This window comes from Oleomonas cavernae, assembly GCF_003590945.1.
Classification (GTDB): domain Bacteria; phylum Pseudomonadota; class Alphaproteobacteria; order Zavarziniales; family Zavarziniaceae; genus Zavarzinia; species Zavarzinia cavernae.
This window is the reverse complement of the sequence record NZ_QYUK01000011.1, coordinates 604,747-713,442: the sequence shown is the minus strand read 5'-3', so window position 1 is coordinate 713,442 and position 108,696 is coordinate 604,747. Positions and strand designations below refer to the sequence as shown.

The following is a 108,696-nucleotide window of genomic DNA, read 5'->3' as shown; positions in this document are numbered from 1 at the left end:
CCTGCTGATCGTGAAAAACTATGTCGGCGACCGTCTCAATTTCGGCCTCGCCGCCGAACGGGCGCGCGCGCTCGGCCGGCAGGTCGAGATGGTGATCGTCGCCGACGATGTCGCGATCCCGGACAACCCGCGACCGCGCGGGATCGCCGGAACCATCTTCGTGCACAAGGCTGCCGGATACGCCGCCCAGCGCGGCCTCTCCCTGGCGCAGGTGCGTGCCGCCGCCGAGGACGCGGCCCGCTCGGTTCGGTCGCTCGGCGTCGCAACCAGCATGTGCTCGATCCCGGGCCGTGTTCACGAAGACCGGATCGGCCCCGGCGAGGCCGAACTCGGGCTGGGTATTCACGGCGAGCCGGGTGCGGTGCGCATAGCACTGCCCGCGGCCGCGGACCTCGTCACCGAAATGCTCGGCCGGTTCGGGCCGGAGATCCAGACGGCCCCCCGATTGGCGTTGCTCGTCAACAATCTGGGAGGGGTACCCGCGCTCGAAATGGCGATCATCGTCCGTGAGATTTTAAGGAGCTCTATCGGCGCGCGCATCGAGTGGATCCTCGGCCCGGCGCCGGCCGTCACCGCCCTCGACATGCGTGGGTTCTCCCTGTCGCTGATGCCTATCGGCGATGAGACGGTCACCATGCTGACGGCACCGGTCGGGGTACCGGCATGGCCCATCCCCCGACAAGTTGCAAAGACTGTCCGGATCCTTCCGCTACCGGCGGAACTCTCATCAACTCCGGAGCAGCCTTCCGAGAATGCGGCCGCGCGAGGAATGCTGGAGAGCATCTGCACGACGCTGATGGCGGCACAGGCCGATCTCGACGGCCTGGATGCCCGCGTCGGCGACGGCGACACCGGCTCGACCTTCGCCACCGCGGCGCGGCGCATTTACGCGGATTTGGACGCCTTGCCGCTCGCGCACCCCGGCGCGCTCTGCCGTGCGCTTTCGGAGCGCCTGTCCCGCGTGATGGGGGGCTCGAGCGGCGTTCTTCTGTCGACCTTCGTCGCCGCCGTCGGCGTGGCCCTCACGCAGGGCGCGGATCTCGCGACAGCCCTTCTAGCCGGTGCCGCGCGCGTGCAGCACTACGGCGGGGCGCGCGCCGGCGACCGGACCATGCTCGACGCGCTTCTCCCGGCGATCGAGACACTGGCCGCGGGGCGCGACCTCGCCTCGGCCGCGGCGGCGGCACGCATCGGCGCTGATGGGACGGCGAACATGCCATCGGCCCGCGCGGGGCGCGCGAGCTACGTCGGCAGCACGGACTTGCTTGGGGTTGTCGACCCCGGTGCCGAAGCCGTGGCCCGCGTCTTTGGCGCTGTGGCCAGCGCTGGGGCGATGTAACGGGGGCGGTCCAGGATCAAAAACCCCAGCGTACTGTTGGCTGCTGGGGTTTTGGTGGTTCCGGTTGCGGGGCCAGATTTGAACTGACGACCTTCAGGTCATGAGTCCGATTTCTGGCCACAAGTATTGTCCCTGGCCCCATAGTCGGCGACAAAGGCGATCACGCCCGCGCCCGTTGCGTGCCAACGCGTGCCGCCGAGCTGACTGACAGGACGGCGATATCCCGGAGACCGGCGGAAACGTTGGCGACCCCGGCAGGACTCGAACCTGCGACATCCCGCTTAGAAGTCTGTTTTCATCGATATTTGGCGCGACTGCGTGCGACACAGCGATACAGCACAAGCTGCTGTAATAGCTGAATAATTTGTCCCGTGGCGTTTCCACACGTCGCAAGGCATATCGACAAAGCGCGCGTACTGGCGTAGATATTTCCGTAGATTTTCTTTAGGCGGGATGTCGGGAGGCGCGATGCCAAAGGCTGAATTGACGGATCGGTTTTGCCAGACGGTGAAGCCCGCGGTTGGGAAACAGGTTGACCATTTTGACACCCTGGTGGCCGGGTTGTGCCTTCGCATTTCGCCTGGTGGGACCAAGACTTTTTTCCAGGTCTACACGAAACCAGGGGATGGCAAACGCGCCTGGCTGAAGCTCGGTCGATATCCCGAAATGACGCTCGCCGCCGCTCGTAAGAGGGCACGGGAGGCCCGCGGCGAGATCGGCGAGGGTGCGGACCCCATTGCGGAAAAGAAGGCTCTGGCGGCCTCGCAAACGGTCGCGGATCTGGTCGAGAATTATCTTGCCCGCCATGCCGCGACCAAGCGGTCGAGCGACGAGATTGCCCGCCGCTTGCGCAAGAACGTCGTGGCCCTGATCGGCACGGTGAAGCTTGCCGACTTCCATCGGCGAGACATCACCCGCTGCGTCGACGATGTGAAGGATCGTGGCGCCGGGATCGAGGCCAACCACGTTTTGAAGGACGTGAAGGCCATGGTCAGGTGGGCGCGCGGCCGGGGCGACCTGGATGCGAACATAGCGGAGGGCATGCGGATGCCCACCGAAGCCGTCGAGCGCGAGCGCGTGCTGACCGCCGACGAGATTCGCACCATGTGGAAGGCCCTGCCCGATGCGAACATGCGGGAATCGACCCGGCGCGTAGTCCGCCTATGCCTGATCACGGCGCAGCGGGTGGGGGAAGTCGCCGGCATGACGGTCGAGGAAATCGACTTTGACCGGGCGCTTTGGGCCTTGCCGGCCCCCGGACGAAGAACGGGCGCGACCATACGGTGCCCCTGTCCGCGATGGCCGTCGAGATCATCCAGGCGCAGCTCGCCGACGTGAAGGCCCTGGCTGCACGGAAGGGACGCGAAGACGGGCCGTGGGTATTCCCGGCGCCGGGCGGTGAATCCGCGATGGCCCGGCATGGGGCCACCGTCGCAATCTGGCGGGCAGCCGTTACCAGCGGCAAGGTGACAACGGTGCTGGGCATTCCCCACTGGACGGCCCACGACCTGCGCCGGACCGCCGCGACGCTCATGGAAGAGGCTGGCATCAGCCCGTTTGTGATCGGCCATGTGCTGAATCACGTCAGCGCGACCAAGGCGACAATCACGTCGCGGGTATACGCACGTTACACCTACGACCGGGAAAAGCGCGAGGCGCTGGACCTTTGGGCGGAGAGGCTGGCCGGAATCATAGCCGGCGCCGGCGAGGTGGTGCCGATTGGGCGGGGAACCGCGGCATGATCGGGCCGGCGCGGTTTTTGACTGTGGCAGAGGCCCGGCGAGCGGTTGACGATTGGTGGGTGAACCAGTCGAACACTGAACCGGCGAGCGATGCGGTGCGGGATCAATGGCTGATGCTTGATGTATGGCTACACGAGCTTGAGGAACTGAAAAACAAAATCCGCGAGGGGGACAAAGCCGAATTGCTGCGGGCGATGCGCATCTGCGCAGGCGCGCGGCTTGTAACACCAGAGTGGCTAGCTGTCGCGTTCATTGAAGCCTATGACTCGGTGGCGCGCCGATTTGAGGCCGGTTCGTGGGATGACATCTTTGGGAAGCCCGTCGCGAAGGGGACTCACGTGGGGAGACTTCGTGAACGCCGCCGCAAGCGGATCGAGGTCTATCGCGCGGTGAAATTGGCACTCCGGGCCGATCCACCGCCACCGGTCGACCAAAGCCTGTTCGAGCTGGTTGGGAAAGTATGCTGCGTGTCACCTTCCGTCGCGAAAGAATTATATTATAGCGTTAAAAATCAACTACTTAGATAATTCCGCCAAATTCCCGAAACTGCCGGAAATAAATCGTCGACGGATTGCCTGAACCTTCTCGCGTCACCAATCGACGCGAGAGGCAATAATGATCCATCCTGAATTGACCGACGAAGCCGGCGCCTGCCAGATCCTGGGGGGCATCCACCGGTCGAGCCTGTGGCGCGGCATCAATGCCGGCCGCCTGCCCCGCCCGCTGAAGATCGGCCCCGCCACAAACCGCTGGCGGGTGGCCGACCTGATCGCCTTCATCGATGGTGCCGCCGCCGCCCGTAACGGCAAGGCCGCGTAACGCATGGCGCTCAATGAGAAACCCGCCACCTCGGGCAAGGTGAGCGGGTTTCGGGATGCTGATCGCGCTGGCTGGCAGATCGACCCGAAGAATAAGCGCCACCCGCGCGGCAATCAAGGTCGAACCTCGACCGTCGCAGAAGGCTTGGCAATGGAAGGGGCCAGCCGGCACGGGGGCCACGACTGATGGCCACCCTGGTCGACGTGCTGCGCTATGTGCGGGCCATCATGTGCGATCGGTCCTTGAGCGCCCTCGATCGCAGGGTGGCGTTCGCCATTGTCGACCACGTCAATGAGACCCGCGGCTATGCCTGGCCTAGTCTCGATCAACTCGCCACCTGGACTGGCGCAAACCGCCGAAACGTCATCCGATCGGTCAATTCCCTCGAAGCAGGGCAGTGGTTCGCCAAGGTCACTAAAAGAGGCCATGGGGGTGGAACGCAATACCACCCAAACTGGAAAAAGGGCGGCGACAAAACCGACTTTTACGGTGCGGACGAAGCCGTCTCAATAGTGGCGCCAGCGCCACCTTTGGACGATCCCAATAGTGGCGCCAGCGCCACCTTTGAGGGGTCCAAAGGTGACGTACAGACCACCTTTGAAGGTGCCAAAGGTGGCGTACACGCCACCTTCAAAGGTGGCGCTGGCGCCACCCAAAGTCACCTATCTAAATCCCCTAGTAGAGATATCTACGAACCGGCTGCTGAAATCATCGAGCCGTCACCCTCGAAGTCTGATGATGCCTTCCTGGCATTCTGGAGCTCCTACCCGAACCAATCGGGCGAGGAAGGGGCCAAGCGCGAATTCTGGAAATTGATCCGGTCCAAGGCGGCGACTGTCCCTATCCTGATCGATGCCGCCAAGGCCTATGGCCAGGCGGTGGCCGACCGCGAACCGCAATTTATCAAAGCCCCGGCAAATTGGCTCCGCGACGGCCATTGGCGCGATCAAAACATGCCCCCCTCTTCCCCAGCCCGCCTCGCCCATGCCACCGGCAGCCGCGTCATGGACGCCGCCCGCGAGCTCTTTGCCGATCTCGACGACCGCGAAAGGAATGGTTCATGACTCGACAGGCCCCGGCCGTTGTGGCCAATCTTGACGCCCGGCGGGAAGGCAGCGGCCGGCTACCGGCGCCGCCGATAGTGCCGACACCGACGACCGACAAGCTGCGCCGGATCTTCGGTCGCTACCTCGACAATGAGACCACGCTGCCACCCCAAGAGATGGTCGAGGCGGCGCTGGCCGAGGTCGACGAAGCAAGAAAGGTCTGCCACCCGAAATATGCCCTGGTGGCGGCCACACACCTGCTTGCGGCCTATCCGCAGCGCGGCCCTGAAAACGTCAAAGGTTACCTGGCGGCCCTGGCCGAGGAATTCGAGCGGTATCCATCGCGTGTCGTCTACGACACCGTTCACGAGATCCGCCGAACCGTGAAGTTTCCTCCCTCAATAGCCGAGGTGGTCGAGGTTGCCGATCGCTTGAGCGCCCGCCGGCTCACCGACTGGTACGAGCTGCGGAAAATCCGAGATGCGATCAATGCGCAAGCCGACCGCGAACGGCAGCGCCTATTGGCCGAGGCGCAAGAGCGCGATCGGATCCGAGACTTGCAGCGGCAGCTTGTCGAGGCTTTGGGGGAGAAGGCGCCGACCCTGGAAGAGGTCGAGACCTGCAAGGCCTTCGTCTACCATTCGCGGCACATCGGCTTTTCGCAGGCTTTAGATCTTGTCAGAAACCTCGAAGCGCTGGAGCCCTGGGCAGCACTGGCATGTCGGCGCGCCGCGGTGTTTGCCCGCCTGGTGGCGCTTGAAGGGGTCACCGATGCGCAAAGGCTGGCGGTGATCCATCTGTCTGAACGCGATCTGCCCGCGGCCGTCGTCGCGGTGCGGTCGGGAGCGCTTGATCATCTGCCCCCGGGCCTTGGAACCGAGGACGGCACGAAGCCGGCCAATTGGGGCCAGGCCATGGCTTATGCAGTGTCCTCAGAGGCATGTGGCGGCGCGGCCGGTGGTGTCGGACCGGATGCCGGCGCCGGAGAGTTTGCGCGGCCCGGGCGATGACCCTGCCTGTCACTCGTGCCGATCTTCTCGCCGCGCTGGACGAGCTGCGCCGGCTGGTCCTGGCCTTGCCGGTGGACGGGCTGCCCTGTGGCGAGCCGCGCGACACCGAGGAAGGCGCCGCCGCAATCTGGATCGACGCGCGCGCCGCCGCTGAAAGGTTCGACCTGCCGGCCGACACCGTTCGCTGGTTGGCAAGAAACAAATCGCTAGGCCGACGGAACCGAGGCCGATGGGAAATCGACACCGCCGCCCTGCGCCATTACCTCTCCCGTCGCGCACGCCGCGAGTGAAACGCGAGAGGTGGTAATTTCTCACTCGCGTTTCGCCGGGCAATGTCGACCCGCAACAGGAGACCAGCACTATGGAACAATCCCCAGCCGGTGATTTCGGCCAAATCGTCAAGATGATCGCGGCCGGCGCCGCATCGTTCACCACAGCGCACGCGCTTGCAGAAGGCACCCGCGTATCTCCCCGCGCCGGCCGCATCCTCGCCAAGTCGGCCGTTGGGGCGCAGCTCGCCGATGACGCCGAATGGCACTTGGCCAGCGCCGCCTGGATCGGATCGATTCAGGAACAAAGCGCCCTGGCCCGTATCGCCGGATCCGGGATGCACAAAGTCGCGCCCCGCCAGGCGGTCGGCATCGTGGCGTCGACCCTCACGGCCGGCATCGCAGGCAACGGCTTGCCGATCCCCGTCTCGAAACTGGGGATCGATCGAAATGCCCTGGTGCCGACGACTGCCGGCGTGATCCTGGTCGTTTCCGAGGAATTGGCCCTCGATATTTCCGCCGGCGCCTCGAACTTGCTTTCCAGCGAATTGAAGGCGGCTGTCGCTCTCGCTGCGGATGATGCCTTTTTCGGCCTGACGATCGACAGCGCGACCCCCTCGACCCCCTCGACCGCGATCGACGAACCCGGCTGGCGGCGTGAACTCCGCTGGCTGCTGGACCAGGTAGGCATCGCCGGCGGCTCAAGCCCGATCTGGGTCGGCGCGCCGGACGTGGTGCGCAGGATTTCGACGCTGTCCGAAATCGGCCTCAACGTCGCGCCGGACGGTGGCGAGTTGCTGAACTGCCCCCTGGTTTCGAGCGTCGCTGTTCCCCCGGGCATCCTGCGCCTGGTCGACGCCAAGGCTATCGCCGGCTCGATCCTGCCCGTCGAAATCGACTCCAGCCGAAACGCCGACGTCCAAATGGCCGACAACCCCGTGGTCGGTGCCGCGGCCATGGTCTCGATGTTCCAGACCAATTCGGTTGCCGTGCGCGCCCTGCTGCCCTTCTGCGCCGCCCGGACGCGATCGAACGCCATCGCCGAACTGACCGCCGTCGCCTGGGGCGACGAGCTGGTGAGCTGAGGGGGCAGGACGATGACGACCGAAACTACACGATCCAAGATCGGCGCGGAGGCAGCGAGGCTGCCGGTGGACCTGGGCATCCTGTCGGACACGGCCGACCAGATCGGGGCCGCGCTGACCGCGATCCGGGCGCGGTTGGCTGCCCTGGAAGACATATCGCCGACCCGCGTGGCAGAGAAGCTCGCCGGCAAGCATGAAGGGGCAACGCGATGACGATGGACCTGCAAGAGGCATTCGACCAGGGCTTTGACGCGATCAAGGGCTACGTCGATCGGTCATTCGACGGCTTCGCCAAGCAGATCGACGCGATCCGGGCCAGGCTCGATCTCGTCGAACAAGGCGGCGTAAAATATCTCGGGACCTACCAACGCGCCTCACCCTACAAGCGGGGCAGCGTAGTCACGCACCAGGGCAGCATGTGGACCGCGTTGGCTGACGTTCCCGAGGGCGTCGTGCCCGGCATGTCCGCCTCGCTGTGGCACCTCTCCGCGAAGGGCGGGAAGGCATGAGCCCGAAATCGAAATTCGCGGCTGACCGCATCGCCCGAACCGCGCGCGATGCCCTGGCTTCGCTCGTCGCCAGGCTCAAGCGTGACGGCGCCTCGGAAGCCGATCGCGTCACCGTGGTGGACCATTTCGATGCGGTGCTGGTCGAGGCGCTGGCCTCGATGCGCGTAGGCCTTGCAGCACCAAGCGACGCCGGGCTTCATGGGCCGGTGATCGAACAAATCGAACGAGTGCCGGATGACGATGGAAACGGGGCGCTGCTGTTCGGCTACGGCCCGGCCGGCGAGACCTACACCCAGCATGTCCCGATGCTTGACTCGGTGCCCGATCCCGCCGCCTGGTACCGCGTAGGATGACGGGGGGCAGGTAGGCCCAAGATCGGCTTTGCCTACGTACCCGCGTCCCAACCGACTTGCGCATAACCCGTACAAAAAGGTTCGCGCCCCGAACTATCGTGCCGGCAACGGGGCCAGCACCCCGGGGGGGCGGATCGGTCTCAATTTCGCGATCGGCATCTGAACCCGCGTCTCCAGCATCCACACATTTTTTTCTGCGGTAGGAAATTTCGACCAGAAAGCCCGAACGGTGGAAAAACCAAGGGCCGCAGCCGAACCGCCTGCGAACCTGGTGCGAACCGACGCGCAAGCCGCCCCCTGGCTGGGCATGACCACCGGCGATCGATTTCGCAATGGGGTGCGAACTGCCGGGGTGAAGGAAGCGGGGCTGCGACACTCGCGACGCTTCGGGGGCTCGTGCCTGAAAGTGTCACAATGGGATGCCGTTTGATTTCGTGAAAATCAAAGGGTCGGCAGTGACCAGCGCGGGAAGGTGATGCAGGCTTGGGGGGATTATCTGGATGGGTTGGCTGGCGCCAACACCTAAGTCCGGAACATTCTCGCCGCCTAGAGAGTGGGCAGAGCAACAGCAGCCGCGGATCACAGATTCTCGCGCAAACCTCGGCTGAGCCGGTCGGTCCTTCTGAGGACGCGATCCGCTGCGTTCATGATGTCGTCAACGCGTTGACGGTATGCGTCAGCGATGCGTTCGCACCTGACATACAACGTATATCACTGTGCTATACACTAAGCGCTGGACTTAGCGTGTGGTTGCCACAACATATGCTTAGACAGAAAGACTCAACATGACCACGAAGCCAACCACCACCGTTACCCACGGCACCGTGTCAACGCGCCACAAGGAAACCACGGTCGTGACTTCGGCTAAGTCGCAGCCGACGGTCGTTGAGCGGCGGATGCCTGACGGTTCGCGCTACGTAATTGTAAACAGGGAGCACTTCGACGCAGCGGTTAAGAGTGCGGGCGAAGTGCTGGCCTCGTCGAGAAAATAAATGGGGGATACCGATCCCCCATACAACCGAATGTACGAACGGTTGACCGATGGCGATGATACAGACTTAACCGGGCTCGTTGCTTACGCCCTTTACAAGCAAAACAAGCGCGCCTGGATTACGGACCGGCTCGAGCGAAATTCCTTATATCCCTCTCCGCAGCAAGTCGATGAGCATGTTCAGAGCTACACGGACATGCAGATTTCAATGTTTCGGGACCGAGCCCGTGAGACTCTATTCCAGTTTGCGGACCGATTGCTTGAGCAGAATACCGAGAGTATCAAGCAAGAAGCCCGCGGCGAGGCCATTGTTCAAGAGGTGAAGCGTCAAGGTGGCTTCTGGCGTACCGTAGGCGTCAATGCCATGGCCGGCGCGGTGATCGGCCTTGCGGTGGTCGTGATATACGTCCTGGCATACTCGAACCCGAACATCCGGGACTTCTTCGAGCGACATTCACCTACTACTCAAGTCGTTCAATAGGCCGCTTCCAGGCGTCCTTTTTGTTTGCAACCGATTGCAGTTCGCGGCAGTGACGGCCTTCCACGCGGCGCCGATCGGGTGTGCGGTTCTGCCTGCCAAGGGTGTGATCCAAGGCGACGGCCATGCGAGCCGGATCGGGATGGCCATCTCACCATGATCACCGCTCGCACCTGACACGAACGATCCACTGCCCCTTAGGTGATTCGGTCGCCCATTTTCCAAGAGAAAGGTAGGTTTCCTGCACGATCTTCGTCGAGCGGCATTCACCCGCCAGATATTTGTCGATCAGCACCTTGCGGTCCGCAGCATTGTCGCCGTCGAATCCTATGTCCGCGACGTTCTTGATGTAGAACTTGTAGTCGTGGTCAGGGCGGTCCGCCTCGAAAACATGGACGTCGCCGGATCGCTCCATGACGGTTGCGTGCATTTCTGAGCCGGCGCAGCCAGCCAATCCGGCCACCATCACGGCCACAAAACCAAACCTCATTACCGCCCCCATCATTGCCCGCCAGGATTGTTCCCCCTGCCGGCTAGTGGCGTCAATGCTGGGTCGATGCCCTCGACGGCTGACGGCTGGCGGTTCGGCCATGGCGCCAAGCGCGATCCGGCGGCTGAAGTGGGATGATCTCAAGGCCGGGCAGAAATCGAAGAGGCCGGCGACGCCCGAAATGGGAAGGCGCAGACCGCCACGGACGATCCGTTGGCACAACCCGGCCCGTCGCCGGCCCCCGCCGTGAGAATATCCGCGCCCGCCTCGCTGGCGTCAATTTCGACGATCCGGCCCGATCAAACGTTGATTTCGCCAAGTGAAATTCAAAGGGAAATCAAACGAGCGTGCCCAGGCGGCCGCGGTCTCGGGGGCAAACTCGCCGGTGGCCTGCATCGCGGCAAGCAACTCTAGTTTCCGTAGATATACCGTAGATTTCCGCTTTCCCGCCCCTCGCCCGCTTCCCTAACCCGTTGAAAACATGGCGACCCCGGCAGGACTCGAACCTGCGACATCCCGCTTAGAAGGCGGGTGCTCTATCCGGCTGAGCTACGGGGCCGTGGCGGTCAGCGAATGCGCGTGAAGCTGAAATTGTCGGCGTAGGTCTTGATCTTCGGGGTGACGGCCTTGGGCTCCTGCACCTCGAAGGGGATGCGGTTGCGGTCGCAATAGGCGATGGCCGCTTCCTTGTCCTCGAAGCGCATCACCACTTCGCCGTTCATGTCGGTGGTGCCGGTCCAGCCCATCAGCGGGTCGACCCGGCGGATCGCCGCCGGCTCGAACTCCAGAACCCAGCGGCGGCTGTTCGCCCGGCCCGACTGCATCGCGTTCCTGGTCGGCAGATAGATCCGGGCCAACATCTCTCGCTCACTCCTCGACGCGCCGCAACGCATTTCGCCTTGTGCGGAAACATGATCCGAACCCCCCGTCGGCGTCAACACCCGCCCTCGCCGCGCGGTGCAGCCGATCGCCTCATGCGGGCCACCGGGCAACACGCGGCCCGTCAGCGCAGGGCATAGACATTGTGGACGTCGAAGGGCCGCTGCAATTCTTCCTGGTCGACGGTGATGCGCGAGAAGCCCCGGTTGGCCAAGGCCTCGCGCACCCGCCCCAGCCTGCCGTCGACATCATGAACCTCGACCACGACGGAGCGGATCAGCGGCCAATGGCGATCCTCGATCCCTGCCAGGACCAGCCACTCCGCCCCCTCGACATCGATCTTCAGCAGATCGATGGTGGGCAGCCCCTCGCGTTCGATGACGGCGGACAGCGTCGTCAAGGGGCTGCGCAGCTTCCGTCCCCTGAGATATTCGCGGCCGACGGCGCCCCTGAGCATCGCGCGCATGAATTTCCGGGGAATCCAGCGAACCCACCGCGGCACCAGATATGTCAACTCCCCCTTGTCCTGAGGGTCGTACAGGATGTCCAGCGTGCCCCTGATCTGCGCCGGCTTGAACTGCATGACCTCAAGGGACGACATCGACGGGCTGTGGGGCCGGTAGAAGAAGTCGACCTCCCCCTCCCGGTCCCCCATCGCGGCCTTCAGGCATTTTGCCGACGCGTCGGGGAAATTCCGCCTGAGGTTGTCGGCGAGTCGCCTGAACAAGGGCGGGGCGGGTTCGCAGCAAACGAGCGAGGCCCGGCCCTGTGTGCGCAGCAGGACCTCCAGCGCGAACATGCCGATATTGGCCCCCACATCGACGACGACGTCGCCCGGATGGACGGCGATGCCGTGGCTGAAATAGTGCAGGACCTGCAGGTGCATCGCCATGGCCTGCCGTGGCGGCCGGGCCCGGATCTCGCTGCCGGTGATCAATTTGATGGGGCGCATGGTCGATTGCCGGGACCGCTCAACTCGTGTAGCCAATCGTCGCATGCCGATTACCCTGTCGCCAACCGACCTCCTCATCATTGCCATCGCCCTGATCGCGCTCGTTGTCGGGGTCTTCGCCCTGGTGCGCCCGCGTAACGCCGCCGACCCCGCCCTGGCCGCCCGGCTGGAGGGCATGGAACGGGCGCAGGAGCGCCTGGAACGCACCCTGCGCGAGGAACTGTCGCTGAACCGCCAGGAGGGCAGCGCCGGGTTCAAGGGCTTCGGCGATACCCTGTCGGCCCGGCTGGACGGCCTGGCGCAAGGGCTGGACAGCCGCTTTGCGCAGCTTGCCGCCGATTCCGCGGTGAAACTGGAAGAGATGCGCCGCACCGTGGACGAGCGCCTGCAAGGCACCCTGGAACAGCGCCTGGGCGAATCCTTCAAGCTGGTGTCCGACCGGCTGGAACAGGTCCATCGCGGCCTGGGCGAGATGCAGAACCTGGCGGCCGGGGTGGGCGACCTGAAGCGCGTGCTGACCAACGTCAAATCCCGCGGCACCTGGGGCGAAATGCAACTGGACGCCCTGCTGGCCCAGATCATGACCGCCGACCAGTACCTGGCCAATGTCGCCACCATCGAGGGCCGCGCCGAGCGGGTGGAATTCGTCATCCGCCTGCCCGGCCACGACGTGGGCGAGGAAGTCTGGCTGCCGATCGACGCCAAGTTCCCGCGCGAGGATTACGAGCGCCTGGTGGAGGCCGCCGACCGCGCCGATGTCGAAGGCGTGGAGGCCGCAGGCAAGGCGCTGGAGATCCGCCTCAAGGGCTTTGCCAGGGATATCCGCGACAAATACCTGAACCCGCCGCGCACGACCGATTTCGCGGTGATGTTCCTGCCGACCGAAGGCCTTTATGCCGAGGCGCTGCGCCGGCCGGGCCTGATCGACGTGCTGCAGCGGGAATACCGGGTGGTGCCGGCCGGGCCGACCACCCTGGCCGCCCTGCTCAACAGCCTGCAGATGGGTTTCCGGACGCTGGCGATCGAAAAACGCTCGAGCGAGGTCTGGCTGCTGCTGGGCGCGGTGAAGACGGAATTCGCCAAATACGGCGAGGTCCTGGACAAGGTTCAGCGCAAACTGAACGAGGCCAGCGAGCAGATCGACAAGGTCGCCGTGCGCAAGCGCGCCATCGACCGGCGGCTGCGGCAGGTCCAGGGTCTCGACGCGGTCGAAACCGCCCGGCTGATCGAGGTGGGGGAAGCCGTCGAGGCCGACGACGAGGAGGGCTGAGCCATGGGACGCATCGTCATCATCGCCGCGCTGGTTTCCTTAGGCGTCCTCGGCGCAGCCGCCGTCGGCGCCTGGATCGCCAAGCGCCAGGGCCGCCTCGAAGGCCCGTCGCGCCGCCTGCCCGTCGTCCTGGCCCGGAAGGCCGGCGACAGCGGCCTGTGGACCGGCATCGGCATCCTGGTGGCGCTGATCGTGATCGGCTTCCTGATCAAATCTCCTACCCAGGGGTAAAGCGAAACCTTTCCTTCAAAATGACAGTCTGTCAGACTGGGCCGCCGCCGATCATAAGAAGGAAAAGAAATGAGCGCGCCTGCCGAGCAGCCTTTGCCCCCGATGCGCAACGGCATCTTCCTGGCCCCGTTCCACGCGCTGGACCAGGATCCGACCGAGGCCCTGCACCGCGACCTTGAACTGATCGAGCACCTGGACCGCCTGGGCTATGAAGAGGCCTGGATCGGCGAGCATCATTCGGCCGGCTTCGAGATCATCGCCAGCCCCGAACTGTTCATCGCCGCCGCGGCCGAGCGCACCAGGCGCATCCGCCTTGGCACCGGGGTGGTCTCCCTGCCCTATCACAACCCGCTGATGACCGCGAACCGCATCATCCAGCTCGACCACATGACCCGGGGCCGGGTCATGTTCGGCGTCGGGCCGGGCCTGCTGCCGTCGGATGCCATGATGCTGGGCATCGATCCCATGACCCAGCGCGACCGGATGATGGAAGGGCTTGCCGTCATCCTGCGCCTGTTCAGGGGCGAGGTGGTGACCGAGCAGAGCGACTGGTTCAACCTGGTCAACGCCCGCACCCACCTGCTGCCCTATACCAGGCCGCACCCGGAAATGGCGGTGGCCAGCGCGGTCAGCCCGTCGGGCGGGCGGGCCGCCGGCAAATACGGCTTTGGGATGCTATGCGTGGCAGCGACCGCGGCCGACGGCTTCGACGCCCTGGCGACCAACTGGCAGATCGCCTGCCAGATCGCGCAGGAGGATGGCCGCACCATGGACCGCAACGGCCTGCGCCTGGTCGGCCCGGTCCATATTGCCCCGACGCGCGAACAGGCACGGGCGAATGTTCAATGGGGCCTGCACAAGTGGCTGGAATATTTCGCCCGGCTGAACCCGCTCAGCCCCCGCACGCCCGAGGGCATGGACCCGATCGATGCCATGATCGCCACCGGCCAGGCGGTGATCGGCACGCCCGACGATGCCATCGCCCAGATCCATCGCCTCCAGGCCAAGCAGGGCCATTTCGGCGCCTTCCTGCAACTGGCCCACAACTGGGCGAGCTTCGACCACACGATCAAATCCTACGCGCTGTGGGCCGAGCATGTGGCCCCCGTCTTCAAGCACGCCAATGCGAGCCGCCAGGCGTCCTACGACTGGACCATGAGCAACGCCAACGAATTCATCGGTAAGGCCATGATGGCGGCCGGCGCCATGATCCAGCGCCACGCCGACGAGCAGGCTGCCAAGGCGGCCGCCTCATGACCAGATGAAGGCAGCCGCCAGGGTTGTCGCAAGACGCGGCCATCGTCGCGCCCTTCCGGCGCCCGAGCGGCTGCGCCTAGCGCTTCCAGACCGGCCGGCCCGCGTCGATATCGCGGTCGGAGGTAACACCACCAATAACGGCGCCGCCGAGGCCGCCGATCAAGACACCCGTGCCGATGCTGCCGCCGGTCACCGCTGCCGTGCCCGCGCCGAGGCCGGCGCCAATGAGGCCGCCGCTGATCGCACGATCGGTTGGCGACGAGCCGCAGCCGGCCACGCTCACGGCCAGAAGGCCGGCCGCGCAAATGCCGATAAGGTTTCTCATCGTCCTTCTCCTCGAATAGAGGACATGCTGTATAAACGAAGAAGTCCGCGGGCAGGTTCCCGGCGGGGCGATCTCGCCCGGATGCCGAAGGACCGGCATTGCCCGGGGCGCAGAGGACGGCATGGAACGGGTAGCGGCCGGACAATGGTACGAGACACGGCGCATGGGCGACGACGTCACCCATATCGGCGAGCCGTTCATCAAGGAATTCTACCGTTGCAACATCTGGCATGTGCGCGGCCGCGACCGCGACCTGCTGGTCGATTCCGGCATGGGCGTGGTCAGCCTGCGCGCCCATGTCCCCCTGGTCAGCGAGAAGCCGTGCCTGGCGGTGGCCAGCCACACCCATTTCGACCATATCGGCGCCCATCACGAATTCGACTGCTGCCTGGTCCACGCCGCCGAAGCCGAGCTGCTGATGCGGCCCAGCCGCGCCGGCACGCTGGCCGACCTCTACGTGACCGACGACATCTTCACCAGGCTGCCGCCCGCCCCTTACGAGAGCCGGGAATACCGCGTCACCGGCGTCGTCGCCCCGCGCCTGATCGAGGACGGCGACGTGATCGACCTGGGCGACCGCCACTTCACGGTGATTCACACGCCCGGCCATTCGCCGGGCGGCATCGCCCTGTTCGAGGCCGCGAGCGGCATCCTGTTTTCAGGCGATATCGTCTATGACGGCCCGCTGGTCGAAGACACCTATCATGCGAACCCAGGTGATTACATCGCCAGCATGCGCCGCCTGCTGGAACTGCCCGTGCGCCTGGTTCACGGCGGCCATTTCGCCAGCTACGGCGGCGAACGCCACCGCGCGCTGATCACCGCCTGGCTGCGCGACAAAGGGGCTTTAAGCCGGCTCCGCATCCCCCCGATGGCATGAAGTAATACTTAATGCTATTGTGTGGCCCTGGAGGTTCCCCATGCGGCATGTCGAACGATTGAGCATCACCCTGCCGGCCGAGATGGCGCGCTTGATCCGCACGCAGGTCGAAGAGGGCCGGTATGCCTCGAACAGCGAGGTCATCCGCGAGGCCATGCGGGCCTGGCAGGAACAGGAGCAAACCCGGGTGCAGCGCCTGGCTGCCATTCGCGCGAAAATCGCCGAGGCGGACGCCGACCCCCGCCCGTCATTGACGGAGGAAGAGGTTGACCGCCATTTCGAGGAACGGCTCGCCCAATCGCTGAGCGCACAAGGGAAGCATGCGTAGGCTTGTCTACCGATCGGCCGCGCTTGGTGATCTCGATGGCATCTACGACCTTATCGAACCGGACAACCCGCGGCGGGCCCTGAGCTTCGTCCAGGATATCCGGCAGCGCTGCCGCACCCTGTGCACCCATCCGCATCTGGGTCCCGCCCGTAACGATCTCAGCGCCGGCATTCGCACCTATCCCATGTTCGGCCGGGTGGTGGTTGCCTACCGGGTGACGGAGGAGGCGATCGTCATCACCCGCGTTTTCTACGGCGGACAGGATTACGAAACCCTCCTGCGCCATGAGGACAGCACTGCTCCATGAGCGGTAGGCCTGGGCGCGCCGATGGCGCCAAACCGCTCCAAAAAACCAGACAAATCGTCTGCTACATAAGCCGAACATATCATTCGCTACGGGCTGTGGATTTTCAGTTATTGCAGTTGTGGGCCACTCACACTAAGCTTGCTGACCAAGGAGGCATCGCCATGGCCAGCCAGATCATCCACTTCGCCGGATTGTCGGATCGTGACCGCAAGGCCGCCTCCCCACTGCCGAAACTGGCGGCCGGGGACCGGCTGGAACTGCATGTCCGAGGCGAAGGCGGCAAGGAACAGACGCTCTTGATTCCGCCTTCCGCCACCGCAGCGGTCGAGGCGCTCCTGGCCCATATGCTGCGCGGCGAGCGCGTCGCCGTGCTGGCCGAGGATCAGGAACTCAGCCCGACCGAAGCATCCGCCATTCTGGGCATCTCGCGGCCGCTCGTTGTCTTGCGCATGGATCGAGGCGACCTGCCGTTCCGCTATGTCGGCAAGCACCGCCGCTCCCTCCTCCGGGACGTGCTGGCGCTGAAGGCCGAGCTCGACACCCGGCAGGTGGCGATCGACGCGCTGGCCGAGGACACAGAGGATCTCATTCAGCACCATGGCCTATGAACCGCCCGTCGCGGTCTATGATGCCTGCGTGCTCTACCCGTTCCATCTGCGAAACGTCCTCATTCAATGCGCCTTCGACGGTTTGGTCGCCGCCCGGTGGACTGACGACATTCATGCCGAATGGATTCGCAACCTCGCCGCCAATGCGCCTGCAACGCCCATCGCCCGCCTGGAAGCGACCCGCGACCGGATGAAAGCGGCCCTGCCCGAGGCCGATGTAGCGGACTATCGGCCCCTGATCGCGGACCTCCACCTGCCCGATCCAGACGATCGGCATGTGCTTGCGGCGGCCATCGCAGGAAAGGCCTCCGTCATCGTTACGCTGAACCTCAAGGATCTCCCGGCCAAAGACCTCCTCCCTTACGGCATAACCAGCGTGTCGCCGGACAGCTTCCTGAGCGGTCTCTATGCCACCTCTCCCGACGCACTGATTTCCAGCGTCGGCAATGCCCGACACAATTTACGCAAGACCACGCCATCGGTTGAAGCGTTCGTGGATGCTCTCGACCGCCAGGGTTTGAAGGCATTCTCGGCCCTACTTCGCCGGCACACCTCCCGACCAGACTGACCTTCCCGATACCAGGCCGGTGATTGGAAAGGTGCCCTCCCATGCCCCCTTAGCGCAAGAGTTCCTGCCGGGCTCCCCGTGACGGGGTGAGGATCGGGAGAGAGGCTTCCAGGTTAATTGGTCGGGGCGACAAGATTCGAACTTGCGACTTCTTGCTCCCAAAGCAAGCGCTCTACCAGGCTGAGCTACGCCCCGAAGCCCCCTCCCATACACGAGGGCGGGGTCCGGTTCAAGGAATGGCCGGGGTTTTCAGGCCCGTGCCTGCATCCAGGCGCGATAGCGGGCGGCGCGCTTGCGGGTGCGCCATTGATCCCCGATCAGGGTCAGCAGGGGCGAGAGGCGGGTGCTGGGCGCGCGGCCACGGCCCAGGCGATACAATTGCGCCTTGGCGATCGCCATGACTGCCAGGCCGCTCAACGACTTGTTGCGCCAGCCGACCTCCGGCAGGGTGACATCGAGCGCCGCGCCGTCGCGCCACTTGTTGGGCAGGTCGGGTTCGAAGGCCATGGCCCGGGCCAGGCCCAGCATGGCGACGCCGGCCAGGTTGCCTTTGGTGGACAGAGCTTCCTGTGCCACCGAACGGCGGCGCACGCCGCCGGTGACCATGATCGGCATGGCCGCGATCGCGGCGATGTCGCGGGCGAAATCGATGAAATAGGCCTCGCGGGCGCCGGTGCTGCCGTGCTGGGGCGCGCCCTGCATGGCCGGGCTTTCGTAGGAGCCGCCCGACAGTTCGACCAGATCGACGGCCATGCCGTTCAGCCATTCGACCACCTGCGCCGCATCCGCCGCCTCGAAGCCGCCACGCTGGAAATCGGCGGAGTTCAATTTCACCGAGACGCAGAAGCCGGGCGCGACCCGCGCCCGCACCGCCCGCACGATATCCAGCAGCAGCCGCGCCCGATTCTCCAGGCTGCCGCCCCACAGGTCGCTGCGCCGGTTGGTCAGCGGCGAGAGGAACTGGCTGACCAGATAGCCGTGGGCGGCATGGATCTGCACGCCGGTGAAGCCCGCACGCTCGGCCAGGGCGGCCGTGTTGGCGAAGCGTTCGACCACCTCGGCGATCTCGGCCGGGGTCAGGGCCCGCGGCTGGGCGAACATCTTGGAGAAACGGCCCAGATCGACGGGCACGGCCGAGGGCGCCACCGCCTCCTGGCCCATGGCGACGGCCAGTTGCCGGCCGGGATGATTGATCTGCATCCAGACCTGCGCGCCGCCCAGTCGCGCGGCCCGGGCCCAGGTCTGGAACTGGCCGATCGCATGGTCGTCCTCCAGCACCAGGCCGCCCGGGCCGGTCAAGGCGCGGGCATCGATCATGACATTGCCGGTCAGGATCAGGCCCGCCCCGCCCCGCGCCCACCGCTCGTAGAGACGGACCAGGGCGGGACCGGGCACCTGGCCTTCGTCGGCCATGTTTTCCTCCATCGCCGCCTTGCACAGGCGATTGGGAATGACGGCGCCATTGGGCAGGGCAAGGGGTGAAAACAGGTCGGGAGCAGCGGTGGCGGACATTGGCGATTGACCTCGGGAACCGATCGATGGATGCTTCTACACCTTCAACCTAAGTTTAAGGTCAAGCGGTAATGAAGATCGGCGACCTAGCCAAGGCGACGGGGCTTTCCACCTCGCGCATCCGCTTCTACGAGGCCCACGGCGTGATCGCGCCGGCCGCCCGCGCGGCCAACGGCTATCGCGACTACCCGGAGTCGATGGTCGAGTTGCTTCTGTTCCTGACCCAGGCTCAGGCGCTGGGCTTTTCGTTGGCCGAGATCAAGGCCAGCGGCCGGGGTGGCAGCGCCTTGCCCAGTTGCACCGACGCCAGGGCCCTGCTGCGCCAGAAGCTGGCCGAGGTCGACGCCCATCTGGCCCAGGTGACCGCCTTGCGCGCGAAACTGGCGGACATGCTGGACAATCTCCATCCCGAGAGGGTCGCGCGCGCAGGCGGCGGCGTAGCCCTGGCGGCGTTGCCGGCGGGGATCAGCTCGCCTTCAGGGCCGTAACCTCGATCTCGATCTTCATGCGGGGATCGGCGAGGCCGGTGGCCAGCATGGTCGCGGCGGGGCGGACGGTGCCGAACCAGCGTTGCAGGATCGGCCAGCAGGCGGGAAAATCCTGCGGGTCGGGCAAGTAGTAGTGGACGCGGACCACATCGGCCATAGTGGCCCCCGCCTCCTTCAGCGCGGCATCGATGTTGCGCATCACCTGTTCGCACTGGATGGCGACATCGTCACCGATGGTCATGGTCGCATAGTCGAAGCCGGTGGTGCCGGAGACGAAGACCCAGTCGCCCTGGACCACCGCGCGGGAATAGCCGATCTGGGCCTCGAAAGTCGAACCAGACGAGATCAGGCGCCGTGTCATGGCATTCACCCCTTGCTGCGCTTGAGCCGGTTTATCGCCTGATCGAGTGCCGAAAGGAAGGCCGAACGGTCCTTGGGGGAAAACGGCCGCGGGCCGCTGGTCTGCTCGCCCGCGGCGCGCAATTCGGTCATCAGGTTGCGGGTCGCCAGCGCCATGCCGATCGAGCTTTCCGTGAAGGTCTTGCCGGTGGGGCCGATGACCTGGGCGCCCGCCTTCACGGCCCGGTCGGCCAGCGGCACGTCGGCGGTGATGACGATGGACCGGGGTGTCGCGTGTTCGGCGATCCAGTCGTCGGCCGCATCGAAGCCGTCGCCCACGGTCACCCGTTCGAACAGGGGATTGCGCGGCAGGTTGATGAAGCTGTTGGCGACCACGATCACCTTGACCCCGTAACGCTCGGCGACCTTGTAGACCTCGGCCTTCACGGGACAAGCATCGGCGTCGACCAGGATCTCGATGGTCATGACGCCCGCGCGGCCAGCAGCTTGTCGAGCCAGTGGGTATCCATCTCAGGGACGGAGGCCAGCAGCCTGGCGGTATAGTCGTGGAACGGCGGCGACAGCACCGCCTGCTTGGAACCGGCGTCGACCACCCGGCCCCGGTGCATCACCACGATATCGTCGGCGATCGCCCGGACGGTCGAGAGTTCGTGGGTGATGAAGACGTAGGAGAGCTTCAACTCCCGCTGCAGGCGCATCAGCAGCTTGAGAATGCCCTCGGCGACCAACTGGTCGAGGGCGGAGGTCACCTCGTCGCAGATGACGATCTCGGGATTGGCGGCCAGGGCCCGGGCGATGCCGATGCGCTGCTTCTGCCCGCCCGACAATTCGCCGGGATAGCGATCGGCATAGGCCTTGGGCAGTTCGATCATCTCGAGCAGGTCGGCGACGCGCCGCGTCACCTCGTCCCTGCCCAGGCCCAGATAGAACTGCACCGGCCGGCCGATGATTTCCTTGATCCGCTGGCGCGGGTTCAGCGCCGTGTCGGCCATCTGGTAGATCATCTGGATGCGCTGGCGCTGGGCCCGGCTGCGCTGGCGCAAGGCAGGCGGCAGGGGGTTGCCGTCCAGCAGCACCTGCCCGCTCGACGGCGGCAGCAGGCCGGAGACGACGCGGGCCATGGTGGACTTGCCCGAGCCGGACTCGCCCACCACCGCGACGGTACGGCCCAGGTGAACGTCGAGCGAGACCTCCTCCAGGACCCTGAACCCCTTGCCATAGCTGGCGGTGACATTCTGGACCGACAGGACCGGGGCGGTGACAGGCTGGGGCGCCACATCCTTCTCGATTCCGCGCACCGCCCACAGCGACCGGGTATAGGTCTCCCTGGGCGCCGCCAGCATGGTGGCCGCCTCGGCCTCTTCCACCTCGCGGCCGTATTGCAGCACCTTGATCCGGTCGGCCATCTGGGCCACCACGGCGAGGTCGTGGGTGATGTAGATGGCGGCGGTGTGGAACTGGCGCACAATATCCTTGATCGAGGCCAGCACCTCGATCTGGGTGGTGACGTCCAGCGCGGTCGTGGGTTCGTCGAAAATGATCAGGTCGGGCCGGCAGGCCATGGCCATCGCCGTCATCGCCCGCTGCAACTGCCCGCCGGAGACCTGGTGGGGATAGCGGAAGCCGATGGTCTCCGGCTCCGGCAACTGCATGCGGCGATAGAGGTCGATGGCATCGGCGTAGGATTGCGCGCGCGACTTCACGCCGTGGCGCACCGGGCCCTCGGCGAACTGGTCGATCAGGCGGTGGGCCGGGTTGAAGGCGGCCGCGGCCGATTGCGCGACATAGGCGATGCGGGCGCCGCGAATGCCGCGCTTCTGCTTCTCGCCGGCGGTGGCAAGGTCGGTACCGTCGAAGACGATGCTGCCCCTTGTGATACGGCAGCCGTCACGGGCAAAGCCCATGGCGGCGAGGCCGATGGTCGACTTGCCGGCCCCGGATTCGCCGATCAGGCCCAGCACCTCGCCCCGGCGCAGATCCAGGTCGACGCCATGGACGATCTCGGTCCAGGCACCCTCGCTGGTGCGCGCCTCGATATGCAGGCCGCGGATGGTGAGAAGGGTATCGCCCCGCTTGGCCACCGGCTTGCTCATGCCCGTGCCCCGCTGGCCTTGTGCAGCATCCAGTCGACCACGAAATTCACCGCGATGGTCAGCAGGGCGATGGCCATGCCGGGCAGCACCGGGGTGATGTCGCCGAAGGTGATCAGGGTCGAGTTGTCACGCACCATGGAGCCCCAGTCGGCCGAGGGCGGCTGAATCCCCAGCCCCAGGAACGACAGGGCGGAGATGAACAGGAAGACGAAGCAGAAACGGATGCCGAATTCGGCGATCAGGGGCGGCAGGACATTGGGCAGTACCTCCCGCCTGATGATCCACCACAGGCCCTCGCCCCGCAGGCGCGCCGCCTCGACGAAATCGAGCACCACCACATTCATGGCGACAGAGCGTGTCAAGCGATAGACCCGCGTCGAGTCCAAGAGCGCGATGATCCCGATCAGCACCGGCACCGAGGTGCCCAGAATGGTGAGCAGGAGCAGCGCGAAGATGAGCTGCGGGATCGCCATCAGGATATCGACCACCCAGCTCAACACCGTGTCGACCCAGCGGCCATAGACCGCCGCCAGCATGCCCAGCAGGCCGCCGACGGTGAAGGACAGCAGGGTGATCGAGAAGGCCAGGCCAATGGTGTTGCGCGCGCCGTAGATGATGCGACTGAACATGTCACGGCCGACATTGTCGGTACCCAGCCAGAAGTCGCCGCCCCAGGGATCGTACTGGCTGCTGACGATCTGGGATTCGCCGTAAGGCGCGATCAGCGGCGCGAAGATCGCCACGACCAGATAGACGGTGATGACGAACAGCCCGAACAGCGCGGTGGGCGGGGCCTGGCGGAGGAGCTTGAGCATGCCTGTCCCCCTCAGCGCGGATGCAGCAGGCGGGGGTTGCTCAGGATCGCCAGCACGTCGGCCAGCAGGTTGAGCAGGATATAGGTCGCGGCGAAGATGAGGCTGGCCGCCTGGACCACCGGCAGGTCGCGCTTGGAGACGGAGTCGACCAGCAACTGCCCCAGGCCCGGATAGACGAACACCACCTCGACCAGGACCACGCCGACGATGAGGTAAGCGATATTGACCACGATCACATTGATGATCGGGGCCAGCGCATTGGGCAGGGCGTGCTGGACGATGATGCGCGCCGGGCTGATGCCTTTGAGGCGCGCCATCTCGATATAGGGGCTGCTCATCAGGTTGATGATGGCGGCGCGGGTCATGCGCATCATGTGCGCGGTGGTGACCAGGGTGAGCGTCACCGCCGGCATGAAGCAGACATAGAGCCGGTCGATCAGCGCCATGCCGGGCGAGACTTCCGCCAGGCTGGGAAACAGGCCGGCCTGGACCGCGAAGAACAGGATCAGGACATAGGCCACGAAGAATTCGGGAAACGAGATCGCGCTCAAGGTCGCGACATTCACCACCCGGTCGAAGATGCTGCCGCGATAGAGCGCCGCGAGGATACCCAGCACGACCGACAGCGGCACCGCGATCACCGCGGCATAGACCGCCAGGAACATGGTGTTGCCGAAGCGCGGGCCGATCATGGTGGCGATGTCGCGGTCGCCCGACAGGGAATGCCCCAGGTCACCCTGGAACATGCCGCCCAGCCACTGGAAATAGCGGATATAGCCCGGCACATCGAGGCCCAGTTGCTTGCGCAGCGCCGCCACGGAGTCGGGCGTCGCCGACTGGCCCAGGATGGCCTGGGCAAAATCGCCCGGCAGCAGGTTCACGCCGAAGAAGATGATCAGCGAGACCAGGACCAGGGTCAGCAGGCCTAGCCCCAAGCGCCGCGCCACCATGCGGATGATGGGGTGGACGGTATAGCCCTTGCGCCCTTCGAGCGGGCCGATCTGGACGAGCTCGGGTGCGCTCACGGCAGCATTTTCCCCGGGTTCATGATGTTCTGCGGGTCGAGCGCCGCCTTGATCGCGCGCATGGCGGCGATCGCCGGGTTGCCCAGCTCGCGGTTCATGAACTTGCGCTTGCCCAGGCCGATGCCGTGTTCGCCGGTACAGGTGCCTTCCATGGCGATGGCGCGTTCGGCCAGCTCCTCGCTGATCCGCTCGGCCTCGCGCATTTCGGCGGGATCATTGGGGTCGAAGAGGATGTAGAGGTGGAAATTGCCGTCGCCGACATGGCCCACCAGCGGCGCCGGCAGGGATGAGCGCAGCAGATCCTGCTTGGTCGCCTCGATACATTCGACCAGGCGTGAAATGGGCACGCAGACATCGGTCGACATGCCCATGGCGCCGGGCTTCAGCATCTTGTTCGAGGCCACCGCCGAATAGCGGGCGCGCCACAGGGCGCGGCGCTCTTCTTCCGTATTGGCCCACTGGAAGTCGCCGCCGCCGTTGCCCAGCGCCAGGTCATGGACGATCTCGATCTCGGCCGCGACACCCTTGGGGTTGCCGGCGAATTCCAGGAACAGCATCGGCTGCTCGGGGAAGCTGGTCTTGTTATAGAGGTTGAAGGCCTTGACCTGAACCTCGTCCGCCACCTCGATGCGCGACATGGCGACGCCGCATTGCAGGGTCTCGACCACCGTGCGCACGGCGCTTCTGAGGTCCGGGAAGCTGCAGGTGGCGGCCGAGACCTGCTGCGGGATGCCCGCCAGTTTCAGGTTCAGCTCGGTGATGATGCCCAGCGTGCCTTCCGCACCGATCATCAGCCGCGTCAGGTCATAGCCGGCGGAGGATTTCTTGGCCCGCTGGCCGGTGCGCAGGACCGAGCCGTCGGGCAGCACGGCGCGCAGCGACAGCACCATGTCCTTCATGGTGCCGTAGCGCACGGCATTGGTGCCCGAGGCCCGAGTGGAAGCCATGCCGCCGAAGGTCGCCTCGCCCGCCGGGTCGACCGGGAAGAACAGGCCCAAGTCGCGAATATAGTCGTTGAGTTCGACACGGGTGACGCCCGGCTCCACCGTGCAGTCCATGTCTTCGGCGCGCACGGCGATGATGCGCTTCATGCGGCTGACATCGATCGAGATGCCGCCGTTCACCGCCTGGACCTGGCCCTCGACCGAGGTGCCGGCGCCGAAGGGAACGATCGGCGTGGCATGGTCGGCGCAGATGCGCACGGCCCGCGCCACCTCGTCCTCGCTCAAGGCGAAGAAGACGGCATCGGGCAGGGCGGTGGGGTGCCAGGATTCGCCGTGGCCGTGCTGGTCGCGGATGGCGGCGGCGGTGGAGATCCGGTCGCCGAACAGGGCGGTCAGGGCCTCGATGGTAGGGGCGCGTTTCGTCATGACGGATCTTCGCACCTTCGCCTTCCTGCATTCAATGCCGCGACCGGCGGCCGGGCCATGCCCCAGCGCCGACAGATCAGAAAACCTTAGCGATACCCCTTGATTTGTAAATACATAAATCCCTGCCCTTTGCATATTCTCTGCCTAAGCTGGAGCCAAGCCTTTCTGCGGATATCAGCCCAGTCCCACCTGATCCCACGGAAAGGCCGAGCCAGATCAGCGCAACGAGAATATCGACAAGGCCATTAATGTCCGTACAATCAACGCCGACTGCCATTCGGACGCGGGGTGCAAATAAATGGAATCGACCAAGGCCCTGATCCGCGACGAGGTGACCTCGTTGCCGATCTATAACGCCGGGCTGCACCCCGAGACCCTGAAGCGCCGGCTGGGCCTGGCCCATATCGTGAAGCTGGACAGCAACGAAAATCCCTTCGGCCCCTCGCCCCGCGCCATCGAGGCGGTGCGCGACGTGGCCGCCGGCCTGTTCCGCTATCCCGACCGGGACGAGACCAACCTGCGTGCCGCGATTGCTGCGCACCTGGGCGTGCCAGGCGCGCGGCTGGCCTTCGGCAACGGCTCGGAAGACCTGATCGCCATCATCTACCGCATGGTGGTGCGCCCGGGCGAGACCGTGGTGACCACGGTGCCCAGTTTCGGCCTGCACCAGATCTGCGCCCAGGTGCTGGGCGCCAAGGCGGTGACCCTGCCCTTCACTGCCGACTGGCAGTTCCCGGTCGAGGCGATCGTGGCGGCCCTGGCCCGGCGGCCGCGCATCCTGATCCTGTCCAGCCCGTCCAATCCGGTGGGCGTGGCGATGAGCGAGCGCGATGTCGACCGCATCATCGCCGCCACGCCTCCCGAGACCCTGCTGATCTTCGACGAGGCCTATGTCGAATATGTCGACCCCGCCGTGCGGGTCGATGTTCTGGCCAGGCTGAAGACCTATTCAGGCCCCTGGGTGGTGCTGCGCACCTTCTCGAAGGCTTACGGCCTGGCCGCCTTGCGCATCGGCTACGGCGTCGCCCACTCGGTCGATTTCATCGAGAACCTCTACAAGGTGCGTTCGCCCTTCTCGGTCAATGCCGCCGCCCTGGCGGCGGCCCAGGCGGCCTTTGCCGACGAGGCGCATCTGGCCAAGGTGACAGGCACCATCCGCGAGAACCGCCAGGTGCTGGCGGCGGCCCTGGCGGCGCAGGACTATGCCCTGGCCCCGTCGCAGGCCAATTTCCTGTTCGTCGACAGCGGCCGGGACGGCGCTGCCGTGGCCGCTGCCCTGCGCGGCAAGGGCGTATTGGTGAAGCCGTGGCTCGAGCCCGGCTACACAAGCTTCATCCGCGTCACCATCGGCACCCGCGCGGAGGGCGAGGAATTCCTCGCCGCCCTGGGCGAGGTGGCGCCCACGCTCGCCGCCGCGTCTTGATCACTCACCCCAGGGCTAGCGCCTCGTCCCGGGAAATGGGGCGCGCCACGGCGACAAGGATCGAGCCCGCATGACAGATGACCGGCGCGCGACGCATGTAGATCCGGCCCGAGGCCTCGAAGGCCAGGGGCCGGGGCGGCCGCGCCGGCTCGTCGAGGTCGTGGATCCAGCCGGCCGTCTGGCCCGCCTCGACCGCGGCGCCGACCTCGAAGGCCGGCTCGAACAGCCCGGCCTCGGGCGCCAGGACCAGGCCGCCGGCCACGCCCGTAACATAGGTGGTGCCAGGGGGCGAGACGGCCCCGGCCTGCTTCCACACCCCGGTCCAGTGCAGGATGTTGCGGATGCCGCCGCGTGCCGCCGCCAGGGAATTGAGACTCAAGACCGCGCCGCCGCCATATTCCGTCGACAGGAACGCGACCTGCGCCTTGAGCGCGGCCTGGTCGTAGTCGCCGGCGGTGTCGCCCATGGCCGTGGCGTAGGTCAGGGGCGCGCCCAGCCAGTCCGCCGCCTCGACACAGCGCGCCCGCAAGGCGGGATCGGGTGCCAGGGTCAGGTAGCCGATATCCTCGTAGAGGCCGGTGGTGCCGCCCGAATGCAGGTCCAGCGCGAAATCGCACAAGGGTATCAGGTGCTGCAGCACGAAGCCGGCGATCGCCCTGGTCGGCCCCTGGTCGGCCGCGCCGGGAAAGGCGCGGTTGAGGTTGACGCCGTCCAGCGGCGAGACCCGGGTGGCGGCGCGCACGGCGGGCGTGTTGAAGGCCGGCAGCAGGATGATGCGCCCGGTCACCTCGCCCAGGGGGATGCGATGGGCCAGGGCACGCAGGGCGATCTGGCCCTCGTACTCGTCGCCATGGACCCCGGCGCTGAGCATGACGGTAGGCCCCTCGCCGTTTTTCAGGACATGGATCGGAATCGGGATCAAGGCCGCCGCATGCTCGTTGCTGGAATGGTCCAGGCGGATATTGCCCGAGCGGAAGCCGTCGCTTTCCAGATCCAGGCTGCAACTGACCGGTCCGTATGCCTTCATTATTCTTGCCCTCACCCTGAATTGCGGCGCACTTGATCCTGCGCGAAAAGCAACCAATCCTAGCCATGTCTTTAGTGAAGAAGTGCACGATGCAAAAACCGCCGAGTTTCGTCCTGGACGGTCAGGGGCCGCTGTTCAAGCAGATCGGCCGGGCCGTGACCGAACAGATCCTGAAGGGCCGCTACAAGCAGGGCGAACGGCTGCCCTCGGAAGCGGAGCTGACGACGATTTTCGACACCTCGCGCCAGACCGTGAACAAGGCGATCAGCGAGCTGGCCAAGCATGGCCTGGTGGAGCGCAACCGGCGCGCCGGCACGGTGGTATCCTGGCAGTTCCAGGAACGCTTCATCCTGCCGCTGCGCGACGTCTCGGACGAGCTGGAGCAGAACAACCAGATCTATGAGTACCGCATCATCGAGCGCAAGGTCATCACCAACGGCAAGGGCGGCATCACCTGGGGCGCCCTGCCCGCGGGCGCCAACCTCCTGTATCTCGAGACGATCCACCTGGCCGACGGGCTGCCGGTGCAGCTCGAGACCCGCTACATCAATTTCGATGCCTTTCCCGAGGTCGAGCACGAGACCTTCGCCGAACGGTCGCCCAGCAAATGGCTGCTGGAAAACATCCCCTGGTCGGAGGTCGATCACACCGTGCGCGCCACCAACGCCAGCGCGGAACTGGCCAACAAGCTGGGCGTCAAGGTCGGCGCCGCCTGCCTGGTGGTCGATCGCCAGACGTTCCATCGCGGCAAGCCCATCACCTTCGTGCACCTGATCTATCCCGGCGACCGCTTCTCGATCAAAGGCAAGTTCAGCCTGGCCAACGGCGAGGAGTGACACCCCCACCGCCGTCGGCACCCCGGGGCGGTGATCTCAGGCGCTCAACCGTGGAAACAGATCCGCCCCCACGGCTGCCGCAATCGCGCCCGAGCGGGCCAGGGCGGCGGCGGCTTCCAGGTCGGGCGCCATGTAGCGATCGCCCGCCAGCGCCGGCACTCGTGCGCGCACCGTATCGACGATCGCCTGCAAGCGGGCGCTGGTCTTCAGCGGCGCACGCAGTTCGATGCCCTGGGCACCGGTCAGCAGTTCGACGCCGATGATCACGGCGAGGTTGGCATTCATGTCGATCAGGCGGCGCGCGCCATGGGCGGCCATGGAGACGTGGTCTTCCTGGTTGGCGCTGGTCGGCGTCGAGTCGGTGCTGCACGGGTTGGCGCGCTGCTTGTTTTCCGACATCAAGGCGGCGGTCGTGACTTCCGCGATCATGAAGCCGGAATTGACGCCGGCGGCCGGGCTCAAGAAAGCCGGCAGGCCGTAGTTCAGCGAGGGGTCGACCAGGGTCGCGATGCGGCGCTGGGCGATCGAACCGATCTCGGCGATGGCCAGTGCCGTCTGGTCGGCGGCGAAGGCCACCGGCTCGGCATGGAAATTACCGCCCGAGACGATGCTGCCGTCGGCCACCAGCACCAGCGGGTTGTCGGTCACCGCATTGGCCTCGACCTCGAGCGTGCGGCCGACGCTGCGCAGCAGGTCGAGGCAGGCGCCGGTCACCTGGGGCTGGCAGCGCAGGCAATAGGGATCCTGCACGCGGGTATCGTCGAAGCGGTGGGATTCGCAGATCTGCGAACCCTGGACCAGGGCCAGCAGGGTGGCGCCGGCATCGATCTGGCCTTTATGGCCGCGCAAGGTATGGATTTCGGGCCGGAACGGCGCGATCGAAGCCATGGCGGCATCGACGCTGAGCGCACCGCTGGCCAGCGCCGTAACGCCCAGATCCCAGGCGTCGAACAGGCCAGCCAGGGCCATGGCGGTGGAGACCTGGGTGCCATTGATCATGGCCAGGCCCTCCTTGGGGCCTAGCGTCACGGGCGAGAGGCCGGCGGCGGCCAGGGCCTCGCGCCCGGGCAGGCGCTTGCCCTGGTAGATCGCCTCGCCTTCGCCGATCATGACCGCGGTCATATGGGCCAGCGGGGCCAAGTCGCCGCTGGCGCCGACCGAACCCTGGCCCGGCACCACCGGCAGCACGTCATGGGCCAGCATGTCTTCCAGCAGGGTGATGATCGCCCAGCGCACGCCCGAGGCACCCCGGCCCAGCGAGAGCAGCTTCAGCGCCATCATCAGGCGCACGATGGGCGCTGGCAGGGGCGTGCCGACGCCGCAGGAATGGGACAGGATCAGGTTGCGTTGCAAGGTCTCGGTCTGCGCCGGGGCGATGCGCGTATGCGCCAGCTTGCCGAAGCCGGTGTTGACGCCGTAGACCCCGGCGTCACCCTGGGCCGCGGCCCGGACCAGCGCCGCGGCAGCTTCCACGGCCGGCTTGGCGGCACGGTCGATCTGCACCGCCAGTTGCTCGTGATAGATCCGCCGCAGATCGGCAAGGGTTACAGACCCCGGTTGAAGCGTGAACCCTGCCATGATGTGCCTCCGTCGTGACGCGCCACCAGCATTACCGAGATCGCCGCGTTTTGTATAGACAAAAAGAAATGGCTTTGGAAATTTGTCGGCACACCCAGCGCCAAACCCCATTAAAGCGTCATCCCGGAAATCGCGCCAGCGATTATCCGGGATCTTGCGACCAGTGTTCTCGGTGCCTGGGCGTCCCGAGATCCCGGCTCTACGCTGCGCTTCGGCCGGGATGACGCGGAAGGGAGTATTGTCCGCTCAATATCACGCCGCGGTGCGGAAGGGCGCCGCTTCCGCGATCAGCCAGTCGAGGAAGTCTCGGGCGCCGGGCTTGCGCATGGTGGTTTCCGACCAGGCGACGAGGTAGGGCGCGGGCATGGTCAGGGCCAGGTCGGACAGGGCGACCAGGCGGCCGGCCCGCAGGTCCTGGGCGACGAAGCTGCGCTGGCCCAGCGCCACCCCCTGGCCGGCGATGGCGGCGTCCAGCGCCACGCTGGACAGGGAATAGCCGCGCGGCGGTGCCTCTTCGACGTAGGCCACGCCGGCGCGGGCGAACCAGTCGGCCCAGGCCGGGCCGTTGGCATGGTCGGGCCGCCAGTCGATGTGGATCAGCGGCAGGGCGGCGATCTGGGCCGGCGTTGCCGCCACGGCCAGGGCCGGGCTGGCGACCGGCACCACCGAGTCGGTGAACAGTTCGGCGGTATGGCGGTGCAGGTCGGCACCATGGCCATAGGTCAGGCGGAAGTCGACGCTGCCGTCCGACAGGACGCCTTCGCGGTGGGTACTCTCCAGGCGCAGGTCGATATAGGGCCGCGTCTGCTGCCAGGCATAGACCCGCGGCGCCAGCCATTTCAGCAGCAGCGAGGGCAGAGCGCTGATCGCCAGGCCTTCGAAATCGCGGTTGCGGTCCAGCACCTTGTGGGCATCGCGCAGACGCTCGAAACCCTCGAACACCAGTTCGAAATAGGCCCGCGCGGGCTCGGTCAGTTCCAGGCGCCGGCCATCGCGATTGAACAGCGCCTGGCCCAGGTGATCTTCCAGGATGCGCAATTGCTGGCTGACCGCCCCGGGCGAGACGCCCAGTTCCTCCCCCGCCCGGGCGACGCCGCCAAAACGGCAGACGGCCTCGAAAACCTCGAGGGCACGCAGGGGCGGCAGGCGGCGCATCGTTCCCATAATTTAGTTATTCTAAAACAATATCGCATGATTTCTGCATTTTTTGTGATTGCGATGTTAGCCATCATCAATCTTGAAAATCGATCACCCATTGCTTGAGAGGGCTTCCCATGTATCTGCGCAACGCCGCCTGGTATGTCGCGGCCTGGGGTCATGAGATCACCCGGGAGCTGCATGCGACGCAGATCCTGGGCGACAGGATCGTCCTCTATCGCACCGAGGGCGGCGATCCCGTCGCCCTGGAGGATGCCTGTCCCCATCGCAAGCTGCCGCTGTCCATGGGGCGCCTGCGCGGCGATACGCTGGAATGCGGCTATCACGGCTTGACCTTCGATTGCTCGGGTGCCTGCGTGAAGGTGCCGGGGCAGGACAATATCCCGGCCCGCGCCAAGGTGCGCAGCTATCCCGTCGCCGACAAATGGGGCCTGACCTGGATCTGGATGGGCGACCCGGCCTTGGCCGACCCGGACAAGATCTTCCATGTCGAGCACTACGACGATCCCGCCTGGGGCCGCAACACTGGGCCGATGATGCTGTTCGACTGCAACTACATGCTGATCACCGACAACCTGCTCGATCCCGGCCATGTCTCCTGGGTCCATCTGGGCTCGTTCGGCGAGGCGGCCTGCGAGGACACACCCCTGAAGGTCGACTTGAGCGAGGGTGGCGTCACTGTCTCGCGCTGGATGTACGACCGCACCGTGGCGCCGCTCTATCAGCCGCTGGTGACGTTCGAGGGCCGGGCCGACCGGCTGCAGCAGTACGAGGTGCGTTACCCCAGCCTTGCCCTGATCAAGGCCGTGTTCACGCCGGCCGGCCAGGGCGGACCCGACAAGGAACTGCCGCCCGACACCTTCATCATGGATTCCTATAATTTCATGACCCCGGTGAACGAGCGCCAGACCCGCTACTACTGGTTCCAGATGCGCAATGTCCGCCCCGACAGCGCCGAGACCTCGGCCTTCATGACCAAGGGCGTGCAGGCCGCATTCGAGGAGGACCGGGCGATCCTGAACGCCGTGCAGATCGGCCAGGAGACCAAGCGCACGGCCAATATCGACCTGGCCATCGACGGCGGGCCCCTACGCTTCCGCCGCACCCTGGAGCGCAAGATCGCGGCCGAGGCGGCGGCATCCGCTCAAGCGGCGGAGTGAGGCATCCCGGTCGAACGGGGCGTGCCAGACACCGGTTCGTCAACACAAGGGGGACAGTAATGCTAAGCGTTGCCGACATTCGCCAGCACCTCGCCAGCTTGCACGAGGTGCCCAGAGCGCAGGCGCGGGCGATGATCCCCGACTTCTACACCTCGACCGAATTCCTCGAATTCGAGAAGGACGCGATTTTCCGCCGGGAATGGGTCTGCCTGGGTCACGCGGGCGAGATTGCCGGGCCCGGCGACTATTTCACCACCGAACTGGTGGGCGAGCCCCTGCTGGTGGTGCGCGGCGAGGATGGCACCGTGCGCGTCCTCTCCAACGTCTGCCGCCACCGGGGCAATGTGGTGGCCAGGGGAGCCGGCACGGCCCGGCTGTTCTCCTGCGCCTATCATGCCTGGAGCTATCGCACCGACGGGCAATTGCAGGCCGCCCCCTACATGGACAGGGTGGAAGGCTTCGACAAGGCCAACTGCGCCCTGCCCGCCTTCACGACCGAGATCTGGCAGAACTTCATCTTCGTCAACCTGGACGGCAAGGCCACCCCCCTGGCGCCGCGCCTGACCGACCTGCTGCCCCATATCGACCCGTTCCAGCACCAGGACCGGATCAGCGTCTTCACCGCGGACGATGTCTGGAAGACCAACTGGAAGTGCCTGACCGAAAATTTCATGGAGGGATATCACCTCTCCGCCACCCATCTCAAAACCCTGCACCCGATCACGCCGACCAATTTGTGTGCCAAGATCGAGGGCAACGCGCATTTCACCGCCTATCGCTCGCACTACTCGCCCGAGACGCCGGAACGCACGCCGTATCACCCCAACCTGCCGGTGGAATATCGCCGCCACAGCACGCTGTTCTGCGTCTTCCCCAGCTTCGTCGTCTCCTATGCCTCGCACTTCACGCTCTATATGTGCCTGCGCCCGGGGGCCGCGGTCGACGAGGTGGCGATCCATTGGGGCGTGGCCGGCTATGTGCCTGATCGCCATGCGCCGGAAGTCGCTCCTTACGTCGAGCTGTGTAATGCCTTCAATGCCGAGGACCGCGAGAAGCTGGAGACCCTGATGCAGGGCCTGCGTTCGCGCCACTACACGCCGGGCCGCCTGGGGCCGGAGGATTTCGAAGGCACGATCTGGGACTTCTACCAGTTCATGGCCGACCGGGTGGGGCGAAGCTAGAGAGCCCTCTCCTCCTGGGAGGAGAGGGTTGGGTGAGGAGGGATGGCGGCATAGGGCGCGATCCTTCCCAGCGACCACCTCACCCTTCCCATTGCTGGCGCAATGGGCCCCTTCCCTCTCCCCCGCAAGCGGCGGAGAGGGAGTTAACCCGCCTGCGCCAGCGTCGTGGCATAGCGGCTGGCGGGGCGGTCTAGCCCTAAGTGATCGCGCAGGGTGCGGCCTTCGTATTCCTTGCGGAACAGGCCGCGGCGTTGAAGCTCGGGCACGACCTTCTCGACAAAGGGACGCATGTCGTCGGGCAGGACGGGGAAGATCAGCATGTAACCGTCACAGGCGCCGGCGGTGAACCATTCCTCCATCAGGTCGGCCACCTGCGCGGGCGTACCCCGGATCGCCTTGTTGCCGCGCTCGTAACGCTGATAGAGCTGGCGCAGGGTCAGGTTCTCCTCGCGGATCAGGCGGGTGATCTGGTCGAAATAAAGCTTGGTCAGGTTCGCCGATTTTGGAATCCGGTCGAGCGGGATGGGCTCGTCCAGCGGCAGATCCGAGAGATCGGCCTCGAGATCCTGGGCCAGCCGGGTCAGGCCCACCGCGGGGTGGAGCAGTTCCTGAAGCGCCTGGTACTTGTCTTCGGCTTCCTGCGCGCTTTCGCCGATGACGGGCGACAGGCCGGCCAGGATCTTCAACTGATCGGGGCGACGGCCGAACCTGGCCATACGGCCTTTCAGGTCGGTGTAGAAGGCCTTCGCCGCATCGAGATTGTCGTCGGAGGTGAACACCACCTCGGCGGTTTCGGCGGCGAGTTCGCGCCCGGCGCTGGACGAGCCCGCCTGGATGATCACCGGATGCCCCTGGGGCGTGCGGGCGATGTTCAGGGCGCCGTTCACCTTGAAGAACTCACCCTGGTGATCGATGACATGGAAGCGCGCGGGATCGAAATAGACGCCCGACTGCTTGTCGCAGATGATGGCATCGTCGTCATAGCTGTCCCACAGCGCCTTCACCACCTGCACGAATTCCCGTGCCCGGTCATAGCGCCTGGCATGGGGTGGCAGGGCCTGGAGGCCGAAATTGCGCGCTGCGTAATCATTGGAGGAGGTGACGACGTTCCAGGCCGCTCGACCACCGCTGGCGTGGTCGAGCGAAGCATAGAGACGCGCGATGTTATAGGGTTCGTAGAAGCTGGCCGAGGCCGTGCCGCCCAGGCCGATATGGTTCGTCACGGCCGCCATGGCGGTCAGCAGCACGATCGGCTCGAAGGTGTTCATGTACATGGGATGGCGGCTCCACGCATCGAGGTTATCGGTGCGCGCCGCCGGCGTATCGGCAACGAAGAACAGATCGAAACGGCCCTGTTCGGCCAGTCGGGCCATGTCGGCGAAATAGCCGACGTCGTTGGCGATGTCGGCCCGCCCGCCGGTCTTGATCCAGCCCGCCGGATGCAAGCCGTTGCCCTGGGCCAGCAGCGCCAGCGCCATCTTGCTGGAAGAAACCATTTTCTCGACCCTTCCACGGTTACGCACGCATGCCCACAAAGACAACAGGGGGAGGCTTTCGCCTCCCCCTGCCTGATCTATTGGATCAGACGAACCACCAGCGTTCCGCGAAGCGGCCGCCGTCCATCGAGAAGTCGGAGGCGAGTTCGCCGTGGCCGACCTTGGTGGTGCAGGCATCGACGAAGTTCGCCACCACCGGGCAGACGGCGCCGCCGGTCTCGCTGATCAGGGCCTGAATGTCGTAATAGATCTGGCGGCGCTTGGCCTCGTCGAACTCGATCCGGGCGGCCACCAGCATCTGGTCCAGCTTGGGGTCGCTCATGTGGGTCTCGTTCCAGCCCGCCGCGATGCCGTCGGTCGAATAGGCGAGCGCCAGCATGGCATCCTCGTTGGCGCGGCCCGACCAGCGGGCGGCGCAGAACGGCTTCTTGAACCAGATGTCGTTCCAGTAGCCGTCTTCCGGCGTCTTGGTCACCTTGATGTCGATGCCGGCCTTGGCGGCATGCTCGCGGTAGAGCACGGCCGCGTCGGTCGCGCCGGCGAACGGCGTCTCGGAGACGAAGAGCTCGACCGAGAGCTTGTCCAGGCCCGCCTGCTTCAGGTGGAACTTGGCCTTGTCCGGGTCATAGGCCTTGGGCTTGAGGTCCGGGTTGTGGAACTTGTAGCTCGAGGTGATCGGCTGGTCGTTGCCGACCGAGGCAAAGCCGCCGGCGATGACCTTGACCATTTCCTCGCGGTTGACCGCGTATTTCATCGCAGTGCGGACATCGTTGTTCTTGAACGGGTCGGCGTCCATCAGCATCGGGAAGGTATAGTGGGCCTTGCCCGCGACGCTGAGCAATTCGATCTCGGGCTTGCGCTTCAGGAGGCCGGCGGTCTTGAGATCGACGAAATTACAGGCGTCGATGCTGCCGGAGACCAGCGCGCTGGTGCGGGCGGCGGCGTCCTTGATGGCGATCATCTCGACCGAGTCGAAATGGGCGCGGTCGGCCTTCCAGTAGTTGGGATTGCGCTTCACCACCGACTTAACACCGGGCTCGAAGCTCACCAGCATGTAGCCGCCGGTGCCGATGCCCTTGGCGAAATCGGTTTCGCCGTTCGGCACCATCCCTAAGGTCTCGAGGGTCATGATGTCGGGGAAGCCGACGTTGCCCTCGCTCAGGCTCACGGTCAGTTCGTACTTGCCCGTCGCCTTGATGTCGGACACCGGCTTGAGGATCGGCGCCGCCGACGAGGTCGTGCCTTCGATGCGGTGGCGGTTCAGGGAATAGGCCGCATCCTCGGCCGTGAAGGGCCGGCCGTCGTGGAAGGTGACGCCCGAGCGCAGCTTGAAGACCCAGGTCTTGGCATCGGCCGAGCCTTCCCAGCTCTCGGCCAGTTCCGGCACCAGCACGCCGCCGGGGCCGAATTCGATCAGGTTGTTGCGCAACTGGCGGAACAGGAAGAGCTGGAAGTAGGTCTCGTACAGCGCCGGATCGAGCGTGTCGGTCACCGCGAAATCGCCTACGCCGATGCGGAAGTTGCCGCCCTTCTTAGGGGTCGCCGCGCGCAGGCTGCGGGGCATCAGCCCGATCATGCCGGCCGCCGCGGCCGAGCCGATCAGAAACTCCCGCCGCCCGATACCAAGATCCAATGCCATGTCAGCCTCCTTGTCGATCGCCCCGGTCTTCGACCATGGCGAAATCGTCACAGATTTCGACGATTTGTAAATACAAAAAGAGATGGCTTTGAACAAATCATCGGCAAGGCATTCGACGGCTCGGCGGCTTTGCCGTTTTTTTGGCCACTACTTGCCCAATCGGCAGCCATTGCGGCCGATATACGTCAGAATCCGCGACCTTTGCGAGGCTTGCCCAGCAGCGGTTATTGTTAAGACATAGCCGGCTTTTCGGCGCCCAAGTCCCGCAAGGTAATGATCGCGACGGTGCCTTGTGGGGCGCCCTCGAGGGTCAGGTCGCCACACACGCCGGGCGCGATCAACAGGGCATCGCGGCGGATCAGGTCGAAGTTCTCGCCGCCCTCGTGGCGGGCATCGGCGGAGACGCGGCCGTCCAGCACGACCACCACCATGGCGGCATCGCGCTGGCGCAGGTAGTGCCGGCCGGTAACCAGGATGATGTCGACGCTGGCGCTCGCGGCACCGCGCCTGGTCATGACGTTGAGGTCTTCGATCGGGCCGTCGTGCAGGCGGGCGTCGATCTTCCAGTCACCGGGAAAGACCGCCTGCTCGAAGGGTTGTGCGACCGTCATGGTGCCGTGTTCGCCGGCGTCGAGCGTCATGCCCTTGCCGGCGATCAGGGTGAGGTTACGGTCGAACCCGGGCAGGGCCGAGAACGGGCCATCGGTGGCGACATCGGCCATGCTGATGCGCCACAGGAAGTCGCGCGCGGCGACGCTGGCCTGCGGCGGGTAGACGACGATTTCCGCCGTCCTGCCCCCGCCATTGGCCCAGGACATCACGGTGTGGCTTTCGGCGCGCCGCAGGATGATCACCGCCTTCACCTCCATCGCCCAAAAACCGTCATCCCGGATCATGTCCGGGATGACGAATTGTGCTCTGTCAGTTGCCCAGGATGCCGGGCAGCCGCAGACCGTTCTCCTTCGCACAATCGAGGGCGATATCATAGCCCGCATCGGCGTGACGCATCACGCCCGTCGCCGGGTCGTTCCACAGCACGCGGGCGATGCGCTCGTCGGCCTCCTTGGTGCCGTCGCAGCAGATGACCATGCCCGAATGCTGGCTGAAGCCCATGCCGACGCCGCCGCCGTGATGCAGCGAGACCCAGGTGGCGCCCGAGGCACAGTTGAGCAGCGCGTTCAACAGCGGCCAGTCGGAAACGGCATCGGAGCCGTCCTTCATGGACTCGGTCTCGCGGTTGGGGCTGGCGACCGAGCCTGAATCCAGGTGGTCGCGGCCGATCACGATCGGCGCCTTCAGCTCGCCATTGCGCACCATCTCGTTGAAGGCCAGGCCCAGCTTGTCGCGCAGGCCCAGGCCCACCCAGCAGATGCGCGCCGGCAGGCCCTGGAAGGCGATGCGCTCGCGCGCCATGTCCAGCCAGTTGTGCAGGTGGGCATCGTCGGGGATCAGCTCCTTCACCTTCTGGTCGGTCTTGTAGATGTCTTCCGGGTCGCCGCTGAGCGCTGCCCAGCGGAACGGGCCGATGCCGCGGCAGAACAGCGGACGGATATAGGCCGGCACGAAGCCGGGGAAATCGAAGGCGTTCTCCAGGCCCTGGTCGAAGGCGACCTGGCGGATGTTGTTGCCGTAGTCCAGCGTGGGAATGCCCATGTTCCAGAAGTCCAGCATGGCCTGGACGTGGACCTTCATCGAGGCGCGCGCCGCGACTTCCACTGCCTTGGGATCGCTCTCGCGCTTCTCGCGCCACTGCGCCATGGTCCAGCCCAGGGGCAGGTAGCCGTTCACCGGGTCGTGGGCCGAGGTCTGATCGGTCACCATGTCGGGGCGGATGCCGCGCTTGACCATTTCGGGGAACACGTCGGCCGCATTGCCCAGCAGGCCGACCGAGATCGCCTTGCCCTCGGCGTGGGCCTTGTTGACGATGGCCAGCGCCTCGTCGATCGAACTGGCCTTGGCGTCGAGGTAGCGGGTGCGCAGGCGGAAATCGATCGAGTCCGGGTTGCATTCGACGGCGATGCACGAGGCACCGGCCATGGTCGCGGCCAGCGGCTGGGCGCCGCCCATGCCGCCCAGGCCGCCGGTCAGGATCCACTTGCCCGCCAGCTTGCCGTCGTAATGCTGGCGGCCGGCCTCGACGAAGGTCTCGTAGGTGCCCTGGACGATGCCCTGGGTCCCGATATAGATCCACGAGCCGGCCGTCATCTGGCCGTACATCATCAGGCCCTTGCGATCGAGTTCGTTGAAGTGATCCCAATTGGCCCAGTGCGGCACCAGGTTGGAATTGGCGATCAGCACGCGCGGCGCATCGGCATGGGTGCGGAACACCGCCACCGGCTTGCCCGACTGGACCAGCAAGGTCTCATTGGCCTCGAGGTCTTTCAGCGTGGCGACGATACGGTCGAAATCGCCCCAGGTGCGCGCCGCCCGGCCGATGCCGCCATAGACCACCAGCTCGTTGGGGTTCTCGGCCACTTCCGGGTCCAGGTTGTTCATCAGCATGCGCAAGGGGGCCTCGGTCAGCCACGACTTGGCGTTCAGTTCCGTACCGCGCGGCGATTGGATGACGCGCTGGTTCAGGCGGGGATTGCTCATGGGCGGCTCCTTAGGGATTGAGGGTCGGGGCGACCTCGACGAGGCGGCCCAGAATGCGGCGAAGGGTTTGGCGAAGCTGTTGCGCCTTGGTCTCGTCATAGGTCCAGGGCGGGCTCTCCGCCATGTAGGCACGCTGGGCCAGCTCGAGCTGGATGGCATGGACGCCCTGTTCCGGCCGGCCGTAGTGCCGCGTGCTCCAGCCGCCGCGGAAGCGGCCGTTGACCACGTGGCTATAACCGTCCGCCGCCGCCACCACCTCACACACCGCGTCCTGTACCGCCGGGGCACAGGTGGCACCGTTGTTGGTGCCGATGTTGAACACCGGCAGCGCCCCCTCGAACAGGAAGGGGATGTGCGAGCGGATCGAGTGGCAATCGAAGAAGATCACCGACTTGTGCCTGGCGCGCAGGCGGGCGATCTGCGTTTCCACCGCGGCATGATAGGGCGCGTGGAAGGCCAGGCGCCGGCGTTCGATCTCGGCTGCGTCGGGTGCCACGGTCCACAGCGGCCGGCCGTCGAAATCGGTTTCGGGCACCAGGCCGGTGGTATTCTGGCCGGGATAGAGCGAGGCGCCGCTGGGATCGCGGTTGGCGTCGATCACGTAGCGATGAAACGTCGCCCGCACCACGGTGGCGCCGGGCAGCAGGCCGTCATAGAGACGATCGATGTGCCAGTCGGTATCGGTCAGGCCGCGGCCCACATCGTTGAGCTGCCCCCGCACATCGTCGGGCACGAAGCTGCCGCCGTGGGGCATGCCGAGGATGACCGGGCTGTCGCCCTCGATCAGCGCGAAGGGGGTCATGGCACGTTGGCCTTTTCGTCATCCCCGCGAAGGCGGGGATCCACGGTGGGGGCAAGCCCGGCCCGACCCGTACTTCCACAACAGTGGATCCCGGCCTTCGCCGGGATGACGGCGGTAGGGAAGGTCAGCCTCATACCACCTCCCCCTCGAAATAGCGGGCGTGGAGCGGGTTCAGCCCCATACGGTAGCAAAGCTCGGCCGGGTCCTGGACATCCCAGACCGCGAGGTCGGCCAGCTTGCCGGCTTCCAGGCTGCCCAGGTCGTGGCCCAGGCCCAGCGCCTTGGCGCCGTTCAGGGTCACACCGGCCAGCGCCTCGACCGGCGTCATGCGGAAGAGGGTGCAGGCCATGTTCAGGGTCAGCAGCAGCGAGGTCAGCGGCGAGGTGCCGGGGTTGCAGTCGGTCGCCAGCGCGATGGCCACGCCGGCCGCCCGCAAGCCCTCCAGGGGCGGATACTTAGTCTCGCGCAGGAAATAGAAGGCGCCGGGCAGCAGCACGGCCACCGTGCCGGCCTTGGCCATGGCGGCAATGCCGGCCTCGTCGAGATATTCCAGGTGATCGGTCGACAGGGCGCCGAACGAGGCGGCCAGGGCGGAACCGCCCAGGTTCGACAATTGCTCGGCATGCAGCTTCACCGGCAGGCCCAGTTCCCGGGCGGCGGTGAAGACCTTGGCGACCTGCGCGGTCGAGAAGGCGATGCCCTCGCAGAAGGCGTCCACCGCGTCGACCAGGCCGGCGCGCTGGGCGGCGGGCAGCGCGTCGGTACACAGGTAATCGATGTAATCATCGGGGCGCCCGGCGAATTCGGGCGGCAGGGCATGGGCGCCCAGGAACGTGGTGCGGATGCGGACTTTGCGGGCCTGGGCCAGGCGGCGGGCGGCGCGCAGCATCTTGGCCTCGTTCTGGGTGTCGAGGCCATAGCCCGACTTCACCTCGACCGTGCCGGCGCCTTCGGCCAGCAGGGCGTCGAGGCGCAGCAGCGCACTCGCCACCAACTCGTCCTCGCTGGCCAGGCGCGTCGCCTTGACGGTGGAGACGATGCCGCCGCCGGCAGCGGCGATTTCCTGGTAAGTGGCGCCTTCCAGGCGCAGTTCGAATTCGCGCGCCCGGCTGCCGCCGTGAACCAGATGGGTGTGACAATCGACAAGTGCCGGGGTGACCAGACGGCCCCCGAGATCGACGCGCGGCCATGAGGCATACTGCGCCGGCAGGTCGGCAGCGGCGCCGACCCAGCGGATGCGGCCGTCGGCCACCGCCAGGGCGCCGTCGGCGACCAGGCCATAGCCGCTGCCCGCGGCCATGGTCGCGAGTTTCGCTTTCATGAATACAAAAGAGGCTTGCGTCACGGCGAACCCTCTAGAAATCGCTTGATTTGGACTTTAACTGGAACATTATTGTCTAGTCAATAAGGAGCGTGATGATGGAATCGGTTTTTGTCGAGCAGGCCCTGCTGGCCCACGGCTGGGCCGACCGGGTGCGCCTCACCGTGGCCGCAGACGGGCGGATTGCCTCGATCGAGACCGATGCGACACCCCGGGCCGGCGACCAGGTGCTGACCGGGAAAACCCTCCTCCCCGCGCTCGCCAATTTGCATAGTCATGCCTTCCAGCGCGCCATGGCCGGCCTCACCGAATATCGCGGCCAGCAGCGTGACAGCTTCTGGACCTGGCGCGAACTGATGTATCGCTTCGTCGGTGCCCTCACCCCCGACCAGGTCGAGGCGATCGCCGCCCTGGTCCAGGTCGAGATGATGGAGGCGGGCTATGCCGCCGTCGCCGAATTCCATTACCTGCACCACCGGCCGGGTGGCGGCGCCTATGACGATATCGCCGAAATGTCGGCCCGGGTTGCCGCCGCCGCCAGCGAGACCGGCATCGGCCTCACCCACCTGCCCGTGCTCTACGCCTTCGGCGGCGCGGGAGAAAAGCCCCTGAGCGGTGCCCAGGCGCGGTTTGGCTGTGATGGCGAACGCTACCAGGCGCTGATGGCCGCGGCCGACCGGGTCATCGCCGCCCTGCCTGCCGATTGCCGCCTGGGGATCGCACCCCATTCCCTGCGCGCCACCTCGCCCGGCCTGCTGAAGGCGACGGTCGCCCACTTCCCCGGCCGGCCGATCCACATCCATATCGCCGAGCAGCAGCAGGAAGTGCGCGACATCGAGGCTTGGCTGGGTGCCCGGCCAGTGGCCTGGGCCCTCGACAACCTGCCCGTGGACGAGCGCTGGTGCCTGGTCCATGCCACCCATATGACGGCAGACGAGACCACGCGCCTCGCCCGCTCGGGCGGCGTCGCCGGCCTGTGCCTGATCACCGAGGCGAACCTGGGCGACGGCCTGTTCCCGGTCGAGGCGTTTCTGGGCGACGGCGGCCATATCGGCGTGGGATCCGATTCCAATGTCCGCATCGCCCTGGCCGAGGAATTGCGCCTGCTCGAATACGGCCAGCGCCTGGGCCACCAGGCTCGCAATGTCGTCTTCACCGAGGGCCAGTCGACCGGCCGCGCCTTGTACGAGGCATCCCTGAAAGGCGGCGCCCGGGCGCTCGGCCGCGACAGCGGCGCGCTCAAGGTCGGCGCCTATGCCGACATGGTCACGCTGGATATGACGGCACTCGCCCTCGATGGCCGCCAGGGCGACCGGATCCTGGACGGCTGGATCTTCGCCGGCGACGACCGCCTGGTCAGCGACGTCTGGGCTGCCGGGCGTCACAAAGTGAAGGACGGCCGCCATGTCGCCCGCGAGGCGGTGGAGAAACGCTATCGCGGGGTGCTGAAAAGCCTGCTCGCTGCGTAACCACGCATCGCTACCCGGGCCCGATCATACCGTCGCGTAGCGCCTGCACCTTGCGATTGAGATCGATCATCTCAGGCACCGTGAAACCGGAACGACGCAGGAGCGTAGCCGTCAGGCAACCCGTCTTGGCATGAAGGTCGGCTCCCTTCGGGCTCAGGTAGACCTGGACCTGACGTTCATCAGCGGCGCTACGTTGGCGGGTTAGGAATCCGGCACTTTCCAGCCGCTTCACGGCCGGCGTTATCGTGCTGGGCTCGAGCGCCAGCCTGTCGGCGATCGCCGTGATCGTCAGGCCGTCCTTTTCCCACAGGGTACTCAAGACAAGGTACTGCGTGTAGGTAACGCCCAGCTCATCCAGCATCGGCTTGTAGACGCGGTGAATGGCGATCGACGCCGAGTAGATCGAAAAGCAGAGTTGGCTGTCGAGGGGAAGCGGGGGGGCGTCGACCATCGTCGTCTCCATCGTTCAAGCATGCCACATCAATTACCACAAAAAATAATATCGCGATAAATAAACCGCTTTACAAGGCCGCCGCCTCGCTGTACCAGTTTGTTTATCGCGATAATTATCGTCGCGATTAATAAACTGGAGAAACGCAAATGGCTACCCCCTCACCCCCGCTCACGCGGCGCCGGCCGGTGCCAAGAACATCGTCCTGGTCCACGGCGGCTTCGTCGATGGCTCCGGCTGGCAGGGCGTCTACGAGATCCTGAAGAAGGACGGCTACAACGTCAGCATCGTGCAGAACCCGACCACCTCGCTGGCCGACGATGTCGCCGTCACCAGGCGGGCGATCGCCCAGCAGGATGGCCCCGTCGTTCTTGTCGGCCATTCCTATGGCGGCGTCGTCGTCAGCGAGGCCGGCACGGATGAGAAGGTGAAGGCGGTCGTCTACATCGCGGCCTTCGCACCCGACAAGGGCGAATCCGTTTCCTCGCTGATCGCCAATCCGCCTGCCGGCGCCCCTGTGCCCCCGATCCTGCCGCCCGTGGATGGCTTCCTGTTCCTGGACAAGGCCAAATTCGCGGAGGCCTTCGCGGCGGATGTCGATGCCGACACCGCGTCATTCATGGCCGACTCGCAGGTGCCGTGGGGTGTCGCGGCGCTGACCGGCGCCGTGACCGCCCCGGCCTGGAAGAGCAAGCCGAGCTACTATCTGGTCGCGGCGGACGACCACATGATCCCGCCGCCTGCCCAGCGGATGATGGCTGCGCGCGCCGGCGCGACCACGGTGGAAACGGCCGGCAGCCACGCCGTCTACGTCTCCAGGCCGGAAGCCGTCGCCGCCCTCATCGAGCAGGCCGCGACCGCGAAGTAACCATCAGGTTCCAGCCCGCTACCGGAGCGTCCCAGGGCGCTCCGGTATTTTCTCGCCAGGGGCTTACCCGATTACAACCGCGGCAATACTGCCGCCCAATCGGGCGGGGTGCCGGAGGTGCCGCCGAAGCGGTAGCGGCTGCTGGGTGCGGTGATCAGAGCGACCGAGGCGACCAGGTTCAAGGACCAGGTGCGCCGGCGCAGCAGGATGCAGGGTTCCGATACTTTCACGCGCAAGAGGCGGGCCATCTCGGCATCGGGGCGCGCGGCCTCGAACACCTGTTCGGCCGCCTGCAGCGGACCCAGCGACATCAAGTGGTCGTAGGGTGTCACCTTGGTGAAATCCTGGGCCAGGTAGTCGGGCGCGAAGGCCAGATTGGCATAGCGATCCTCGAACTGCACCGGCACGCCGTCGGCATGGTGCAGCAGGCCCGAGCGGGCATAGGGCTGGTGGCGGGGCAGGCCCATCATGTCCTGGATTGCCGGATCGCTGCCCAGCCCCAGCGAGATCACCTGGCAGAAATAGGCCTGGCCGCCCCGGCGCACGGAGTCGGAAATATTGTTGATCTCGAACAGGGCCGATTCCGTCTTCTTGACCGAGACGAAGGACCCCACGCCCTGCATCCGGCTGATCACGCCGTCCTGCTCCAACTCCTTCAGCGCCCGGGTCGCGGTCATGCGCGAAACCTCGAAGCGCTTCACCAGGTCGAGTTCCGAGGGGATGCGCTGGCCGGGCTTGAGTTCACCCGCCAAGATCGCCTCGGTGATATAGGCCTTGAGGCGCTGGTACTGCGGTAGGGGTTCAGGCATCGCGCCGCTCACCGTGAGTTGACATGACATGTATAGACATGTTTTAACCCGTCAGCGCAAGAGCCAAGGAGATCGCCATGACGCTCGTCGGAACCGCTGAAGTTGAACAGTTCGCGACCCAGGGCGCCACCGTGCTGCGCGGCGCCTTCAAGGATTGGGTCGAGCCCCTGCGCGGCGGCACCGCCCGGCTGATGGCCGATCCCAGCCCGCTGGAGCGCTCCTATACGCCGAAGGACGGCACCGCCCCCTTCTTCCAGGACCTGTGCAACTGGCAGCGCATCGATGAATTCCGCGCCTTCGTCGAACAGTCGCCGGCAGCGGCGATCGCGGCGCAATTGATGAAGTCGCGCGCGGCGCGCTTCTTCCACGACCATGTCCTGGTCAAGGAACCGGGCACCTCCATCGTCACCCCCTGGCACCAGGACCTGCCCTATTACTGCGTCGGCGGGACCCAGACGGTCAGCCTGTGGATTCCGCTGGACCCGGTGGCGCAGGCAAACAGCCTGCAATGCGTCGGCGGTTCGCACCTGTGGGGCCGCAACTACAAGCCGATGCGCTTTGACGGGACCGAGCTCTACCAGGGCGATCCGTCCACCCCCATGCCCGACATCGACGCCGACCGCAGCGCCTTCGACATCCTGGCCTGGGACGTGGCACCGGGCGACGCTGTCGCCTTCAATTTTGGCACCGCTCACGGCGCGGCCGGCAACGCCGCGGGCACGCGGCGGCGCGTGTTTTCCGCTCGCTGGGTGGGCGACGACGCCGTCTTCGTCGATCGCGGCGGCAAGGGTTCGCCCCCGTTCCGCCATCTCACCTTGAAGACCGGCGAACCGCTGGACGGGCCGGATTTCCCCGTCGTCTACCGCGCCTGATCAGGCGGCGGGCTGGACCGCCGCCGCCTCGGTCCCCCTGGCGAAGGCCACGAAGGCCCCGGCGAAGGCGTCGGGGTCTTCCAGGAAGGCAGCGTGACCGCCGGTGAAGTGCTGGACCTGGGCGTGTTTCACGCTTTCCACGGCGGCGCGGCTGCGGCCCCAGGCGACGATGCGGTCCTGCCTGGCCCAGGCGAAGAACACCGGCATCGGCAGGCGGGGCAGCAGGCCGCGGATATCGGCCCCGGCCTCGCCGAAACTCTGCCAGGCCTGGGCCAGCACGGGTGCCGTCTGCGGGCCTGCCGCGACGATACGGGCGCGCTGCCCGGCCGCTGCCGGTGCCGGCAGGACCGTGCGGTAATAGGCGGCGAAGGCCCTGGGGAACCACCAGCGTCCCCTTGTCCCGGCCTTGAAGAAGCGAACCATCGCGCCGACGAACAGCCTGGCCACCCGGTCGAGCGGGGCAAGGCCGCCGGGATCGGCCAGGACCAGGGCCTGGACCAGATCGGGCCGGCGCGCCGCGAAGACGATCGCCGCCGCGCCGCCGATCGAACAGCCCAGCAGGATCGGCCGCCGGCCATCGGGGAACAGTTGCGGCACCAGCGCTTCCAGCAGATCGGCATAGCGGTCGGCGCTGGCCGCCCGGGCATCGGCCGGGCTGCTGCCCTGCCCCGGCCAATCGACCGCGATCACCTCAAAACCCTGGGGCACCACGCGCTCGGCAAAGCCCTCAAAATCGCGCCCACCGTGGCCCGTCGCATGCACGCACAGGACCGGCTGGCCCCGGCCCCGCCGGGACACCGCCAGCGCCGTGCCGGCACTGTCGATCATGGTGAAAGGCGCCTGAACCCCGATCGCTGCAAGCATCTTGATCTGGCCTCAATGTGATTTGTATATCACAAAGTGATCGCGATATCACGGTTTGTCAATGCAGAGCGGGTGATTCGATGCCAGATGCAGCTCAACTGACTGAAACCCCTGCCAAAAGGGGCGAAGGCCGCCGCGCCCTGCTGGAAGCTGCCCGGCTGGAATTCGAGGAGCAGGGCTTCGACGGCACCAACAGCAATGTGATCGCCAAACGCGCCGGTTTCGCGCCGCAGACCTTCTACCGCCACTTCAAGGACAAGCTGGCGATCTTCCTCGAGGTCTATGCCGTCTGGGTCGAGCAGGAGGCGGTCGAACTGGCCAATGCCACCAGCGCCCGCGCCTTTGCCGAGGCGATCATCGCCCACCACACGAAACACAAGGTGTTCCGCCGCTCCCTGCGCAGCCTGACAGTGGAGGATCCGGCGGTGGGTGCCGTCCGTGCCGCGGCGCGCCAGGCGCAGATTCAGGCCCTGGCCCAGGGCAGCCAGAAATTCGCCGCCCGGACGTTTGCCGAACAATGCGCCACCCTGCTGACCATCGAACGCCTGTGCGACGCCGTCGCCGACGGCGACTACGATGCGCTGGGGGTTCCACCGGCCGAGGCCCGCGCCACCGTTATCCGCGCCATCCGGCAGGTGGTGGATTTGCCGTAAGCGAAGCCGAAAAAGCCCTCTCCTCCTGGGAGGAGAGGGTTGGGTGAGGAGGGATGCCGGGAGAGAAAGCGCGCTGCCCGGCGACCACCTCACCTTCCCGTCGCTGACGCGACGGGCCCCTTCCTCTCCCCCGCAAGCGGCGGAGAGGAGATTTATCCCCTACTCCACTGTTACCGACTTGGCCAGGTTGCGTGGCTGATCCACATCCGTACCCTTGGCCACGGCGGTGTGATAGGCCAGCAACTGCACCGGTATCGCATAGAGCACCGGGGCGACGAAGGAATCGACCACCGGCATTTCGATGATCTCGGCGGCATTCTTGCCCTCGGTCGCCAGGCCCTTGGTGTCGGACAGCAGGACCACGCGGCCGCCGCGCGCGAGTACCTCCTGCATGTTCGAGACGGTCTTCTCGAACAGGGGGCCGTGAGGGGCGATGACGATCACGGGGACCTGGTCGTCGATCAGGGCGATGGGGCCGTGCTTGAGCTCGCCGGCGGCGTAGCCTTCGGCGTGGATATAGGAAATCTCCTTGAGCTTCAGGGCGCCTTCCAGGGCCAGCGGATAGATGGCGCCACGGCCCAGATAAAGCACGTCGCGGGCGGTCGACAGCCACAGGGCGATCTCGCGGATCTTGTCGTCGTGGTTGAGCACTTCCAGCGCCCGCGCCGGCACTTCCGACAGGGCCGCGCACAGGCGCGCCTCCTCGACCGCGTCGATCGCGCCGCGGGCCCGCGCCACGGCCAGGACCAGGCACATCAGCACGGTCAACTGGCAGGTGAAGGCCTTGGTCGAGGCTACGCCGATCTCAGGGCCGGCCAGGATCGGCAGCACCAGGTCCGCCTCGCGCGCGATCGAGGATTCAGGGACGTTGACCAGGGCGACGATCGACTGGCCCTGTGACTTGGCGTAGCGCAGGGCAGCCAGGGTGTCGGCCGTCTCGCCCGACTGGCTGATGAACAGGGCGGCCCCCCCTTTTCCATCGGCGCCTCGCGGTAGCGGAATTCCGAGGCGATGTCGACCTCCACGGCCAACCGTGCCACTTGCTCGAACCAGTATTTGGCGGTCAGCGCGGCATAATAGGAGGTGCCGCAGGCGACGATGGTCAGGCGGCCGACCTTGGTCCAGTCCGGCCCGCCTTCCGGCAGGATGGGCAGGCGCGTGGCGGGGTGAAGATAGGTCGCCAGCGCATCGCCGATCACCTGGGGCTGCTCGAAGATTTCCTTGAGCATGTAGTGGCGGTAATTGCCCTTCTCGATCATCGCCGGCGACAGGGCGACGGCCCGGATGGCCCGGTCGACCAGGCGATCCTCGGCGTCGAACACGGTGGCGCCATTGGTGTCGAGGACGACCCAGTCGCCCTCCTCGAGATAGAGCACCCGGTGCGTCCAGGTCGACAGGGCCATGGCGTCCGAGCCCAGATACATCTCGCCCTCGCCGAAGCCGACCGCCAGCGGGCTGCCGCGGCGCGCCCCGATCAGCAGGCCGTCATGGCCGGCGAACAGCATGGCCAGGGCAAAGGCGCCGCGCAGGCGCTTGAGCACGCCGGCGACGGCCAGTTGCGGGCTGAGGCCGGATTCGATGCCGTCCGAAATCAGGTGGGCGACGACTTCCGAATCCGTCTCGCTCTCGAAATACCGGCCCTTGGCCGCCAATTCGTCCTTCAGTTCGCGGAAATTCTCGATGATGCCGTTGTGCACCACCGCGACATGGGCCGTGGCATGGGGATGGGCATTGGTGGTGTTGGGCGCGCCGTGGGTGGCCCAGCGGGTGTGGCCGATGCCGGTGATGCCTGGCAACGGCTCGGTCGCCAGCAGGTCCGACAGATGGAACAGCTTGCCCTCGGCCCGGCGGCGGTCGATGCCGCCATCGACCAGGGCAGCGATGCCCGCCGAGTCATAGCCCCGGTATTCCAGCCGGCGCAGGCCGTCCACCAGGCGGGAAGCCACTTGCGAAGTGCCGACGATACCGACGATGCCACACATGATCTTGCCTTCAGGATTTGGGCTGGCGCGCGGCCAGCTTCTTGGCGCGGAAGCGGGCGGCCCAGCCGGGCTTTTGCACCGGCGGCGCCCGCTCGACATAAAGGGCATCGGCCTCGACCGCTTCCACCACCACCGAGCCGGCGCCGGTGATGGCCCCGGCGCCGACGCTGACCGGCGCCACCAGGGCGGTGTTCGAGCCGATGAAGGCCCCGGCACCGATCTGTGTACGGTGCTTGTCGAAGCCGTCGTAATTGCAGGTGATGGTGCCGGCACCGATATTGGCCTTCGCGCCTACGTCGGCATCGCCGATGTAACTCAGGTGGTTGGCCTTGGCGCCTTCGCCCAGCACGGCATTCTTCAACTCGACGAAATTGCCGACATGGGCATCGCGCGCGATCACGGTGCCGGGACGCAGCCGGGCGAAGGGGCCGATGATGGCGCCGGTCTCCACGCTCGCCCCTTCCAGGTGGCAGAAGGCGTTGATGCGCACGCCGTCGGCAATCTTCACCTTCGGCCCGAACACCACCTGCGGCCCGATGGTCACGTCGCGGCCCAGTTGGGTATCGATCGACAGGCGCACCGAGGCGGGATCCTCGAAGGTCACGCCCGCCTCCATGTGAGCCTGCTTCAGGCGCGCCTGCAGGATCGCCTCGGCCTGGGCCAGTTCGACCCGGCTGTTGACGCCCAGCACCTCGTCGGCGTCGCCCTCGACGACGACGGTGCCCAGGCCCCGCGCCCTGGCGATGGCCACCACGTCGGTCAGGTAATATTCGCCCTTGGCATTGGTGTTGGCGATGGCGCCAACCAGGCTCTTCAGGTGGCGGCCGTCGATCGCCATGACCCCGGCATTGCACAGGCCGATCGCCAGTTCGGCCGGGCCTGCCTCCTTGGCCTCGACGATCCGCTCGAGACTGCCGTCGGCGCCCAGCACCAGCCGGCCATAGGCGCCCGGCTCGGGCGGCCGGAAGCCCAGCACGGCCACCGCCACGCCGGGCGCCAGGGCTGCGCGCAGGGCGACCAGGGTCCGGGTCCGGATCAGCGGCGTATCGCCGAACAGGACCAGCACCCCGCCCTCGAAATCGCCCAGGGCCTCGAGCGCGCAGGACACGGCATGGCCGGTGCCCAGCGGCGGGTCCTGGACCGCGATCGCGGCCGGCTTCACCGCCTCGGCCACGCCGGCCAGGCCCGGCGAGAGCACCGCCACCATCCGCGCCGCGCCCAGGGCCCGGGCAGCCTCGACCACGTGCAGGATCATCGGCCGGCCCGCCACCGGGTGAAGCACCTTAGGCAGGTCCGATTTCATCCGCGTACCCTTGCCGGCGGCAAGAATGACGGCAGCGGTGGGCAGCGGGGCGGCATCAGACATCGGACACTCGACAGTCGACGGGAATCACGGGCGACAAGGTGCCACAGGCCCGGGCCGTCCTCACAGTCACCTTTTATTGCAAAGTCTTGCGGCGGCGGGGCAAACTTCGCCGTCATGTCATCTTGCGAAATTCTCCCCTTCTCGGCGACCCTGCCCGACACGGTCATTTTCGACCTGGACGGCACCCTGGTCGACAGTGCCCCGGACCTGACCGGCGCGCTGAATGCCACCCTGGCCACCCTCAGCCTCGCCCCGATCCCCGAGGACGAGGTGCGCCACATGGTGGGCCAGGGCGTGCGCAAGCTGCTGGAGCGCGGCCTGGAGGCACACGCCCGGCCGATGAACAGCGCCGGCCTCGACGCCCTGAGCGCGGTCTTCGTCGACTATTATGCCGCCCATGTGGCCGACCATTCCCGCCCCTTTCCGGGCGTGGTCGCCACCCTGCGCTGGCTCAGCGCCCGGGGCGTGAAGCTGGGGGTCTGCACCAACAAGCCGGAGGCCCTGGCCAGGCAACTGATTGCCGCCCTGGATCTTGGGCAGTTCATTCCGCCGCTCGCGATTCTGGGGGGCGACTCCCTGACCGTGAAGAAGCCCGACGGCCGGCACATCATCGCCACGGTCGAGGCGCTGGGCGGCGATCTCGACCGCACGGTGATGGTCGGCGACAGCGCGGCCGACAGCAATGCCGGCCGGGATGCCGGGATTCCGGTGATTCTGGTCAGTTTCGGCTATACCCCGATTCCCGCCCGCGAGCTGGATCCCGAGGCCGTCATCGACCATTTCAACGAGCTGCCCGCCACCCTGACCCGAGTGCTTGACAGGCATCGCGCCCGCGCCTAAACATGCGCCCCTCGACCGGGGATGGGCGCGTAGCTCAGCGGGAGAGCATCGCCTTCACACGGCGGGGGTCACAGGTTCAATCCCTGTCGCGCCCACCATCCCCAGCGCTTCTCACGATGTCAGAACAGCCGCCCGCCGTTGGGCACCGGCACGCTCGGCGAGATCAGCACGACGGCGCCGTCGGCGTCGGGGAAGCCCAGCACCAGCACCTGCGACATGAACTTGCCGATCTGGCGCGTGGGGAAGTTCAACACCGCGGCGACCTGGCGGCCGATCAGGGTATCGGGCGTATAGTGCACGGTGATCTGGGCCGACGAGCGGCGCAGGCCAAGCTCGGGCCCGAAATCCACGGTCAGCTTGTAGGCGGGCTTGCGCGCCTCGGGAAACGGCTCGACCGCGACGATGGTGCCGACGCGGACATCGACCTTCAGGAAATCGTCGAACGTGATCTGGGGGGCGACGGGATCAGACATGGGACGGTTCGGCGCTCCCCTCCTCACCCCAGCCCTCTCCTCTCGAGAGGAGAGGGAGAATCGAAGCCCTCTCCTCCTCAGGAGGAGAGGGTTGGGTGAGGAGGTGGAGGGGCCTTCGCTTACTATTCGCCCTTCTTGCCGGGCTTCAGCGACTTGATTTCCTCGATCGACTCGGCGACCCGCTTCTGGATCAGGTCGAAGGCCTCGGAGTTGGCCTTGGAGGTCATCTCGGCCAGTTCGCGCATGTTGGCGAGCGCGCCCTCGAACGCCTTCTTCAACACCTCGGGCGCTACCTTGGCATCGCCCACATTGCCGGACATGACGCCGCGCAGCACGCTGGCCGCCTCGGTCATGGTCTCGCGCATGATCTCGACCTGACGCTTGGCCACGGCCTGGAAGCCTTCGAAGGCGACCCGGTTGGCCTGGGTCAGGGCTTCGATGTTCTTGCGCGACGACGAGACGACGGAGTCGAGATCGACGCTGGGCATCTTCAGGTCGCCGACGAACTTCTTGGCGTCGAAATTGAAGAACGGAAATTCAGGCTTGTCGGAGGCCATGAGGGAAGTCCTTATCCATGGAGGCAGGAGACGAGACGATACCCGCGGTGCAGCAGGATCTGCCGCACCGCACCATAATACACCTACTCCTTGGTGCCACGCATTGCCTTGAGTTCGGTCAAGGTCGCTTTCATGCGCTCGTTGATCAGCGCCAGCGCCTCGCCGTTGGCCTTGGAGGCGGCTTCGGCCAGATCCTTCATGTTCTGGATCGCCATGTTGAAGGCCATCTTGGCCATCTCCGTGCTGGAGGGGCCATCGCCGCCGCCGCTGCTGGCCTCGCCGCTCTTCTTGGCTTCGCGCTTGGCCTTGATCACCCCCTGCGCCATTTCCATGGTGTTCTGGAAGATCTCGACCTGGCGCCTGGCCAGCGAGGTATAGCCGTCGGTCACCGAGCGCTGGGCGGCGACCAGGGCGTCCATGTTCTTGCGATTGGTCTCGATCAACTGGCCGACGTCGACGGTCGGTAGCCTGAAGCTGCCCAGCAGCTTGCCAAGATCGAGTCCGAGCAGGGTGGTGCTGGATTTTTCGTCGCTCATCGATGCCTCTCCTCGGGCCGTATTGCTTGATTCTGAAAGCCACGCGAACACTATAGCCAAGCCTGATTGCACGTCGACGTGCTGTTCACGAGGCCCGCGCCAGGCGGCGCATCAACCCGCCCGCGCCAAGCGGCGCATCAACCGATCACCCCGCGCGATCTGCTTGTCGAGGGCGGCCATGGTGCGCGCCAGGTCCTCGCTGTCGTCTTCCAGAAACGTCGGCACCACCGCCAGGAACACCGCCGCCGCCCCGCGCTGACGCAGCAGCCCGCGCCAGCCGGTGCCGTCCAGCCCTGCCGCCTCGACCATCCAGCGCATGGATTCGAGGAACCCCGGGATGCGGGTGATCAACCCTAAGGGATCGCGGCGCTCGGCCGCGGCGATCGAGCGCAGGGCGGCGCGATGAGGCGCCAGCGCCTCGAAACGGCGCATCAGGACATCGAACAGGCGGTCGCGCGCCGGCTCGGCCGCCAGGCTGGGGTCGTCGCCGGCCAGCACCGCACGGTCGATGCCGCGGGCGAAGCGGTCGAGAATTGCGCCCTTCGACGCCAGGCGGGGATAGAGATCGGCCAGGGCCACGCCGGCGCGCGCCGCGATCGTTGCCAGGGTGACCCGCCCCCACGGCCCTTCGGCGGCCAGGGCCAGGGCCGCGGCGATCACCTTGGCCTCGACCTCGCCGGCCTCGTTCTTGTCTTTTGCCCGCGCCGCCATCCCGTCATCCCACTCCATTCGTCATCCCGGCCTCGAGCCGGGATCTCAGGACCAGTGCTCTCGGTGCCTGACCCCCACAAGATCCCGGCTCGGGGCCGGGATGACGCGGTTTGAATAGAAGATGGCGCGCAACCGCCGCCGATGCCAGCGCTGTCAGCCGGCCAGTTCGCGCGAGCGTGCCGTGGCCGCGGCGATGGCCCGGTCGAACAGGGGCTGCAGGCCGTCGTCGGCCATCAGCACGGCCAGGGCCCGTTCGGTGGTGCCGGCCGGGCTGGTCACATTGCGGCGCAACTGGTCCGCCGGCTCGTCCGACAGGCGCGCCAGCTCGCCCGAGCCGCTGACGGTTTCGCGCGCCAGGCGCATGGCGAGATCCGGCGCCAGGCCCTGGGCAATGCCCGCCTTGGCCAGCACCTCGATCAGCAGGAAGACATAGGCCGGCCCGCCGCCCGACAGGGCGGTGACCACGTCGATCAGGCCCTCGTCCTCGACCCAGCCGACGGCGCCCACCGCAGCGCACAGGTGGGTGGCAAGGTCGCGCTCGGCCGCCCCGGCATGGCGGCCGGCGACCAGCACGGTCATGCCGCGGCCGACCGCGGCCGGGGTGTTGGGCATGGCCCGGATCACCGGCACGCCGGCGCCAAAAGCCGCTTCGAACAGGCCGATCCGCTTGCCCGCCGCGATCGACAGCACCAGGCAGCGCGGGCCGACCAGGCGTGGGGCGGCGGCCAGCACCTCCTCCATCTTCTGCGGCTTGACCGCCAGGACGACGGCGGCGGGATCGAGCCCGGCGGGCAGTGCATCGAGCGTGTCGACCACGGTGACGCCGCGAGTTTTGAAGCCGTCGGTCAGCGGCGAGGCATAGGGCTCGACCACCACGGCGAGCGACGCGGCCAGGCCGCGGGCCAGCCAGCCTTCGAGCATGGCGCCGCCCATCTTGCCGCAACCGATCAGCAGCAACGGGCGCTCCAGCGCCAGGCTGCCGCCGGTGGTCGCATGATCAGCAGTCATCACCCAGCTCCCCAGGGCGACCGGCACCCCAAGGGTGCCGGTGCCGGAAAAGATCCGTCAGGCCTCGCCGACGGTCTCGATGAGCGACGCGGCCAGGGCTTCCTGCGCGCTCTTACCGCCCCACAGGACGAATTGGAAGGCCGGGTAGAAACGCTCGCAGGTGGAAATGGCGATATCGATCAATTCCTCGCACACCGTGACCGAGGTGCTGGTGCCCATCAGGCTGGCGTGGCGGAACAGGATGACGCCGTCTTCCGACCACAGGTCGAAATGGCCCAGCCACAGTTGCTCGTTGACCAGGCCCAGCAGGTGATAGATCTCCTGCCGGCGCGCGGGCGGCACCCGCATGTCGAAGGCGCAGGTGAGCTGCAGCGCACGCTCGGGCTCGCGCCAGGAAAAGCCGAAATGGTAGTCGCACCAGCTGCCGTTCACCGCGACCGACAGCTCGCCGTCGCCGGCACGATCGAAGGGCCAGTCATTGGCGGCGACGATCTGTTCGATCAAATCGATCGGATCCCCGGCGGGGTTTTCGCGTTCAACGAACAGCATACCCATGACAGTACTCCTCGAGCTGGGCCGTCGAGCGGCTTGTTGCGCCAGATGGGGGGAGTGCGTGGCTGCGGCCATCACCGGAAAATAGCCCACAGGTGCCAAACTTTTGGCACATGTTGTAGGCAAGGGACGTCGCATCCACCATGTAAAGAACGGTGGCAGGGCCTTCGATTCGTATCAAGCGCTTGTCGCTGTGCACTGCCGGAAACTGTGACAGGGGTGCTTGGAGCGCTTGCGCGCCGGCCCGCGAATACCTATGTTCCGCCGCACGCCGCGACCCCGCGCCGCCCGATCACGATCGGACAGGCTTCATGTGGGGTCCTGCTGGGGCGTCGCCAAGTGGTAAGGCAGCGGTTTTTGGTACCGCCATTCGGAGGTTCGAATCCTCCCGCCCCAGCCAACCCAACCGCAGAAAGCCGAAGCTGAGCTGCCACACCTAGGGTGCGGACTTGGTCGCCGGATCGGGGGCGCCGGACGGCACGGCGGGTTGGTCGGGCTGCTTGCCGATCACCGAATACCCCTCCAGCGGCGGCACCGGCTGACCACTGGCGCAGACCGCGAAAGCGTCGCGCAACAGCTTCTGCCGCTCCTCGACCACCCACGCCTGCCACAGAACCCAATTGGTCGCCTCCAGGGCGGTGCTGCCGGTCTGCCGGATGCTCATCATGAAGATCGGCCGATGATCGGTCCGACCGGCGCTGACGGCATCGATTATGCCGCCCAGTGCCATGCCCATCCCGAACCCGCCAGGTCCGGCGGCGCTGCCGACCGCCATGCCGGAACCGACCGCGCTGGAGCGTCGCATATCACACATGACGACGCTCGTTTCCGCGGCGGGGTCGTCCAGCAACAGCAGCGTTACCTCATAGTCACAAGTCTGCACGACCAGATGATTGAAGACGCATTTGGCCACTACCTTCCGGTCTCCCACGCCCGACATCCTTTCCTCGGGCACCGTGTCCGTTATGCCGCCGCGCGTCGCGCAACCGGCAAGCGCCATCGAGGCCAGCAAGGACCCGTAAAAAAGGAGGGACGCCATGATTTACTCACCGCTCACGCCGAAAGGCGTGTCCGCAGATAGGAGTTGATGTCAACTTCGTCGATCTGGCTGGCCGACAGGAAGCGACCGGTATAGTTGCGATAGATTCCCGTTGTCAGGAATAACTCGAACACATCGGGAGAAAATAGGGGTCGATGTTGCCATCACGGGCCTCCACGGCCTCGCAATGTACGACAAATCGCCGTGCATACCGACACAGGCAGCCACAAAAAAGGCCCGCCGAGATTGCCGGCTCGGCGGGCCTAGTTGCTTGAGTGGATGATGTCCTAGTCGAAACGGTAGGTCGGGGGCGCGTCACCGGACCATCGGATAGCGCTTATGGGTGACCGGCCTACGATTTGAGCCTAGGCCCCATCGCCGGAATTGCGCAAGCAGGGTTGCGCCGAAATGGGGCGATTGCCCATGATTTCGGCACCAATTCCGCCCTCACCCGTTTACCATAATACCCGCGGAAAGCCTAGGTATGGATGATCTGGGCGACCAGCGTCACCAGCCGCGCCATCGATGAATCGCTGATTCCCAAGGCTTCCAGCGCGTTTACCGATTCATGCAGATATTCGCGGCAGGTACCCAGGTGCCCCTCGGCGACGGCGACGTGGCGCGCCACCTCGGTCTCGTCCAGGCGGCCTGCATAGCGGGCATGCGTGCGGTTGATGGTGAAGGTGATGGCGCGCAGGGGCCCTTGCGGTGAATCGAGCGTCACCCAGCGCGGGACATAGGCGCCCGACAGCATCTCGCGGCGCCACACCAGGCGGAGTTCCTCCTCCGCCCGGTCGCGGGCGATGCGGAAGACGACGCCGCGGCAGGCGCCGCCCCGCTCCAGCCCCAGGACCAGGCCCGGACACTCCGGGGTGCCGCGACCCAGCGGCGTCCACAGGCAGAAGCGGCGGTGCCAGGCGCGCAGCAGGGCGGGCAGCGCGTCTTCGTAGAGGAAGGCCGGGCTCCACATCAGCGAGCCATAGCCAAACAGCCAGACATCACCCGGGGGTGCCGCCGCCAGCGTCGTCTGCAGCGAGGCTTCACGCTCCTCCTCGCTCAGGAAGGTCAGCGTGCCGCTGGGGGTGAGTTGGCGGACAAGCTCCGCGAAATGGCCGGCGACGAGATCTTCGCGGCACAGGCCCATCGGCGGCGGCGGGCCTTAGCTGTCGCCGCTGGCGGCCGCCAGCTTGGCTTCGAGGGACGCCAGACGCTCGGCCAGGGCCTCGTTCTCGGCCCGGGCCTTGGCGGCCATGGCCTTCACCGCCTCGAATTCCTCGCGCGGGACAAGCTGCATGTCGGCGACGAAACGCTCGACCAGTTGGCGGACGACGCCGTCCGCTTCCTGGCGCACCCCTTGGAGCGCGCCCATGGCCCCGGTGGCGAGCCGGGCGAGATCGTCGAGGAGGCGATTTTCTGTTTGCATGATCGTCACTGTGCCTCGGCCTCTTCGCAGGTGCAACTGCGCCAATTCGTCCAGGGCCCGGCTTGACAAGGCGCGGTGGCCGGCTGACAAGCAGCCTCGCGGTTCAAGCGGAGAGCGATTTCATGTTCACACTGCCCCTTGTCGATTTTCCCGCGATCGACCCGGCGATCTTCGAGATTGGGCCGATCTTTGGTATCGGGCCGCTCGCCATTCGCTGGTATGCCCTGGCCTATGTCGCCGGAATTGTCCTGGGCTGGCGCCTTGCCGTGCGGCTGACCCGCAAGGCGGGATCGGCCGTCACCGCGCTCGAGATCGACGACCTGATCGTCTGGATCACCATAGGCATCATCCTGGGCGGCCGGTTGGGCTATATCCTCTTTTACAATTTCCCGGTCTATCTCGATAACCCTTTGCAGGCACTGGAGATTTGGAAGGGTGGCATGTCCTTCCACGGCGGCATGCTGGGTGTGATCCTCGCCGTCTATCTGTTCGCCCGCAACCGCAACATTCCGCTGTTCGCCCTGGGCGATATTGTCGCCATCGTGGTGCCCGTCGGCCTGTTCTTCGGGCGGGTGGCGAATTTCGCGAACGGCGAGCTTTGGGGCCGAAAGACCGACGGGACCTGGGGCATGGTCTTCTGCAACGAACGCATCCTCTCGGCCTATAACGGGAAGTGTCCCGCCGACAGTTTTCCCCGTCACCCGAGCCAGCTTTATGAAGCTTTCTTGGAGGGCATCGTCCTGTTCATCTTCCTGATGGTGCTGGAACGCCTGGGGGTACGCAGGCGGGCCATGGGGGCGCTGACCGGCTGGTTCCTGATCGGCTATGCCGTGGCGCGCATCACCTGCGAGTTCTTCCGCGAGCCCGACGAACAGCTCGGCTTCCTGATCCCCGGCATCGACACCACCATGGGCCAGATCCTGTCGGTCCCCATGGCCCTGGTCGGGATCTGGATGGTGGCGACAGCCGGCCGGCGCGGTGCCCCGCCCGACCGCAGCGCCCTGGACCGGCCGGCCGCCGCCGACACCAAGGCGGCATGACGCCGCTCGCCCTGGCGCTGGCGCAACGCATCACCCACGACGGGCCGCTGTCCGTCGCCACCGTGATGGCCGAGGCCCTGGGCCACCCGCGGCACGGCTATTACAAGACGCGCGAACCCTTCGGGCCGGCCGGCGACTTCGTCACCGCGCCCGAGATCAGCCAGATGTTCGGCGAATTGATCGGGCTGTGGCTGGGCGTGGTGTGGCTGAGCCTGGGCGCGCCGGCGCGCGTGGTCCTGGCCGAACTGGGCCCGGGGCGCGGCACCTTGATGGCGGACGCCCGCCGCGCCCTGGCCAAGGTGCCGGGATTTCCCTTGGAAAACCCCGTCCACCTGGTCGAGACCAGCCGGCGGCTGCGCGAGATCCAGGCCGCGGCCATCGCGGCCCCGGTCATCCATCACGACGATATTGCCGGCCTGCCCGCCAACGGGCCGCTGCTGCTGGTCGCCAATGAATTCTTCGATGCCCTGCCGATCCGCCAGTTCGTCTGGAACGGGCGGGCCTGGCACGAGCGGGTGGTGGGGCTGGAGGCCGCCGGCGGCGCGCTGGGCTTTGGCCTGGCGCCGGTGCCGGCGCGTGACGGCCTGCCCCCGCATGATGGGCCCAAGACCGGCGACGTGCTGGAATATTCGCCCGCCGGCGTCGCCATCGCCGGCCAGCTCGGGCAACGGCTGGCCAGCCAGTCCGGTGCCGCACTGATCATCGACTATGGCACCGCCCATCGCGGTTTCGCCGACACGCTGCAGGCGGTGTCGCGGCATCGCTTCGCCGATGTCCTGGCCACCTTGGGCGAGGCCGACCTGACCGCCCATGTGAACTTCGGCCACCTGGCCCAGGCGGCGGAAGGGGCCCGCGCCTATGGTCCGGTTGCCCAGGGGGGCTTCCTGGAGGCCCTGGGGCTGGAAGCCCGGGCCGGCCGCCTGGCAGCCGCCCGGCCGGACCAGGCCGAGGCGATCGCGGCCGCGCGGCGGCGGTTGACCCACCCCGCGGAGATGGGCAGCCTGTTCAAGGTTTTGGCGCTGACCGGTCCGGCCGTGCCGGTGCCGCCTGTTTTCGGGATCCCTTGAGATGACTCCGCCGCCGCACCATCGCGCTCGCGCGCTCGACAGCCTGCCGCACGGCTTCTTCGGCCGCCAGGGCGGGGTCTCGTCGGGCCTGTATTCGTCGCTCAACTGCGGCCTGGGCTCGAACGACGCGCGCGACGCGGTGCTGGAAAACCGCGCCCGGGTGGCGGCCGGGATCGATGGCGGCGCCCGCCCCCTGCTCTCGCTCTACCAGGTCCACAGCAGCACGGCGGTGACGGTCGAGGCGCCCTGGCCCCCGGCCAGGGGCCGCAGGCCGACGCCATGGTGACCAACAGGCGCGGCCTGGCGCTGGGCATCCTGACCGCCGATTGCGCCCCGATCCTGTTTGCCGACGCCGGGGCCGGCGTCATCGGCGCCGCCCATGCCGGCTGGAAGGGCGCCCTGGGCGGCGTGGCCGAGGCGACGATCGCGGCCATGATCGCCCTGGGCGCCACGCGCGCCGGCATCGCGGCGGCGATCGGCCCGTGCATCGGCCAGGCTTCCTACCAGGTCGGGCCGGAGTTCGAGGCGCGCTTCCTGGCCGAGGACGGCCCGCAGGCCGCCCTCTTCTTCCGCCGGCCCAGCCCCGGCGCCCGCCCCCATTTCGACCTTGCCGGCTATGTCGCCGCCCGGCTCGAACGGGCCGGCATCGGCCGGGTCGAGAATCTGCACCTCGACACCGCCGCCGATGAGGACCAATTCTTCTCCTACCGGCGCACGACCCTGGCCGGTGCCCAGGACTATGGCCGCGAAGTCGCGGCAATCGCCCTCGATTGACGCCGTGCACCCCCGGGAGCCCAGCCGGCCATGCCGCACATGCTCATCTTCCTCGCCTTCCTCCTTTTGGGGCTACTGGCGAGCTGCGTCCTTTAGGTCGCTCGCCCTCATCCTCTGCCTGGTGCTGGTCGGCGCGGTGGCCAGCGGCTGTTCGACCGCCGGCAAGAATCGCTTCAACCGGCTGATCGGCCGCTACAAGCCGGCCCAATCGATCCTGCCGCCGCCGGGCAGCCCCGATGCCGGCAAGATCCAGAGCGGGGTGCCCGTCCTGGTCACGCCCGCCGCCGGCCTGTCCGCCCAGGCGGACGGTCGGGCGAGCCAGCTCAGCAATGCCATCGCCGCCCGCCTGGTGACGGCCGATATCCTGGCCACCACCCGCAACGCCGCTTCGCAAAGCTATGTCCTGGGCAGCCGGATCGACGGCGATGCCTTGGCCGTCCTGCTGTCCCGGCCCGACGGGCTTACCGTCGGCACCTGGCGGGTTCCGCTGGGCGGCCCGGCCGCCAATCTCGACAGCGCCGGCATCGAAGCCCTGGCCTCAAGGGTCGCCGCCGCGGTGCTGGGCCGGGCCGAGGCCGAGACTGCCGGCCCGGCGCCGGCCCCCGCCGCGGCCGCCGTGGCGGCGGCCCCGCCGGCCCCCAGCGTGGTGGTGGCCGAGGTCAAGGGCGCGCCCGGCGACGGCAACAGTGCGCTGCGCTCGGCCCTGGGCCGGGCCCTGGCGGTGGGCGGCCTGGCCGTGCTGGGCAAGCCGCTGGCCAATTCGCTGACGGTTCACGGCAAGGTCACCATCAAGCCGCTGACCCCGCAGGTCGACCATGTCACCCTGGCCTGGGAGGTCCGTTCCCCGGCCGGGGACTGATCGCCACCATCACCCAGGAAAACGACGTGCCGGCGGGCAGCCTGAACAATAGCTGGGGGCCGATCGCCGGCGCCGCGGCTCAGGGCGGGGCCGACGGCATCCTGCAATTGGTTGCCGCGCTGCAACGGCGGTAACCCACATCTGCGCGGAAGATCGGCAAAATCGGCCCTGGCTCGTTTACAGCATCGTGACGGCTTGATAATAAGGCCGCGCGTTTCGCAGGGCCGCGAGCGCAGCAATAACTGATCTCCTACGATTCGAGCGGGTGCGCGCATGAAGGTGCTGGCCGGGAATAGCAACCGACCGCTGGCGGAAGCAGTCGCCGCCTATCTCAACCTTCCCCTGACCAAGGCGAGCGTCCGGCGCTTCTCCGACCAGGAGGTCTTCGTCGAGATCCAGGAGAACGTGCGCGGCCAGGACGTGTTCGTCATCCAGTCGACCTCCTATCCGGCCAACGACAACCTGATGGAACTGCTGGTCTGCATCGACGCCCTGCGGCGCGCGTCGGCCAAGCGCATCACGGCGGTGATCCCCTACTTCGGCTATGCCCGCCAGGACCGCAAGCCCGGGCCCCGCACGCCGATCTCGGCCAAGCTGGTGGCCAACCTGATCACCACCGCCGGTGCCAACCGCGTCCTCACCCTCGATCTCCATGCCGGGCAGATCCAGGGCTTCTTCGACATCCCGACCGACAACCTGTTCGCCGCCCCCGTGATGGTCAACGACATCAAGGAGACCTACGGCACCAAGGAACGGCTGATGATCGTCTCGCCCGACGTCGGCGGCGTGGTGCGCGCCCGGGCGATCGCCAAGCGCATCGATGCCGATCTGGCGATCGTCGACAAGCGGCGCGAGCGGGCCGGCGAATCGGAAGTCATGAACATCATCGGCGAGGTGACCGGCCGCCGCTGCATCCTGGTCGACGATATCGTCGATTCCGCCGGCACCCTGTGCAATGCCGGCGCGGCCTTGATGGAACACGGCGCCAAGAGCGTTTCCGCCTATGTCAGCCACGGCGTGCTGTCGGGCGGGGCGGTCGCCCGCGTCTCGGCCTCGGTGCTTGAATCGCTGGTGATTTCGGACTCCATCCAGGCGACCGAGGCGGTGCGCCTGAGCCGCAACATCCGCCGCCTGACGATCGCCCCCCTGATCGCCGAAGCGATGCGCCGCATCAACGACGAGACCTCGGTCTCCAGCCTGTTCGACTGAGCGAGCCCGCCGGGCAGCCAAGCCTGTTCGCTGTCTCAGCGGTGGCCCATCTCCTCCAGGGCACCGGTGATGACCAAGCGCAGATGGTCGAGCACCTCGCGGCCGACGAGACGGTGCCGCGAAACCCGTGACGCCTTGCTGAGCGTCTTCTTGCCGAGCGTGACGACCATGGCGCGGGAGCCCAGGCGAAGCGCCCCGTCGATGACGGTCGACGGTGACCAGCCTTGCAGGTCCGCGTCCACGACCAGAATTTCCGGGCGGTCGTTCATGATGCGGCGCAGGCCGGAATAGCCGTCATAGGCCGTGATCACCTGATACTGCCACGACAGCAGGAGGCCCTGCAGGAACCTCCGGCGTTCCGCGTCGGCGTCGATGATGAGGACGGTCGGGCTGCCGGGGCGCTCGAGCAGCGAAGCATAGGCCAAGATGTCCCCCGTGCCGACCACGATCGCCACACCCGGCATCGTCCCGCGGCCAGCGGCCGCACAGCAAGGTTCGGTTCAGCGGGCAAGTTAGGTCAATCGTCAAAAGCCCCACTTTAGGTCAATCGTCAAGAATTGGCGGCGGGCGGCCGCAGCCGGCCCTCAACGGGCCGGCTGGCCTGCCGCAACCTCGGCGATCGCCAGGCGGGGGACGGCAAGGGCATTGACCAGCACGGTGGCAATGCCGATGACGACGATCGCGGCGACATAGTGGGCCGGGGCCAGCGGGTTGACCGCGGTCATCATCGAGACCGCGAGCGGCGTCAGGCCGCCGAACACCGCGTAGGCGACATTGTAGGAGAATGACAGCCCGGTGAAGCGCACGGCGGCCGGAAAGGCATGAACCATCAGGTAGGGCACGATGCTGACCACGCCGACGCAAAAACCGACCACCGCATAGAGCGGCAGCAACCTGGACGGATCGGCCGCGGTGCCCAGGTACAGGGCATAGACGCCGGCGATCAGGGCAAGGCCCCCGACCAGGGTCACGCGCACCGGGCCGAAACGATCGAGCGCCGCGCCGGTCACGACGGCCGAGATCGTCAGCGTGACGGTCGCCGCGACATTGGCGATCAGCGTATCGGCCGCGGCGATCTGGTGCAGCTTCTGCATCAAGGTGGGCGTCATCAGGATGACCACGACGATGGCCGCGGTCAGCATCCAGGTCGCCATCATCGACATCACGACCGCGCGGCCATGGCCGCGCAGCACCTGCTTCAGCGGCAGGACGCTGGCAATCCGGGCCTGGCTGCGCATGGCCTCGAACACCGGCGTCTCGTCCAACCAGCGCCGCAGGTACATGGCGATCAGGCCGAATACCCCGCCGACCAGGAAGGGAATTCGCCAGGCAAAGGCGGCGACCTGTTCCGGCAGGTAGATGACATTGATGGCGGTTGCCATCAGCGAGCCCAGCAGGATGCCGGCGGTCAGCCCGCCGGTGAGCATGCCACAGGCGATGCCCACCCGGTTGGCCGGCACATGCTCGGCCACGAAGACCCAGGCGCCGGGCGCCTCGCCCCCGATCGCGGCCCCCTGCGCCATGCGCATCACCAGGAGCAGGATCGGCGCGGCATAGCCGATGCTCTCGTAGGTCGGCATCAGGCCGATCAGCAGCGTGGGCACGGCCATCAGGAAGACGCTGAAGGTGAACATGCGCTTGCGGCCCACCAGGTCGCCGAAATGCGCCATGACGATGCCGCCCAGCGGCCGCGCCAGATAGCCGGCGGCGAAGATGCCGTAGGTCTGCACCACCTGCAGCCATTCGGGCATGTCGGGCGGGAAGAACAGGTGGCCGATAACCACCGTGAAGAAGACGAAGATGATGAAGTCGTAGAATTCGAGCGCCCCGCCCAGGGCCGCCAGGGTCAAGGTGCGAGCATCGCGGCGGGTCAATCGGCCGGCCTGGGGGCTCGGCAAGGCTTCACTCATGGTTGGGATCCTGACGTGGCGCGGGGGCATGGCAATCCCATATCGCCACGGCCGGCGCCAGGGCAAGCTGGGCAACCGAGCTTTGCACGGCGGGCAAGGCTTGCCCTTCCCCCCCAATTGCGCTAAACACCCGCGTTCACCGGCGCCCGCACCCCTGGAGGCGGGCGTTTTCATTGGAGATTGAAATGAGCAAGATTTCTACGCTCGCCGTCGAGGCACGCGACCGGGCTGGTAAGGGGTCCGCCCGGGCTGCGCGTCGTGACGGTCGAGTTCCCGCCGTGATCTACGGCAACAAGGAAGCCGCCGAAGTCATCACCGTCGAAGACAAGATGCTGGCCCGCGAACTGTCGAAGGGCAAGTTCCTGTCGACCGTTTACGACCTGCAGATCGGCGACCGGGTCGAGCGCGTGCTGCCCCGCGACGTGCAGTTCCATCCCGTCAGCGACAAGGCGCTGCACGTGGATTTCCTGCGCATCGCCAAGGACGGCCTGATCTTGGTGCAGGTGCCCGTCGCCTTCACCAACCAGCTCGAAAGCCCCGGCCTGAAGCGTGGCGGCGTGCTGAACATCGTTCGCCACGAGATCGAGCTGAAGTGCCCGGCCGATGACGTGCCCGAGCAGATCACCATCAGCCTGGCCGGCCTCGACATCAACGACTCGGTGCACATCAACGACGTCGCCCTGCCGGCTGGCGCCAAGCTGACCGTGGCCGACCGCAACTTCACCGTTGCCACGATCGCGCCGCCGACCGTCGCGGCCGAGGCTGCCCCGGCCGCCGCCGCTGCTCCCGCCGCCGCCGCCAAGGCGCCCGCCGGTGCTGCGAAGGCCCCGGCCGGTGCCGCCAAGGCGCCGGAAAAGAAGGCCCCGGCCAAGAAGTAATGTTCTGACATGGACACCCGGCCTGAACCGGCCGGGTGTCCACCCCTTCGAGGGGAAGTTCGATGATCCTCCTCGTCGGCCTGGGCAATCCCGGCGGCCAGTATGCCGGCAACCGGCACAATATCGGCTTCATGGCGATCGACGCCATTCACCACCGGCACGATTTCGGGCCATGGAAGCGCGCCTTCCAGGGCGAGATCGCCGAAGGCAAGCTGGCCCCCGCCGGCGACAAGGTGCTGCTGCTGAAGCCCCTGACCTACATGAACGAGAGCGGCCGGGCCGTGGGCGAGGCCGCGCGGTTCTACAAGCTCGACCTCGCCCATATCGTGGTCTTCCACGACGAGCTCGACCTTGCCGCCGGCCGCCTGAAGATGAAGACCGGCGGCGGCCATGCCGGGCACAACGGCCTGCGCTCGCTCGACGCCCACATCGGCCCGACCTATCGCCGCGTGCGCCTAGGGATCAGCCATCCCGGCGACAAGGCGGCGGTGCTGCGCTATGTCCTGGGCGACTTCGGCAAGAGCGACAATACCTGGCTGCATCCCCTGCTCGACGCGGTGGCGCAAGAGGCACCGCTGCTCGCGCGCGGCGAGGATGCCGCCTTCCAATCAAAGGTGGCGCTGCTGACCGCGCCGCCCAAGCCGGCCAAACCGCCCAAGGCGGCGCCGGCAGAACCTTCAGGAGAGTAAGCATGGGTTTCAAGTGCGGCATCGTCGGGCTGCCCAATGTCGGCAAGTCGACCCTGTTCAACGCCCTGACCCAGACGGCAGCGGCGGCGGCGGCGAACTATCCCTTCTGCACCATCGAGCCCAATGTCGGCCAGGTGCCGGTGCCTGATCCGCGCCTCGAGACCATCGCCAAGATCGGCGGCTCGGCCCAGATCATCCCGACCCAGATCACCTTCGTCGACATCGCCGGCCTGGTGCGCGGCGCCTCGCAGGGCGAAGGCCTGGGCAACCAGTTCCTGTCCCACATCCGCGAGGTCGACGCCGTCTGCCACGTCCTGCGCTGCTTCGAGGACGGCGACATCACCCATGTCGAAGGCCGGGTCGATCCGCTGGCCGATGCCGAGATCATCGAGACCGAGCTGATGCTGGCCGACCTCGACAGCCTGGAAAAGCGCTTCCCCGCCCTGCAGAAGAAGAGCAAGGGCGCCACGGACGAAGAGACCAAGATCCGCCTGTCGCTGATGGAACGCGCCTTGACCGTGCTGCGCGAGGGCAAGCCCGCCCGCGTGGTCGAGATCGCCGCCGACGAGCGGGCGATCTGGCCGACCCTGGACCTGATCACCTCCAAGCCCGTGCTCTATGTCTGCAATGTCGAGGAGGCCTCGGCCGCCACCGGCAACGTCCACTCGGCCAAGGTCGCCCAGATGGCCAAGGCCGAAGGGGCCGCCTTCGTCGTCATCTCGGCCGCGATCGAGGCGGAAGTCGCCCAACTCGACGCGGAAGAACGCCAGGCGTTCCTCGCCGACCTGGGGCTGGAGGAAACCGGCCTCGCCCGGATGATCCGCGCCGGCTACGGCCTGCTGGGCCTGATCACCTATTTCACCGTCGGGCCTAAGGAAGCGCGGGCCTGGACCATCGTCAAGGGCACCAAGGGCCCCGGCGCCGCCGGCGTGATCCATTCCGATTTCGAGCGCGGCTTCATCCGGGCCGAGACCATGGCCTATGACGACTATGTGAAATACAAGGGCGAAGCGGCGGCGCGCGATGCCGGCCGCCTGCGCCTGGAAGGCAAGGAATATGTCGTCGCCGACGGCGACATCCTGCATTTCCGCTTCAACGCCTAATATCCCCTGCCCGGCCCGGTGCGATTGCGCCGGGCGCGGCCAGCGTCTAGATTCCGTCCCGGCTAGGACAGACGAGGCGGCAGCAATGGCGGAAACAGGGGCACCAGCGGCCGACCTGCTCCATTTCGAGGATTTCGAGGTCGGCAAGGTCGAAACCTACGGCGATACGCAAATCACCGAGGCCGACATCCTGGAATTCGCCCGCGAATTCGATCCGCTGCCGATTCATGTCGACGCCGAGGCTGCGGCGAACTCGCCCTTCGGCGGCCTGATCGCCTCGGGCGCGCATAGCTGTTCGATCATGATGCGGCTGATGTGCGACGGCTACATGCTGCGCGCGACCTCCCTGGGCTCGCCCGGGGTCGACGAGGTCCGCTACCTGCTGCCCGTCCGCCCGGGCGACCGGCTGCGCCTGCGCATGGAGGTGGTGGAGGCGCGCCGCTCGCGGTCGCGGCCGACCACCGGGGTGGTCACCTCGCGGCAGGAACTGGTCAACCAGAACGGCGAGATCGTCCTGGAGATGCGCGCCAGCGTCATGTTCCGCTGCCGCAGCGCGGGCGAGGCAGCATGAGCGACCGGCGCCTTCACTGGTTCGAGGATTTCGTGCCCGGCACCACGGTGACGGCCGGCACCATCAGCTTCGACGAGGCGGAAATCATCGCCTTCGCCAGGCGTTACGACCCCCAGCCGTTCCATATCGACCCGGTCGCGGCGGCCGGCTCGTTCTATGGCGGCATCATCGCGTCGGGCTGGCACACCTTCTCCAAGATCATCCGCACCATCACCGATTACACCCTGGGCCATGACGGCTGCCCCGGCTTCATCGTTTCGCCGGGGTTCGAGGATCTGCGCTGGATCAAGCCCGTGCGCCCGGGCGACGTGCTGACGGTAACGATCGAGGTCATCAGCGCGACGGCGTCGGAAACCCGGCCCGACCGGGGCCTGATCAAACAGCGCTTTTCCGCCGCGAATGCCACGGGCGAGGTGGTTTGCAGCGTCCTGGGCAAGGCATTCATCGGCAAGCGGGGGCAGCAATGAGCGGCGAATGGATCACGCTCGAGGCCGCCGACGGCCACAAGTTCCAGGCCTGGCACATCATGCCCGGCGGCACCCCGCGCGGCGGCATCATCGTCGCCATGGAGATTTTCGGGGTCAACGCCCACATCCGCGACCTGTGCCAGCGCTATGCCGCGCAAGGCTATGAGGTCGTGGCCCCCCAGCTCTACGACCGCGCCCTGCCGCAGGCCGACCTGCCCTATGATGCCGACGGCGTCGCCAAGGGCCGCGCCCTGCGCGAGGAGATCGGCTGGGAGGCACCGATGCTGGATGTCACCGCCTGCGCGGGCCATCTGCGGCGCGGCACCGGCCAGGAGCCGGTGGGCATCGTCGGCTACTGCTTTGGCGGCGCCATCGCCTGGCTGGCGGCGGCCAAGGTGCCGCGGCTCGATTGCGCCGTGGGCTACTACGGCACGGCGATCCTGAACTTCGTCGAACTGGCGCCGAAATGCCCCACCATGCTGCACTTCGGCTCGAAGGACGCTTCCACGCCCGAAGACAGGATCGAGTTTCTGGCCGAGAAGCACCCGGAAGTCGCGATCCATCTCTACGACGCCGACCACGGCTTCAGTTCCGACCGCCGGGCCAATTTCGACGCCGCCGCCAGCAAGCTGGCGCTGGAACGGACGCTCGCCTTCTTCGACGCGCACCTGGACTGACCGGGGTTCAGGCCCGGCTACGACCAGTTGACGGCGATGCCGGCCAGGTAGCAGCCCAGCGCGATTGAGACGCCGAGCACCGGGCCGGCGAAAAAATAGAGCCGCGCAAGCACCAGCAGCCCGGCCAGGGTAGCAAAGCCGACGACCAGCAGCACGGGGTCATCGAAGAGCAGGCCGGCGCGCGTGATGGCCAGGTGGCCGTAGACGAGGCCGAACAGGATCAGCGCAATACTGTGGGTGGCATTGAAGCCGATCCAGGCCCGCCACATGTCGGTCTGCCGCGAGATCACCAGCGGCACGCCGGTCATGGCCGCACGAAGCGACCGATCCCGTGGCATCAGCTTCGGGCCGACAAAGGTCAGAAACAGGTGACCAATGCCGAGCGCCAGGAGAATGCCAGCACTGACGGCTACTAGGATCTGGGCGAGCATCCACACGGTCCTTTCAGGTCGCGCCAGCGCCGGTCTTGGCCGAATATCTGGAATGGACTGACGCTGATACATGGGTCGCGCGCTTGGCCCTGTGGACGAGTACAGGCCGATCCGCCCGCCCTTGCAACGGCGGGCATTGTCGCAACCAGGATCGCGCGTCAACTTGACGCTGACCACGGCTTCAGTCTGCGCCGGGCCAATTTCGACGCCGCCGCCAGCAAGCTGGCACTGGAACGGACGCTCGCCTTCTTCGACGCGCACCAGGACTGACCTCCTCATCGTCATCCCGGCGCAGGCCGGGATCCATTCTGGGGCAGCGCGCGATGTCGCAATGGATCCCGGCCTTCCAGGCTGTGTGGAAAGTCGCCTTGGTCGCCGGGTGGGTCTGGATGTTCCGGTCGGCTCGCCGCTTGGCGGAGAGCAAAGCCGGTCAAGCGGGCTCGACGCGGAGGGCGTCGAGGATGGCCGGGACGCCGAGGATGGTGATGGCCCGCTTGAGGTTGAAGCCCAGGACGGCGAGGGCGAGTTCGGATCGGGCTTTCTCGAGGCCCCGGACCAGGAAGCGGGGATAGCCGAGCAGCCACTTCATGTGGCCGAAGGGGTGTTCGGCCAGTTCGCGGCGGCGTTTCATCAAGCCCGGGTCGTCGCTGGCGTGCCGGTGCATGGCCTGCCTGTCGTCTTCGTAGAAGTGCCGGGCGATCGTTCGCCTCGCCGCCTTGGTGCATTGCGGCTTGAGCGCGCAGCCGGCGCAGGCCTCGGTCCTGTAGTGGCGGACCTTCTCCGTCTGCGAGGTCTTGAACAGAGTCAGGGTGGCACCCGCCGGGCAGGTCCAGCGGTCGCCGGCGGCATCGTAGCGGAAGGCGTCGCGGCTGAAGAGCGTCGTATCCCTGGTCTGGACCGTCTCGGGGCGCGGCACCGCCGCGGTGATGCCCGCCGCCGCGCAGGCCTTGCCCTGCTCGCCGTTGGAGTAGCCGGTATCGGCGACGACGGTGAGCGCCTCGACCTCCAGCACGGCCTTGGCCTGCTCGGCCATGGGCAGGAGTTGGCCAAGGTCGTTGCCGTCGCTGGTGAGTTCGAAGGCGGCGATCAGCCCGTGCCGGCCGTCCACGGCGGTCTGCGCATTGTAGGCGACCTGATGGCCATGGTGCGCGGTCTTCATCAGCCGCGCCTCGGCTTCGCCGATCACCAGTTGGCTCAGCCCCTGGTCCGCCAGCGCCTTGGTCTGCGCCTGGATATCTTCCCGCCGCTGCCGCAGCGCCGCCAGCGCCGCCGCCACCGCCGGGGCCGAGCCGGCCGGCTCGGCGGCGGCATCGTCGCGATCCGCCGCGTCCATGGCCGCGAGATAGCCGGCGATCTTCGCGTCGAGCGCCGCCGCCTGCTTGGCCAGCGCCTTGGGCGTGAGCACCTTCTTGCGGCTCGCCACCGCCTCGATCTTGCTGCCGTCGATCGCCACCAACGCGCCGCCCAAGAGCGAATGGCCCCGGCAGAACCCCACGAACGACCGCGTCACCGCGACGATGGCCTGGGCGTGATCCTTGCGAAAGTCGGCGATCGTCTTGAACGAGGGCATCAGCCGGTTGATCAGCCACTGCACCTCGAGATTGCGCACCGCCTCGCGCTCCAGCCGGCGGCTGGAGCGCATCTGGTTGGAATAGCCGTAGACATAGAGCTTCAAGAGATCACCCGGATGAAACGCCGGCCGCCCCAGCGTGCCCGCCGCCACCCGGGAAAAGCCCAGCGCCTGCAAATCCAGCGTCTCGACAAAGGCATCGATCACCCGAACCACGTGCGCCTCGTCAAGACGCTCGTCCAGGCTCGCCGCCACAAGTTCACGCTGATCCCGGCTCGACCCCTCTATGTGACCCATCGCTTGCCATCCGACCTGCCGCCGACAACAGTGAATCACGTCCAAAACACTTTGCAAACCGGCCAAAGAGACTTTCCACACAGCCTGGAAGGCGGGATGACAACAATGGGTCGGGTGAAGGAGCTAACCCTTCAGGTTACGCAGCCGTTCGATGCGCTCGGCGAGCGGCGGATGGGTGGACATCAGGGCGCTGGCCTTGGCCGAGAAATCGCGGAACGGGTTGACGATGAACAGGTGCTGGGTCGCCCGGTTGGCCTTGTCGAAGGGCACGGTCGAGGCGCCCAGTTTTTCCAGCGCCGAGATCATGGCGACGGAATTGCGCGTGAGTTTCACGCTGGTGGCATCCGCCAGGTATTCGCGCTGGCGCGAGATCGCCATCTGCACGAACTTGGCGGCGATCGGCGCGATAATGGCGAAGACCAGCAGGATGATCATCAGGATCGCCTGGAGGCCGTTGCCCTTGCCGCTGGACGAGCGCGAGCGGCCTAGGCTGGCAAAGCGCATGGTGCGCAGGATGCCGTCCGCGACCAGGGCGATCAGGCCGACATAGACTCCCACCGCCGTGCCGTAGCGCATGTCGAGGTTGAGGACGTGGCCCATCTCGTGGCCGACCACGGCCTGCAATTCCTCGCGGTTGAGGGTCGCGAGCAGGCCGCGGGTGACGGCGACGGCCGCCTTGTCGGTCGACATGCCGGTGGCGAAGGCATTGAGCGCATCGGTCTCGATGATCGCGACCTTGGGCTTGGGCAGGCCCGCGGCGATGGCCATTTCCTCGACCACGTTGTGGAGTTGCGGCGCCTCCTCCTGCGACACTTCCTTGGCGCCGGAGAGGCTGAGCACGATGCGCGCGCCAAAGCGCATGGCGATCAGGGTCCAGATCAGGCTGACCGCGATCATGAACAGGGCAAAGCCGAAGCCCAGGCCCGAGGCGAAGGGGTTGAAACGGGGATCGCCCTCGCCCGCCTGGATCGTGGCGCCCAGCAGGTAACCCAGCACGGCCCCGATGGCGATCATGACGCTGACCAGCACCCAGGTGTTGCGCCGGTTGCGGGCCGCCGCGCCGATGAAATCGGTCGAGGCGATGCCCGTGGCCGCGGTCGCCCGGGACGGCATGGGCGCAAAGACCGTCGCTTCCGGGTCGGCGGCAGCGGCAGCCGATCGATCGCCCCAGGGGCCCGAACCGCCCCCCTGCCCCGCGTCCGTCATGCCCGCCTCCCGTCGCGATACCTAGCGCAGGTCGACCTTGACCGGCGCCTTTTCCGTCTCCGGCACCTCGAAATACTCATGGGGGCCAAAGCCGCCCATGCGCGCCACGATGTTCGAGGGGAACTGCTCGATCCTGTTGTTCTGGGTCATGGCGCTGTCGTTGTAGTGCTGGCGCGCGAAGGCGATCTTGTTCTCGGTCGAGGTCAGCTCCTCCATCAAGGTGCGGACATTGTCGTTCGCCTTGAGGTCTGGATAGGATTCGGCCAGGGCGAAGAACTTGCCCAGGGCGCCTGAAAGCTGTGCCTCGGCGGCGCCGGCGGCGGCGGGCGTGGTCGCGGCCATCGCGGTATTGCGGGCGGCGATCACCTTCTGCAGGGTTTCCTGCTCGTAGCCCATGTAATCCTTGGCGACCTCGACCAGGTTGGGAATGAGGTCGTAGCGGCGCTTGAGCTGGACATCGATCTGCTTCCAGCCGGCCAGCACCTGGTTCTTGCCCGCGACCAGGCCGTTGTAGGTCGCAATCGCATAGAGGACGACGAGGACAACCAGCCCCAGCACAATCCAACCGAACATGCCCTTCTCCTATCCTTGCGCCTTGGCCTCAAGCCGAAGGACGCGCCCCGCAACAGCGTCGAGTCTGGCCACCGCGCCTGGATCGCGCGCCTGCGGCGGCGTGATCACGGCATGTTCCAGCGCCCGGTCGCAACCATGCCGGCAAGCCCCGTGATGCGAGGCGCCAAGCGTGGGCGCGATGCCCCTGACCAGGGCCCGGGCCGCCTGGGCGTTACGATGCAGGACCTCGACGATCGTCGCGACCTCGACCGCGCCATGTTCGTCGTGCCAGCAATCGAAATCTGTGACCATCGCCACGGTCGCGTAACAAAGTTCGGCTTCGCGGGCCAGCTTGGCCTCGGGCATGTTGGTCATGCCGATCACGTCGCAGCCCCAGCCACGGTAGAGATTGGATTCGGCGCGGGAGGAAAATTGCGGCCCCTCCATCGCCAGGTAGGTTCCGCCGCGATGCAAGGTGACCTCGGCAAAGATCGCGGCGCCCTCGATCAGGTCGCCCAGGCGCTGGCACACCGGGTCGGCCATCGACACATGGGCGACCAGGCCTGACCCGAAAAAGCTCTTCTCGCGGGCGAAGGTGCGGTCGATGAACTGGTCGACCACGACGAAGGTGCCGGGCGGCAACTCCTCGCGGAACGAACCGCAGGCCGACATCGACAGGACATCGGTCACGCCCAGGCGCTTGAGGGCATCGATGTTGGCACGGTAGTTGATCTCGGTGGGCGACAGGCGATGACCGCGGCCATGGCGCGGCAGGAAGGCGACCTCGAGGTCGCCCAGGCGCCCGGTCAGGATCTCGTCCGAAGGCGGCCCCCAAGGCGTGTCCACGGCCACCCAGGCCTGATCCTCGAGCCCGTCGATGCTGTAGAGCCCGCTGCCGCCGATGACGCCCAACATGGCCATGCCGCCCAATTCCCCCATAGCGATCATCTCACCAATCTATACAATCCTTCGAGGCGCAACACTCAGCACGGGAAACCTCGATCCTGGAACATCATAGCTTCCGCCGCCCCCTCGCGGCATCGCTGATCGCGCTCGCGGCTGCCGGCTGCAGCTACAATGCCGCCGTGACGCCGCCACCGCCAGCGCCGATCGAAATCAGCCTGGAGGCGCCCTTGCCCGGCCCGGTCGGCCTGATCGTCGATACCGGGGAACTCGACCGCCATCGCCGGGCGCGCCCCGGCCCCTGCAACGGCCATGTCTTCGAGGTCGACGCCAGCGTGGCTTTCCGCATCGCGGCCCTGGCCTCGCTGCGCCAGGTGTTTGCCCAGGTGGCGCCCGACGATCCCGCCGCGCCGCGCACCATCGCGCTGGCGGTCGACGAGGTCGACTATCGGGGCAAGCTCGAGGTGGGCCTGCTCGAGACCGTGTTCAGGGCGACGGCCGAACTCTCGGCCTCCCTACGGCTCGAGGGGCCCGACGGCAAGATCTATGAAACCAGCCGCGAGGCAACGGGCAAGGCCGAGGATGTCCTGGCGCTGACCTGCGACAACATCCCGGCGATCCTGGCCGCCGCGATGAGCGAGGCGATGCGCACCCTCCTGGCCGACCTGACCGAGCGGGTCGCCAATGCGCCCAAGGTCAGGGCGGCGTTCCGGCCCTAGCGGGGGCGGCCGTCAGCGGAAGGCGGGGTAGTCGATCCGGTCGCCGGGCACGATGTGCAGGCGCGCGGCGGTGCCGGCGTTGACTTCCAGCACGCCGATCACCAGACGGTCGGCGGGGATGCGGTCGGTGCTGTAGGGCACGGTGTCGGCCGCGATCGAGGTGATGATGCCCTTCTGGTCGACGAACAGCATGTCGAGCGGCAGGGGCGTGTTCTTCATCCACATGACGATGCCGACCGGCCGCGGATAGAGGAACAGCATGCCGGCATCGGATGCCAGTTGTTCGCGGAACATCAGCCCCTTCATCCGCTCGGCATCCTCGTCGGCGATCTCGACCTGAAAGGCGTGCCGGGTGCCGGCGGCCGAGACGATGGTGAGCTGTTCGGCGTGGGCGGCACCGGCACGGACGAGCGCCAGTACTAGGAGGGCGGGAGCACACAGGCGGCGCAGCAAGGTCGACATGGGACAGACCCTGCCCACGAGCCTCTTGCCCGTCAAGCGCCGAGCGGTCATAGTCCCCGCCTCTTCACTCGGGGAGCCGGAGCGCCGGCTGAGAGGTTCCACTTGGGAACGACCCCTAGAACCTGATCCGGTTCGCACCGGCGTAGGGATGGGTGTCATGATCGATACGGTCAGTTCGACCGCACGTGCCTTTACCGCTCCGGCGCTCGCCATCGAGTCCGCCGCCCTGCGCTTCGGCGATCGCGTCTACTTTGCCGGTCTCGACCTTGCCGTCGAGGCCGGCCACACCGCCTGCCTGCTGGGGCCCAGCGGCGTGGGCAAGTCCAGCCTGCTGCGCCTGCTGGCGGGCCTCGCCCCCGCGGGCGCCACCGGCACGGTCAAGGCCAGCGATGGCCTGCCCCTGCCCGGCCGCGTCGCCCTGATGGACCAGCGCGACCACCTGCTGCCCTGGGCCTCGCTGCTCGACAATGTGACCCTGGGGGCCCGCCTGCGCGGCGAGGCGGTCGATCCCGCCCGCGCCCGCCACCTGCTCGACCTGGTCGAACTGGACGCGGCCGCCGCCCTGCCGCCGCGCGCCCTGTCGGGCGGCCAGCGCCAGCGCGTGGCCCTGGCCCGCACCCTCTATGAAAACCGGCCGGTCGTGCTGATGGACGAGCCCTTCTCGGCCCTCGACGCGGTCACCCGCCACCGCCTGCAAACCACCACCGCCCGCCTGCTGGCCGGCCGCACCGTGCTGCTGGTCACCCACGACCCGGGCGAGGCGCTGCGCCTGGGCGATGCCGTCCACGTCCTGCGCGGCGAGCCGGCGCAATTGACCACGCTGGCCCTGCCGCCGCAGCCCGTGCCGCGCAGCCTGGGCGATGCCGCCGTGGCAGCCGCCCAGGCCGCGCTGCTGGCCCTGCTGGGGGCCATGGCATGACCAAGCTGCTGGCCGCCCTGGCGGCCTTCGCGGTCCTGATCGGCCTGTGGCAGGCGATCATCCTGCTGACCGACGTGCCGTTCTTCATCCTGCCCTCGCCTCTGGCGGTCGCCGAGACCTTGTGGCGGCAACGCGACCTGTTGCTGGCCCACGGCGCCACGACCCTGATTGAAATTGCCGCCGGCCTGCTGCTGGGCACCTTGCTGGGCATCGCCACGGCGGTGCTGCTGGCCTCGACCACGCGCTTGCGGCGCCTGGTGCTGCCGCTGGTGATCGCCAGCCAGGCCATCCCGGTCTTTGCCGTGGCGCCCCTGCTGGTGATGTGGCTGGGCTATGGCATGGCGTCGAAGATCGCCATGGCCTGCGTGATCATCTTCTTTCCCGTGACCGTGGCCCTGGCCGACGGCATCGCCCGGCTGGAACCGGGCCTGGCCGACCTGGCCCGGGTGATGACCGGCGGGGTGCAGCGGCCGGGCGGGCGCTGGCGCCTGTTGCGCCACCTCTATGGTCCCGCGGCGCTGCCCGCCCTGGGCTCGGGCCTGCGCATCGCCGCCGCCGTGGCGCCCATCGGTGCCGTGGTGGGCGAATGGGTCGGCTCGGCCGGGGGGCTGGGCTGGCTGATGCTGCATGCCAATGCCCGGGCCAAGATCGACCTGATGTTCGCCGCCCTGATCGTGCTCGCGGCCCTGGCCCTGCTGCTTTACCTGGGTGTCGACCGGCTGATGCGCCGGGCGACGCCCTGGGCCCAATCCTCCGACCCTGCAACCCTGACGGATAGTTGACCCCATGAAGCGACTTCGCGCCCTGATCCTGGGCCTTGCCTGCCTCGCCGCAACGCCCGCCGCCGCGGCCGACAAGCTGACCGTGCTGCTCGACTGGGCGGTCAATCCCGACCACGCCCCGCTGATCCTGGCCAAGACCCAAGGCTATTTCGCCGCGCGCGGGCTGGAGGTGGAACTGATCGCGCCGTCCGATCCCAACGATCCCCCCAAGCTGGTCGCCGCCGGCCAGGCCGACCTAGCCGTGACCTACCAGCCGCAACTGGTCCTGCTGGTCGACCAGGGCCTGCCGCTGAAACGCGTGGCGACCCTGATCGACACGCCGCTGAACTGCCTTGCGGTGCTGGCCGACGGGCCGGTCAAATCGATCGCCGACCTCAAAGGCCGCAAGATCGGCTATTCGGTGGCAGGCTTCGAGGATGCCCTGCTCAACACCATGCTGGCGACCGCGGGCCTGACCAATGCCGATGTGCAACTGGTGAACGTCAATTTCGCCCTGGCGACCTCGCTCGCCGCGGGCCAGGTCGATGCGGTGATCGGCGCCTACCGCAATTTCGAGATCCCGGAAATGGCCCTGCTGGGCAAGCCCGCGCGCATTTTCCCGGTCGAGGATCATGGCGTGCCGTCCTATGACGAGCTGATCATCGCGGCCGGCGCGGACAAGGCCGACGACCCCCGCATCGCCCGCTTCGTCGCCGCCCTGGAAGACGGGGCACGTTACACCATCAACCACCCGGACGAGGCCTGGGCGGCGTTCATCGCGGCCTATCCCGAGTTGAACGACGAATTGAACAGGCAGGCCTGGGCCTTGACCCTGCCGCGCTTCGCGGCCAGCCCGGCGGCGCTGGACCCCGGGCGTTTCACCCGGGCGGCGAGCTTCCTGCATCAGGCCGGCCTGATCGCCAAGGTCTCGCCGCCGCAGACCTATGCCGCATTTCCGAAGTAACGCTGCGTGGCATCGGCACCCTGCGTCCTTCGAGACGGCCCTGCGGGCCTCCTCAGGATGAGGAAAATCTTTATGGCAAAAAGACTTACCTCATGCCTCAAGGAGCCACTCGAAGAGTGGCGTCTCGAAGGACGCAGGATGTCTAACCCGGGTTTACGAGCCTGCTGACGAGCAAGCGGCGCGGTTCTGGCGAACCGCGCCGTGCTCCCTCTCCCCCGAGGCAACCGGCCGGTCAGGCCGGTTTGAGTTCGGCGACCTGCGGCCCCTTGTCGCTTTCGACGATGCGCACCATCACCGTCTGGCCCGGCGCCACTTCGACGACGCCCGAACGGCGTAACACCTCCATGTGCACGAAGATGTCGGGCGTGCCCTCGCCGCGCGACACGAAGCCGTAGCCGCGCGCCCGGTTGAACCACTTGACGGTGGCCTCGACCGGTGTGCCGGCGTCTTCGATCGGCGGCAGGGCGCGGCGCGGCGGTGGTCGCAGCCGGTCCGAAGGCAGGGCGGTCGACGGGTCGTGATCGATTACCCGCAGCGCCTGGAAGCCCTTCGGTCGGCGCACCGCCTCGCAGCGCAAGGTGGCGCCCTCGTCGACATGGTCGAGCCCTGCCTGGCGCAGCGCCGACAAATGCAACAAGATATCTCCCTGGCCGTCCCCCGGTGTGACGAAGCCATAGCCCTTCGTCATGTCAAACCACTTCACCCGGCCCGAGATTTCGATTGTGGCGATATCGGCGCCGCCACCCGCCGCCATGAGATGTTCCATGAGCAACTCTTCCCACACGGAAAAGATGACACGTTGGTCACCTTTTCGAGCTATCCCCCTAATTTCACGCGCAGTTTTTCCTGCGTTCTTTATGACGCCATATTCCCACCAGGATTTATGACTGTCACGAAGAATGATTTGTGACGGGTGGAATTTGCCACCGAAACGCTTCATCTCAATGCTGCATCGCAACCTGCAGGCGGGCCTGTTGCCACCACCTTGGGGTTTTCAAGGCAGCATCAATACTGCACAGTACCGGCCTGTTCGGCGGCGTTATCTGCGCGAAAGGGAGGCCGGTGACGCAACGTATTTTGCTGGGGTCGGCGTTCTACTTGCTGTGGGTGGGCTTGTCCGGCCATTTCTCCCCGTTTCTCCTGGCCACCTCGGTCCTGTCGGTCGTCGGCGTCGTTGCGCTGGTGTCTCACCTGGGCCTGATCTCCCGGGATTTTCAACCGTTTACGCTGATCGCCGGCATCGTCGGCTACTGGGGCTGGCTGCTGGTCGAAATCCTGAAAGCGAATTTCGACGTCATCGTGGCGATCCTGCGCGGCCGCATTTCGCCGGCCATGGCCTGGCTCCCGGCCAGCCAGAAAAGCCAGGTTTTCCGCGCTCTTTACGCCAATTCGATCACGCTTACCCCCGGTACGGTGACGGTTGTCGCGGAAGGCGATCATTTTCTTGTCCACGCCCTGCGCCGCGACGGCCTGGGTAGTTTGGCCGAGGGCGAAATGAACCGCCGCTGCACCGCCCTCGATGCACGTTTCCGGGGCGCGCGCCCGTGATCCGCCGGTCATGAGCCTCTATGCCGCCGCGGCCACCGCCCTGCTTGCCACCTTCGGGCTCGCGCTGATTCGGGCGCTGGCCGGGCCGACGGTGTTCGACCGGATCCTGGCGCTGAACCTGATCGGCACGAAAACCATCCTGCTGATCGCCGTCCTGGGCTTTGCCACCGGCCGTTTCGACTTCATCGACATCGCCCTGGTCTATGCCGTGCTCAACCTGATCGGCACCGTGGCGGTCATGCGCTACCTGATCGGCGAGAAGGACCGGGCATGAGCGGCGCGGAGCTGATCGAATTGCTGCGCAGCATTTTGGGCGGCGGGATGGTTGCCATCGGCGCGCTGGCCGCCCTGGTCGGGGCGGTCGGGCTGCTGCGCCTGCCCGACTTCTATACCAGGGCCCATGCCGCCGGGGTGACCGACACCCTGGGGGCGATCGGCATCCTGGCCGGACTCGCCGTGCTGTCGCCCGATGTCCTGGTCGCGCTGAAACTTCTCGTCGTGCTGATCGTCGCCCTGTTCGCGTCGCCGGCGGCGTGCCATGCCCTGGCGCGGGCCGCCTTCCGCACGGGCCTGCGCCCGGTGCTGGACGGCGACAAGCTGCCGCCCGCCGGCCCGGGGAGTAAGCCCATGGAGACCATGCTGATGATCGGCCTGCTCGGCGCCCTGGTGGCGCTGGCGGTGGCCATGGCCTTCCTGAGCGACTTGCTGGTCGTCACCATGCTGTCGGGCATCTTCAGCTTCACCTGCTGCGCCCTGTTCGTGCTGTTCGATGCGCCCGACGTCGCCTTTACCGAGGCTTGCGTGGGGGCCGGCGTTTCCACCGTCCTGATCGTCACCGCCCTGCGCCTGACCGGGCGGCAGGAACGCCGGCGCGGCCGGCCGGCCTCGGCGATCGGCGTCGGCGTCTGCGTACTTACCGGCCTGGCGCTGGCCTACGGCACCCTGGAGCTGCCGCGCTTCGGCGATGCCCGCGCCCCCGCCCAGGGCCACGTCGCGCCCCACTACCTCCAGGAAAGCGGCAGCGAGATCGCCATTCCCAATGTCGTCACCTCGGTCCTGGCCAGCTATCGCGGTTATGACACCCTGGGCGAGGTGGTGGTGGTGTTCACGGCCGGCCTCGGTGTGCTGCTGCTGCTGACCGGCGGCGCGCCGTCGCGGCGCCCTGGCCGCGGCGATGCCCCGGCACGGGCCGACCGCGACGTAGTGCTGCGCGCCGTGGCCACGCTGCTCGTGCCGCTGACCCTGTTCCTGGCGCCCTATGTGCAATTCCACGGTGCCTACAGCCCCGGCGGCGGCTTCCAGGCCGGCGCCATCTTAGGGGGAGGCCTGATCCTCTTCGGCCTCGTCTTCGGCGTCGAGCGGCTGAACCTGCTGGTGCCCGAACGGGTGCTGCGCGCCATCATGGCGCTGGGCGTCCTCACCTATGGCGGCACCGGCCTCGCCACCCTGGCGCTGGGCCATAACTTCCTCGATTACGATGCCTTCGGCAGCCGGCCCACCGGCCAGCAGATCGGCATCACCGCGATCGAGGCCGGCGTCTTCATGACCGTCGCCTGCGTCATGACCCTGCTTTATCAGCGCTTCGCCAGCCGGGCTTCCGCGTCATGATGGACCTTGTGGGCCTGTTTCCCTATTGGGTTGTCGTCGTGCTGATGATGACCGGCCTCTACATCACCATCGCCCAGGGCAACCTGATCAAGAAACTGATCGGCCTTGGCATCTTCCAGGTCTCGGTCTTCGTCTTCTACATCGCCATCGGCGTGGTCGCCGACGGCACGCCCCCCATCCTCACGCCGGGGTTCGAGGTCTACAGCAATCCCCTGCCCTCGGTCCTGATCCTGACCGCGATCGTGGTCGGCGTCGCCACCCTGGCCGTCGGCCTGGCCCTGGCCGTGCGCATCCGCGAAGCCTTCGGCACGATCGAGGAGGACGAGCTGCTGCCGCTGACCCACCCCGAGCGCGAGGGGTGAGGATGGCGGTCCTTGCACATGCGGCTGTGCCCCCAGGTACGTCATGAGTTTCCTCAACGCCCAGGCGCCGATCCTCGTCGTCGTGCTGCCGCTGCTGGCTGCCCCCATCCTGTCCGTGCTGGGCAACGGCCGGCTGGCTGGCCTGCTGTGTTTCGCCGTGGTTGCCCTCCAAAGCCTGCTGGCCGTGAGCCTGGTGGGCCAGACCCTGGACGGCGACGTGATCAGCTACGCCCTGGGCAACTGGGCGCCGCCGATCGGCATCGAATACCGCATCGACCTGCTGTCGGCGGTCATGGCCAGCCTGATCGCGATCAGCGCCGCCCTGGTCGCCTGGTTCCTGCCCACGGCCGTTGCCGATGAAATTGCGCCCGGCGATCGGCCGCGGTTCTACGCCGCCTTCCTGCTGTGCGTCGCCGGCCTCACCGGCATCGTCGTCACCGGCGACCTGTTCAACGTCTTCGTCTTCCTCGAGATCGCCTCGCTCTCGACCTATGTCCTGATCGCCGCGGGCGCCGGGCGCGACCGCCGGGCCCTGACCGCCGCCTTCGATTACCTGATCCTGGGCGCCGTGGGCGCCACCTTCATCGTCATCGGCATCGCCTTCCTCTATGTCGCCACCGGCACCCTCAACATGGCCGACCTGGGGCAGCGCCTGCCCGGTGCCGGGCGGCGGGCCGTGGTCGTCGGCGGCTCGTTCCTGTTCGTCGGTCTGGCCCTGAAGGCGGCGATGGCGCCCCTGCACCGCTGGCTGCCCAACGCCTATGCCTATGCGCCCACGGCGGTGACGACCTTCCTGGCCATGACCGCGACCAAGGTGGCGCTGTACCTGATGCTGCGCCTGTCGGTGCTGGTGTTCGACACGGCGGGCGAGATCGGCCGGGTGAATTTCGCCGCCGTGATGCCGCCCATCGGCCTGGCCATGCTGCTGTTCGCCTCGGCCCTGGCGGTGCGCGAGCGGGATCTGAAGCGCCTGCTGGCCTATTCCTCGATCGCCAACCTGGGCCTGATGCTGATCGCCCTGGGCTTGGGCGGTGTTGCCGGCATCACCGCGGCCCTCGTCAACCTGCTGAACCATGCGGCGATCAAGGGCGGCCTGTTCACCGCCACCGCCGCCATCGTGGCCCGCCACGGCAATGCCCGCTTCGAGACCCTGGCCGGCCTCTCACGGACCATGCCCGTCACCTTCCTGTGCCTGCTGGTGGGCGGCCTGGCGCTGATCGGCGTGCCGCTGACCGCCGGCTTCGTCTCCAAGCTCAGCGTGATCCGGGTCGCCCTGGATCTCGGCGACTGGATCGTGGCCGGTGGCATTCTGCTCACCTCGCTGATCACGGTCGTCTACGTCTGGCGGATCGTCGAGGCCGGCATGCTGGGCCAGCCCGCCGAGGCGGGCGCCGGGATGCCGGGGCCATGTTCCTGCTGCCCATGGCGATCCTGACCATGGGCACCGTGTTCCTGGGCATCGACAGCCGCCTGAGCTTCGGCCTGGCCGAACGCATCGTCGGACAATTGCTCGGGGGGCGCCGTGACCCCTCAGATCCTGATGCTCGCCGCCCTGGCGATCCCCGCCTTCGCGGCCCTGCTGATCGTCCTGGCCGGCGCCTGGCCCAACCTGCGCGAGACCACAACCCTGGTCGCGGCGCTGGCGCTGGCCGGCGCCGTCGCCGCCCTGATCGCCGGCTTCGACGCCGGTAGTGCTGCGCCGCTGGTCCTCGCCCAATTGCTGCCCGGCTTCTCGCTCACCCTGCGGGCGGAGCCGATCGGCCTGATCTTCGCCGGTGTCGCCTCGGGCCTGTGGATCCTCAATTCGCTCTATTCGATCGGCTATATGCGGGCCGAACACGCCCGGAACCAGACGCGGTACTATGCCTGTTTCGCCCTGGCCCTGTCGGCGACAATGGCGATCGCCCTGGCCGGCAACCTGGCAACGCTGTTCGTCGCCTACGAGGCCTTGACCCTGGTCACCTATCCGCTGGTCGTGCACTGGCAGACGGAGGGGGCGATTGCCGGCGCCCGGCGCTACCTCGCCTATCTGCTGGCAACCTCGCTGGTCCCTTTCCTCGCCGCCCTGGTGTGGACCTGGGGGGTGGCCGGGACGCTCGATTTCGTGCCCGGCGGCATTCTCGACGGCAAGCTGGACGACGGCCTGCTGGCGCTGCTGCTGGGGCTCTACGCCTACGGCGTGGGCAAGGCGGCCTTGATGCCGCTGCACGGCTGGCTGCCCGCCGCCATGGTGGCGCCGACCCCGGTCAGCGCCCTGCTCCATGCCGTCGCCGTGGTCAAGGCCGGCGTCTTCACCCTGCTGAAGATCGCCGTCTACATCTTCGGCATCGAGACCATCGGCCGCGGCGTGGGCGACTGGCTGGTCTGGGTCGCTGCGGGCAGCGTCATCGCCGCCAGCCTGATCGCCCTGAGCAAGGACGACCTCAAGGCCCGCCTCGCCTATTCGACCGTGGCCCAGCTTGCCCTGGTCACCCTGGCGGTGGCGATCGGGCATCCCCTGGCGATCGCGGCCGGCGTGCTGCAACTGGTCATGCACGCCTGGGGCAAGATCACCCTGTTCTTCGGCGCGGGCGCGATCCAGATCGCCACCCACAAGAAGAAGCTGTCGGAAATCGGCGGCATCGGCCGGCGCATGCCGCTGCTGATAATCGCCATCCTGCTCGGCACCCTGTCGGTCGCCGGCCTGCCGCCCTTCGGCGGCCTGTGGGCCAAGGCCCTGCTGGGCGACGGCGCCGCCGCCCGGGGCCTGGATTGGGTGAGCGCCATGCTCCTCGTGTCCTCGCTGCTGACCTTGTCCTATCTGCTGCCGATCGTGCTCAAGGCCTGCTTCGGCCAGCCCACGGAAGGCTCCCACCACCATGCCCCAGTGCCGCCCGGCATGCTGGCCGCGACCCTGGTGACGGCCGCGGGAACCCTGGCCCTGTTCTTTGCCGCGCCCGCGATCATCGATTTTCTCGCCCCGGTTCTGGCCCCGGTCAGCGGCCGGGCCGCGAGCCTGGAGGCAGCGCTGCACCACCAAGCCGCCTGGGCGGAACTGGGCCTTGTCGGCCTGATCTTCGCCGCCGCCGCCCTGTTCCGCCACAGCCCCCTGCCCCGGTGGGGAGAACGGCTGGGCGGCCTCCTGGCGTGGCCCGGCCTGCTGCTGGCCGGGGCGGGCACACTCGCCGAACAGGTCCTGGCGGCGGTCGCCCGGCCCGTGGCCGGGCTGATCGGCTCGATCGCCCGCACCCTGACCATCGGCGGCGCCGGCGACGGGGTGCTGTGGACCCTTGCCTTGCTGGCCGTGATCCTTATCGTCTCGTTCGGTTGAGGCGTCAGCGCGTAGAGGACAAGAAGAACATGCCAACCACCGCGGTATTCCTCGCCAGCCTTGCCCTGGGCGGCATGGTCTTCTTCAGCTTCGTGATCGCCCCGCTGGTTCATCGCCGGCTGCCGCCCGAACATGGCGGGCCGTTCATCCGCGAAGCCTTCAGCACCTACTATCCGCTAATGGCCTTGCTGACCGGCATGGCGGCCCTGACCATGCCGCCGTTCTGGCCGGCCACGATCCTGGCCCTCATCGCCATCGGCTTCGTCCTGGCCCAGTTGCTGCTGCGCCCCGCGGTAAACGATCTGGCCGACCGCCGCGCCGCCGGCGACCTTGCCGCGGCTGCCGAGTTCAAGCGGCTGCACGGCATCAGCATGGCGCTGAACCTCGCCCAGATGGTGGCCCTGGCGCTGATCGTCTGGGTCGCCATCGACCGCTGATACCTATCTTGCGAGGATCTTGTCGGCCGGTCACGGAAGCACTACACCGTCAGCGAGAGATTTGACCGCTGACGGAGAGCATCATGATCGGCAAGCTGAACCATGTGGGCGTCGCCACGCCCTCGATCGAGAAGTCGGTCGAGATGTACCGCGACCTGCTGGGCGCGACCAAGATCGGCAACAAGTTCGCCATGCCCGACCAGGGCGTGTGGGTCTGTTTCGTCGACCTGCCCAATTCGCAGATCGAACTGATCGAGCCCTATGACGACAAGTCGCCGATCAAGAATTTCCTGGAGAAGAACCCCGCGGGCGGCCAGCACCACGTCTGCTTCGAGGTGAAGGACATCTATGCCGCGCGCGACGAGATGCGCGCCAAGGGCGCCACCGTGCTGGGCAACGGCGAGCCGCGCATCGGCGCCCACGGCGTGCCGATCATCTTCGTCCACCCCAAGAACACCGGCGGCGTCCTGGTCGAGTTGATGCAGGAACCCACTGCTGCGCATTGATCTCGAGACTGCCCCTCCCCTTACGTCATGCCCGGCCTTGTGCCACGGCTGTCCGGTTAAGGAAATCGGGTTGTTGCAGGGCATATTCGTACCACTCTCAAACGTCATGACCGGGCTTGTCCCGGTCATCCACGTCGGGACATTGCAAGTCCGTTGACGGAAGAGGCAGCTTGCCGACGTGGATGGCCGGGACTTCGCTCGGCCATGACGACTGAGTAGTGAGAATGGAAGGAAAACTACCCGAAGGAAGCGGCCTCCTATGCTCGATTTCCTTAGCCGGACAGCCGTGGCCTTGTGCCGGGCATCCACGTCGGGAAGCCGCCTAATCTGTCAACGGATGTGGCTCGTCCCGACGTAGATGACCGGGACAAGCCCGGTCATGACGGTTTTGTGGTTGCCTGGGCTCAGCGCTTCTTGGGTGAAGCCGCGACCTTCAGGTCGTCGAGGTCGACGATGAACAACTCGCCGTCCTCGGTGCTCATGACCAGCTTGCCGCCATCGGGCGACCAGGCGAGGCCGGTCGGCAGGCCACCGCCCACCTCCTTCAGCAGAACCTGACCCTCGACGCCGAAACGGCCCATTTCGATGCGGCCGTCTTCGAAGGCGGCGGCGACGATCGGCAGTTTGGGGTGGGAGGCGACGTGGGTCGCCAGATACTCCTCGCTGCCGCCGAACTGGTGCGGCGGCCGGCCCATGGGGCCCTTACCGCTGAAATCCCAGCAGGTGACGGAAGGGCTGCCGGCGCAGGCCAGCCAGCGCTCGTCGGCCGACCAGGCGAAGGACTTCACCTTGGCCGAATAGCCGGACATGCGCATATCGACCTCGTCCTCGACGCGCCAGCCGTGCAATTCCTTGTCCTGGGTGCCAGTGACGACGAAGCGGCCGTCCGGGCTCCAGGTCGCGGCGATGTGGCTGCCCTTCCAGTTCAAGGGCTTGGGCGTGCCGGTGAGGCCGCCCGACCACCACAGGGTGACGCCGCCGTAATGGGCGACGGCGATGCGCTTGCCCTTGGGGTTGAAGGCCAGCGCGGCAATGGTGCTGCCGGCCGGCGGGGCGGCGCCCAGCGCCTTGCCCGCGGCATCGAACACCCGCAGCGTCTTGGCGGTGCCCAAGGCGATCAGGCAGGAGGCGGCGGAGGTCGTCACCGCGCCGACCCATTCCTTGCCCGGCGCCACCAGTTCCGTGATTTTTCCATCACCGCCGATCAATGCCGCCCGGCCGTCGTCGCCGCCGGAAACGAAACCGCCCTGCGGCCCCGGGGCGAAGGACAGCGAGACCCCGTCATGAACCTCGACCGGCACCAGTTCCGCCGGCGCGGCCAGATCGCCCACCGCCACGCGGCCATCGTCGAGGGCCAGGCCGATGCCGCCCTTGCGGGCCACGGCCAGGCCGACGATGCCGGCCTCCTGCGGGAACAGGTCGACCCGGCTTTGCGGCAGGCGGTCGGCGTAGATTTCGTCCTGGAACGAGCCGAACTCAGAAGGCACGGCAGGCCTCGAAACCGGCCTGCAGGGCGGGGACATCGAGGTTGCGGCCGATGAAGACCAGCCGGCTGATGCGCGGATCATCCGGCGCCCAGGGCTTGCGATAGTCGCCGTCCATCAGCATGTGGACGCCCTGGAAGACGAACTGGTCGTCCTGGTCCTTGAACGACAGAATGCCCTTGGAGCGCAGGATGTCGGCGCCCTTGGTCTGCAGGACCTGCGAGATCCAGCGGTTGAACAATTGCTCGTCCAGCGGCTCGACATCGGTGAACGAAATCGAGGAAATATCCTCGTGATTGTGCTCGTGGCCGACCTCCAGGAAGCTCGGCTCGAATTCAAGGATGCGGTCCAGGTCGAAGGCGCCGCGGTCCAGCACCTTGGCCAGGTCGATGCCGCATTGCTCGGTCCGGTGGATTTCGGCCGCCTTGTTGATCGAGCGGATGCGGCCCTCGATCCGGGCGAGGTCCGCCTCGTCGGCCAGGTCGGTCTTGTTCAGCAGGATGACGTCGGCAAAGGCGATCTGCTCGCGGGCTTCCTTGCTGTCGGCCAGGCGCTGCTCGATATGGCGGGCGTCGACCACGGTCACCACGGCATCCAGCTTGGCCTTGGCCTGGACATCCTCGTCGACGAAGAAGGTCTGGGCCACGGGTGCGGGATCGGCCAGGCCCGTGGTTTCGATCAGGATGGCGTCGAACTTGCCCTTGCGGCGCATCAGGCCGCTCAGGATCCGGATCAGGTCGCCGCGCACGGTGCAGCAGATGCAGCCGTTGTTCATCTCGAACACTTCTTCATCGGTCTCGACCACCAGGTCGTTGTCGATGCCGATCTCGCCGAACTCGTTCACCACGACCGCATAACGCTTGCCGTGTTCTTCGGTCAGGATGCGGTTGAGCAGCGTCGTCTTGCCGGCGCCCAGGTAGCCGGTCAGTACCGTGACGGGAACGCGATCCATGAAACTTACTCCGTGGTCATGAGCCCAGCGCGGCGGTCAGCATCGCCACATTGTTCTCGAACATCGCAATATAGGTAGCGGCGGGGCCGTCCGCACCAGAGAGGGCATCGGAATAAAGCGTTCCGCCGATCCGCGCACCTGTTTCCTTGGCGATCTGCTCGATCAGGCGCGGATCGGTGATGTTCTCGATGAACACCGCCGGCGCCTTGGTCTCGCGGATCTGGGTGATCAGGCCGGCGACGCCCTTGGCCGAGGCTTCGGATTCGGTCGAGACGCCCTGGGGCGCCAGCACTTCCAGGCCATAGGCGGCGGCGAAATAGCCGAAGGCATCGTGGCTGGTGATGATCTTCCGGCGCTCGGGCGGCAGGGCCAGGATCGCCGCCTTCACCTTGGCGTCCAGGGCTTTCAGCTTGGCCAGATAGGCATCGGCGTTTGCTTGGTAGGTGGCGGCATTCGCCGGATCGGCGGCGGCCAGGGCCTTGGCGATGTTGGCGACATAGATCTCGCCGTTGCCGATGTTCTGCCAGGCATGGGGATCGACACCGTCGTGATGCTCGGCCCCGTCGGCGTGGTCCTCTTCCTCCTCGGCCATGGCGCGGGGGTGACCCCGGCGCTGGCGACCGCGATCTGGCCCTTGTAGCCGGCGGCCTCGGCCAGGCGCTCCATCCAGCCCTCAAACCCTAAGCCGTTCACCACCACCAGGTCGGCGGCGGCGACCGCCTTGGCATCGGCCGGGCTGGGCTGGAAGACATGGGCGTCGCCGTCAGGGCCGACCAGCGTGGTGAGCGCGATCTTGTCGCCACCGACATTGCCGACGATGTCGCCCAGGATCGAAAAGCTGGCCACCACCTTGATGGGCTCGGCCGCCAGGGCGGGCGCGGCCGCCAGGGCCAGGCTCAAGCTTAAGCCGCGGATCAGTGTCTTGAGCATGAGGCTCCTCCGGTTTGGTCAGGCTTCCAGATGGCGGCGCGGCAGGTAGCGCCAGATGACGCCGCCCTGGGTGCCGAACACGATCGAGGCGAGGTAGAAGACGCCGGCGGTGAGCACGATGGCCGGCCCCGAGGGCAGGTCCCGGTGATACGAAACCAGCAGGCCGACCCAGCCGGACACCATGCCGACGCCCATGGCGACCGCCGACATCGACCACACCTGGCCGGCCCAGAAGCGGCTGGCCGCGGCCGGCAGCATCATCAGACCGACCGCCATCAAGGTGCCCAGGGCCTGGAACCCGGCCACCAGGTTGACCACCACCAGGACCAGGAAGACGACGTGATAGAGCGAGCCCGAGCCGCCCACCGCGCGCATGAAGCCGGGGTCGAAGCATTCGACGATCAGCGGCCGGTAGATCAGCGCCAACACCACCAGGGTGAGGCTGGCGATGCTCGCCACCGTGAACAGCGCGGCATTGTCGACCGCCAGCACCGCGCCGAACAGCACATGCAGCAGGTCGACGTTGGAGCCCTTGGTCGAGACGATCAGCACGCCCAGGCTGAGCGAGATCAGATAGAAGCCGGCAAAACTGGCGTCTTCCCGCAGGTTGGTGGCGCGGGTGACCAGCCCTGAGAGCAGCGCCACCGACAGGCCGGCGATCAGCCCCCTAAGCCCATCGCCCAGACGCTGAGCCCGGCGATCAGGAAGCCGATGGCAGCACCCGGCAGCACCGCATGGCTCATGGCATCGCCGACCAGGCTCATCCGCCGCAGCATCAAGAGCACGCCGACCGGGCCACAGCCCAGGGCCAAGCCGAAACAGGCGACCAGGGCGCGGCGCATGAAGGCAAAATCGGCAAAGGGATCGATCAGGAGGGCGGCGAGGCTCATGGCCGTGGCCCCTCACCCCATATCGTCATGACCGGGCTTGTCCCGGTCATCCACGTCGGGACGAGCCACATCCGTCGACGGAAAAGGCAGCTTGGCGACGTGAATGGCCGGGACTTCGCCCGGCCATGACGACTGGTTGGGTGAAACTGCATCTCAGGCGATGCGGCGGTCGGGGGCGCAGACACCGGCGTTTTCCGCCCAGGCTTCGGCCATGTGGCGGGCGCGGAGCAAGTGCTCGGCCGTCAGGGCCGTCGCGGTCGGGCCCCAGGCGATCTGCTCGCGGGCCAGCAGCAGCGTGTCGGGGAAATGGCTGCGGACCTGATCCATGTCGTGCAGCACGGCAACCACGGTGCGCGCCTCGCCGTGCCAGCGGGCGACCAGTTCCAGCAGGTCGGCCGTGGTCTTGGCGTCGATCGCGTTGAACGGTTCGTCCAGCAGGATCACCTTGGCGTCCTGGAGCAGCAGGCGGGCGAACAGCACGCGCTGGAATTGGCCGACCGAGAGCGAGCCGATCGGCCGCGCCTCGAAGCCTTCCAGGCCCACCGCCGACAGGGCATGCGCCATCTCGTGCTTCATGGCGCCGGTCAGGGCACGCAACAGGCCGATCCGACCCCAATGGCCCAGGGCGACCGTATCGGCGACCATGATGGGGAAGCTGCGGTCGATTTCCGCCTGCTGGGGCAGGTAGGCGATGTCGCGCCGACGCAGCTTGCCGGTGGAAATCCGGCCTTGCGCCGGCGTGATCAGGCCGACCAGGGCCTTGACCAGGGTCGACTTGCCGGCCCCGTTGGGCCCGACCACGGCGGTCAGCGAGCCCGGCTCGAACCGGCCGGAGAGATGATGCACGGCCGGATGACGGTCATAGGCGACGGTCAGGTCTTCGACCACCAGGGGGGGAATGGCGCTCACCGTCATCACCCCAGCGCCCACCAGACCGCGAGCCACAAGGTCCCGATCAGGCCGGCCACGATGCCCAGCCTGGCGGCGGCACCGAACATGAGAACCGAGGGGGTGACGGAAGGCATCTGGGGCACCGGCGCTGATTTCGAGATACGTTATAACATAACATTTTTAGCACAAGGCAAAATCTGCGGCGATGATGGGCATCACATTTCGGGGGATCACATCTTAGGGGATCACAGATTTCACGATCGCCCCATTTCCGCCGCCACCGTTTGCAAGCATGCTTGCCACCGCATCGGCCGTGACCGCATTCTCAGGCCCCCGATCGGTTCGTGATTTACGAGGGACAGCATGATCGCTTCTTCACCCGCCGCTCTCCGCCTCGGTTTGAGAGGCGCCGGGATATTTGCCGCCGGCATTGTCTATTTCGCCGGCGCCTCCCTGGCCCAGACACCGGCAGCCGAACCGGCCGCCCCTGCCCCGGCCGCGGCCACAGCAGCCGAACCGATCTCGATCGAACTGAACAAGCTCGAGCCCCAGGACAAGGCGTGCCGGGCCTATCTGGTGCTGTCCAATCCGGGCGGGCCCGACATCACCGACCTGAAGCTGGACCTGATCCTGTTCAGCCCGGAACAGATCATCGAGCGGCGCATCGCGGTCGGCCTTGCCCCGCTGCCCATGGGCAAGACCACGGTGAAGCTGTTCGACATCGACGGCCAGGACTGCACCAAGATCGGCAGCGTGCTGATCAACGAGGTCATGGCCTGCACCGGTGCGGATGGCGCGGTGGCGGATTGCGCCAAGCGCATTACCCCCACCTCGCGCGTGAACGCCAAGCTGTTCAAATAGGGCATTAGAAAATCCCTATAACTATTTGATATTAAATAAGATCGTAGCATTGGATTTACTACCGGCCGGGGTGCCGTACCCGGCCGGCATATTTTCCATATTGCGGTTGTTATATCATTTATTCTCCAAGCGATCCCTTGACCTTGATCGGGCCACGGCGTATCAGGGCCGACCGGTTTTCAGGCGCGGATTCCCATGAAGGTTCTGACGGCCAACAGGCTGCTCGACGGTGAAGTTGTCTATCTGGCTGAAGGCGACGCCTGGGCCGAGGATCTGGCGTCTGCGCGCGTGGTGAGCGATGATGACGGCGAGGTCGCGCTGACCGCTGCCGGGGCCGCTGCCATCAAGGCGCGGCTGGTGGTCGGTGCCTATCTGATGCCGGTCACGGTCGAGGGCGGCCGGATCCTGCCGGCGAGCGTGCGCGAGCGGATTCGCGCGGCCGGCCCCTCGAACCGGAACGACCTCGGCAAGCAGGCCGGGCTGCATAATGGCGGCCCGTCCGCCAACGGCACTCGCTGAGGAGGTGCCCGATGTACCGCTATGACGAATTCGACCAGACCATGGTCAACGAACGGGTCGCCCAGTTCCGCGGCCAGGTGAGCCGCCGCATCGCCGGGGCGATGACCGAGGACCAGTTCAAGCCGCTGCGCCTGATGAACGGCCTCTACCTGCAGCTTCACGCCTATATGCTGCGGGTCGCCATCCCCTATGGCACCCTGTCGTCGGCGCAGATGCGCATGCTGGCCCATATCGCGCGTAAGTACGACAAGGGCTATGGCCATTTCACCACGCGCCAGAACATCCAGTACAACTGGCCGCGCCTGGTCGACACGCCGGACATCCTGGCCGACCTCGCCACCGTGCAGATGCACGGCATCCAGACCTCGGGCAACTGCATCCGCAATGTGACCTCCGACCCCTTCGCCGCCGCCGCGGCCGAGGAGGTGGAAGATCCCAGGCCCTGGGCCGAGATCATCCGGCAATGGTCGACCTTCCACCCGGAATTCTCGTATCTGCCGCGCAAGTTCAAGATCGCGGTGACCGGCTGCGCCCACGACCGCGCCGCGATCCTGATGCACGACATCGGTATCCGTGTGGTGAAGAACGAGGCGGGCGAGACCGGCTTTCAGTTCTGGATCGGCGGCGGCCTGGGCCGCACCCCGATCCTGGCCAAGCTGATCAACCCCTTCGTCTCGAAGGCCGACCTGCTGACCTATGCCACCGCCTGCCTGCGCGTCTATAACGAGCTGGGCCGGCGCGACAATATCTACAAGGCGCGGATCAAGATCCTGGTCCACGAGATGGGCCTGGATAAGTTCAAGGCCGCGGTGGACGAGGAATTCGCCCGCATCCACGGCACCGTCGCCCTGCCGGAAGCCGAGATCGAGCGCATCCGCGCCTATTTCCAGCCGCCGGCCTTCGCCACGCTGCCGGAAAAGTCGGTGGCCTTCGAGGCGCACAAGTTCGAAGACTGCGCCTTCCGCGACTTCACCCGCACCAATGTCCACGCCCACAAGGTGCCGGGCTATGCCATCATTTCGGTCTCGCTGAAGCCCCTGGGCGTGGCCCCCGGCGATGCTACGGCCGAACAGATGGACCTGGCGGCGGACCTGGCCGAGCAGTACTCGTTCGACGAAATCCGCGTCACCCACGAACAGAACCTGGTGCTGCCGCATGTCCGTCTCGACGATGTCCATGCGGTCTGGCAGCAGTTGAAGGCAGCGGGCCTGGCGGCCAGCAATATCGGCCTGATCTCGGACATCATCTGCTGCCCGGGACTGGATTATTGCGACCTGGCCAATGCCCGCTCGATCCCGGTGGCCGAGGAGATCCAGGCCCGCTTCGCCGACCTGGAGCGCCAGTACAGCATCGGCTCGCTGAAGATCAAGATGTCGGGCTGCATCAATGCCTGCGGCCATCATCATGTCGGCCACATCGGCATCCTGGGCGTCGACAAAAAGGGCGAGGAGCTCTACCAGCTCCAGCTCGGCGGCTCGGCGGCGGAGGATGCCTCGCTGGCCCAGATCACCGGCGCGGGTTTCCCGGCCGACAAGATCGTCGACGCGATCGAGACCGTGGTCGAAACCTATCTGAAACTGCGCGAGGGCGACGCGGAGGCGTTCCTCGACTGCTACCGGCGGGTCGGCATGGCCCCCTTCAAGGCGGCCCTGTATGAAGCTCGTTAAGCACGGCGCGGTTGTCGCCGACGACTGGACCCTGGTTGCCGACGACGAGAGCCTGCCCGACGACGGCAAGGCGGTGATCGTCTCCCTGACCCGCTTCAAGGCCGAGCGCGACCAGCTGATGGGCCGCAACGCACCCTTGGGCCTGCGCCTGAAATCGAACGAGCCGCCCTCGTCCGTCGACGGCGATCTCGACCGTTTCGCCGTGGTCGCGCTGGAATTCCCGATCTTCCGCGACGGCCGCGCCTATAGCCACGCCACCCAGTTGCGCAATCGCTTCGCCTTCAAGGGCGAGATCCGCGCCGTGGGCGACGTGCTGCGCGACCAGATCCTGAACATGATCCGCTGCGGCATCGACACCTTCGAGGTCGACGACGACTTCCCGCTGGAAGCCTTCGCCCAGGCCCCAGGGAATTCAGCGACTACTACCAGCCGGCCGTGGTCGGCGGCCCCACCATCCTGCAAAAGCGCCACGGCCTGGCCTGAAGGGCCTATTCGATCCCTTCGAGGAACAGCGACAGATCGATCTTCCGGGCGCCGTGAAGCACCCGCACTATCTGTACGACTGACTTGGGGAGCACCCGGTAGAGAACCAGATAGGGCCGCACGACCAAGGCCCGCGCTGTCGGCGCAATATCGGGACGAGATGGCCCCGCCGCCGGCGAATTTTCGAGCAGCGACACCCGCCGTTCGATTTGATCGAGAACGCGATCAGCGGCCCCGGTGTTTGCCGCTGCGATCTTCAGCCATATTTCGAGCAAGTCTGCACGCGCCCGCTTGGTTTTGCGGATCTGCGCCAATTGGCTAGCGCTTCACCGATTCAGCCAGACGACGCCGGCCTTCGGCCTTCAATTCGGCAAAGTCGAGCGGCCCTGCATCCCCGGATGCAATCCCCTCCTCCCAAGCCTGCCTGAGACCGGCCATCACTTCTGCATCGCGCTGGTCGGCGCGCTCGAGCATGCGCAAGGCCTCGCGAACCACTTCGCTGATCGAGGTATAGCGTCCCGTCTCGACCTTGGCCTTCGCGAGCGCCAAAAGCTCTGGGGTCAGGGAAATGGAGATATTCATCGGCAGCTTCCCTCGATATGAGGATTTAATAATCTCTCATATCGTGGCGACCTCGGCAATCACCGCCTCAAGATGGCGATCGACTGGCCCAGCAGGCGGCCGTCCCAGCGGGGCTGGTCGCCGTCGATGCATTCGAGCAGTTCAAAGCCCAGGTGCCGGCACCAGACCTGGATCACGCTGCGCTCGATGAAGGTGTTGAGCGGCGGGTTGGCCTTGGCGCGCTGATGGGCCACCGTCTGTTCGAACACCGTCCAATGCGCCCCGGCACCGAACTCGAGGAAGGAGAAGACCACCAGCCCGCCCGGCTTGAGCACGCGGTGCATCTCGGCCAGGTAGATGTAGGTCTCGGCATGCAGCAGGTGGGTGAAGACGCTGAAGGCGCAGGCCAGATCGGCCGAGGCATCCGCCGCCGGCAGCGACAATTCGCGGTGCAGGACAAACTTGTAGTGCGCCGGCGCCTTGGTCCGGGCATAAGCCAGCAAGGCGGACACGACGTCGATCCCCAGGTAGTCGACCTTGCAGCCGGCGCCCAGGGCATGGGCCAGGCGGCCGCTGCCGCAGCCCAGGTCGATAACGGCCATGCCGTCCTCGAGACCGGCATATTCCAGGATCAGCCGCTCGATCTTGCCGATCAGTTCGAACTGGCCGCCGACGGCCAGGGCCATGGCTTCGTCGATCGGATGCTGCTTGATGAGGTCGGCGACGTAGCGCTCGTAATCTTCAACGAAATGAAATTCGGCCATCGGCGCCTTACGTCTGGATCAAGGGCGCACGATGACATCCTGCCGGATGCCCGGCAAGGCGCCATCAGGACGCGGCGGGACATTGCATCGGGATGCGGCTGGATTACTGTGCCGCTTGTCACAAGAAGAGCGGGAGACGCGCCCATGGACATGACTGGTGAATATCGTATCCCCGCCCCGCGCGAGATCGTCTGGAAGGCCCTGAACGACCCCGAGGTGCTGCGCCAGTCGATTCCCGGCTGCGAGAGCGTCACGGCCCATTCCCCGACCGAGCTGGAAGCATTGGTCACGGCGGTGGTCGGGCCGGTAAAGGCCAAGTTCAAGGGCAAAGTGACCCTGTCCGACATCGATCCCCCGGCCGGTTACACCCTGACCGGCGAGGGCAACGGCGGCTCGGCGGGCTTTGCCAAGGGCGAGGCCAAGGTGCACCTGGCGCAGGACGGCGAATTCACCGTGCTGACCTTCGAGGCCAAGGCCCAGGTCATGGGCAAGCTGGCCCAGATCGGCTCGCGTCTCATCGACGGCACCGCCCGGAAAATGGCCGACGAATTCTTCGAGGCCTTCTCGCGCATCGCCGCCGGCAGCCGCGCCGCCGAGGTCGAAGTGGTCAAGACCGCCGCCCCGCCCAAGGGCGAAGGCAGCGGCATTCCCCCCATGGTCTGGGTTGGCGGGCTGATCGCCATCGGCCTTCTGGTCCTGTGGTTCCTGATCAAATGACACGAATGCAGGGCGATTGATCAGACAGGCCTTGACCGCCGCCCCGTAGGCGCAAAGACTTTCCGATCGCAGCGCTTATGTGCTGCCGGTGACGGATGAGCAACATCCGCCCGCGTCGACAGGGAGGACATCATGTCGTCGAGTATCAGCCTGACCGTGAACGGAAAGTCCGTCACGGCCGCGGTCGAGCCGCCAACCTTGCTCGTCCACTTCATCCGCGAACATCTCGACCTGACCGGCACCCATGTCGGCTGCGACACCAGCCAATGCGGCGCCTGTGTCGTCCATGTCGACGGCAAGTCGGTCAAATCCTGCACCATGCTGGCGATCCAGGCCGATGGTACGGAAATCACCACCATCGAAGGTGTTGCCAACGGCGCCCTTCATCCCATGCAGGCGGCGTTCAAGGAACACCACGGCCTGCAATGCGGCTTTTGCACGCCGGGCATGGTGATGGCGGCCCTCGACCTGGTGCGCCGCCACCCGTCCCCCGATGAGGCGACCGTGCGCGAAGGCCTGGACGGCAACCTGTGCCGTTGCACCGGCTATCACAATATCGTCGCCGCCGTCCTGGCCGGCGCGCAAGCCATGCGCGGTTGAGGGAGACAGACCATGCCTGAAGGTAGCGGCATCGGCGCGTCCGTCACGCGCAAGGAAGACCAGCGGTTCCTCACCGGCCGCGGCAAATATACCGACGATATCGACGTGGCCGGGCAGACCCATGCGGTCTTCGTCCGCTCGCCCCACGCCCACGCCAAGATCTTGGGCGTCGACACGACGGCGGCGCTGGCCATGCCGGGCGTGGTCGGCATCCTGACCGGCAAGGAACTGGCGGCCGACAAGCTGGGCGGCCTGATCTGCGGCTGGATGATCCACTCGAAAGACGGCAGCGAGATGAAGGCGCCGGCGCATCCGGCCCTCGCCCTCGACGAGGTGCGTTACGTCGGCGACCATGTCGCCATCGTCATCGCCGAAACCAAGGCCCAGGCGCGCGACGCCGCCGAAGCGGTCTATGTCGATTACGGCATCCTGCCGTCGGTGGTAAACGTCGCGGCGGCGGCCAAGCCGGGCGCCCCGGCGGTCCATGCCAGCATCCCCGACAATACCAGCTATCGCTGGGAGATCGGCGACGAAGCGGCGACCAAGGCAGCCTTCGCCAAGGCGGCCCATGTGATCGAGCTGGACCTGATCAACAACCGCCTGATCCCCAATGCCATGGAACCGCGCGCGGCCCTTGGCCTGTACGAGCCGGGTACCGAGAGTTTTACCCTCTACACCACCAGCCAGAACCCCCATGTGGCGCGGCTGGTGCTGTCGGCCTTCATCGGCATCGCGCCGGAGCACAAGCTGCGCGTGGTGGCGCCCGACGTGGGCGGCGGCTTCGGCTCCAAGATCTTCATCTATGCCGAGGAGACGGTGTGCCTGTGGGCCTCCAAGAAGGTCAACCGCCCGGTGAAATGGGTGGCCGACCGGTCGGAGAGTTTCCTGGCCGATGCCCATGGCCGCGACCATGTCACCCATGTGGCGCTGGCGACCGACGAAAACGGCATCTTCCTCGGGCTGCGGGTCAAGACCCTGGCTGCGATGGGCGCCTATCTCTCGACCTTCGCTTCCTCGGTGCCAACCTATCTCTATGGCACCTTGCTCGCCGGGCAATATGCGACGCCGGCGATCTATTGCGAGGTCGATGCCATCTTCACCAATACCGCCCCGGTGGATGCCTATCGCGGGGCCGGCCGGCCGGAAGCGACCTATGTGCTGGAGCGCATCGTCGAGGTGGCGGCGCGGGAATTGAAGATCGACCCGGCGGAACTGCGCCGGCGCAACTTCATCCGTACCTTCCCCTACCAGACCCCGGTCGCCCTGGAATATGACATCGGCGACTACCAGGCCTCGCTCGACCAGGCGCTGGAACTGGCCGACTACAAGGGTTTCCCGGCCCGCAAGGCGGAAGCCGCCAAGCGCGGCATGCTGCGCGGCATCGGCCTGTCGACCTATATCGAGGCCTGCGGCCTGGCCCCGTCCAAGCTGGTGGGCAGCCTGGGTGCGGGCGTTGGCCTGTTCGAGAGCGCGCAGGTGCGCTTCAACCCGACCGGCAATGTCCAGGTCTTCACCGGTTGCCACAGCCACGGCCAGGGTCACGAGACTACCTATGCCCAGATCATCAACAGCCGGCTGGGCGTGCCGATCGAGAATGTCGAGGTGATCCACGGCGATACCGCCCAGGTGCAGTTCGGCCTAGGGACTTATGGCTCGCGCTCGGGCTCGGTCGGCGGCAGCGCGATCTACAAGGCGGCGGACAAGATCATCGCCAAGGGCAAGAAGATCGCTGCCTACCGCTTCGGCGCCAAGCACGAGGATGTGCAGTTCGAGAACGGTGTCTTCTCGGTGCCCAATACCAACAAGCAGATGACCATCTCGGAAGTCGCCTTCGCCGCCTATGTGCCACACGATTATCCGCTCGACGAGTTGGAACCGGGGCTGGACGAGAATGCCTTCTACGACCCGCTGAACTTCACCTATCCCGCCGGCGCCCATGTCTGCGAGGTGGAGATCGATCCCGAAACCGGTGTCGCCAAGGTGGTGAACTGGGTGGCGGTCGACGATTTCGGCACCCTGATCAATCCGCTGATCGTGCACGGCCAGATCCATGGCGGTGTCGCCCAGGGGATCGGCCAGGCCATGATCGAGAACTGCGTCTATGACGAGGATTCGGGCCAGCTCCTCACCGGTTCCTTCATGGACTACGGCATGCCACGGGCCGATGACATGCCGGACTTCAAGGTGGGCTTCACCTCGACGCCCTGCACCCACAACCCGCTGGGGTGAAGGGCTGCGGCGAAGCAGGCGCCATCGCCTCGCCGCCGGCCGTGATCAATGCGATTACCGATGCCCTGGGGATCAGGCACATCGACATGCCGGCGACGCCCCTGAAAATCTGGCAGACCATCAACGCCCGGGCAGCCGAGTAAGGCGAGGAGGCAGCATCATGTACGACTTCGCCTATCACCGCCCGGCCAGCGTGGCCGATGCCTCGGCCCAACTGGGCAAGGCTGCCGATCCCAAGATCCTGGCCGGGGGCATGACCCTGATCCCGACCTTGAAGCAGCGCCTGGCCAGCCCCAGCGACCTGATCGATCTAGGTGCTGTCAAGGACCTCGCCTATATCAAGCTCGAGGGCAACAGCCTGGTCATCGGTGCCACCACCAGGCATGCCGACGTCGCCGCCAGCGATGTGGTGGCCAAGGCCATTCCGGCCCTGGCCTGCCTTGCCGGCGGCATCGGCGACCAGCATGTGCGCCATCGCGGCACCATTGGCGGCTCCGTCGCCAATGCCGACCCGTCCGCGGACTATCCCGCCGCCGTGGTCGGCCTGGGCGCCACCGTGGTGACCAGCAAGCGCGAGATCGCGGGCGATGCCTTCTTCACCGGCATGTTCGAGACGGCGCTTGAGGCCAATGAGATCATCACCGCGGTGAAGTTCCCGATCCCCGAGAAGGCCGCCTATGCCAAATTCCCCAATCCGGCCTCGCGCTACGCCGTCGTCGGTGTCTTCGTCGCCAAGACGGGCGGCGGCTGGCGCGTGGCGGTCACCGGGGCCGGCGGCTCGGTCTTCCGGGTGCCGGAAATGGAGGCGGCGCTGGCTCGTGGTGCCTCGGTCGACGGCATCAAGGTGGCGGCGGGCAAGCTGAACAGCGACATGCACGCCACCGCCGAGTATCGCGCCCACCTCGTAACTGTCATGACGAAGCGAGCGGTCGCAGCCTTGGGATAGAGGCACTATCTTGTCCTGATGGTGCCGATGCTTTTCTCCCTACCCACGCCTCTCCTCCCGCGGGGGAGAGGCTTCGAGCCAGGATCATGACCGCTGAACGCGACGAGATCCTGGCGCTGGCCGCGCAATGGGCCGACCGCGACGGCATTGCGGCGCTGGCGACCGTCATCGAGACCTGGGGTTCGGCCCCGCGGCCGGCGGGCAGCCAGATGGCGGTGAGCCGGGCGGGCGACTTCGCCGGTTCGGTCTCGGGCGGCTGTGTCGAGGGGGCGGTGATCCAGGCGGCGCGGGAGGCGACGGGCGACGGCCAGCACTGCATTCTCGAATTCGGCGTGCCCGATGCCGATGCCTGGGCGGTGGGGCTGGCTTGTGGTGGGCGCATCCGCATCCTGGTGGAGCCCGTCATCGCCGGCAGCGACCTGGCCGAGTTGCGCCAGGCCATTGCCGCGAGGCGGCCGACGGTCCTGGAAACCGACCTGGAAACCGGCTGGCACGCCTTGCGTGCGCCCGAGGGCGATGCCGACGCTGCCCAGGCCCTGGCCGCCGACCGGGCCACCCTGGTCGAAGCGGGGCGGCTGTTCCTCAATCCCTTCAATCCGCCGCTGCGCCTCGTCCTGGTCGGCGCCGTGCATATCGCCGAGCCGCTGGCCCGCATGGCGGCCCTGGCCGGCTATGCCGTAACCATCATCGACCCGCGCCGGGCCTTTGCCCGGGCCGAACGCTTCCCCGATGTAACCCTGGTGGTCGACTGGCCCGACGAAGCCCTGCCCCGCCTAGGCCTCGACACGCGCTGCGCCGTGGTCACCCTGACCCATGATCCCAAGATCGACGATGCGGCGCTGGCCGTCGCCCTGCGCTCACCCGCCTTCTATGTGGGCGCGCTGGGCTCGACCCGGACCCAGGCGACGCGGCGCGACCGCCTGCGCCTGCTGGGCTTTAACGACGACACCATCGCCCGGATCCACGGGCCGGTGGGGCTGAACATCGGGGCACGCAGCCCGGCCGAAATCGCCGTGTCGATCCTGGCGCAGATGACCGGAAAACTGCGCGGCGGGGCGACATGAAATTCGGTTCCCTGCCCGTCGCCCAGGCCGAGGGGACGATCCTGGCCCATGGCATCGCCGTCTCGGGCCAATCCTGGAAAAAGGGCCGGCACCTGTCGGCCGCGGACATCGCCGCCTTGCAGGCCAACGGGCGCGAGAGCGTCGTGGCCGGCCGGCTGGAAGCAGGTGACGTGCCCGAGGACCAGGCCGCCCGCCGCCTGGCCGAGGTATTGTGCGGACCCGGCGCCACCCTGACCGCCGCCTTCACCGGCCGCGCCAATCTCTATGCCGCCGCGGCCGGCCTCGCCATGATCAACGCGGCGCGGATCGAGGCGATCAACGCGGTGGACGAGGCCATCACCGTGGCCACCCTGGCCCCGGACGACATGGTCGAGGCGCGGCAGATGCTGGCCACGGTCAAGATCATCCCCTTCGCCGTGCCCCAAGCCGTGCTGGACCGTGCCCTGGCAGCGGCAGCAGGGACGCCGGCCATCGGATCGGCCCCGTTCCGGCCGCTGACCACCGGCCTGATCATGACCCGCCTGCCGGCCACCAAGGCATCGGTGCTGGAGAAGACCCACAAGGCCGTGGCCGACCGGCTGGCGCAGCTGGGCGGCCGGATCGGGAGCGCCTTGACCGTCGGCCACGACGAACAGGCCCTGGCGGCGGCCTTGGGCGAGATGGCGGCGGGCCAACCGGAGTCGATTCTGGTCTTCGGCGCCAGCGCCATCGTCGATACGCTGGACGTGGTGCCGGCGGCGATCCGGGCGGCGGGCGGCACGGTGATCCGCTTCGGCATGCCGGTCGACCCCGGCAACCTGATTCTGATCGGCGAACTGGCCGGCCGGCCGGTGATCGGCGTGCCGGGCTGTGCCCGCTCGCCCAAGGTGAACGGCTTCGATTTCGTGCTGCGCCGTCTGGCCGCAGGGCAGCCGGTCGACGGGCCGGCGATCGCCCGCATGGGCGTGGGCGGCCTGTTGAAGGAGATCGAGATCCGGCCCCAGCCGCGCGACATCGCCCCCATGGTCGCCCGGGCCCCGCGCCTGGCGGCGATCGTGCTGGCGGCCGGGCGCTCGTCGCGCATGGCGGGGCCCAACAAGCTGACGCAGCCCCTGCGCGGCAAGCCGCTGGTGCTGCACGGGGTCGATGCCGCGATCGAGGCGGGCTGCGAGCGCGTGGTCGTGGTCACCGGCCATGACCGCGAGGCGGTTGCGCAGCTGGTGGCGAATCGCCCGGTCACCACCGTGCACAACCCGCAGTTCGCCGACGGCCTGTCGACCTCGCTGCGCGCCGGGCTCGACGCCCTGGACGAGGCGATCGACGGCGCCTTCATCCTGCTGGGCGACATGCCGCGCATCTGCGCCCAGGACCTGTCACGGCTGGCGGCGGGGTTCGCGCCCGACGAGGGCCGCGCCATCCTGGTGCCCACGGCCGGCGGCGAATGGGGCAATCCGATCTTGTGGGCACGGCGCTTTTTCCCGGCGATGCGCGAACTGACCGGCGATCGCGGCGCGCGGATGCTGGCCGTCGCCAACCAGGAATTCGTGACCGAAGTGGCCATGCCGGGCGACGGGGTGCTGATCGACCTCGACACGGCGGCGGCTTTTGCGGCAGAGAGAGCCACATGACCGCCTTCGACGTGGCCGCCCTGCGTGCCCAATACCCGATCCTGCGCCATGGCCTTGGCGATGGCCGGCCCCTGCATTACCTGGACAATGGCGCGACCGGCCAGATGCCGCAGCCGGTGCTGGACGCCGTCATCGCCCATGAGACGACGGCCCGCTCGAATGTGAAGCGCAGCGTGCATACCCTGGCGGAACGGGCCACCGGCGCCTATGACGAGGCCCGCGACACCGTTGCCGACTACCTCAACGTCGCCGCCCGCGAGATCGTTTTCACGTCGGGCGCCACCCTGGCGATCAACCTGGTCGCGCACAGCTTCGGCAGCCTGTTGAACGAAGGCGACGCCATCGCCGTCTCGGAACTGGAACACCACGCCAACCTGGTGCCCTGGCAGATGCTGGCGCAGCGCCGGGGCCTGCGCCTGATCCGCCTGCCTATGACCGATGACGGGCGCCTCGACCTCGGCGCCATCCAGCACCTGCTCGACGCCCGAACCCGGCTGGTCGCCGTTACCCATGCCTCGAACGTCACGGGCGCGATCACCCCGGTGGCGCAGGTTGTGGCCATGGCGCGGACGGTGGGGGCCAAGGTTCTGGTCGACGGGGCCCAGATGGCGCCGCACGGCCCGGTGGACGTGCCGGCGCTGGGCTGCGACTTCTACGCCTTCGCTGGCCACAAGATGGGCTCGCCCAACGGTGTCGGCGTACTGTGGGGACGTCACGACATCCTCGCGGCCATGCCGCCGTTCCTGGGTGGCGGCGAAATGATCCGCAGCGTCGGTTTCGAGCAGTCGAGCTATGCCAAGCCGCCCCAGCGTTTCGAAGCCGGCACCCCGCCGATCGCCGCTGCGGTCGGCCTGGCGGCCGCCTGCCGCTTCCATGCCGCGATCGACCAGGGGGGCCGAGGCGCATCTGCTAGGCCTGACAGGCAAGCTGATCGCCGGGCTGCACGAGATCGCCGGCAATCGCCTGCGCCTGATCGGCCCCGACGACCTCGTGGACCGGCTGGCGCTGGTGTCCTTCGCCATCGAGGGAACTCACCCCCACGACCTGTGCCAGATCCTCGATCGGCATGGTGTCGCCTTGCGCGGCGGCCATCATTGTGCCCAGGTGCTGCACGATCGTTTCGGTATCGCCGGATCGGCGCGGGCAAGCTTGGCTGCGTTCAATGACGATGGCGATATCGACGCCTGCCTGAGGGCCCTGGAAGACGCCATGCGGATCCTGTTGCCATGACCGACGACCTCTATCCCCGGGACATGTTGCGTGCGGCGAGCGATGTGCGCCACGCGGGCGAGCTTGCCGGCGCCGACGGCAGCGCCACCCTGGACAACCCGTTCTGCGGCGACCGGGTCAGCTTCGATGTGAGCCTCGACGACCACAGGCGGATCAAGGCCGTGCGCCATCGGGTCAAGGCCTGCGTGCTGTGCCAGGCCAGCGCCGCCCTGCTGGCCGAACGCGCCGCGGGCCACACGGGGCCCCAGATCGCCGATCTGGGCGAGACGCTGCTGGCGGGCCTGAAGCGTGGCGCCGCCCCCCTGTTGGCCCAGGCGCCGGCCTTCGACCTGTTCACCACCGTATCACCCCACCGCAGCCGCTTCGCCTGCGTGCTGCTGCCCTTCGAGGCCTTGGAGGCGGCGGCCAGGATCGCGGAAGAAAAATCATGACCGTCCCCCGCCTCGCCCCCGGTGTGCGCCTGAGCTTCGACGGCCGCCGCGATCGCTGGATGGTCCAGGCACCCGAACGGGTCGTGATCCTCGATGCCATCGGCGCCGCCGTGCTGGCCATGGTCGATGGCGTGGCCGATGTGACTGATATAATTACTTCGCTGGCCGCCGAGTACGATGCCCCGGAAGCCGAGATCGAGGCCGACATTCTCGCCTTGCTCGAGGATCTGACGAACCGCGGCATCGTCATCAACGCTTGAGGACGCTGGAATGGACCCGGTCGCAGAACTTGTCCCCCTGGCCATTGCCCTGGGGTGCGGGGCGATCATCGGCCTGGAACGCGGCTGGAGCGACCGGGCCAAGGCCCCGGGGACAAGGGTCGCCGGCATCCGCACCTTCAGCTTGCTGGGCCTCCTGGGCGGCGCGGCCGGCCTGCTCAGCACGACGGCCGCCCCCTGGCCGCTGGCCGCCGCCATCCTCGCGGCGGGGCTGCTGATCGGCCTTGGCTATTGGCGCGGTGCCGCGGTCGGCAGCGGCATGGGCCTGACCACCGAGGTGGCCAGCGTCCTGACCGTTCTGCTGGGCGGCACCGCGACCATGGGCCATCCCCTGCCCGCTGCCATGGCGTCGGTGGTGACCGCGCTGATCCTGTCGGTCAAGCCGTTCACCCATCGCCTGCTCGAACGCATCGAGGAGGCCGAGATCCAGGCGACGCTGCGCCTGTTGCTGATCTCCGTCGTGATCCTGCCGGTCCTGCCCGACCAGGGTTACGGCCCCTATCAGGCGCTCAATCCGTTCAAGCTGTGGCTGATGGTGGTGGCACTCTCGGGCCTGTCGTTCCTGGGCTATGTCGCCATGCGCCTGGGCGACGCGCGCCAGGGCATTCTTTTTACCGGCGTCTTCGGCGGCATCGTCTCGTCGACGGCGACGACCCTGGCCTTGTCGCGCATCGCGGCCCGCCAGCCCGGCTTTGCCTCGATCATCGCAGCTGGCGCACTGACCGCCTGGCTGGTCATGTGCGCCCGCATCGGCCTGATCACCTATCTCCTGGACCCGGGCCTGGCCATTGCCCTGGCCCTGCCCCTGGGGGCCATGGCCCTGGTCGGCCTGGCGCTGATGCTGTGGTTCGTCCGGCGGCGGCCGGCCGGCGACATGGAGCGTGCCGACCTGGGCAATCCATTCGAATTCTGGAGCGCCGTGCGTTTTGCCGGACTGCTGGCGGCGATCATGCTGGCCAGCCGTTGGGTCGAGGACCGTTACGGCGCCACCGGCCTGGATGTGCTGGGCATCATCTCAGGGCTCGCCGATGTCGATGCCATCACCCTGTCGATCGCCAGCGGCGCCCAAGGCCGCGGCATCAGCGAGGGCGAGGCCGCGCAGGTGATCCTGCTCGCCGCCGTGACCAACAACCTGGTCAAGGCCGGCCTCGGCACCTTTGCCGGCGGGCGCGCCATTGCCACGCGCCTGATCCCGGCCGCGATCGCCATGACCATCGCGGCCCTGGGCGTGGCGTTCGTGGCTTAGGCGGATTCTGACGGGGCATGATCGATCCTGAGGCGCCGGGAGGCGGGTGGCTCAAAGGGTATAGGTGACGCTGACGCCGATGAAGTCGCGGTCGATGTAGGGATTGCGCGACCCGCCACCGCCACCACCGCCGCCAAAGCTCTTGAAGTAGTTGAGATTGACGGTCCAGTGCTCGAGGTAGTCGAACTTCACCCCGAAGTTCAAAGAGGTGACGCTCTTGGTGAAGCCGGGGCTGGGCGCGGGCGTCGACCCGAACAGGCCATGGGCAAAGCCGATCGACGGCGTCATCGTTACCCCATCCATAACGTTGGGATAGTCCCAGAAGATCAGCCCCTGGACCCCGCCCGACCATTCGGTCGGCTGCTTGTGCGTGGCCGGGAAATAGTCCCCCAGGCTGGTCGCCATGATCGGCTCGGTGATCGTGACCGGCCCGACGTTGAGTGGACGGGTCTGGAAACCGCTGAAGCCGTTCTGGCCATAGGCGGCATATTGCGTACCGTCGTCCAGGTCGATGTACAGGGCGCCGAATTCGACCAGGGCAAAGAGCTGGTTCGCCCCCAGCAGTTCGGTAATCCAGCTGGTGCCGCCCTTGATCTGCATGAAGCGCACCGCGGCCTGCCAGACATCGTGCGGCCGGTCCAGATAGACGCGGCGGCCCGGCACATACTGGTCGTCGTTCGTGGTGAAGCCCGTCTCCAGGATCGGCGCGATACCGGGATTGGGCACGCAGACCGCGCCGAGGCAGATGGGTGTTTCCGCCCGAGTGGCCTGATCGATCGGCACACCGCCGGCCGCGTTGTAGACGCTGGCCAGGAAGGCCGGTTCCGAGATCCAGACCGGAACATTGTGCTTCCAGCTGACTTCGGCGTTGATGGCGACCGCCAGCGGATCATAGGTGGTGTTGAAGGCAAAGCCGATCATCTCCAACCCCGTCGGGTAGTAGAGATTGAGGTTGCCGTTCTCGAGGTTGGTCAAGACGGTCGACCGCGGCGCCGTGCCGAACGGCGGATCGATCAGGGCGCTGCTGACCGGATTGGTCAGGGCGCCGAGAAGATCGGTCACCGGCCCGCCCAGCAGGCCGGACAGGGCCGAGGTGAGCTGGTTCAACTGGTCGACGCTCAACTGGTCGAGCAACCCCTGCAGCAGCGGGGCCGGCAGGCTGGCCAGGTTGGCCTGCCCCGTGCCGGCAGCGAACCGGGGCGGGGATTCCGCATAGAGCGAGGGCAGCCGCGACGTGTAGTTCACGTAGTAGAGCTGGAATTCCGTATTGTTCAGTTCCGGCGAGAAATAGCGCAGCGAAACGCCCCAGTCGTTCGTTCCCGGATCGTCATGGGTGGTGATCGGGGCGTTGACCGCAATCAGCGTGCTGTTGGGATCGTCATAGTCGGCCGGATTCAGGCCGACCCCGGTGGTGTAGGAACGGGTGTCGAGAGGATCGGTGAAGCTGGAGGAATATTTCACCCCGTCGCAGAAATTGTCGGTGAACGAGAAGAAGCTGCCGCAGGCATCCAGTTTGAACGGCTTGTAGTCGAGCTGGTAGAAGGCTTCGGCCGAAAGGCCAGCGGCCAATTCCATGCTGGCGGAAATCATCGGCACCGGGATCAGGGCGTCCTTCAGTTCCGCCCCGGGCACGCGGATCTTGCCGGCATCGATCGGGTTGATGATCGAGATGCCGTTGATGGTGAACAGGGCCTCGCCCCAGTTCAGGATCTGGCTGCCGATGGTAACCGTCAGCGGCCGGTCGAAGACCGTGTAGTTGCCCTTGATGTAATAGTCGAGCAGCGTCGCGTCCCAGTCCGCCTTGTGCGCGGCGCCTTCGTGATAGCGGCCGCTGCTGTAGGGCCGCAGGCCCGGCTCGAAATCAGCCAGGTCGTTGTTGGCCGCGATCGAGTCGTAGAATGCGGCACCCCGGACATAGAGCAGGTAGTTCTTCCAATTCAGTGCCAGTTCGGCCTTGGCGGTCGAAACCTGGCTGACAACGTCGTATTTGTCGAAATTCAGGTTGCCGTCGTCGTTGCCGGCGGAAATCAGGCCGCCACCATAGTAGTAGCCATAGTTGCGCGGGTCACGATCGGCCATGCGCATCTGTGCCCCGGTGGACAGCGACATGATGATCGATCCCGTGATCTCCTCGCCCAGCTCGAAGTCGTAGGCGAAGGCGGTCGCGGAAATGCCCAGGGCACAGGCGGCGCACAAGGTCGCCGCCGGGCGCCATCCAAACGATTGCTTTTGCATGATTGCTCCCTCCGGCATGCGCCGTGTCAGCGCGTGCCGAGGCGGCGGATGGCGTCGGGCGAGAAGTTCGACGGGTCGATATCGTTGACGTTCCAGTCGAGCATTTTCTCCTCGCCCTTCATGCCAAAGGCGACGTACCGGCCGGACTGCAGGTCGTAGGTCACCTCCATGACCGAGGAGCACAGCGGCAGGTCGTAGTAGTTGACGACCGGGCCTTCCTGATT

General features: G+C 66.8%; 121 protein-coding genes, 4 tRNA genes, 5 pseudogenes and 1 riboswitch (2 of these 131 cut by a window edge). Of the genes and pseudogenes, 73 read left to right on the top strand and 57 right to left on the bottom strand.

Features of this window, described 5'->3' with window-relative positions; translation table 11 throughout:
- The 14 genes from D3874_RS06975 to D3874_RS06915 all read left to right on the top strand — a co-directional run.
- Positions 1-1,339: the 3' portion of a dihydroxyacetone kinase subunit DhaK gene (locus D3874_RS06975; RefSeq protein WP_119777439.1), read on the top strand. The gene continues 308 nt to the left of window position 1, outside the view; only the last 1,339 of its 1,647 coding nucleotides appear in the window; its start codon lies beyond the left edge, outside the window; it ends in the stop codon at positions 1,337-1,339.
- A 468-nt stretch (positions 1,340-1,807) separates the two neighbouring features.
- The gene (locus D3874_RS06970) at positions 1,808-2,677 is read left to right on the top strand and encodes a tyrosine-type recombinase/integrase (protein WP_158595875.1); all 870 of its coding nucleotides are present in this window, start codon (positions 1,808-1,810) and stop codon (positions 2,675-2,677) included.
- Entirely contained in the window at positions 2,638-3,081 is a 444-nt protein-coding gene (locus tag D3874_RS06965) for a tyrosine-type recombinase/integrase (RefSeq protein ID WP_119777437.1), read from the top strand. The genes D3874_RS06970 and D3874_RS06965 overlap by 40 nt, the downstream gene beginning before the upstream one ends.
- Positions 3,078-3,608 carry a hypothetical protein gene (locus D3874_RS06960; protein WP_119777436.1) on the top strand — a complete coding sequence of 177 codons (531 nt, stop codon included), beginning with the start codon at positions 3,078-3,080 and terminating at the stop codon, positions 3,606-3,608. Before D3874_RS06965 ends, D3874_RS06960 begins: the two co-directional genes overlap by 4 nt.
- An 88-nt stretch (positions 3,609-3,696) precedes the next feature.
- Positions 3,697-3,900 (top strand): helix-turn-helix transcriptional regulator, encoded by a 204-nt coding sequence (locus D3874_RS06955; protein WP_119777435.1) that lies wholly within the window; start codon positions 3,697-3,699, stop codon positions 3,898-3,900.
- Between the two features lie 185 nt (positions 3,901-4,085).
- Positions 4,086-4,964 (top strand): helix-turn-helix domain-containing protein, encoded by an 879-nt coding sequence (locus tag D3874_RS06950; RefSeq protein ID WP_119777434.1) that lies wholly within the window; start codon positions 4,086-4,088, stop codon positions 4,962-4,964.
- Positions 4,961-5,956 (top strand): hypothetical protein, encoded by a 996-nt coding sequence (locus D3874_RS06945; RefSeq protein ID WP_147385556.1) that lies wholly within the window; start codon positions 4,961-4,963, stop codon positions 5,954-5,956. The genes D3874_RS06950 and D3874_RS06945 overlap by 4 nt, the downstream gene beginning before the upstream one ends.
- Positions 5,953-6,246, top strand: a complete 294-nt coding sequence (locus D3874_RS06940; RefSeq protein WP_119777432.1) for a hypothetical protein — start codon at positions 5,953-5,955, stop codon at positions 6,244-6,246. Before D3874_RS06945 ends, D3874_RS06940 begins: the two co-directional genes overlap by 4 nt.
- Before the next feature lie 71 nt (positions 6,247-6,317).
- Positions 6,318-7,310 (top strand): hypothetical protein, encoded by a 993-nt coding sequence (locus D3874_RS06935; RefSeq protein ID WP_119777431.1) that lies wholly within the window; start codon positions 6,318-6,320, stop codon positions 7,308-7,310.
- Positions 7,311-7,322: 12 nt separating this feature from the next.
- Entirely contained in the window at positions 7,323-7,523 is a 201-nt protein-coding gene (locus D3874_RS06930) for a hypothetical protein (RefSeq protein WP_119777430.1), read from the top strand.
- On the top strand, positions 7,520-7,819 hold the full coding sequence (locus tag D3874_RS06925; RefSeq protein WP_119777429.1) for a hypothetical protein: 300 nt from the start codon (positions 7,520-7,522) through the stop codon (positions 7,817-7,819). The genes D3874_RS06930 and D3874_RS06925 overlap by 4 nt, the downstream gene beginning before the upstream one ends.
- Positions 7,816-8,172: a hypothetical protein gene (locus D3874_RS06920; RefSeq protein ID WP_119777428.1), complete on the top strand. Its 357-nt coding sequence runs from the start codon at positions 7,816-7,818 to the stop codon at positions 8,170-8,172. Before D3874_RS06925 ends, D3874_RS06920 begins: the two co-directional genes overlap by 4 nt.
- A 785-nt stretch (positions 8,173-8,957) precedes the next feature.
- The gene (locus tag D3874_RS27880) at positions 8,958-9,164 is read left to right on the top strand and encodes a hypothetical protein (RefSeq protein WP_147385555.1); all 207 of its coding nucleotides are present in this window, start codon (positions 8,958-8,960) and stop codon (positions 9,162-9,164) included.
- On the top strand, positions 9,165-9,644 hold the full coding sequence (locus tag D3874_RS06915) for a hypothetical protein (RefSeq protein ID WP_147385554.1): 480 nt from the start codon (positions 9,165-9,167) through the stop codon (positions 9,642-9,644).
- Positions 9,645-9,801: 157 nt separating this feature from the next.
- Here D3874_RS06915 and D3874_RS06910 read toward each other — a convergent pair whose 3' ends face one another.
- The 4 genes from D3874_RS06910 to D3874_RS06895 form a co-directional block, all read right to left on the bottom strand.
- Entirely contained in the window at positions 9,802-10,131 is a 330-nt protein-coding gene (locus D3874_RS06910; RefSeq protein WP_147385553.1) for a hypothetical protein, read from the bottom strand.
- A 482-nt stretch (positions 10,132-10,613) separates the two neighbouring features.
- Positions 10,614-10,690: transfer RNA gene (locus D3874_RS06905), tRNA-Arg, on the bottom strand.
- 7 nt (positions 10,691-10,697) lie between these two features.
- Entirely contained in the window at positions 10,698-10,991 is a 294-nt protein-coding gene (locus D3874_RS06900) for an ETC complex I subunit (protein WP_119777425.1), read from the bottom strand.
- Between the two features lie 143 nt (positions 10,992-11,134).
- Positions 11,135-11,962, bottom strand: coding sequence for an FkbM family methyltransferase (locus D3874_RS06895; RefSeq protein ID WP_158595873.1), 828 nt, complete (start codon positions 11,960-11,962; stop codon positions 11,135-11,137).
- A 43-nt stretch (positions 11,963-12,005) separates the two neighbouring features.
- Here D3874_RS06895 and D3874_RS06890 point away from each other — a divergent pair, with 43 nt between their 5' ends.
- The 3 genes from D3874_RS06890 to D3874_RS06880 all read left to right on the top strand — a co-directional run bounded on the left by D3874_RS06890 (position 12,006) and on the right by D3874_RS06880 (position 14,720).
- Positions 12,006-13,232 carry a DNA recombination protein RmuC gene (locus tag D3874_RS06890; RefSeq protein ID WP_119777423.1) on the top strand — a complete coding sequence of 409 codons (1,227 nt, stop codon included), beginning with the start codon at positions 12,006-12,008 and terminating at the stop codon, positions 13,230-13,232.
- A 3-nt stretch (positions 13,233-13,235) separates the two neighbouring features.
- Positions 13,236-13,463, top strand: coding sequence for a hypothetical protein (locus D3874_RS06885; protein WP_119777422.1), 228 nt, complete (start codon positions 13,236-13,238; stop codon positions 13,461-13,463).
- Positions 13,464-13,532: 69 nt separating this feature from the next.
- Complete coding sequence (locus D3874_RS06880) at positions 13,533-14,720, top strand: LLM class flavin-dependent oxidoreductase (protein WP_199698970.1); 1,188 nt, start codon at positions 13,533-13,535, stop codon at positions 14,718-14,720.
- 76 nt (positions 14,721-14,796) lie between these two features.
- Here D3874_RS06880 and D3874_RS06875 read toward each other — a convergent pair whose 3' ends face one another.
- Entirely contained in the window at positions 14,797-15,045 is a 249-nt protein-coding gene (locus tag D3874_RS06875; RefSeq protein ID WP_119777420.1) for a hypothetical protein, read from the bottom strand.
- A gap of 121 nt (positions 15,046-15,166) precedes the next feature.
- On the opposite strand from D3874_RS06875, the gene D3874_RS06870 reads away from it, so the two are divergent.
- From D3874_RS06870 to D3874_RS06850, 5 genes are all read left to right on the top strand, one after another.
- Entirely contained in the window at positions 15,167-15,925 is a 759-nt protein-coding gene (locus tag D3874_RS06870) for an MBL fold metallo-hydrolase (protein ID WP_119777419.1), read from the top strand.
- Between the two features lie 40 nt (positions 15,926-15,965).
- Positions 15,966-16,253 carry a type II toxin-antitoxin system ParD family antitoxin gene (locus D3874_RS06865; protein ID WP_119777418.1) on the top strand — a complete coding sequence of 96 codons (288 nt, stop codon included), beginning with the start codon at positions 15,966-15,968 and terminating at the stop codon, positions 16,251-16,253.
- Complete coding sequence (locus D3874_RS06860; protein WP_119777417.1) at positions 16,246-16,560, top strand: type II toxin-antitoxin system RelE/ParE family toxin; 315 nt, start codon at positions 16,246-16,248, stop codon at positions 16,558-16,560. Before D3874_RS06865 ends, D3874_RS06860 begins: the two co-directional genes overlap by 8 nt.
- Before the next feature lie 161 nt (positions 16,561-16,721).
- Complete coding sequence (locus tag D3874_RS06855) at positions 16,722-17,168, top strand: MerR family transcriptional regulator (protein WP_119777416.1); 447 nt, start codon at positions 16,722-16,724, stop codon at positions 17,166-17,168.
- Positions 17,158-17,736, top strand: coding sequence for a PIN domain-containing protein (locus tag D3874_RS06850; RefSeq protein ID WP_119777415.1), 579 nt, complete (start codon positions 17,158-17,160; stop codon positions 17,734-17,736). The genes D3874_RS06855 and D3874_RS06850 overlap by 11 nt, the downstream gene beginning before the upstream one ends.
- A gap of 118 nt (positions 17,737-17,854) precedes the next feature.
- Here D3874_RS06850 and D3874_RS06845 read toward each other — a convergent pair.
- Both D3874_RS06845 and D3874_RS06840 read right to left on the bottom strand, forming a co-directional pair.
- Positions 17,855-17,931: transfer RNA gene (locus D3874_RS06845), tRNA-Pro, on the bottom strand.
- A 54-nt stretch (positions 17,932-17,985) separates the two neighbouring features.
- Positions 17,986-19,248 (bottom strand): NADH:flavin oxidoreductase/NADH oxidase family protein, encoded by a 1,263-nt coding sequence (locus D3874_RS06840; RefSeq protein ID WP_119777414.1) that lies wholly within the window; start codon positions 19,246-19,248, stop codon positions 17,986-17,988.
- 71 nt (positions 19,249-19,319) lie between these two features.
- On the opposite strand from D3874_RS06840, the gene D3874_RS06835 reads away from it, so the two are divergent.
- The gene (locus D3874_RS06835) at positions 19,320-19,736 is read left to right on the top strand and encodes a MerR family transcriptional regulator (protein WP_119777413.1); all 417 of its coding nucleotides are present in this window, start codon (positions 19,320-19,322) and stop codon (positions 19,734-19,736) included.
- Here D3874_RS06835 and D3874_RS06830 read toward each other — a convergent pair.
- Genes D3874_RS06830 through D3874_RS06805 form a run of 6 tightly spaced genes read right to left on the bottom strand, consistent with a single transcriptional unit; the run spans position 19,714 to position 25,399 of the window.
- On the bottom strand, positions 19,714-20,097 hold the full coding sequence (locus D3874_RS06830; protein WP_119782188.1) for a RidA family protein: 384 nt from the start codon (positions 20,095-20,097) through the stop codon (positions 19,714-19,716). The two genes, D3874_RS06835 and D3874_RS06830, sit on opposite strands and share 23 nt — an antisense overlap.
- Positions 20,098-20,102: 5 nt before the next feature.
- On the bottom strand, positions 20,103-20,561 hold the full coding sequence (locus D3874_RS06825) for a YaiI/YqxD family protein (RefSeq protein WP_119777412.1): 459 nt from the start codon (positions 20,559-20,561) through the stop codon (positions 20,103-20,105).
- Complete coding sequence (locus D3874_RS06820; RefSeq protein ID WP_119777411.1) at positions 20,558-22,189, bottom strand: ABC transporter ATP-binding protein; 1,632 nt, start codon at positions 22,187-22,189, stop codon at positions 20,558-20,560. Before D3874_RS06820 ends, D3874_RS06825 begins: the two co-directional genes overlap by 4 nt.
- Complete coding sequence (locus D3874_RS06815; protein ID WP_119777410.1) at positions 22,186-23,004, bottom strand: ABC transporter permease; 819 nt, start codon at positions 23,002-23,004, stop codon at positions 22,186-22,188. Before D3874_RS06815 ends, D3874_RS06820 begins: the two co-directional genes overlap by 4 nt.
- 11 nt (positions 23,005-23,015) lie before the next feature.
- Positions 23,016-24,029 carry an ABC transporter permease gene (locus D3874_RS06810; protein WP_233559863.1) on the bottom strand — a complete coding sequence of 338 codons (1,014 nt, stop codon included), beginning with the start codon at positions 24,027-24,029 and terminating at the stop codon, positions 23,016-23,018.
- Positions 24,026-25,399, bottom strand: coding sequence for an FAD-linked oxidase C-terminal domain-containing protein (locus D3874_RS06805; protein ID WP_119777409.1), 1,374 nt, complete (start codon positions 25,397-25,399; stop codon positions 24,026-24,028). The genes D3874_RS06810 and D3874_RS06805 overlap by 4 nt, the downstream gene beginning before the upstream one ends.
- Positions 25,400-25,697: 298 nt before the next feature.
- Between D3874_RS06805 and hisC the strand changes: the two genes are divergently transcribed.
- Entirely contained in the window at positions 25,698-26,822 is a 1,125-nt protein-coding gene (gene hisC / locus D3874_RS06800; protein WP_119777408.1) for a histidinol-phosphate transaminase, read from the top strand.
- Between the two features lie 4 nt (positions 26,823-26,826).
- On the opposite strand, the gene D3874_RS06795 is transcribed toward hisC, so the two are convergent.
- Entirely contained in the window at positions 26,827-27,849 is a 1,023-nt protein-coding gene (locus D3874_RS06795) for a M14 family metallopeptidase (RefSeq protein ID WP_119777407.1), read from the bottom strand.
- Positions 27,850-27,938: 89 nt separating this feature from the next.
- Here D3874_RS06795 and D3874_RS06790 point away from each other — a divergent pair, with 89 nt between their 5' ends.
- Positions 27,939-28,685 carry a UTRA domain-containing protein gene (locus D3874_RS06790; protein WP_158595872.1) on the top strand — a complete coding sequence of 249 codons (747 nt, stop codon included), beginning with the start codon at positions 27,939-27,941 and terminating at the stop codon, positions 28,683-28,685.
- Between the two features lie 36 nt (positions 28,686-28,721).
- Here D3874_RS06790 and hutH read toward each other — a convergent pair whose 3' ends face one another.
- Together hutH and D3874_RS06780 are read right to left on the bottom strand one after the other, a co-directional pair.
- Positions 28,722-30,263, bottom strand: a complete 1,542-nt coding sequence (gene hutH / locus D3874_RS06785) for a histidine ammonia-lyase (RefSeq protein ID WP_119777405.1) — start codon at positions 30,261-30,263, stop codon at positions 28,722-28,724.
- A gap of 252 nt (positions 30,264-30,515) precedes the next feature.
- On the bottom strand, positions 30,516-31,427 hold the full coding sequence (locus D3874_RS06780) for a LysR substrate-binding domain-containing protein (RefSeq protein WP_119777404.1): 912 nt from the start codon (positions 31,425-31,427) through the stop codon (positions 30,516-30,518).
- 110 nt (positions 31,428-31,537) lie between these two features.
- On the opposite strand from D3874_RS06780, the gene D3874_RS06775 reads away from it, so the two are divergent.
- Both D3874_RS06775 and D3874_RS06770 read left to right on the top strand, forming a co-directional pair.
- On the top strand, positions 31,538-32,581 hold the full coding sequence (locus tag D3874_RS06775; RefSeq protein ID WP_119777403.1) for an aromatic ring-hydroxylating dioxygenase subunit alpha: 1,044 nt from the start codon (positions 31,538-31,540) through the stop codon (positions 32,579-32,581).
- A gap of 59 nt (positions 32,582-32,640) precedes the next feature.
- Positions 32,641-33,762, top strand: coding sequence for an aromatic ring-hydroxylating oxygenase subunit alpha (locus D3874_RS06770; RefSeq protein WP_119777402.1), 1,122 nt, complete (start codon positions 32,641-32,643; stop codon positions 33,760-33,762).
- A 143-nt stretch (positions 33,763-33,905) separates the two neighbouring features.
- Here the strand turns inward: D3874_RS06770 and D3874_RS06765 are convergent, their stop codons facing one another.
- From D3874_RS06765 to hutI, 6 genes are all read right to left on the bottom strand, one after another.
- Positions 33,906-35,258 carry an LLM class flavin-dependent oxidoreductase gene (locus D3874_RS06765; RefSeq protein WP_199698969.1) on the bottom strand — a complete coding sequence of 451 codons (1,353 nt, stop codon included), beginning with the start codon at positions 35,256-35,258 and terminating at the stop codon, positions 33,906-33,908.
- Positions 35,259-35,343: 85 nt separating this feature from the next.
- On the bottom strand, positions 35,344-36,897 hold the full coding sequence (locus tag D3874_RS06760) for an ABC transporter substrate-binding protein (RefSeq protein WP_147385551.1): 1,554 nt from the start codon (positions 36,895-36,897) through the stop codon (positions 35,344-35,346).
- 230 nt (positions 36,898-37,127) lie between these two features.
- Entirely contained in the window at positions 37,128-37,793 is a 666-nt protein-coding gene (locus D3874_RS06755) for a HutD/Ves family protein (protein ID WP_158595871.1), read from the bottom strand.
- A gap of 25 nt (positions 37,794-37,818) precedes the next feature.
- Complete coding sequence (hutU, locus tag D3874_RS06750) at positions 37,819-39,492, bottom strand: urocanate hydratase (protein WP_119777399.1); 1,674 nt, start codon at positions 39,490-39,492, stop codon at positions 37,819-37,821.
- Positions 39,493-39,502: 10 nt separating this feature from the next.
- Complete coding sequence (gene hutG / locus D3874_RS06745) at positions 39,503-40,294, bottom strand: N-formylglutamate deformylase (protein ID WP_119777398.1); 792 nt, start codon at positions 40,292-40,294, stop codon at positions 39,503-39,505.
- Between the two features lie 130 nt (positions 40,295-40,424).
- Positions 40,425-41,615, bottom strand: a complete 1,191-nt coding sequence (gene hutI, locus D3874_RS06740; protein ID WP_456306401.1) for an imidazolonepropionase — start codon at positions 41,613-41,615, stop codon at positions 40,425-40,427.
- 98 nt (positions 41,616-41,713) lie between these two features.
- Here hutI and D3874_RS06735 point away from each other — a divergent pair, with 98 nt between their 5' ends.
- A complete protein-coding gene (locus D3874_RS06735) occupies positions 41,714-43,084 on the top strand; it encodes a formimidoylglutamate deiminase (protein WP_119782185.1) in 1,371 nt (456 codons plus the stop codon).
- Positions 43,085-43,094: 10 nt separating this feature from the next.
- Here D3874_RS06735 and D3874_RS06730 read toward each other — a convergent pair whose 3' ends face one another.
- On the bottom strand, positions 43,095-43,535 hold the full coding sequence (locus D3874_RS06730) for a MarR family winged helix-turn-helix transcriptional regulator (protein ID WP_119782184.1): 441 nt from the start codon (positions 43,533-43,535) through the stop codon (positions 43,095-43,097).
- Between the two features lie 130 nt (positions 43,536-43,665).
- On the opposite strand from D3874_RS06730, the gene D3874_RS06725 reads away from it, so the two are divergent.
- On the top strand, positions 43,666-44,403 hold the full coding sequence (locus D3874_RS06725; RefSeq protein WP_119777396.1) for an alpha/beta fold hydrolase: 738 nt from the start codon (positions 43,666-43,668) through the stop codon (positions 44,401-44,403).
- Positions 44,404-44,474: 71 nt separating this feature from the next.
- Here the strand turns inward: D3874_RS06725 and D3874_RS06720 are convergent, their stop codons facing one another.
- On the bottom strand, positions 44,475-45,212 hold the full coding sequence (locus tag D3874_RS06720; protein ID WP_158595870.1) for a UTRA domain-containing protein: 738 nt from the start codon (positions 45,210-45,212) through the stop codon (positions 44,475-44,477).
- 77 nt (positions 45,213-45,289) lie between these two features.
- Between D3874_RS06720 and D3874_RS06715 the strand changes: the two genes are divergently transcribed.
- Positions 45,290-46,084 (top strand): phytanoyl-CoA dioxygenase family protein, encoded by a 795-nt coding sequence (locus tag D3874_RS06715; RefSeq protein WP_119777394.1) that lies wholly within the window; start codon positions 45,290-45,292, stop codon positions 46,082-46,084.
- Here D3874_RS06715 and D3874_RS06710 read toward each other — a convergent pair whose 3' ends face one another.
- Positions 46,085-46,948 (bottom strand): alpha/beta fold hydrolase, encoded by an 864-nt coding sequence (locus D3874_RS06710; RefSeq protein WP_119777393.1) that lies wholly within the window; start codon positions 46,946-46,948, stop codon positions 46,085-46,087. It lies immediately after the preceding gene.
- 80 nt (positions 46,949-47,028) lie between these two features.
- Between D3874_RS06710 and D3874_RS06705 the strand changes: the two genes are divergently transcribed.
- A complete protein-coding gene (locus tag D3874_RS06705) occupies positions 47,029-47,601 on the top strand; it encodes a TetR/AcrR family transcriptional regulator (protein WP_119777392.1) in 573 nt (190 codons plus the stop codon).
- Positions 47,602-47,760: 159 nt separating this feature from the next.
- Here the strand turns inward: D3874_RS06705 and glmS are convergent.
- Both glmS and glmU read right to left on the bottom strand, forming a co-directional pair.
- Positions 47,761-49,583, bottom strand: a pseudogene (gene glmS / locus D3874_RS06700) (glutamine--fructose-6-phosphate transaminase (isomerizing)).
- 10 nt (positions 49,584-49,593) lie between these two features.
- Complete coding sequence (gene glmU / locus D3874_RS06695) at positions 49,594-50,931, bottom strand: bifunctional UDP-N-acetylglucosamine diphosphorylase/glucosamine-1-phosphate N-acetyltransferase GlmU (RefSeq protein WP_456306441.1); 1,338 nt, start codon at positions 50,929-50,931, stop codon at positions 49,594-49,596.
- 132 nt (positions 50,932-51,063) lie between these two features.
- Between glmU and gph the strand changes: the two genes are divergently transcribed.
- A complete protein-coding gene (gene gph, locus D3874_RS06690) occupies positions 51,064-51,789 on the top strand; it encodes a phosphoglycolate phosphatase (RefSeq protein ID WP_119777390.1) in 726 nt (241 codons plus the stop codon).
- A 23-nt stretch (positions 51,790-51,812) separates the two neighbouring features.
- Positions 51,813-51,887, top strand: a tRNA-Val gene (locus D3874_RS06685).
- A gap of 21 nt (positions 51,888-51,908) precedes the next feature.
- On the opposite strand, the gene D3874_RS06680 is transcribed toward D3874_RS06685, so the two are convergent.
- The 6 genes from D3874_RS06680 to D3874_RS06655 all read right to left on the bottom strand — a co-directional run bounded on the left by D3874_RS06680 (position 51,909) and on the right by D3874_RS06655 (position 55,629).
- Positions 51,909-52,262 (bottom strand): tRNA-binding protein, encoded by a 354-nt coding sequence (locus tag D3874_RS06680; RefSeq protein WP_119777389.1) that lies wholly within the window; start codon positions 52,260-52,262, stop codon positions 51,909-51,911.
- Between the two features lie 122 nt (positions 52,263-52,384).
- Positions 52,385-52,819, bottom strand: a complete 435-nt coding sequence (locus D3874_RS06675; protein WP_119777388.1) for a phasin family protein — start codon at positions 52,817-52,819, stop codon at positions 52,385-52,387.
- Between the two features lie 83 nt (positions 52,820-52,902).
- Positions 52,903-53,355: a phasin family protein gene (locus tag D3874_RS06670; protein WP_119777387.1), complete on the bottom strand. Its 453-nt coding sequence runs from the start codon at positions 53,353-53,355 to the stop codon at positions 52,903-52,905.
- 111 nt (positions 53,356-53,466) lie between these two features.
- The gene (locus D3874_RS06665) at positions 53,467-54,084 is read right to left on the bottom strand and encodes a TetR family transcriptional regulator (RefSeq protein WP_119777386.1); all 618 of its coding nucleotides are present in this window, start codon (positions 54,082-54,084) and stop codon (positions 53,467-53,469) included.
- A 135-nt stretch (positions 54,085-54,219) separates the two neighbouring features.
- Positions 54,220-55,074 (bottom strand): pyrroline-5-carboxylate reductase, encoded by an 855-nt coding sequence (gene proC / locus D3874_RS06660; RefSeq protein WP_119782183.1) that lies wholly within the window; start codon positions 55,072-55,074, stop codon positions 54,220-54,222.
- A gap of 57 nt (positions 55,075-55,131) precedes the next feature.
- Positions 55,132-55,629 (bottom strand): type III secretion system chaperone family protein, encoded by a 498-nt coding sequence (locus D3874_RS06655; protein ID WP_119777385.1) that lies wholly within the window; start codon positions 55,627-55,629, stop codon positions 55,132-55,134.
- A 322-nt stretch (positions 55,630-55,951) separates the two neighbouring features.
- Between D3874_RS06655 and D3874_RS06650 the strand changes: the two genes are divergently transcribed.
- Positions 55,952-56,026: transfer RNA gene (locus D3874_RS06650), tRNA-Gln, on the top strand.
- A 36-nt stretch (positions 56,027-56,062) separates the two neighbouring features.
- On the opposite strand, the gene D3874_RS06645 is transcribed toward D3874_RS06650, so the two are convergent.
- The 3 genes from D3874_RS06645 to D3874_RS06635 form a co-directional block, all read right to left on the bottom strand.
- Positions 56,063-56,665 (bottom strand): hypothetical protein, encoded by a 603-nt coding sequence (locus tag D3874_RS06645; RefSeq protein WP_119777384.1) that lies wholly within the window; start codon positions 56,663-56,665, stop codon positions 56,063-56,065.
- A 478-nt stretch (positions 56,666-57,143) separates the two neighbouring features.
- Entirely contained in the window at positions 57,144-57,809 is a 666-nt protein-coding gene (locus D3874_RS06640; protein WP_119777383.1) for a gamma-glutamylcyclotransferase, read from the bottom strand.
- 15 nt (positions 57,810-57,824) lie between these two features.
- Entirely contained in the window at positions 57,825-58,088 is a 264-nt protein-coding gene (locus tag D3874_RS06635; RefSeq protein ID WP_119782182.1) for an accessory factor UbiK family protein, read from the bottom strand.
- Positions 58,089-58,210: 122 nt separating this feature from the next.
- Between D3874_RS06635 and lgt the strand changes: the two genes are divergently transcribed.
- The 5 genes and pseudogenes from lgt (at position 58,211) to D3874_RS06610 (ending at position 63,037) form a co-directional block, all read left to right on the top strand.
- A complete protein-coding gene (gene lgt, locus D3874_RS06630) occupies positions 58,211-59,128 on the top strand; it encodes a prolipoprotein diacylglyceryl transferase (RefSeq protein WP_119777382.1) in 918 nt (305 codons plus the stop codon).
- A complete protein-coding gene (locus tag D3874_RS06625; protein ID WP_119777381.1) occupies positions 59,125-60,195 on the top strand; it encodes a class I SAM-dependent methyltransferase in 1,071 nt (356 codons plus the stop codon). Before lgt ends, D3874_RS06625 begins: the two co-directional genes overlap by 4 nt.
- A 1-nt stretch (position 60,196) precedes the next feature.
- Positions 60,197-60,969 (top strand): annotated as a pseudogene (gene pgeF, locus D3874_RS32385) (peptidoglycan editing factor PgeF).
- A 121-nt stretch (positions 60,970-61,090) separates the two neighbouring features.
- Positions 61,091-61,828, top strand: coding sequence for a hypothetical protein (locus tag D3874_RS06615; protein ID WP_119777380.1), 738 nt, complete (start codon positions 61,091-61,093; stop codon positions 61,826-61,828).
- Between the two features lie 273 nt (positions 61,829-62,101).
- The gene (locus tag D3874_RS06610; protein ID WP_119777379.1) at positions 62,102-63,037 is read left to right on the top strand and encodes a ribose-phosphate pyrophosphokinase; all 936 of its coding nucleotides are present in this window, start codon (positions 62,102-62,104) and stop codon (positions 63,035-63,037) included.
- A gap of 35 nt (positions 63,038-63,072) precedes the next feature.
- On the opposite strand, the gene D3874_RS06605 is transcribed toward D3874_RS06610, so the two are convergent.
- The gene (locus tag D3874_RS06605) at positions 63,073-63,492 is read right to left on the bottom strand and encodes a PleD family two-component system response regulator (protein ID WP_147385550.1); all 420 of its coding nucleotides are present in this window, start codon (positions 63,490-63,492) and stop codon (positions 63,073-63,075) included.
- A gap of 129 nt (positions 63,493-63,621) precedes the next feature.
- Positions 63,622-64,947, bottom strand: coding sequence for an MFS transporter (locus D3874_RS06600; RefSeq protein ID WP_119777377.1), 1,326 nt, complete (start codon positions 64,945-64,947; stop codon positions 63,622-63,624).
- Positions 64,948-65,132: 185 nt separating this feature from the next.
- On the opposite strand from D3874_RS06600, the gene D3874_RS06595 reads away from it, so the two are divergent.
- The 6 genes from D3874_RS06595 to D3874_RS06570 all read left to right on the top strand — a co-directional run bounded on the left by D3874_RS06595 (position 65,133) and on the right by D3874_RS06570 (position 69,332).
- Complete coding sequence (locus D3874_RS06595) at positions 65,133-65,825, top strand: 50S ribosomal protein L25/general stress protein Ctc (RefSeq protein ID WP_119777376.1); 693 nt, start codon at positions 65,133-65,135, stop codon at positions 65,823-65,825.
- A gap of 62 nt (positions 65,826-65,887) precedes the next feature.
- On the top strand, positions 65,888-66,514 hold the full coding sequence (gene pth, locus D3874_RS06590; RefSeq protein ID WP_119777375.1) for an aminoacyl-tRNA hydrolase: 627 nt from the start codon (positions 65,888-65,890) through the stop codon (positions 66,512-66,514).
- Positions 66,515-66,516: 2 nt separating this feature from the next.
- Complete coding sequence (ychF, locus tag D3874_RS06585) at positions 66,517-67,617, top strand: redox-regulated ATPase YchF (protein ID WP_119777374.1); 1,101 nt, start codon at positions 66,517-66,519, stop codon at positions 67,615-67,617.
- A gap of 85 nt (positions 67,618-67,702) precedes the next feature.
- Positions 67,703-68,188, top strand: a complete 486-nt coding sequence (locus D3874_RS06580; RefSeq protein WP_119777373.1) for a MaoC family dehydratase — start codon at positions 67,703-67,705, stop codon at positions 68,186-68,188.
- Entirely contained in the window at positions 68,185-68,655 is a 471-nt protein-coding gene (locus D3874_RS06575; protein ID WP_119777372.1) for a MaoC family dehydratase, read from the top strand. The genes D3874_RS06580 and D3874_RS06575 overlap by 4 nt, the downstream gene beginning before the upstream one ends.
- The gene (locus tag D3874_RS06570) at positions 68,652-69,332 is read left to right on the top strand and encodes a dienelactone hydrolase family protein (protein ID WP_119777371.1); all 681 of its coding nucleotides are present in this window, start codon (positions 68,652-68,654) and stop codon (positions 69,330-69,332) included. Before D3874_RS06575 ends, D3874_RS06570 begins: the two co-directional genes overlap by 4 nt.
- Positions 69,333-69,349: 17 nt before the next feature.
- Here the strand turns inward: D3874_RS06570 and D3874_RS29155 are convergent, their stop codons facing one another.
- From D3874_RS29155 to D3874_RS06540, 5 genes are all read right to left on the bottom strand, one after another.
- Entirely contained in the window at positions 69,350-70,024 is a 675-nt protein-coding gene (locus D3874_RS29155) for an LIC_13387 family protein (protein ID WP_199698968.1), read from the bottom strand.
- 169 nt (positions 70,025-70,193) lie between these two features.
- On the bottom strand, positions 70,194-71,630 hold the full coding sequence (locus tag D3874_RS06555; RefSeq protein ID WP_119777369.1) for an IS1182 family transposase: 1,437 nt from the start codon (positions 71,628-71,630) through the stop codon (positions 70,194-70,196).
- Positions 71,631-71,753: 123 nt separating this feature from the next.
- Positions 71,754-72,836: a M48 family metallopeptidase gene (locus D3874_RS06550; RefSeq protein ID WP_119777368.1), complete on the bottom strand. Its 1,083-nt coding sequence runs from the start codon at positions 72,834-72,836 to the stop codon at positions 71,754-71,756.
- Positions 72,837-72,857: 21 nt separating this feature from the next.
- Complete coding sequence (locus D3874_RS06545; RefSeq protein ID WP_119777367.1) at positions 72,858-73,409, bottom strand: LemA family protein; 552 nt, start codon at positions 73,407-73,409, stop codon at positions 72,858-72,860.
- Positions 73,410-73,418: 9 nt separating this feature from the next.
- The gene (locus D3874_RS06540; RefSeq protein WP_233559862.1) at positions 73,419-74,309 is read right to left on the bottom strand and encodes an S-methyl-5'-thioadenosine phosphorylase; all 891 of its coding nucleotides are present in this window, start codon (positions 74,307-74,309) and stop codon (positions 73,419-73,421) included.
- 164 nt (positions 74,310-74,473) lie between these two features.
- Between D3874_RS06540 and D3874_RS06535 the strand changes: the two genes are divergently transcribed.
- Complete coding sequence (locus tag D3874_RS06535) at positions 74,474-75,010, top strand: hypothetical protein (RefSeq protein ID WP_119777365.1); 537 nt, start codon at positions 74,474-74,476, stop codon at positions 75,008-75,010.
- Positions 75,011-75,022: 12 nt separating this feature from the next.
- Here the strand turns inward: D3874_RS06535 and D3874_RS06530 are convergent, their stop codons facing one another.
- Positions 75,023-75,472 carry a DUF192 domain-containing protein gene (locus D3874_RS06530; protein ID WP_119777364.1) on the bottom strand — a complete coding sequence of 150 codons (450 nt, stop codon included), beginning with the start codon at positions 75,470-75,472 and terminating at the stop codon, positions 75,023-75,025.
- A gap of 60 nt (positions 75,473-75,532) precedes the next feature.
- Positions 75,533-75,639, top strand: a riboswitch (TPP riboswitch).
- On the opposite strand from D3874_RS06530, the gene D3874_RS06525 reads away from it, so the two are divergent.
- From D3874_RS06525 to D3874_RS06515, 3 genes are all read left to right on the top strand, one after another.
- Entirely contained in the window at positions 75,630-76,391 is a 762-nt protein-coding gene (locus tag D3874_RS06525; protein ID WP_119777363.1) for an ABC transporter ATP-binding protein, read from the top strand. Its footprint overlaps the riboswitch before it by 10 nt.
- A complete protein-coding gene (locus tag D3874_RS06520) occupies positions 76,388-77,173 on the top strand; it encodes an ABC transporter permease (protein ID WP_119777362.1) in 786 nt (261 codons plus the stop codon). The genes D3874_RS06525 and D3874_RS06520 overlap by 4 nt, the downstream gene beginning before the upstream one ends.
- A 4-nt stretch (positions 77,174-77,177) precedes the next feature.
- Positions 77,178-78,116 carry an ABC transporter substrate-binding protein gene (locus D3874_RS06515; RefSeq protein WP_119777361.1) on the top strand — a complete coding sequence of 313 codons (939 nt, stop codon included), beginning with the start codon at positions 77,178-77,180 and terminating at the stop codon, positions 78,114-78,116.
- 232 nt (positions 78,117-78,348) lie between these two features.
- Here the strand turns inward: D3874_RS06515 and D3874_RS06510 are convergent, their stop codons facing one another.
- A complete protein-coding gene (locus D3874_RS06510; RefSeq protein ID WP_119777360.1) occupies positions 78,349-79,056 on the bottom strand; it encodes a cold-shock protein in 708 nt (235 codons plus the stop codon).
- Between the two features lie 122 nt (positions 79,057-79,178).
- Here D3874_RS06510 and D3874_RS06505 point away from each other — a divergent pair, with 122 nt between their 5' ends.
- The 8 genes from D3874_RS06505 to mce all read left to right on the top strand — a co-directional run bounded on the left by D3874_RS06505 (position 79,179) and on the right by mce (position 85,887).
- Positions 79,179-79,664 carry a Na+/H+ antiporter subunit E gene (locus tag D3874_RS06505; RefSeq protein ID WP_158595869.1) on the top strand — a complete coding sequence of 162 codons (486 nt, stop codon included), beginning with the start codon at positions 79,179-79,181 and terminating at the stop codon, positions 79,662-79,664.
- Positions 79,665-79,674: 10 nt separating this feature from the next.
- Positions 79,675-79,938, top strand: a complete 264-nt coding sequence (locus tag D3874_RS06500; RefSeq protein WP_119777359.1) for a monovalent cation/H+ antiporter complex subunit F — start codon at positions 79,675-79,677, stop codon at positions 79,936-79,938.
- Positions 79,935-81,272, top strand: a complete 1,338-nt coding sequence (locus D3874_RS06495) for a DUF4040 domain-containing protein (protein ID WP_119777358.1) — start codon at positions 79,935-79,937, stop codon at positions 81,270-81,272. Before D3874_RS06500 ends, D3874_RS06495 begins: the two co-directional genes overlap by 4 nt.
- Positions 81,269-81,634: a cation:proton antiporter subunit C gene (locus D3874_RS06490; RefSeq protein WP_199698967.1), complete on the top strand. Its 366-nt coding sequence runs from the start codon at positions 81,269-81,271 to the stop codon at positions 81,632-81,634. Before D3874_RS06495 ends, D3874_RS06490 begins: the two co-directional genes overlap by 4 nt.
- A gap of 43 nt (positions 81,635-81,677) precedes the next feature.
- Positions 81,678-83,069: a monovalent cation/H+ antiporter subunit D family protein gene (locus D3874_RS06485; protein WP_119777356.1), complete on the top strand. Its 1,392-nt coding sequence runs from the start codon at positions 81,678-81,680 to the stop codon at positions 83,067-83,069.
- An 87-nt stretch (positions 83,070-83,156) separates the two neighbouring features.
- Positions 83,157-84,944, top strand: coding sequence for a proton-conducting transporter transmembrane domain-containing protein (locus D3874_RS06480; protein WP_233559861.1), 1,788 nt, complete (start codon positions 83,157-83,159; stop codon positions 84,942-84,944).
- 29 nt (positions 84,945-84,973) lie between these two features.
- The gene (locus tag D3874_RS06475; RefSeq protein WP_119777355.1) at positions 84,974-85,381 is read left to right on the top strand and encodes a DUF4149 domain-containing protein; all 408 of its coding nucleotides are present in this window, start codon (positions 84,974-84,976) and stop codon (positions 85,379-85,381) included.
- 83 nt (positions 85,382-85,464) lie between these two features.
- On the top strand, positions 85,465-85,887 hold the full coding sequence (gene mce / locus D3874_RS06470) for a methylmalonyl-CoA epimerase (protein WP_119777354.1): 423 nt from the start codon (positions 85,465-85,467) through the stop codon (positions 85,885-85,887).
- 404 nt (positions 85,888-86,291) lie between these two features.
- Here mce and D3874_RS06465 read toward each other — a convergent pair whose 3' ends face one another.
- The 7 genes and pseudogenes from D3874_RS06465 to D3874_RS06445 form a co-directional block, all read right to left on the bottom strand.
- Positions 86,292-87,374, bottom strand: a complete 1,083-nt coding sequence (locus tag D3874_RS06465) for a WD40 repeat domain-containing protein (RefSeq protein ID WP_119777353.1) — start codon at positions 87,372-87,374, stop codon at positions 86,292-86,294.
- Positions 87,364-88,323: a CobW family GTP-binding protein gene (locus D3874_RS06460; RefSeq protein ID WP_119777352.1), complete on the bottom strand. Its 960-nt coding sequence runs from the start codon at positions 88,321-88,323 to the stop codon at positions 87,364-87,366. The genes D3874_RS06465 and D3874_RS06460 overlap by 11 nt, the downstream gene beginning before the upstream one ends.
- A 16-nt stretch (positions 88,324-88,339) precedes the next feature.
- Positions 88,340-88,915 (bottom strand): metal ABC transporter solute-binding protein, Zn/Mn family, encoded by a 576-nt coding sequence (locus D3874_RS31530; protein ID WP_408899962.1) that lies wholly within the window; start codon positions 88,913-88,915, stop codon positions 88,340-88,342.
- Between the two features lie 65 nt (positions 88,916-88,980).
- A pseudogene (locus tag D3874_RS31920) lies at positions 88,981-89,253 on the bottom strand (metal ABC transporter solute-binding protein, Zn/Mn family); the annotation flags it as partial.
- Between the two features lie 18 nt (positions 89,254-89,271).
- Positions 89,272-89,898 (bottom strand): metal ABC transporter permease, encoded by a 627-nt coding sequence (locus tag D3874_RS06450; protein WP_456306400.1) that lies wholly within the window; start codon positions 89,896-89,898, stop codon positions 89,272-89,274.
- 14 nt (positions 89,899-89,912) lie between these two features.
- Positions 89,913-90,143 (bottom strand): metal ABC transporter permease, encoded by a 231-nt coding sequence (locus D3874_RS32380; protein ID WP_456306399.1) that lies wholly within the window; start codon positions 90,141-90,143, stop codon positions 89,913-89,915.
- A 153-nt stretch (positions 90,144-90,296) separates the two neighbouring features.
- On the bottom strand, positions 90,297-91,052 hold the full coding sequence (locus tag D3874_RS06445; RefSeq protein WP_119782178.1) for a metal ABC transporter ATP-binding protein: 756 nt from the start codon (positions 91,050-91,052) through the stop codon (positions 90,297-90,299).
- 345 nt (positions 91,053-91,397) lie between these two features.
- On the opposite strand from D3874_RS06445, the gene D3874_RS06440 reads away from it, so the two are divergent.
- The 4 genes and pseudogenes from D3874_RS06440 to D3874_RS31915 form a co-directional block, all read left to right on the top strand.
- The gene (locus D3874_RS06440) at positions 91,398-91,895 is read left to right on the top strand and encodes a Tat pathway signal sequence domain protein (RefSeq protein ID WP_147385549.1); all 498 of its coding nucleotides are present in this window, start codon (positions 91,398-91,400) and stop codon (positions 91,893-91,895) included.
- Positions 91,896-92,090: 195 nt separating this feature from the next.
- Entirely contained in the window at positions 92,091-92,414 is a 324-nt protein-coding gene (locus D3874_RS06435; RefSeq protein ID WP_119777350.1) for a DUF2849 domain-containing protein, read from the top strand.
- An 11-nt stretch (positions 92,415-92,425) separates the two neighbouring features.
- Positions 92,426-94,081, top strand: a complete 1,656-nt coding sequence (locus D3874_RS06430; protein WP_119777349.1) for a nitrite/sulfite reductase — start codon at positions 92,426-92,428, stop codon at positions 94,079-94,081.
- Positions 94,068-94,469: pseudogene (locus D3874_RS31915) on the top strand (DUF934 domain-containing protein); the annotation flags it as partial. The gene D3874_RS06430 and the pseudogene D3874_RS31915, both read left to right, overlap by 14 nt.
- 100 nt (positions 94,470-94,569) lie before the next feature.
- On the opposite strand, the gene D3874_RS31910 reads toward D3874_RS31915, so the two are convergent.
- From D3874_RS31910 to D3874_RS06410, 3 genes are read right to left on the bottom strand one after another with little or no spacing between them, the layout of a single operon-like run.
- Positions 94,570-94,839: a type II toxin-antitoxin system RelE/ParE family toxin gene (locus D3874_RS31910; protein ID WP_408899984.1), complete on the bottom strand. Its 270-nt coding sequence runs from the start codon at positions 94,837-94,839 to the stop codon at positions 94,570-94,572.
- 43 nt (positions 94,840-94,882) lie between these two features.
- Complete coding sequence (locus tag D3874_RS06415; protein ID WP_119777347.1) at positions 94,883-95,146, bottom strand: type II toxin-antitoxin system ParD family antitoxin; 264 nt, start codon at positions 95,144-95,146, stop codon at positions 94,883-94,885.
- Between the two features lie 59 nt (positions 95,147-95,205).
- Entirely contained in the window at positions 95,206-95,889 is a 684-nt protein-coding gene (locus D3874_RS06410) for a class I SAM-dependent methyltransferase (RefSeq protein WP_119777346.1), read from the bottom strand.
- A 144-nt stretch (positions 95,890-96,033) separates the two neighbouring features.
- On the opposite strand from D3874_RS06410, the gene D3874_RS06405 reads away from it, so the two are divergent.
- From D3874_RS06405 to D3874_RS06360, 12 genes and pseudogenes are all read left to right on the top strand, one after another.
- Positions 96,034-96,606 carry an SRPBCC family protein gene (locus D3874_RS06405; RefSeq protein WP_119777345.1) on the top strand — a complete coding sequence of 191 codons (573 nt, stop codon included), beginning with the start codon at positions 96,034-96,036 and terminating at the stop codon, positions 96,604-96,606.
- A gap of 132 nt (positions 96,607-96,738) precedes the next feature.
- Positions 96,739-97,206: a (2Fe-2S)-binding protein gene (locus D3874_RS06400; protein WP_119777344.1), complete on the top strand. Its 468-nt coding sequence runs from the start codon at positions 96,739-96,741 to the stop codon at positions 97,204-97,206.
- Positions 97,207-97,218: 12 nt separating this feature from the next.
- Positions 97,219-99,435: a xanthine dehydrogenase family protein molybdopterin-binding subunit gene (locus D3874_RS06395; protein ID WP_456306398.1), complete on the top strand. Its 2,217-nt coding sequence runs from the start codon at positions 97,219-97,221 to the stop codon at positions 99,433-99,435.
- The gene (locus tag D3874_RS32375) at positions 99,432-99,578 is read left to right on the top strand and encodes a hypothetical protein (protein WP_456306397.1); all 147 of its coding nucleotides are present in this window, start codon (positions 99,432-99,434) and stop codon (positions 99,576-99,578) included. Before D3874_RS06395 ends, D3874_RS32375 begins: the two co-directional genes overlap by 4 nt.
- 17 nt (positions 99,579-99,595) lie before the next feature.
- Positions 99,596-100,381, top strand: a complete 786-nt coding sequence (locus D3874_RS06390) for an FAD binding domain-containing protein (RefSeq protein WP_119777343.1) — start codon at positions 99,596-99,598, stop codon at positions 100,379-100,381.
- Positions 100,382-100,467: 86 nt separating this feature from the next.
- A complete protein-coding gene (locus tag D3874_RS06385; RefSeq protein ID WP_119777342.1) occupies positions 100,468-101,445 on the top strand; it encodes an XdhC family protein in 978 nt (325 codons plus the stop codon).
- Complete coding sequence (locus D3874_RS06380; RefSeq protein WP_119777341.1) at positions 101,442-103,052, top strand: NTP transferase domain-containing protein; 1,611 nt, start codon at positions 101,442-101,444, stop codon at positions 103,050-103,052. The genes D3874_RS06385 and D3874_RS06380 overlap by 4 nt, the downstream gene beginning before the upstream one ends.
- Positions 103,049-103,927: pseudogene (locus tag D3874_RS06375) on the top strand (aminotransferase class V-fold PLP-dependent enzyme); the annotation flags it as partial. The gene D3874_RS06380 and the pseudogene D3874_RS06375, both read left to right, overlap by 4 nt.
- Positions 103,845-104,282 carry an aminotransferase class V-fold PLP-dependent enzyme gene (locus D3874_RS31905; RefSeq protein ID WP_408899983.1) on the top strand — a complete coding sequence of 146 codons (438 nt, stop codon included), beginning with the start codon at positions 103,845-103,847 and terminating at the stop codon, positions 104,280-104,282. The pseudogene D3874_RS06375 and the gene D3874_RS31905, both read left to right, overlap by 83 nt.
- On the top strand, positions 104,279-104,713 hold the full coding sequence (locus D3874_RS06370) for an iron-sulfur cluster assembly scaffold protein (RefSeq protein WP_233559860.1): 435 nt from the start codon (positions 104,279-104,281) through the stop codon (positions 104,711-104,713). Before D3874_RS31905 ends, D3874_RS06370 begins: the two co-directional genes overlap by 4 nt.
- Positions 104,710-104,973, top strand: coding sequence for a pyrroloquinoline quinone biosynthesis peptide chaperone PqqD (gene pqqD / locus D3874_RS06365; RefSeq protein WP_119777340.1), 264 nt, complete (start codon positions 104,710-104,712; stop codon positions 104,971-104,973). The genes D3874_RS06370 and pqqD overlap by 4 nt, the downstream gene beginning before the upstream one ends.
- A gap of 10 nt (positions 104,974-104,983) precedes the next feature.
- On the top strand, positions 104,984-106,237 hold the full coding sequence (locus D3874_RS06360; RefSeq protein ID WP_119777339.1) for an MgtC/SapB family protein: 1,254 nt from the start codon (positions 104,984-104,986) through the stop codon (positions 106,235-106,237).
- A gap of 51 nt (positions 106,238-106,288) precedes the next feature.
- On the opposite strand, the gene D3874_RS06355 is transcribed toward D3874_RS06360, so the two are convergent.
- On the bottom strand, positions 106,289-108,472 hold the full coding sequence (locus D3874_RS06355; protein WP_158595868.1) for a DUF1302 domain-containing protein: 2,184 nt from the start codon (positions 108,470-108,472) through the stop codon (positions 106,289-106,291).
- A gap of 26 nt (positions 108,473-108,498) precedes the next feature.
- Positions 108,499-108,696, bottom strand: partial view of a DUF1329 domain-containing protein gene (locus tag D3874_RS06350; RefSeq protein WP_119777337.1) — the final stretch only. Its footprint extends 1,185 nt past the window's final position; the window shows 198 of its 1,383 coding nt (coding positions 1,186-1,383); its start codon lies off the right edge, out of view; it ends in the stop codon at positions 108,499-108,501.

Bases quoted from the DNA above. Each gene is read 5' to 3' on its own strand.
- D3874_RS06970 (WP_158595875.1), top strand. From the start codon at position 1,808: ATGCCAAAGGCTGAATTGACGGATCGGTTTTGCCAGACGGTGAAGCCC.
- D3874_RS06965 (WP_119777437.1), top strand. From the start codon at position 2,638: ATGGCCGTCGAGATCATCCAGGCGCAGCTCGCCGACGTGAAGGCCCTG.
- D3874_RS06960 (WP_119777436.1), top strand. From the start codon at position 3,078: ATGATCGGGCCGGCGCGGTTTTTGACTGTGGCAGAGGCCCGGCGAGCG.
- D3874_RS06955 (WP_119777435.1), top strand. From the start codon at position 3,697: ATGATCCATCCTGAATTGACCGACGAAGCCGGCGCCTGCCAGATCCTG.
- D3874_RS06950 (WP_119777434.1), top strand. From the start codon at position 4,086: ATGGCCACCCTGGTCGACGTGCTGCGCTATGTGCGGGCCATCATGTGC.
- D3874_RS06945 (WP_147385556.1), top strand. From the start codon at position 4,961: ATGACTCGACAGGCCCCGGCCGTTGTGGCCAATCTTGACGCCCGGCGG.
- D3874_RS06940 (WP_119777432.1), top strand. From the start codon at position 5,953: ATGACCCTGCCTGTCACTCGTGCCGATCTTCTCGCCGCGCTGGACGAG.
- D3874_RS06935 (WP_119777431.1), top strand. From the start codon at position 6,318: ATGGAACAATCCCCAGCCGGTGATTTCGGCCAAATCGTCAAGATGATC.
- D3874_RS06930 (WP_119777430.1), top strand. From the start codon at position 7,323: ATGACGACCGAAACTACACGATCCAAGATCGGCGCGGAGGCAGCGAGG.
- D3874_RS06925 (WP_119777429.1), top strand. From the start codon at position 7,520: ATGACGATGGACCTGCAAGAGGCATTCGACCAGGGCTTTGACGCGATC.
- D3874_RS06920 (WP_119777428.1), top strand. From the start codon at position 7,816: ATGAGCCCGAAATCGAAATTCGCGGCTGACCGCATCGCCCGAACCGCG.
- D3874_RS27880 (WP_147385555.1), top strand. From the start codon at position 8,958: ATGACCACGAAGCCAACCACCACCGTTACCCACGGCACCGTGTCAACG.
- D3874_RS06915 (WP_147385554.1), top strand. From the start codon at position 9,165: ATGGGGGATACCGATCCCCCATACAACCGAATGTACGAACGGTTGACC.
- D3874_RS06910 (WP_147385553.1), bottom strand. From the start codon at position 10,131: ATGAGGTTTGGTTTTGTGGCCGTGATGGTGGCCGGATTGGCTGGCTGC.
- D3874_RS06900 (WP_119777425.1), bottom strand. From the start codon at position 10,991: ATGTTGGCCCGGATCTATCTGCCGACCAGGAACGCGATGCAGTCGGGC.
- D3874_RS06895 (WP_158595873.1), bottom strand. From the start codon at position 11,962: ATGCGCCCCATCAAATTGATCACCGGCAGCGAGATCCGGGCCCGGCCG.
- D3874_RS06890 (WP_119777423.1), top strand. From the start codon at position 12,006: ATGCCGATTACCCTGTCGCCAACCGACCTCCTCATCATTGCCATCGCC.
- D3874_RS06885 (WP_119777422.1), top strand. From the start codon at position 13,236: ATGGGACGCATCGTCATCATCGCCGCGCTGGTTTCCTTAGGCGTCCTC.
- D3874_RS06880 (WP_199698970.1), top strand. From the start codon at position 13,533: ATGAGCGCGCCTGCCGAGCAGCCTTTGCCCCCGATGCGCAACGGCATC.
- D3874_RS06875 (WP_119777420.1), bottom strand. From the start codon at position 15,045: ATGAGAAACCTTATCGGCATTTGCGCGGCCGGCCTTCTGGCCGTGAGC.
- D3874_RS06870 (WP_119777419.1), top strand. From the start codon at position 15,167: ATGGAACGGGTAGCGGCCGGACAATGGTACGAGACACGGCGCATGGGC.
- D3874_RS06865 (WP_119777418.1), top strand. From the start codon at position 15,966: ATGCGGCATGTCGAACGATTGAGCATCACCCTGCCGGCCGAGATGGCG.
- D3874_RS06860 (WP_119777417.1), top strand. From the start codon at position 16,246: ATGCGTAGGCTTGTCTACCGATCGGCCGCGCTTGGTGATCTCGATGGC.
- D3874_RS06855 (WP_119777416.1), top strand. From the start codon at position 16,722: ATGGCCAGCCAGATCATCCACTTCGCCGGATTGTCGGATCGTGACCGC.
- D3874_RS06850 (WP_119777415.1), top strand. From the start codon at position 17,158: ATGGCCTATGAACCGCCCGTCGCGGTCTATGATGCCTGCGTGCTCTAC.
- D3874_RS06840 (WP_119777414.1), bottom strand. From the start codon at position 19,248: ATGTCCGCCACCGCTGCTCCCGACCTGTTTTCACCCCTTGCCCTGCCC.
- D3874_RS06835 (WP_119777413.1), top strand. From the start codon at position 19,320: ATGAAGATCGGCGACCTAGCCAAGGCGACGGGGCTTTCCACCTCGCGC.
- D3874_RS06830 (WP_119782188.1), bottom strand. From the start codon at position 20,097: ATGACACGGCGCCTGATCTCGTCTGGTTCGACTTTCGAGGCCCAGATC.
- D3874_RS06825 (WP_119777412.1), bottom strand. From the start codon at position 20,561: ATGACCATCGAGATCCTGGTCGACGCCGATGCTTGTCCCGTGAAGGCC.
- D3874_RS06820 (WP_119777411.1), bottom strand. From the start codon at position 22,189: ATGAGCAAGCCGGTGGCCAAGCGGGGCGATACCCTTCTCACCATCCGC.
- D3874_RS06815 (WP_119777410.1), bottom strand. From the start codon at position 23,004: ATGCTCAAGCTCCTCCGCCAGGCCCCGCCCACCGCGCTGTTCGGGCTG.
- D3874_RS06805 (WP_119777409.1), bottom strand. From the start codon at position 25,399: ATGACGAAACGCGCCCCTACCATCGAGGCCCTGACCGCCCTGTTCGGC.
- hisC (WP_119777408.1), top strand. From the start codon at position 25,698: ATGGAATCGACCAAGGCCCTGATCCGCGACGAGGTGACCTCGTTGCCG.
- D3874_RS06795 (WP_119777407.1), bottom strand. From the start codon at position 27,849: ATGAAGGCATACGGACCGGTCAGTTGCAGCCTGGATCTGGAAAGCGAC.
- D3874_RS06790 (WP_158595872.1), top strand. From the start codon at position 27,939: ATGCAAAAACCGCCGAGTTTCGTCCTGGACGGTCAGGGGCCGCTGTTC.
- hutH (WP_119777405.1), bottom strand. From the start codon at position 30,263: ATGGCAGGGTTCACGCTTCAACCGGGGTCTGTAACCCTTGCCGATCTG.
- D3874_RS06780 (WP_119777404.1), bottom strand. From the start codon at position 31,427: ATGGGAACGATGCGCCGCCTGCCGCCCCTGCGTGCCCTCGAGGTTTTC.
- D3874_RS06775 (WP_119777403.1), top strand. From the start codon at position 31,538: ATGTATCTGCGCAACGCCGCCTGGTATGTCGCGGCCTGGGGTCATGAG.
- D3874_RS06770 (WP_119777402.1), top strand. From the start codon at position 32,641: ATGCTAAGCGTTGCCGACATTCGCCAGCACCTCGCCAGCTTGCACGAG.
- D3874_RS06765 (WP_199698969.1), bottom strand. From the start codon at position 35,258: ATGGTTTCTTCCAGCAAGATGGCGCTGGCGCTGCTGGCCCAGGGCAAC.
- D3874_RS06760 (WP_147385551.1), bottom strand. From the start codon at position 36,897: ATGGCATTGGATCTTGGTATCGGGCGGCGGGAGTTTCTGATCGGCTCG.
- D3874_RS06755 (WP_158595871.1), bottom strand. From the start codon at position 37,793: ATGATCCGGGATGACGGTTTTTGGGCGATGGAGGTGAAGGCGGTGATC.
- hutU (WP_119777399.1), bottom strand. From the start codon at position 39,492: ATGAGCAATCCCCGCCTGAACCAGCGCGTCATCCAATCGCCGCGCGGT.
- hutG (WP_119777398.1), bottom strand. From the start codon at position 40,294: ATGACCCCCTTCGCGCTGATCGAGGGCGACAGCCCGGTCATCCTCGGC.
- hutI (WP_456306401.1), bottom strand. From the start codon at position 41,615: ATGAAAGCGAAACTCGCGACCATGGCCGCGGGCAGCGGCTATGGCCTG.
- D3874_RS06735 (WP_119782185.1), top strand. From the start codon at position 41,714: ATGGAATCGGTTTTTGTCGAGCAGGCCCTGCTGGCCCACGGCTGGGCC.
- D3874_RS06730 (WP_119782184.1), bottom strand. From the start codon at position 43,535: ATGGTCGACGCCCCCCCGCTTCCCCTCGACAGCCAACTCTGCTTTTCG.
- D3874_RS06720 (WP_158595870.1), bottom strand. From the start codon at position 45,212: ATGCCTGAACCCCTACCGCAGTACCAGCGCCTCAAGGCCTATATCACC.
- D3874_RS06715 (WP_119777394.1), top strand. From the start codon at position 45,290: ATGACGCTCGTCGGAACCGCTGAAGTTGAACAGTTCGCGACCCAGGGC.
- D3874_RS06710 (WP_119777393.1), bottom strand. From the start codon at position 46,948: ATGCTTGCAGCGATCGGGGTTCAGGCGCCTTTCACCATGATCGACAGT.
- D3874_RS06705 (WP_119777392.1), top strand. From the start codon at position 47,029: ATGCCAGATGCAGCTCAACTGACTGAAACCCCTGCCAAAAGGGGCGAA.
- gph (WP_119777390.1), top strand. From the start codon at position 51,064: ATGTCATCTTGCGAAATTCTCCCCTTCTCGGCGACCCTGCCCGACACG.
- D3874_RS06680 (WP_119777389.1), bottom strand. From the start codon at position 52,262: ATGTCTGATCCCGTCGCCCCCCAGATCACGTTCGACGATTTCCTGAAG.
- D3874_RS06675 (WP_119777388.1), bottom strand. From the start codon at position 52,819: ATGGCCTCCGACAAGCCTGAATTTCCGTTCTTCAATTTCGACGCCAAG.
- D3874_RS06670 (WP_119777387.1), bottom strand. From the start codon at position 53,355: ATGAGCGACGAAAAATCCAGCACCACCCTGCTCGGACTCGATCTTGGC.
- D3874_RS06665 (WP_119777386.1), bottom strand. From the start codon at position 54,084: ATGGAGTGGGATGACGGGATGGCGGCGCGGGCAAAAGACAAGAACGAG.
- proC (WP_119782183.1), bottom strand. From the start codon at position 55,074: ATGACTGCTGATCATGCGACCACCGGCGGCAGCCTGGCGCTGGAGCGC.
- D3874_RS06655 (WP_119777385.1), bottom strand. From the start codon at position 55,629: ATGGGTATGCTGTTCGTTGAACGCGAAAACCCCGCCGGGGATCCGATC.
- D3874_RS06645 (WP_119777384.1), bottom strand. From the start codon at position 56,665: ATGGCGTCCCTCCTTTTTTACGGGTCCTTGCTGGCCTCGATGGCGCTT.
- D3874_RS06640 (WP_119777383.1), bottom strand. From the start codon at position 57,809: ATGGGCCTGTGCCGCGAAGATCTCGTCGCCGGCCATTTCGCGGAGCTT.
- D3874_RS06635 (WP_119782182.1), bottom strand. From the start codon at position 58,088: ATGCAAACAGAAAATCGCCTCCTCGACGATCTCGCCCGGCTCGCCACC.
- lgt (WP_119777382.1), top strand. From the start codon at position 58,211: ATGTTCACACTGCCCCTTGTCGATTTTCCCGCGATCGACCCGGCGATC.
- D3874_RS06625 (WP_119777381.1), top strand. From the start codon at position 59,125: ATGACGCCGCTCGCCCTGGCGCTGGCGCAACGCATCACCCACGACGGG.
- D3874_RS06610 (WP_119777379.1), top strand. From the start codon at position 62,102: ATGAAGGTGCTGGCCGGGAATAGCAACCGACCGCTGGCGGAAGCAGTC.
- D3874_RS06600 (WP_119777377.1), bottom strand. From the start codon at position 64,947: ATGAGTGAAGCCTTGCCGAGCCCCCAGGCCGGCCGATTGACCCGCCGC.
- D3874_RS06595 (WP_119777376.1), top strand. From the start codon at position 65,133: ATGAGCAAGATTTCTACGCTCGCCGTCGAGGCACGCGACCGGGCTGGT.
- pth (WP_119777375.1), top strand. From the start codon at position 65,888: ATGATCCTCCTCGTCGGCCTGGGCAATCCCGGCGGCCAGTATGCCGGC.
- ychF (WP_119777374.1), top strand. From the start codon at position 66,517: ATGGGTTTCAAGTGCGGCATCGTCGGGCTGCCCAATGTCGGCAAGTCG.
- D3874_RS06580 (WP_119777373.1), top strand. From the start codon at position 67,703: ATGGCGGAAACAGGGGCACCAGCGGCCGACCTGCTCCATTTCGAGGAT.
- D3874_RS06575 (WP_119777372.1), top strand. From the start codon at position 68,185: ATGAGCGACCGGCGCCTTCACTGGTTCGAGGATTTCGTGCCCGGCACC.
- D3874_RS06570 (WP_119777371.1), top strand. From the start codon at position 68,652: ATGAGCGGCGAATGGATCACGCTCGAGGCCGCCGACGGCCACAAGTTC.
- D3874_RS06555 (WP_119777369.1), bottom strand. From the start codon at position 71,630: ATGGGTCACATAGAGGGGTCGAGCCGGGATCAGCGTGAACTTGTGGCG.
- D3874_RS06550 (WP_119777368.1), bottom strand. From the start codon at position 72,836: ATGACGGACGCGGGGCAGGGGGGCGGTTCGGGCCCCTGGGGCGATCGA.
- D3874_RS06545 (WP_119777367.1), bottom strand. From the start codon at position 73,409: ATGTTCGGTTGGATTGTGCTGGGGCTGGTTGTCCTCGTCGTCCTCTAT.
- D3874_RS06540 (WP_233559862.1), bottom strand. From the start codon at position 74,309: ATGGCCATGTTGGGCGTCATCGGCGGCAGCGGGCTCTACAGCATCGAC.
- D3874_RS06530 (WP_119777364.1), bottom strand. From the start codon at position 75,472: ATGTCGACCTTGCTGCGCCGCCTGTGTGCTCCCGCCCTCCTAGTACTG.
- D3874_RS06525 (WP_119777363.1), top strand. From the start codon at position 75,630: ATGATCGATACGGTCAGTTCGACCGCACGTGCCTTTACCGCTCCGGCG.
- D3874_RS06520 (WP_119777362.1), top strand. From the start codon at position 76,388: ATGACCAAGCTGCTGGCCGCCCTGGCGGCCTTCGCGGTCCTGATCGGC.
- D3874_RS06515 (WP_119777361.1), top strand. From the start codon at position 77,178: ATGAAGCGACTTCGCGCCCTGATCCTGGGCCTTGCCTGCCTCGCCGCA.
- D3874_RS06510 (WP_119777360.1), bottom strand. From the start codon at position 79,056: ATGAAGCGTTTCGGTGGCAAATTCCACCCGTCACAAATCATTCTTCGT.
- D3874_RS06500 (WP_119777359.1), top strand. From the start codon at position 79,675: ATGAGCCTCTATGCCGCCGCGGCCACCGCCCTGCTTGCCACCTTCGGG.
- D3874_RS06495 (WP_119777358.1), top strand. From the start codon at position 79,935: ATGAGCGGCGCGGAGCTGATCGAATTGCTGCGCAGCATTTTGGGCGGC.
- D3874_RS06490 (WP_199698967.1), top strand. From the start codon at position 81,269: ATGATGGACCTTGTGGGCCTGTTTCCCTATTGGGTTGTCGTCGTGCTG.
- D3874_RS06485 (WP_119777356.1), top strand. From the start codon at position 81,678: ATGAGTTTCCTCAACGCCCAGGCGCCGATCCTCGTCGTCGTGCTGCCG.
- D3874_RS06475 (WP_119777355.1), top strand. From the start codon at position 84,974: ATGCCAACCACCGCGGTATTCCTCGCCAGCCTTGCCCTGGGCGGCATG.
- mce (WP_119777354.1), top strand. From the start codon at position 85,465: ATGATCGGCAAGCTGAACCATGTGGGCGTCGCCACGCCCTCGATCGAG.
- D3874_RS06460 (WP_119777352.1), bottom strand. From the start codon at position 88,323: ATGGATCGCGTTCCCGTCACGGTACTGACCGGCTACCTGGGCGCCGGC.
- D3874_RS31530 (WP_408899962.1), bottom strand. From the start codon at position 88,915: ATGGCCGAGGAGGAAGAGGACCACGCCGACGGGGCCGAGCATCACGAC.
- D3874_RS32380 (WP_456306399.1), bottom strand. From the start codon at position 90,143: ATGAGCCTCGCCGCCCTCCTGATCGATCCCTTTGCCGATTTTGCCTTC.
- D3874_RS06440 (WP_147385549.1), top strand. From the start codon at position 91,398: ATGATCGCTTCTTCACCCGCCGCTCTCCGCCTCGGTTTGAGAGGCGCC.
- D3874_RS06435 (WP_119777350.1), top strand. From the start codon at position 92,091: ATGAAGGTTCTGACGGCCAACAGGCTGCTCGACGGTGAAGTTGTCTAT.
- D3874_RS06430 (WP_119777349.1), top strand. From the start codon at position 92,426: ATGTACCGCTATGACGAATTCGACCAGACCATGGTCAACGAACGGGTC.
- D3874_RS06415 (WP_119777347.1), bottom strand. From the start codon at position 95,146: ATGAATATCTCCATTTCCCTGACCCCAGAGCTTTTGGCGCTCGCGAAG.
- D3874_RS06410 (WP_119777346.1), bottom strand. From the start codon at position 95,889: ATGGCCGAATTTCATTTCGTTGAAGATTACGAGCGCTACGTCGCCGAC.
- D3874_RS06405 (WP_119777345.1), top strand. From the start codon at position 96,034: ATGGACATGACTGGTGAATATCGTATCCCCGCCCCGCGCGAGATCGTC.
- D3874_RS06400 (WP_119777344.1), top strand. From the start codon at position 96,739: ATGTCGTCGAGTATCAGCCTGACCGTGAACGGAAAGTCCGTCACGGCC.
- D3874_RS06395 (WP_456306398.1), top strand. From the start codon at position 97,219: ATGCCTGAAGGTAGCGGCATCGGCGCGTCCGTCACGCGCAAGGAAGAC.
- D3874_RS06390 (WP_119777343.1), top strand. From the start codon at position 99,596: ATGTACGACTTCGCCTATCACCGCCCGGCCAGCGTGGCCGATGCCTCG.
- D3874_RS06385 (WP_119777342.1), top strand. From the start codon at position 100,468: ATGACCGCTGAACGCGACGAGATCCTGGCGCTGGCCGCGCAATGGGCC.
- D3874_RS06380 (WP_119777341.1), top strand. From the start codon at position 101,442: ATGAAATTCGGTTCCCTGCCCGTCGCCCAGGCCGAGGGGACGATCCTG.
- D3874_RS31905 (WP_408899983.1), top strand. From the start codon at position 103,845: ATGCCAAGCCGCCCCAGCGTTTCGAAGCCGGCACCCCGCCGATCGCCG.
- D3874_RS06370 (WP_233559860.1), top strand. From the start codon at position 104,279: ATGACCGACGACCTCTATCCCCGGGACATGTTGCGTGCGGCGAGCGAT.
- pqqD (WP_119777340.1), top strand. From the start codon at position 104,710: ATGACCGTCCCCCGCCTCGCCCCCGGTGTGCGCCTGAGCTTCGACGGC.
- D3874_RS06360 (WP_119777339.1), top strand. From the start codon at position 104,984: ATGGACCCGGTCGCAGAACTTGTCCCCCTGGCCATTGCCCTGGGGTGC.
- D3874_RS06355 (WP_158595868.1), bottom strand. From the start codon at position 108,472: ATGCAAAAGCAATCGTTTGGATGGCGCCCGGCGGCGACCTTGTGCGCC.